This is a genomic window from Halorubrum gandharaense, from assembly GCF_054654575.1.
On the sequence record NZ_BAAIET010000001.1, the window covers coordinates 1800184 to 1884723 of the forward strand.

General features: G+C 67.1%; 81 protein-coding genes, 6 tRNA genes, 3 rRNA genes and 1 pseudogene (1 of these 91 only partly in view). 36 read left to right on the forward strand and 55 right to left on the reverse strand.

The annotated features are described in order from the left end of the window. On the reverse strand, positions 1-483 hold the 5' portion of the coding sequence (pdxT, locus tag ACYQ07_RS08595) for a pyridoxal 5'-phosphate synthase glutaminase subunit PdxT (protein WP_459879935.1). The gene continues 111 nt to the left of window position 1, outside the view; only the first 483 of its 594 coding nucleotides appear in the window; the start codon lies at positions 481-483; its stop codon lies off the left edge, out of view. Between the two features lie 136 nt (positions 484-619). Continuing rightward, positions 620-781 (reverse strand): preprotein translocase subunit Sec61beta, encoded by a 162-nt coding sequence (locus ACYQ07_RS08600; RefSeq protein WP_459879938.1) that lies wholly within the window; start codon positions 779-781, stop codon positions 620-622. A gap of 151 nt (positions 782-932) precedes the next feature. Here ACYQ07_RS08600 and trxA point away from each other — a divergent pair, with 151 nt between their 5' ends. Beyond that, a complete protein-coding gene (gene trxA / locus ACYQ07_RS08605) occupies positions 933-1202 on the forward strand; it encodes a thioredoxin (RefSeq protein WP_459879942.1) in 270 nt (89 codons plus the stop codon). A gap of 130 nt (positions 1203-1332) precedes the next feature. Beyond that, positions 1333-1482 (forward strand): 50S ribosomal protein L40e, encoded by a 150-nt coding sequence (locus tag ACYQ07_RS08610; RefSeq protein WP_459879945.1) that lies wholly within the window; start codon positions 1333-1335, stop codon positions 1480-1482. Between the two features lie 134 nt (positions 1483-1616). On the opposite strand, the gene ACYQ07_RS08615 is transcribed toward ACYQ07_RS08610, so the two are convergent. Next, entirely contained in the window at positions 1617-2243 is a 627-nt protein-coding gene (locus ACYQ07_RS08615) for an MBL fold metallo-hydrolase (RefSeq protein ID WP_459879948.1), read from the reverse strand. A 167-nt stretch (positions 2244-2410) separates the two neighbouring features. Here ACYQ07_RS08615 and ACYQ07_RS08620 point away from each other — a divergent pair, with 167 nt between their 5' ends. From ACYQ07_RS08620 to ACYQ07_RS08645, 6 genes are all read left to right on the forward strand, one after another. Then, positions 2411-2593 (forward strand): DUF5786 family protein, encoded by a 183-nt coding sequence (locus ACYQ07_RS08620; RefSeq protein ID WP_459879951.1) that lies wholly within the window; start codon positions 2411-2413, stop codon positions 2591-2593. After that, on the forward strand, positions 2594-3208 hold the full coding sequence (locus tag ACYQ07_RS08625; RefSeq protein ID WP_459879953.1) for an endonuclease dU: 615 nt from the start codon (positions 2594-2596) through the stop codon (positions 3206-3208). 47 nt (positions 3209-3255) lie between these two features. After that, on the forward strand, positions 3256-3435 hold the full coding sequence (locus tag ACYQ07_RS08630) for an HVO_0416 family zinc finger protein (protein ID WP_459879956.1): 180 nt from the start codon (positions 3256-3258) through the stop codon (positions 3433-3435). A 92-nt stretch (positions 3436-3527) separates the two neighbouring features. Continuing rightward, the gene (locus ACYQ07_RS08635) at positions 3528-3686 is read left to right on the forward strand and encodes a DUF7563 family protein (protein ID WP_459879967.1); all 159 of its coding nucleotides are present in this window, start codon (positions 3528-3530) and stop codon (positions 3684-3686) included. A gap of 132 nt (positions 3687-3818) precedes the next feature. After that, positions 3819-5663, forward strand: coding sequence for a UvrD-helicase domain-containing protein (locus ACYQ07_RS08640; protein WP_459879970.1), 1845 nt, complete (start codon positions 3819-3821; stop codon positions 5661-5663). Between the two features lie 65 nt (positions 5664-5728). Then, positions 5729-7042, forward strand: coding sequence for a M24 family metallopeptidase (locus tag ACYQ07_RS08645; RefSeq protein ID WP_459880292.1), 1314 nt, complete (start codon positions 5729-5731; stop codon positions 7040-7042). An 86-nt stretch (positions 7043-7128) separates the two neighbouring features. Here the strand turns inward: ACYQ07_RS08645 and ACYQ07_RS08650 are convergent, their stop codons facing one another. Beyond that, entirely contained in the window at positions 7129-7386 is a 258-nt protein-coding gene (locus ACYQ07_RS08650; protein WP_459879973.1) for a DUF7533 family protein, read from the reverse strand. A 133-nt stretch (positions 7387-7519) separates the two neighbouring features. Between ACYQ07_RS08650 and ACYQ07_RS08655 the strand changes: the two genes are divergently transcribed. Next, the gene (locus ACYQ07_RS08655; RefSeq protein ID WP_459879976.1) at positions 7520-8131 is read left to right on the forward strand and encodes a riboflavin synthase; all 612 of its coding nucleotides are present in this window, start codon (positions 7520-7522) and stop codon (positions 8129-8131) included. A 107-nt stretch (positions 8132-8238) separates the two neighbouring features. Then, positions 8239-8499, forward strand: a complete 261-nt coding sequence (locus ACYQ07_RS08660; protein WP_459880295.1) for a MazG nucleotide pyrophosphohydrolase domain-containing protein — start codon at positions 8239-8241, stop codon at positions 8497-8499. A gap of 661 nt (positions 8500-9160) precedes the next feature. Here ACYQ07_RS08660 and ACYQ07_RS08665 read toward each other — a convergent pair. The 6 genes from ACYQ07_RS08665 to ACYQ07_RS08690 form a co-directional block, all read right to left on the reverse strand. Further along, a complete protein-coding gene (locus tag ACYQ07_RS08665; protein WP_459879979.1) occupies positions 9161-9475 on the reverse strand; it encodes a nucleoside triphosphate pyrophosphohydrolase in 315 nt (104 codons plus the stop codon). A gap of 220 nt (positions 9476-9695) precedes the next feature. Beyond that, entirely contained in the window at positions 9696-10004 is a 309-nt protein-coding gene (gene rpsJ, locus ACYQ07_RS08670; protein ID WP_004048854.1) for a 30S ribosomal protein S10, read from the reverse strand. A gap of 3 nt (positions 10005-10007) precedes the next feature. Then, positions 10008-11273, reverse strand: a complete 1266-nt coding sequence (gene tuf / locus ACYQ07_RS08675; protein WP_459879981.1) for a translation elongation factor EF-1 subunit alpha — start codon at positions 11271-11273, stop codon at positions 10008-10010. Between the two features lie 266 nt (positions 11274-11539). Further along, entirely contained in the window at positions 11540-12523 is a 984-nt protein-coding gene (locus ACYQ07_RS08680) for a homoserine dehydrogenase (RefSeq protein WP_459879984.1), read from the reverse strand. Beyond that, positions 12520-13185 carry an amino acid-binding protein gene (locus ACYQ07_RS08685; RefSeq protein ID WP_459879989.1) on the reverse strand — a complete coding sequence of 222 codons (666 nt, stop codon included), beginning with the start codon at positions 13183-13185 and terminating at the stop codon, positions 12520-12522. Before ACYQ07_RS08685 ends, ACYQ07_RS08680 begins: the two co-directional genes overlap by 4 nt. 267 nt (positions 13186-13452) lie before the next feature. Further along, positions 13453-15642, reverse strand: a complete 2190-nt coding sequence (locus tag ACYQ07_RS08690) for an elongation factor EF-2 (RefSeq protein ID WP_459879992.1) — start codon at positions 15640-15642, stop codon at positions 13453-13455. Between the two features lie 295 nt (positions 15643-15937). On the opposite strand from ACYQ07_RS08690, the gene ACYQ07_RS08695 reads away from it, so the two are divergent. The 3 genes and pseudogenes from ACYQ07_RS08695 (at position 15938) to ACYQ07_RS08705 (ending at position 18576) form a co-directional block, all read left to right on the forward strand. Further along, positions 15938-16669, forward strand: coding sequence for a DUF5781 family protein (locus ACYQ07_RS08695; RefSeq protein ID WP_459879995.1), 732 nt, complete (start codon positions 15938-15940; stop codon positions 16667-16669). A 104-nt stretch (positions 16670-16773) separates the two neighbouring features. Next, a pseudogene (locus ACYQ07_RS08700) lies at positions 16774-16962 on the forward strand (PAS domain-containing protein); the annotation flags it as partial. A 237-nt stretch (positions 16963-17199) separates the two neighbouring features. Beyond that, positions 17200-18576 (forward strand): metallophosphoesterase, encoded by a 1377-nt coding sequence (locus ACYQ07_RS08705; protein ID WP_459879998.1) that lies wholly within the window; start codon positions 17200-17202, stop codon positions 18574-18576. A gap of 9 nt (positions 18577-18585) precedes the next feature. On the opposite strand, the gene ACYQ07_RS08710 is transcribed toward ACYQ07_RS08705, so the two are convergent. The 10 genes from ACYQ07_RS08710 to ACYQ07_RS08755 all read right to left on the reverse strand — a co-directional run bounded on the left by ACYQ07_RS08710 (position 18586) and on the right by ACYQ07_RS08755 (position 30859). Next, positions 18586-19971, reverse strand: coding sequence for a PQQ-dependent sugar dehydrogenase (locus ACYQ07_RS08710; RefSeq protein WP_459880000.1), 1386 nt, complete (start codon positions 19969-19971; stop codon positions 18586-18588). A gap of 63 nt (positions 19972-20034) precedes the next feature. Beyond that, positions 20035-20691 carry a 30S ribosomal protein S7 gene (locus tag ACYQ07_RS08715; RefSeq protein ID WP_459880002.1) on the reverse strand — a complete coding sequence of 219 codons (657 nt, stop codon included), beginning with the start codon at positions 20689-20691 and terminating at the stop codon, positions 20035-20037. After that, positions 20688-21116 carry a 30S ribosomal protein S12 gene (locus ACYQ07_RS08720; protein ID WP_004599087.1) on the reverse strand — a complete coding sequence of 143 codons (429 nt, stop codon included), beginning with the start codon at positions 21114-21116 and terminating at the stop codon, positions 20688-20690. The genes ACYQ07_RS08715 and ACYQ07_RS08720 overlap by 4 nt, the downstream gene beginning before the upstream one ends. 710 nt (positions 21117-21826) lie before the next feature. After that, positions 21827-22591 (reverse strand): DUF7537 family lipoprotein, encoded by a 765-nt coding sequence (locus ACYQ07_RS08725; protein ID WP_459880006.1) that lies wholly within the window; start codon positions 22589-22591, stop codon positions 21827-21829. Between the two features lie 84 nt (positions 22592-22675). Further along, positions 22676-23095, reverse strand: a complete 420-nt coding sequence (locus ACYQ07_RS08730) for a NusA-like transcription termination signal-binding factor (protein WP_459880009.1) — start codon at positions 23093-23095, stop codon at positions 22676-22678. Beyond that, on the reverse strand, positions 23095-24309 hold the full coding sequence (gene rpoA2 / locus ACYQ07_RS08735; protein WP_459880012.1) for a DNA-directed RNA polymerase subunit A'': 1215 nt from the start codon (positions 24307-24309) through the stop codon (positions 23095-23097). Before rpoA2 ends, ACYQ07_RS08730 begins: the two co-directional genes overlap by 1 nt. Next, positions 24302-27229 carry a DNA-directed RNA polymerase subunit A' gene (locus ACYQ07_RS08740; RefSeq protein WP_459880015.1) on the reverse strand — a complete coding sequence of 976 codons (2928 nt, stop codon included), beginning with the start codon at positions 27227-27229 and terminating at the stop codon, positions 24302-24304. The genes rpoA2 and ACYQ07_RS08740 overlap by 8 nt, the downstream gene beginning before the upstream one ends. Before the next feature lie 6 nt (positions 27230-27235). Next, the gene (gene rpoB, locus ACYQ07_RS08745) at positions 27236-29065 is read right to left on the reverse strand and encodes a DNA-directed RNA polymerase subunit B (protein ID WP_459880018.1); all 1830 of its coding nucleotides are present in this window, start codon (positions 29063-29065) and stop codon (positions 27236-27238) included. A 1-nt stretch (position 29066) separates the two neighbouring features. Next, positions 29067-30632 carry a DNA-directed RNA polymerase subunit B'' gene (locus ACYQ07_RS08750; protein ID WP_459880021.1) on the reverse strand — a complete coding sequence of 522 codons (1566 nt, stop codon included), beginning with the start codon at positions 30630-30632 and terminating at the stop codon, positions 29067-29069. Further along, on the reverse strand, positions 30629-30859 hold the full coding sequence (locus tag ACYQ07_RS08755; protein WP_459880024.1) for a DNA-directed RNA polymerase subunit H: 231 nt from the start codon (positions 30857-30859) through the stop codon (positions 30629-30631). The genes ACYQ07_RS08750 and ACYQ07_RS08755 overlap by 4 nt, the downstream gene beginning before the upstream one ends. Before the next feature lie 234 nt (positions 30860-31093). Between ACYQ07_RS08755 and ACYQ07_RS08760 the strand changes: the two genes are divergently transcribed. The 3 genes from ACYQ07_RS08760 to ACYQ07_RS08770 all read left to right on the forward strand — a co-directional run bounded on the left by ACYQ07_RS08760 (position 31094) and on the right by ACYQ07_RS08770 (position 31942). After that, positions 31094-31166 (forward strand) — tRNA-Asp (locus ACYQ07_RS08760). Positions 31167-31200: 34 nt separating this feature from the next. Continuing rightward, positions 31201-31273 (forward strand) — tRNA-Asp (locus ACYQ07_RS08765). Between the two features lie 243 nt (positions 31274-31516). Beyond that, complete coding sequence (locus ACYQ07_RS08770; RefSeq protein WP_459880027.1) at positions 31517-31942, forward strand: group I intron-associated PD-(D/E)XK endonuclease; 426 nt, start codon at positions 31517-31519, stop codon at positions 31940-31942. A gap of 5 nt (positions 31943-31947) precedes the next feature. Here ACYQ07_RS08770 and ACYQ07_RS08775 read toward each other — a convergent pair whose 3' ends face one another. From ACYQ07_RS08775 to ACYQ07_RS08790, 4 genes are read right to left on the reverse strand one after another with little or no spacing between them, the layout of a single operon-like run. After that, positions 31948-32739 (reverse strand): M48 family metallopeptidase, encoded by a 792-nt coding sequence (locus ACYQ07_RS08775; protein ID WP_459880030.1) that lies wholly within the window; start codon positions 32737-32739, stop codon positions 31948-31950. Positions 32740-32742: 3 nt separating this feature from the next. Further along, positions 32743-33159 carry a hypothetical protein gene (locus ACYQ07_RS08780; protein WP_459880032.1) on the reverse strand — a complete coding sequence of 139 codons (417 nt, stop codon included), beginning with the start codon at positions 33157-33159 and terminating at the stop codon, positions 32743-32745. 56 nt (positions 33160-33215) lie between these two features. Continuing rightward, positions 33216-33572: a fluoride efflux transporter FluC gene (locus tag ACYQ07_RS08785; protein ID WP_459880035.1), complete on the reverse strand. Its 357-nt coding sequence runs from the start codon at positions 33570-33572 to the stop codon at positions 33216-33218. Then, positions 33569-33916 carry a fluoride efflux transporter FluC gene (locus ACYQ07_RS08790; protein WP_459880038.1) on the reverse strand — a complete coding sequence of 116 codons (348 nt, stop codon included), beginning with the start codon at positions 33914-33916 and terminating at the stop codon, positions 33569-33571. The genes ACYQ07_RS08785 and ACYQ07_RS08790 overlap by 4 nt, the downstream gene beginning before the upstream one ends. Positions 33917-34161: 245 nt before the next feature. On the opposite strand from ACYQ07_RS08790, the gene rio1 reads away from it, so the two are divergent. From rio1 to ACYQ07_RS08825, 7 genes are all read left to right on the forward strand, one after another. Continuing rightward, on the forward strand, positions 34162-35106 hold the full coding sequence (rio1, locus tag ACYQ07_RS08795) for a serine/threonine-protein kinase Rio1 (protein WP_459880041.1): 945 nt from the start codon (positions 34162-34164) through the stop codon (positions 35104-35106). Between the two features lie 139 nt (positions 35107-35245). Continuing rightward, a complete protein-coding gene (locus ACYQ07_RS08800; RefSeq protein ID WP_459880043.1) occupies positions 35246-35788 on the forward strand; it encodes a KH domain-containing protein in 543 nt (180 codons plus the stop codon). Between the two features lie 275 nt (positions 35789-36063). Beyond that, positions 36064-37716: a thermosome subunit alpha gene (gene thsA / locus ACYQ07_RS08805; RefSeq protein WP_459880045.1), complete on the forward strand. Its 1653-nt coding sequence runs from the start codon at positions 36064-36066 to the stop codon at positions 37714-37716. A 236-nt stretch (positions 37717-37952) separates the two neighbouring features. Beyond that, positions 37953-38528 (forward strand): 2Fe-2S iron-sulfur cluster-binding protein, encoded by a 576-nt coding sequence (locus ACYQ07_RS08810; RefSeq protein ID WP_459880048.1) that lies wholly within the window; start codon positions 37953-37955, stop codon positions 38526-38528. 209 nt (positions 38529-38737) lie between these two features. Next, positions 38738-40789, forward strand: a complete 2052-nt coding sequence (locus ACYQ07_RS08815) for a cation:proton antiporter domain-containing protein (protein WP_459880051.1) — start codon at positions 38738-38740, stop codon at positions 40787-40789. A 47-nt stretch (positions 40790-40836) separates the two neighbouring features. Beyond that, positions 40837-42300, forward strand: coding sequence for an LVIVD repeat-containing protein (locus ACYQ07_RS08820; RefSeq protein WP_459880054.1), 1464 nt, complete (start codon positions 40837-40839; stop codon positions 42298-42300). Positions 42301-42383: 83 nt separating this feature from the next. Continuing rightward, positions 42384-42710, forward strand: coding sequence for a NifU family protein (locus tag ACYQ07_RS08825; RefSeq protein ID WP_459880056.1), 327 nt, complete (start codon positions 42384-42386; stop codon positions 42708-42710). Positions 42711-42800: 90 nt separating this feature from the next. On the opposite strand, the gene ACYQ07_RS08830 is transcribed toward ACYQ07_RS08825, so the two are convergent. The 3 genes from ACYQ07_RS08830 to ACYQ07_RS08840 all read right to left on the reverse strand — a co-directional run bounded on the left by ACYQ07_RS08830 (position 42801) and on the right by ACYQ07_RS08840 (position 45578). After that, positions 42801-43256: a hypothetical protein gene (locus ACYQ07_RS08830; protein ID WP_459880059.1), complete on the reverse strand. Its 456-nt coding sequence runs from the start codon at positions 43254-43256 to the stop codon at positions 42801-42803. Between the two features lie 475 nt (positions 43257-43731). After that, positions 43732-45177 (reverse strand): ribonuclease FAU-1 family protein, encoded by a 1446-nt coding sequence (locus ACYQ07_RS08835; RefSeq protein WP_459880062.1) that lies wholly within the window; start codon positions 45175-45177, stop codon positions 43732-43734. Continuing rightward, positions 45174-45578 (reverse strand): DUF7532 family protein, encoded by a 405-nt coding sequence (locus ACYQ07_RS08840; protein WP_459880065.1) that lies wholly within the window; start codon positions 45576-45578, stop codon positions 45174-45176. The genes ACYQ07_RS08835 and ACYQ07_RS08840 overlap by 4 nt, the downstream gene beginning before the upstream one ends. A 108-nt stretch (positions 45579-45686) precedes the next feature. On the opposite strand from ACYQ07_RS08840, the gene ACYQ07_RS08845 reads away from it, so the two are divergent. After that, entirely contained in the window at positions 45687-46703 is a 1017-nt protein-coding gene (locus ACYQ07_RS08845) for a PrsW family intramembrane metalloprotease (protein WP_459880068.1), read from the forward strand. A gap of 36 nt (positions 46704-46739) precedes the next feature. Here the strand turns inward: ACYQ07_RS08845 and ACYQ07_RS08850 are convergent, their stop codons facing one another. The 5 genes from ACYQ07_RS08850 to ACYQ07_RS08870 form a co-directional block, all read right to left on the reverse strand. After that, positions 46740-47729, reverse strand: a complete 990-nt coding sequence (locus tag ACYQ07_RS08850) for an ROK family protein (RefSeq protein ID WP_459880071.1) — start codon at positions 47727-47729, stop codon at positions 46740-46742. A 60-nt stretch (positions 47730-47789) separates the two neighbouring features. Then, a complete protein-coding gene (locus ACYQ07_RS08855) occupies positions 47790-48248 on the reverse strand; it encodes a universal stress protein (protein ID WP_459880074.1) in 459 nt (152 codons plus the stop codon). An 80-nt stretch (positions 48249-48328) separates the two neighbouring features. Continuing rightward, positions 48329-48706: a creatininase family protein gene (locus tag ACYQ07_RS08860; protein ID WP_459880077.1), complete on the reverse strand. Its 378-nt coding sequence runs from the start codon at positions 48704-48706 to the stop codon at positions 48329-48331. 382 nt (positions 48707-49088) lie between these two features. After that, the gene (locus ACYQ07_RS08865) at positions 49089-49472 is read right to left on the reverse strand and encodes a DUF5611 family protein (protein WP_459880080.1); all 384 of its coding nucleotides are present in this window, start codon (positions 49470-49472) and stop codon (positions 49089-49091) included. Positions 49473-49597: 125 nt separating this feature from the next. Further along, on the reverse strand, positions 49598-50848 hold the full coding sequence (locus ACYQ07_RS08870) for a DUF7093 family protein (protein ID WP_459880083.1): 1251 nt from the start codon (positions 50846-50848) through the stop codon (positions 49598-49600). A 128-nt stretch (positions 50849-50976) separates the two neighbouring features. Between ACYQ07_RS08870 and ACYQ07_RS08875 the strand changes: the two genes are divergently transcribed. Then, on the forward strand, positions 50977-51291 hold the full coding sequence (locus ACYQ07_RS08875) for a 2Fe-2S iron-sulfur cluster-binding protein (protein ID WP_459880086.1): 315 nt from the start codon (positions 50977-50979) through the stop codon (positions 51289-51291). Between the two features lie 98 nt (positions 51292-51389). Here the strand turns inward: ACYQ07_RS08875 and ACYQ07_RS08880 are convergent, their stop codons facing one another. Further along, positions 51390-51584, reverse strand: a complete 195-nt coding sequence (locus ACYQ07_RS08880; RefSeq protein WP_459880088.1) for a cold-shock protein — start codon at positions 51582-51584, stop codon at positions 51390-51392. A gap of 206 nt (positions 51585-51790) precedes the next feature. Next, the gene (locus ACYQ07_RS08885; RefSeq protein WP_459880091.1) at positions 51791-52018 is read right to left on the reverse strand and encodes a hypothetical protein; all 228 of its coding nucleotides are present in this window, start codon (positions 52016-52018) and stop codon (positions 51791-51793) included. A gap of 285 nt (positions 52019-52303) precedes the next feature. On the opposite strand from ACYQ07_RS08885, the gene ACYQ07_RS08890 reads away from it, so the two are divergent. Together ACYQ07_RS08890 and ACYQ07_RS08895 are read left to right on the forward strand one after the other, a co-directional pair. Continuing rightward, entirely contained in the window at positions 52304-53761 is a 1458-nt protein-coding gene (locus tag ACYQ07_RS08890; RefSeq protein ID WP_459880094.1) for a cytochrome ubiquinol oxidase subunit I, read from the forward strand. After that, positions 53758-54747, forward strand: a complete 990-nt coding sequence (locus ACYQ07_RS08895) for a cytochrome d ubiquinol oxidase subunit II (protein WP_459880097.1) — start codon at positions 53758-53760, stop codon at positions 54745-54747. Before ACYQ07_RS08890 ends, ACYQ07_RS08895 begins: the two co-directional genes overlap by 4 nt. A gap of 32 nt (positions 54748-54779) precedes the next feature. Here ACYQ07_RS08895 and ACYQ07_RS08900 read toward each other — a convergent pair whose 3' ends face one another. Beyond that, positions 54780-55211: a hypothetical protein gene (locus tag ACYQ07_RS08900; RefSeq protein ID WP_459880100.1), complete on the reverse strand. Its 432-nt coding sequence runs from the start codon at positions 55209-55211 to the stop codon at positions 54780-54782. Positions 55212-55308: 97 nt separating this feature from the next. Between ACYQ07_RS08900 and ACYQ07_RS08905 the strand changes: the two genes are divergently transcribed. After that, complete coding sequence (locus ACYQ07_RS08905; RefSeq protein ID WP_459880103.1) at positions 55309-55485, forward strand: hypothetical protein; 177 nt, start codon at positions 55309-55311, stop codon at positions 55483-55485. A gap of 168 nt (positions 55486-55653) precedes the next feature. Here the strand turns inward: ACYQ07_RS08905 and ACYQ07_RS08910 are convergent. The 4 genes from ACYQ07_RS08910 to ACYQ07_RS08925 all read right to left on the reverse strand — a co-directional run bounded on the left by ACYQ07_RS08910 (position 55654) and on the right by ACYQ07_RS08925 (position 59172). Next, positions 55654-55727: transfer RNA gene (locus tag ACYQ07_RS08910), tRNA-Phe, on the reverse strand. A 168-nt stretch (positions 55728-55895) separates the two neighbouring features. Continuing rightward, positions 55896-56393, reverse strand: coding sequence for a hypothetical protein (locus ACYQ07_RS08915; RefSeq protein ID WP_459880106.1), 498 nt, complete (start codon positions 56391-56393; stop codon positions 55896-55898). 840 nt (positions 56394-57233) lie between these two features. Next, positions 57234-57306, reverse strand: a tRNA-Pro gene (locus ACYQ07_RS08920). Positions 57307-57381: 75 nt separating this feature from the next. Further along, positions 57382-59172 (reverse strand): SLC13 family permease, encoded by a 1791-nt coding sequence (locus ACYQ07_RS08925; RefSeq protein WP_459880297.1) that lies wholly within the window; start codon positions 59170-59172, stop codon positions 57382-57384. A 289-nt stretch (positions 59173-59461) separates the two neighbouring features. Here ACYQ07_RS08925 and ACYQ07_RS08930 point away from each other — a divergent pair, with 289 nt between their 5' ends. The 5 genes from ACYQ07_RS08930 (at position 59462) to ACYQ07_RS08950 (ending at position 65393) form a co-directional block, all read left to right on the forward strand. Further along, positions 59462-59746 carry a UPF0175 family protein gene (locus ACYQ07_RS08930; RefSeq protein ID WP_459880109.1) on the forward strand — a complete coding sequence of 95 codons (285 nt, stop codon included), beginning with the start codon at positions 59462-59464 and terminating at the stop codon, positions 59744-59746. A 131-nt stretch (positions 59747-59877) separates the two neighbouring features. Further along, a complete protein-coding gene (locus ACYQ07_RS08935; protein WP_459880112.1) occupies positions 59878-60450 on the forward strand; it encodes a MaoC family dehydratase in 573 nt (190 codons plus the stop codon). Between the two features lie 77 nt (positions 60451-60527). Beyond that, on the forward strand, positions 60528-61946 hold the full coding sequence (locus ACYQ07_RS08940) for an acetyl-CoA hydrolase/transferase C-terminal domain-containing protein (protein WP_459880300.1): 1419 nt from the start codon (positions 60528-60530) through the stop codon (positions 61944-61946). A gap of 167 nt (positions 61947-62113) precedes the next feature. Further along, positions 62114-63157 carry a TAXI family TRAP transporter solute-binding subunit gene (locus ACYQ07_RS08945; RefSeq protein ID WP_459880115.1) on the forward strand — a complete coding sequence of 348 codons (1044 nt, stop codon included), beginning with the start codon at positions 62114-62116 and terminating at the stop codon, positions 63155-63157. Between the two features lie 97 nt (positions 63158-63254). Further along, positions 63255-65393: a TRAP transporter permease gene (locus ACYQ07_RS08950; protein WP_459880118.1), complete on the forward strand. Its 2139-nt coding sequence runs from the start codon at positions 63255-63257 to the stop codon at positions 65391-65393. 90 nt (positions 65394-65483) lie between these two features. Here the strand turns inward: ACYQ07_RS08950 and ACYQ07_RS08955 are convergent, their stop codons facing one another. Together ACYQ07_RS08955 and ACYQ07_RS08960 are read right to left on the reverse strand one after the other, a co-directional pair. After that, positions 65484-65825 carry a dihydroneopterin aldolase family protein gene (locus tag ACYQ07_RS08955; protein WP_459880121.1) on the reverse strand — a complete coding sequence of 114 codons (342 nt, stop codon included), beginning with the start codon at positions 65823-65825 and terminating at the stop codon, positions 65484-65486. A gap of 85 nt (positions 65826-65910) precedes the next feature. Continuing rightward, the gene (locus ACYQ07_RS08960) at positions 65911-67200 is read right to left on the reverse strand and encodes an adenosylhomocysteinase (RefSeq protein WP_459880123.1); all 1290 of its coding nucleotides are present in this window, start codon (positions 67198-67200) and stop codon (positions 65911-65913) included. A 176-nt stretch (positions 67201-67376) separates the two neighbouring features. Here ACYQ07_RS08960 and ACYQ07_RS08965 point away from each other — a divergent pair, with 176 nt between their 5' ends. Beyond that, on the forward strand, positions 67377-67808 hold the full coding sequence (locus tag ACYQ07_RS08965; protein ID WP_459880126.1) for an SHOCT domain-containing protein: 432 nt from the start codon (positions 67377-67379) through the stop codon (positions 67806-67808). 29 nt (positions 67809-67837) lie between these two features. On the opposite strand, the gene ACYQ07_RS08970 is transcribed toward ACYQ07_RS08965, so the two are convergent. Both ACYQ07_RS08970 and ACYQ07_RS08975 read right to left on the reverse strand, forming a co-directional pair. Then, entirely contained in the window at positions 67838-68863 is a 1026-nt protein-coding gene (locus ACYQ07_RS08970; RefSeq protein ID WP_459880129.1) for a hypothetical protein, read from the reverse strand. A gap of 184 nt (positions 68864-69047) precedes the next feature. After that, the gene (locus ACYQ07_RS08975; RefSeq protein ID WP_459880132.1) at positions 69048-70358 is read right to left on the reverse strand and encodes an amidohydrolase; all 1311 of its coding nucleotides are present in this window, start codon (positions 70356-70358) and stop codon (positions 69048-69050) included. A gap of 67 nt (positions 70359-70425) precedes the next feature. Between ACYQ07_RS08975 and ACYQ07_RS08980 the strand changes: the two genes are divergently transcribed. Beyond that, the gene (locus tag ACYQ07_RS08980; protein ID WP_459880135.1) at positions 70426-71250 is read left to right on the forward strand and encodes a hypothetical protein; all 825 of its coding nucleotides are present in this window, start codon (positions 70426-70428) and stop codon (positions 71248-71250) included. 636 nt (positions 71251-71886) lie between these two features. Here ACYQ07_RS08980 and ACYQ07_RS08985 read toward each other — a convergent pair. The 3 genes from ACYQ07_RS08985 to ACYQ07_RS08995 all read right to left on the reverse strand — a co-directional run bounded on the left by ACYQ07_RS08985 (position 71887) and on the right by ACYQ07_RS08995 (position 74271). Beyond that, a complete protein-coding gene (locus ACYQ07_RS08985; protein ID WP_459880138.1) occupies positions 71887-72570 on the reverse strand; it encodes an alpha/beta hydrolase in 684 nt (227 codons plus the stop codon). A gap of 1 nt (position 72571) precedes the next feature. Next, on the reverse strand, positions 72572-73180 hold the full coding sequence (locus tag ACYQ07_RS08990) for a VOC family protein (protein ID WP_459880140.1): 609 nt from the start codon (positions 73178-73180) through the stop codon (positions 72572-72574). 68 nt (positions 73181-73248) lie between these two features. Further along, positions 73249-74271 carry a nicotinate-nucleotide--dimethylbenzimidazole phosphoribosyltransferase gene (locus ACYQ07_RS08995; RefSeq protein WP_459880143.1) on the reverse strand — a complete coding sequence of 341 codons (1023 nt, stop codon included), beginning with the start codon at positions 74269-74271 and terminating at the stop codon, positions 73249-73251. A 72-nt stretch (positions 74272-74343) separates the two neighbouring features. Between ACYQ07_RS08995 and ACYQ07_RS09000 the strand changes: the two genes are divergently transcribed. Beyond that, on the forward strand, positions 74344-74523 hold the full coding sequence (locus ACYQ07_RS09000) for a hypothetical protein (protein WP_459880146.1): 180 nt from the start codon (positions 74344-74346) through the stop codon (positions 74521-74523). Between the two features lie 50 nt (positions 74524-74573). Here ACYQ07_RS09000 and ACYQ07_RS09005 read toward each other — a convergent pair whose 3' ends face one another. The 9 genes from ACYQ07_RS09005 to ACYQ07_RS09045 all read right to left on the reverse strand — a co-directional run bounded on the left by ACYQ07_RS09005 (position 74574) and on the right by ACYQ07_RS09045 (position 84106). Beyond that, positions 74574-75953, reverse strand: a complete 1380-nt coding sequence (locus tag ACYQ07_RS09005; protein ID WP_459880148.1) for an HD domain-containing protein — start codon at positions 75951-75953, stop codon at positions 74574-74576. 152 nt (positions 75954-76105) lie between these two features. Beyond that, entirely contained in the window at positions 76106-77437 is a 1332-nt protein-coding gene (locus ACYQ07_RS09010; protein WP_459880151.1) for a glycosyltransferase family 87 protein, read from the reverse strand. 42 nt (positions 77438-77479) lie between these two features. Continuing rightward, the gene (locus tag ACYQ07_RS09015) at positions 77480-77689 is read right to left on the reverse strand and encodes a hypothetical protein (protein WP_459880154.1); all 210 of its coding nucleotides are present in this window, start codon (positions 77687-77689) and stop codon (positions 77480-77482) included. A gap of 75 nt (positions 77690-77764) precedes the next feature. Further along, positions 77765-78607, reverse strand: a complete 843-nt coding sequence (locus ACYQ07_RS09020; RefSeq protein ID WP_459880157.1) for a hypothetical protein — start codon at positions 78605-78607, stop codon at positions 77765-77767. A gap of 124 nt (positions 78608-78731) precedes the next feature. Then, positions 78732-78807: transfer RNA gene (locus tag ACYQ07_RS09025), tRNA-Cys, on the reverse strand. A gap of 136 nt (positions 78808-78943) precedes the next feature. Beyond that, positions 78944-79066: ribosomal RNA gene (rrf, locus tag ACYQ07_RS09030) — 5S ribosomal RNA — on the reverse strand. 120 nt (positions 79067-79186) lie between these two features. Further along, positions 79187-82101: ribosomal RNA gene (locus tag ACYQ07_RS09035) — 23S ribosomal RNA — on the reverse strand. Between the two features lie 286 nt (positions 82102-82387). Next, positions 82388-82459: transfer RNA gene (locus tag ACYQ07_RS09040), tRNA-Ala, on the reverse strand. A gap of 175 nt (positions 82460-82634) precedes the next feature. Continuing rightward, positions 82635-84106: ribosomal RNA gene (locus ACYQ07_RS09045) — 16S ribosomal RNA — on the reverse strand. The 16S, 23S and 5S rRNA genes sit together here with 2 tRNA genes alongside, the layout of an rRNA operon. Positions 84107-84540 lie beyond the last annotated feature (434 nt).

An 84540-nucleotide genomic window follows, 5' to 3' on the forward strand; every position in this document is an offset into this window, starting at 1 on the left:
GACGCGGTCGTCGACGGTCGCGAGCGTCTCGACGTCCTCGCCCACGTCGTCGACGGCGGGCGCGCGGATGAAGACGGCGTGGAACGGCTCGTCGAGTCCCGTGATCGAGAGTTGGGTCTCGAACGACTCGCGCTGGCGGCCGAAGGCGTTGCGGTCGACGGTGGCGTCGAGCACGCCGAGCGCGTCGACGCGGTCGTCCTTGGGGTCGCGCGAGCAGACGATCAGCCCGGCACAGGTCGCGAGCACGGGCTTGCCCGCGGCGACGTGCTCGCGGACCTCGTCGTCGATCCCCTCACGGCGGACCAGCCGCGAGATGGTCGTCGACTCCCCGCCCGGCATCAGAAGTACGTCGCAGTCGGGGACGATCCCGGAGTCACGGATCTCGACGACCTCGGCTTCCTCGCCGTGGGCGGCGGCCGCCCGACGCACCGCGTCGGCGTGCTCGGCCACGTCCCCCTGAACGGCGATGACGCCTGCTTTCATGTGCCGGAGTCCGGCGGCGACGGGCAAAAAGGCCCCGAGACGCGGCGGGGATGGCGGAGGATGGGGAAAACGACGGGGACGACGACCGCGAGCGCTGCGGCTCGGCGGGAGAGAACAACGGGAAACTCCGGGACCGTTACGCGACGGTCAGCGAGAGGATCTGGACGAAGACGCCGAAGAGGAGACAGAAGGCGACGACCGTCTTCGGGTCCATCGAGATCGCGTTGCGGTCCTCGGCGTCGAAGTAGCGGACGAGTCCCGCACTGGACATCAGTCCGCCGGAGTTGGAGCCACTCATGGGTCTACCTGCGTCGTCCGTCGGCGTAAACGTTTCGCTCGAAACCCGCCGGTACGCCGGCGCACGCCGCCGTCACCCGTCGCCGTCGTGCACGGGCGACGCGTCGGTGGGAAACCCTTATGCGCGGCCCGGCGTTACCTCACGCCGCACAATGACCGTTCGACTTCTGGACTTCTACGCCGACTGGTGTGGCCCGTGTAAGACCCAAGACCCGATCCTGGAGGAGGTTCAGGAGGATCTGGGCGAGGCCTTCGAGCTGCAGAAGGTGAACGTCGACGAGGAGCAGGACGTCGCCAACGAGTATCAGGTTCGCTCGCTGCCGACGCTCATCGTGGAGAACGACGAGGGCGTCGTCGACCGCTTCGTCGGCGTCACACAGAAGGACGACATCACGGCGGCGCTGCAGGAAGCCGGCGCGTAGACGGCGCCCGCTCGCGGCTCGCCCGTTCCTCGTCGGCCCGCGCTCGGCGCATACACCGTCGATTGCCCGACAACATCGGGCTCCGCCGCGTCTCGCAACCTTTTACAGCACCGGGCCGTTGCGTATCCGTATGGCTAGCTTCGACGCCGCGGAACGCCGCAACCTCGACAAGCAGATCTGCATGCGATGTAACGCCCGCAACGCGCCCGGCGCCGACCAGTGCCGGAAGTGCGGCTACGGCAACCTCCGACCCAAAGCGAAGGAACGCCGCGCTGTCTAATCGGACGCACGTTCCTTCCGACAGCATCGCCCCGCGAGCGATGGCTGTGGCCGTTCTCTCGGTCCTTTTTCAGCCTCGCAAAGACGCTGCTATTCGGCGATCAGTCGGCGATCAGTCGACGGACCCCGCGCCAGTCACTCGTCAGGGTACTTGGGCTCGCGGCGCTCGGCGCGCGCCGTCGCCCGCTCCAGCACGGCTCGCAGCGACTCGTCGCCCTCCCGCTCGTCGTACACGTCGCCGTGACCCGGGTACATCGCGCGCGTCGAGTCGGGCAGTCGCTCCAACAGCGTATGGAGGCTCTCGATGAGGCGCTCGCGCGACTGGCCCGCCATGTCCGTGCGCCCGAACGAGCCGTCCGAGAAGGCGCCGTCGTTGTACACTACCACGTCGCCGCTGTAGAGGCGGTCGGGACCGAGCAGCGACACGTGGTCGGCGGCGTGGCCCGGCGTGTAGACGACCTCGCAGGGCTCGTCGCCGACCAGGATCTCGTCGCCGTCACGCAGCGCCACGTCCCGACGGGGGTGGTCGCCGTACGCGTACAGCTCCGCATCGAACCGGTCGAGCACGGCGTCGAGCTCGCCGACGTGGTCGCCGTGCTGGTGAGTGAGCACCACGCGGTCGAGGTCGTCGACGTGCTCGGCGACGGCGTCCGCGACGCCCGGCATCGTGCCGGCGTCGACGAGCGTCGTCGCCTCCCCCTCCACGAGGTAGACGTTGCAGGTGAACTCCTCGGCGTCGGCCGTGAGGTTGGTCGGCTCCATGGACGCGTTTCGAGCGCCGGCGTTGAAAAGGGACCGATCACGGGACGGCAACCGGCGTCAGTCGGCGCGTCTCCGGGGGAACGGCGGGGTGAGGCTCCGGGAGAACTGTCACATAACGGATGTGCCCGCGGGTTTTATCAGTCACGATCTATAACGGTTACTCGTACATGGGCTTTGGAAGCTACGACGAATCCGAACAGGAGAACCAGGACCTGGATGCGGATTTCGAGGACGACGACGGCGTTCGCGCGGCACAGGAGACCCACCACGGATCCGTCGAGTACGAACCCGGCGCTTCCAACGACGAGCTGCTCGACCGGCTGCAGGACATCAAATCCGAGGAGCAGTAGGTGAAGTCGGGGAGCCGGACGCTCGGCGTCGCCTTCTCGGACGGCGACGAGACGAGCCGGCTCGCAGGCGCAGTCGTCCGCGCCGACGGCACCCTCGACGGGATGGGGTTCGAGGCGTGCACCGTCGGCGGCACGGACGCGACGAACGCGACGATCCGTCTTTTTGAACGGCTGGAACGCGAGGACGTTCAGCACGTGCTGTGTGCCGGCGTCGCGCCGGCGTGGTTCAACCTGCTCGATCTCCACCGGATCCGCGAGGCGGTCGAGCGCCCGACGCTCGCCGTGAGCTACGAAGCTAGCGACGGGTTGGCGCCGGCGCTGCGTGACGCCTTCGAGGGGGACACACTCGTCGACCGGCTGACGACGTACCGGTCGTTGCCTCCGCGACGACGTGTTCGGCTCGACGGCGGGTGCGGCGCCGCCGACTCGGCTGCCGATGACGAGCGACCGCTCTACGTGCGCGCGGTCGGGATGGACGACGAGCGCGCCGCCGAGCTCGTGCGGACGCTAACACACGAGGGGTTTCGTCGCCCGGAACCCGTTCGCGTCGCCCGGATCGCCGCCGGCGCGCACCGTGCGGCGGTTGAACGGGCGGAAGTGTGTGATCATTGGTGACGCGTAGCGGAAAGATTGAAGTAGTGGTGTGCCATACCATGGCACGCATGTCTAGCGCACCCAGCACGAACGACGAGTTGTTCGACGAGTTCCTCTCGGAACGCGGCCACGAGACGGAGATCGTACGCTGGGAGCGATCCTATAACAAGCTTCAGTGCCCGGAGTGTGCCGCACTCCATGACGAGGGGGCCACCGCCTGTACCGTCTGTGACTGGCGGCCCACCTAATCCGAAGACGGCGGCGCTGCTCCACGGCGACGTTTCTTTTTCGCGCACCGGATGGCGTTACATCTATGGTAGATGAATCTGTAACGCCGAGTATGCCCACCTGCCAGAACTGTGAGGCGTTCGTGACGGCGGATTACGTCCGCGTCTTCACCCCCAACGACGTGGATCGACCACGAGTGTGTCCCGCCTGCGAGGACCTCGTTCGCGACGGCGCCGACGTGCGCGAGGCGCGGGCGACGCGCGGCAACTGACTGCAAGGCCGATCGCGTCGAAGCCCTCCCCATTACGGCACTCGTCGACGCGACTCCCGCGACCCCCGCGACTCCGAGGTACCTCCGTCGAGAGCCACGCCGTTTAAGATGGACCGGAGCGTTTCTCTCATAATGAGCCAGCCCACCGTGACCCGCCTGTTCGGCGGGCCCGGGAGCGGGAAGACGACCGCCCTCCTCGACCGGGTCGAGACGATCATCGAGGAGGAGGACGCCGACGTCCGCGACATCCTCGTCGTCTCCTACACCCGTGCCGCCGCCGCCGAGATCCGCGAGCGTCTCGCGGAGCGACTCGACATCTCCCCCCGAAGCCTCCAGGGGAACGTCTGTACCATGCACGCGAAGGCGTACGAGCTGCTCGACCTCTCGCGTGGCGACGTGGTCGGTGAAAGCGACAAGGAGGCGTTCTGTGAGAGCTTCGGCATCGAGTTCGAGGACCAGTACGGCGGCGCCGGCCGCCGGACGGCGCGCTCGACGACCATCGGCAACAAGATCATCGCCACCTCCCAGTGGCTCCAGCGCACGGAGCGTGACGTGTCCGACTGGTACGACGTACCGTTCCAGTGGAACGTCGAGGAGGTTCGGCTTCCGCCGGACGAGGACCCCAACGCCCAAGAGGGGAACAAGTACACGCCGACGTGGCCCGCGGACGACGAGCGCATCGACGTTCCCGAGGCGATCCGCGGCTGGCGCTCGTACAAAGGCGACGAGGGGCTCGTCGGCTTCGCGGACATGCTCGAACGGGTCGCCCAGCGCTCGCTGGTCCCCAACGTCGACTACCTGATCATCGACGAGTTTCAGGACATTACAACGCTGCAGTACAACGTCTTCGACGAGTGGCGCCCGCACATGCGGAAGGTGCTGATCGCCGGCGACGACGACCAGGTCGTCTACGCGTGGCAGGGCGCCGACCCCGACCTCCTGCTCGACACCGACGTGGACGAGGACGTGGTGTTGCCCAACTCCTACCGACTCCCCTCGAACATCCTCAACGTCGTCAACGCGGAGATCCGCCACATCGACAAACGCCAGGAGAAGGACCTCCATCCCCGCAAGGAGGGCGGCGCCGTCGAGGCGATCGAGGCCCCGTCGATGCTCGAGTTGGTCCGCAACGTCCGGTACACCGTCGACGACGACGAGGGGACGGTGATGTGCCTCTTCCGAGCTCGCTACCAGATGTTCGACTTCATCGACGAGTTCATCGACCACGGGATCCCCTTCACCATGCTGACTGACGGTCGAATGTGGACCGACCGGCTCCAGCAGTACGTCAGCGCCGTCGAGAAGATGGAAAACGAGGAGGACCTCAACGCGCTGGAGGCCCGCCGGCTCGCCGACATGCTCCAGTCGTCGGCGTTCGGCACGAACGAGCGCGACGAGTTCTACGACTTCCTCGACGAGCGCGAGGAGGTCGCGGAGGTCGAGGACGCCACCGACGTCCGCGTCACCCACGACGAGGTGAAGGACTTCGTCCCGTTCATGCCCGACACCGCCAGCGCCGACGACATGGTGCGGAAGGTGACCAGCTTCCAGCGGAAGTCGGTCGGCGCCTACTTCGCCGGCGACTACAAGGGGATGGACCCGACCCGCGTCCGCGTTGGCACCATCCACTCCGCGAAGGGTCGCGAGGCCGACCACGTGTTCGTCTCCACGGACCTCACGGAGAAGGTCGTCGAGCAGATGGCCGCCTCCGTGCCCGACCCGACCGACGTGGACGGCGTCGACGAGTTCACCAAGTCGACGAGCCCCGTTCCCGTCCTCACTGACAACGAGCGCCGCGTCTTCTACGTCGGCATGTCCCGCGCCCGCGAGCGCCTCGTCCTGATGGAGAGTCTGATCAACGGGGCGCCGACCCTGCCGATCAGCGTCCTGCTGTTCAACGAGATCCGTGATGAGCCGCCAAACGAGCTGATCGACGAGGTGCAGGAGAACCTCGCCGTCCCCGAACCCGAGCTGTGACCGGGGAGGGCGACGACGCCGGGGAGCCGAAATCCACCACGCACACCACGCCCCACGTCCCGCCCGTGGAGCCCGGCGCCGCCAGCGAGCGCCCACCAGCGCCACAAACCGGCCTGACCGCGATCGTCGCGGCCGTCGAGGCGGCGGACGCCGACGCGTTCGTCGCGGTCGGAGACCGTTTCGACGACGACCTCCGGTATCTGACGCGGTTTTCGGGGCCCGACCGCGACTTCGCGGTTATCGTGGTGCCCGCCGGAGTGGACCACGAGGAGCCTCTCGCCCTCCTGCTCGCCCCCGCGCTGTTCGCGGAGCAGGCCGACCGCGAGTTCGTCGCGGGCGCTCGAACGGACGCCGGTGGAGACGGCGGTGACGGCGACGCCGCGAGTTCGACGCCACCGGCGTTTCACGACGGCGTCGACCGCGAGGTTCGGATGCGGAACGTCGGCAGCCCGGCCGGCGAGCGCGCCGCCGACGCCGTCACCGATCTGGTCGGCGCCGACGCCGACCTGCTGGTTCCACAGGGGATCCCCCACGACGCCGCGGTGTTCCTCGAAACCGCCGGCCACGCGGTCGCGTCGACGCCGGCGGTCGCGGAGGCGCGCACGCGAAAGACGCCCGCCGAACTCGACTGTCTGCGCTTCGTCCAGCGGGCGACCGCTCGCGGGATGGCGCGTGCGGAGATGGTGTTGGCGGAGTGCGAGACCGTCAACGAAAGCGAGGCCGACCGGGACTCCAATCCCACCACACCCCTCCGCTGGAACGGCGCCCCGCTCACCACCGAGCGACTCCGCCGGCAGGTGAACGCGACGCTCGCCGCCCACGGCGTTCGGGACGCGGGCAACACCGTCATCGGCGCCGGTCCCACCGCCGCCGACCTCCACTACACGGGCGTGAACCCGGTTCACGCCGGCGACACCGTCCTCCTCGACGTGTCGCCGCGCGGCCCCCACGGCTACTACGGCGACATGACCCGCACGTTCGTCGTCGACGGCGACGGCGGCTGGGAGCGTCGAGCCTACATCGCCTGTGAGGCGGCTCGTGAGGCCGCCCTCGCGGAGATCGAGCCGGGAGTGGCTGCGGGAGCCGTCCACACCGAAGCCACCGCCGAGATCGGCGCGTACGGCTTCGAGATGAACGCCGACGAAGGAGAGCCGGGGTTCACCCACGGCACTGGCCACGGCGTCGGCGTGTCGCTCCACGAGGCGCCCTCGCTGTCGGGCGACGCCGAGCTCCAGCCCGGTCACGTCGTCACCGTGGAGCCCGGCGTCTACGACCCCGAGCGCGGCGGCGTCCGTCTGGAGGACCTCGTCGCCGTCACCGAGGACGGCTCCGAGATCCTCGCCGAGTACCCGTTCGGGATCGTGCCCGAATCGCGGTAGGTCGAGGCGTCACGCTCGCCCGGCCCCGCGCAGCGGCACTGGTCGCGGGTGCGGATCGAGAGCGTCGCTGAGACGCCGCTACTCGGCTACTCCTTCCGCTTCGGCTCATCCGCCGAACTTCCCTGGAGCTGGCTCGGGAGCAGTCCACGAACGAGACCGCGGAGGATCTTCCCCGGGTCGAGGAAGTACTGCGGGAGGATCACCATCGCAGCCGCGACGACGAGCAGCCCGACGCCGAGGGCGGTCTCGCCGGCGAGCAGCTGGATGACGGCGTAGTTCGCGAGCGGGATGGCGAACACCAGCGTCGTCGCCAGCCCGATCATGTCGAACAGTCCGAGGCTCATTGCCACCGATAGTCCGTCGGCCGATAAAAGGCGCACGGCGCGGGACGACGGTCGCCCACCGGCAAGATCGCGGGCAGCCATCTCGAAACTGCAAGTGCCAACGGCTTTGTGAGCCCGCCGCCTTCTTCCGGGCATGTTCACCGGCATCGTCGAGGGGACCGGTCTCGTCACCGATCGCACGGCGACCGCCGACGGCCTCCGGCTGCGGATCGCCGTCGACGGCTTCGAGGACCTCCACCACGGCCAGTCGATCAGCGTTAGCGGCGTCTGTCTCACCGTCGAAACGCACGGCGAGGCCGACCATCCCGACCGCGAACAGCAGTTCGAGGTGTTTCTCGCCGCCGAGACGGTCGCGAAGACGTACCTCGACGACCTCCGGGAGGGCGACGCCGTCAACGTCGAGCGCGCGATGCCCGCCGACGGGCGGTTCGACGGCCACCTCGTGCAGGGCCACGTCGACACCGTCGCGGAGCTGACCGCCGTCGAGTCCGTCGGCGAGGACTGGCGGATCACCGTCGAGATTCCCGAGGGCCACGGCCAGTATCTCGTGCAGAAGGGCTCGGTCACCCTCGACGGCATCTCGCTGACGGTCGCCGAGCGCCGCGAGGACGCCTTCGACGTGGCGATCATCCCGACCACCTACGAGCTCACGACGCTCTCCGAGAAGGCGCCCGGCGACCCGATCCACCTCGAAGTGGACGTGATCGCGAAGTACGTCGAGAACATGGTGGAGGGGTACGTCTGATGGGACGAGATTCGGATGCCGGGGCGGGCTCCGAACGGAGCGACGACGACGCCGACGACGCCGCCGACCCGCAGGCGCGCGTCGCCGCGTTCCGCGAGCGCCACGAGATGGACGCACCTCTTCCGTACGCAGTCCTCGACCTTCAGAGCGAGGTCGGCGAGCTGGCCAAGGAGGTGACGACTAGCACGGAGTACGGCGACGACCCCGCGGCCGCCGCTGTCGCGGAGGACGAACTCGGGGACGCGCTCTTCTCGCTGTTGTCCGTCGCGGAGGCCGCCGACATCGACGCCGACCAGGCGCTCGACGCCGCCCTCGAAAAATACGAGTCCCGGATCGAGACCACCGGCGACGCCGGATCCGGGGAATAGCGCGCGGCGACACTTATTAGGGTCATCCGCGGTGGCGCGCCCGGCGAGCGCCCAACGGGCGCGAGCCGGCGCGCGAGGGAGGCAGCGGTCGCCGGCGGCGCGGTGCGGTCCGCCGGCGCGCTCTCCGCCGAGGCTGGGGAGGCGTGAGGTGCGGTTGCTGTGCTGGGCGGGACTCAAAGGGGCAGGCGACTCCGGGAAGACGGGCGACGTAAGCACCGCAACGAGCGCAGCGAGTGAGGAGCGCAGCGAGCGTCCCGCGAGTCTACGAGCGGGACGACGGAAGTCGCAGCCCGCGAGCGCAGCGAGCCGGAACGTCTGCCGGAATCCTCGACCGGAGTCGCCTGGGGCTTTGGAGGTGTTCATCGTCGTGCTCACACCACCTACTACTTATAAAGAGCCGCCTGGGGATTTGTGGGTATTCGCTGCCGTGCTCACCACAGCAACCGCACAACTCACTTATAAGGTGCCGACTGGAGCGCTGCAGGTGTTCGCCGTCGTACTCCCCACGCAATCCGCTTAAAAGGAGCCGGCTGGGGCTTTATGGGTGTTCGCCGCCGTGCTCACTCTGTCAACCACTTATAAGGAGGCGACAGAGAATGAGGAGATGTTCTCTCCCACTCCTGCTCCGATACCACACGCGATCGCTTATAAGCCGGTCGAGTCAGGGCTCGACGCGGTCGAGCACCACGCCGTCGTCGAAGCGCCCGCGCTGGTCAGCCTTCCGTTCCCGTCGCTCCGCGAGCTCCTCGACGGTCATGCCACGGACCTTCCGGATCGCGTGGACGACCTCCAGCACGTCCGCCAACTCGTCGAGTTCCCGGCTCTCCCGATACTCCGCAACCTCCTCGGCGAGTTTCTCGACCAGCCGCTCCGAGTACTCCTCACCGTCGACCTCGTGGGTGGGCGGCGTTTCGCCGTTCGCCGCGATGATCGCCGGAATCTCGTCGCGAACCAGCTTGTCGTACTCCCGGGCCATATACTGCCGGTAGCCCCGACTCTCTCAGAAAACTGTCGGTCGCACGGCCCGCTCCCGAACGACGCGAGTCGCGCTCGGCGTGGTCTTGGCGCGGTTCGCCGCGCTCGCCGGCGAGCGCGCTCGACGTTGACCACGAGGAACGCTCCGCGACCCACCGCGTACAGCCACGGCTGCGCGAACAAAAACAAAGGGAGAGCGTGGCGCAACTGCGCCCTAGCGCTTAGTCTTCGAGAACGATCTCGATGCTGACGTCGTTGGGCACTTGGACGCGCATCAGCTGACGGAGCGCGCGTTCGTCGGCGTCGATGTCGATCAGACGCTTGTGAACGCGCATCTCCCAGTGCTCCCACGTCGCCGTCCCCTCACCGTCCGGGGACTTACGCGACGGGATCTCGAGCGTCTTCGTCGGCAGCGGGATCGGGCCCGACAGGGCAACCCCCGTCGAGTCCGCGATCTCGCGGACGTCGTCGCAGATGTCGTCGAGGTCCTCGGGGCTCGTGCCGGCGAGGCGGACGCGTGCCTGCTGCATCGATTATCGCTCGTTGACTTCGAGCACCTTGCCGGCCGCGATGGTCTGACCCATGTCGCGGATGGCGAAGCTGCCGAGCTCCGGGATCTCGCCGGAAGCCTCGATGCTGATTGGCTTTTGCGGGCGCACGGTGACGACCGCGGCGTCGCCGGACTTGATGAAGTCCGGGTTCTCCTCGGCGACCTCACCCGAGGACGGGTCGATCTTCTGGTTGATCTCCTCGATCGTACACGCAACCTGTGCGGTGTGCGCGTGGAAGACCGGCGTGTACCCCGCGGTGATCACGCTGGGGTGCTGCATGACGACGACCTGCGCCTTGAACGTCTCAGCGACGCTCGGCGGGTCGTCGGCCGGGCCACAGACGTCGCCACGGCGGATGTCGTCCTTGCCGATGCCGCGGACGTTGAACCCGACGTTGTCACCGGGCTCGGCCTTGGGCACCTCCTCGTGGTGCATCTCGACCGTCTTCACTTCGCCGCCCACGTCGGACGGCTGGAAGGAGACGTTGTCGCCCGTCGCGAGAACGCCGGTCTCGATACGTCCGACCGGGACGGTCCCGATACCGGAGATGGTGTACACGTCCTGAATGGGGAGACGCAGCGGCGCGTCCGTCGGCGGCTCCGACTCGGGCAGGTCGTTGAGGGCCTCGAGGAGGATGTCGCCGTCGAACCACGGCATGTTCTCGGACTCCTCGGCGATGTTGTCGCCCTCGAACGCCGAGATCGGCACGAACGTCGTGTCGTCGGTCGCGAAGCGGACCTGGTTGAGGAGGTCCTTGACCTCCTCGACGACCTCGTTGTACTTGGACTCCTGGTAGTCGACCAGGTCCATCTTGTTGACGCCGATGATGAGCTCGTTGATGCCCAGCGTGCGGGCCAGGAACACGTGCTCTCGGGTCTGGGGCGCGACGCCGTCGTCGGCCGCGACGACGAGCACCGCGTTGTCGGCCTGCGAGGCACCCGTGATCATGTTTTTCACGAAGTCACGGTGGCCCGGACAGTCGACGATGGTGAAGTAGTAGGTGTCCGTGTCGAACTCCTGATGGGCGATGTCGATGGTGACACCGCGCTCTCGCTCCTCGGCGAGGTTGTCCATGACGTAGGCGAACTCGAAGCCACCCTTGCCCTTCTCCTCGGCCTCCTCTCGGTGCTGCTCGATCACGTGCTCGGGGACGCTCCCTGTCTCGTAGAGGAGTCGGCCCACGAGGGTACTCTTCCCGTGGTCAACGTGGCCAATGATGGCCAGGTTCTGGTGCGGTTTGTCACTCATGGTGTAATCACGCGCTAAGGCGCTCTGTGGGAATGTTTTCGCTAGTTTGCACTAAAACGGTTTCGATACGCGTCACACACGACCCCGGCGCCGTCCGTCGGTTTGTGGCACCACGCCACATGCGAAGGAGGCACACGCGGGGGTCGTCGCGCTCGGCGGGCTCGTCACGGGGAAAGGCGTCGACTGCGGCGCCGTCGCGCGCCGGCGCGCGGCGTCGACTACGGATGACCGCGACGCCGCGAGGGCGACTTCAGGGCTCCCCGGAACTACTCCAGCCGTCCCACGTCGCCCAACACGGCGCTCGCCGTCTCGGGGCCGCCCGCGCCGCGCCCGGAGATGTTGAGCCGGCCGGCGTGGCTCGTCTCTATCTGGACGATGTTCTGCGTGCCGGTCACCGCGAGCGTGCCGTTCTCGGGGACTAGCCGCGGCGCGACGCGCACCGAATCGCCCGTCGCCTCGCCGATCAGCCGGACCGTCCGCCCGTCCTCCGCCGCCAGCCGGAGCGCGGAGCCGGGGATGTCGCGGATCCCCTCGACGTCCGCGTCCGCCAGCGTGAACTCGCGGGCGTCGGCCGGGTCGTCGGCCGCACCGAACGAGAGCACGTTCGCGAGGATGACGCACTTGAGCGCGGCGTCCGTCCCGTCCACGTCGAAGGAGGGGTCCGCCTCCGCGACGCCGAGGTCCTGTGCCTCCGCGAGCACGTGCTCGTAGTCGAGCCCCTCCGCGGCCATCCGCGTCAGGATGAAGTTCGCCGTTCCGTTGAGCACGCCCCGCACCGCGGTAACGTGTCCGGGCTCGATGTCCTCGACCGTCGAGACCGCCGGGATGGCCCCGCCGACGGTCGCCTCGAAGCGAACGTCGCCCGCGCTCTCCGCCGCGAGCCCCTGCACGTCGCCGAATCGCTCGGCGACCGGCCCCTTGTTGGCCAACACGACGTTGCGGTCCCGCTCCAGGGCGGTCCGCACGTGCGAGAATCCGGGTTCGGCGTCGCCGAGCGTCGTCGGCGTCGCCTCGACCAACACGTCGTAGTCGGCCGCCAGCGCGTCCGCCGGGTCGGCCTCGCCGACCGTCCCGGTCTCCGCCTTGTGCGCGAGCGCGGCGTCCACGTCGAGGGCTGCTCCGCCGCCGTCTTCCGCAGCGAGCGCCGCTCCCGAGGAGTCCGCGAGCGCGACGACTTCGTGACCGTACTCGCCGGCTAGCTCGGTAACGGAGCGCCCCACGGCGCCCGCACCGATGACGGCGAGTTTCACGCCTCCACCCCCGTGAGCGGAGCGACCAACCGAAGCCCCTTCTCCTCGGCAATGGAGCGCACCGCCGACAGCGCCTCCGCCGTCTCGCCGGCGCGCGCCTCCAGCCGAAGTCGAGCGCTCGACGACTCTTCGGTCCCCTTCGGCGCCGCCAGCGACACGTCGGCGACCGACGCCGACGCACACTCCTCGATCCGGCGGAGGGTGTCGGAGAGGTCCGTGTCGATCAGGTGGCCGAACACGAGCAGCGTGAGCTCCTCGGCGTACTCCTCCGTCCCGGCCTGCATCACGTTGACGCCCTCGTCGCGCAGCGCCTCAACGATGTCGTCGAACCGCGCCGGCGTCGCCTCGAAGTCCACCTCGACCGGGATGTGGCCGCGAGGCGTCTTGTTCCCCCGCTCGTGGTAGATGGAGAGGAGGTTCCCGCCGTTGTCCGCGATCGGGTGGAGCGCCGCCAGCAGTTGGCCCGGCTCATCGACCAGCTCCAGCCGCACCGTGTGCGTCGAGGGGGTCGCCTCGCGCCCGCCGTCGGTCTCGGCCGGCCGCCCGTCGACGCCCGCGAGCGCCGCGGCGTCGTCGCTCACGCGCCCACCTCCGGGCGCGCACCGGCGCCTCCCGCACGTCCGCACGACCGCCCGCCCCGCACGCGCCCGCCCCGGCCGCATCCTGTTGTCGGCGCGGCGCCGTCGCTGCGTGGCTCCGTGCCGATGCGCCGAGCGGGAGTCGTGCTCGTCTGCATGCCCAAACGGAGTCGCGGCAAGCGGTATAAGCCTTCGGCGCTGGCAGGCGTTGCCTCTCCTGCGGTCGTGTGAACGAAGCGCATGGTTCGGTGTGGAAGTGGCCGCCGGCGCCGTTGCTGGCGGTGGGGGCCACAGAGAGTGGAAAGAGAGAAGGACCGCAGTTCGCGACCGACCGACGCGGCGCGTGCCGCGTTAGATGTAGTCGATCGACGAGGGCAGTTCGAGCTTCATACCCTTGCGCTCGCGGATCTCCATGATCTTGTCGCGCTGGAGATTGTCGACGAGCACGCGGAAGCCGGCGTTCTCCGTGTTCCACGACGCGCGACCCTCGGTGGCCGAGCGGATGTCGGAGGAGAAGCCGATCATCTCCTCGACGGGTGCGATACCCTCGACGACCATGAGGTCACCCTCCTGGTACATGTCGTCGACGCGGCCACGTCGACCCTGAATCTCGCCGGACGCCGCGCCCATGTGCTCGGACGGCACGTCAATGCGGACGTTCTGGATCGGCTCCAGCAGGCGGACCTCGCCGTCGATCAGCGCGCGGTGGACCGCGTTGCGGACGGCGGGGATGACCTGTGCGGGACCACGGTGGATGGTGTCCTCGTGGAGCTTCGCGTCGTGCAGGCGGAACAGCGACCCCTGGACCGGCTCGGCGGCGAGCGGGCCGTCGTCGAGCGCGTCCTGAAGGCCCTCCAGAACGAGCTCCATCGTCTCGTTGAGGTGCTGAATCCCCTTCGTGTCGTCGATGAGGATGTTGGTGCGGTGGATGTCCTCCACGTTCTGGGAGGTGTCCTTGTCCATGCCGGCCTCCTGGAGCGCCTCGCGGCGCTCCAGTTCAGGCATGTCCATCGAGACCTCGCCGAGCTGGATCGCGTCGACGATCTCCTGGGACATCGGCTCCACCGTGAGGTAGAACTTGTTGTGGCGGTTCGGCGACTGCCCCTCGACCTCCCGAGAGGTCTCCTGGGGCTGTTCGCGGAAGACGACGATCGGTTCGCCGGTGATGACCGGAATGCCCTGGTTGTCGCGGATACGCTGGGTTATCACTTCGAGGTGAAGCTCACCCTGACCGGAGATGAGGTGCTCGCCCGTGTCCTCGTTGATCTCGATCTGGATGGTGGGGTCCTCCTTGGCGACCTGCTGGAGCGTCTCAATGAGCTTCGGCAGGTCGTCCATGTTCTGTGCCTCGACGGACTTCGTAATGACCGGCTCCGAGATGTGCTCGATCGACTCGAACGGCGTCATCTCGACGGAGGAGACGGTCGAACCCGCGATGGCGTCACGCAGTCCGGTGACGGACGCGATGTTCCCCGCAGGGACGCGCTCCACTTCCTCGCGCTCGGACCCCATGAAGAGGCCGACGCTCTGGAGGCGGTTCTTGCCCGCCGTGCCGGAGACGTACAGCTCCTGGCCCTTCTCCAGCGTGCCGGAGAAGACGCGGCCGGTGGCGATCTCGCCGGCGTGCGGGTCCATCGAAATGTCCGTTACCATGAAGACGACGTCGCCGTCCTCGTTGACGAACCGCATGTCCTCGGCCAGCTCGGTCTCCGGGTCGCCGCGCCAGATGCGCGGGACACGACGGGGCTGGGCGTCGACCGGGTTCGGGAAGTGCTCACACACCATGTCGAGCACGACGTCCGAAAGCGGCGTCCGCTCGTGGAGCTCCTGGCGGTTGTCGGACCGCTCCATCTCGATGATGTCGCCGAAGTCCATCCCGGTGCGCTGCATCGACGGCATGGAGACGCCCCACTTGTAGAGGGCGGACCCGAAGCCGACGGTCCCTTCCTCGACGGAGACCGTCCAGTCGGTCGGGATGTCGTCCATGTTCTCTGCCATGCCGGAGATCAGCTCGTTGACGTCGGCGATGACGGACATCAGCCGCTCCTGCATCTCCTCGGGCCCCTCCTGGAGCTCGGAGATGAGGCGGTCGACCTTGTTGATGAACAGCGTCGGCTTGACGCCCTCGCGGAGCGCCTGCCGCAGCACCGTCTCCGTCTGGGGCATCGCGCCCTCGACGGCGTCCACGACGACGAGCGCGCCGTCGACCGCGCGCATCGCGCGGGTGACGTCGCCACCGAAGTCGACGTGGCCGGGGGTGTCGATCAGGTTGATGAGGTGGTTGGTGTCCTCGTACTCGTGGGTCATCGAAACGTTTGCCGCGTCGATGGTGATCCCACGCTCCTGCTCGTCCTCCTTCGTGTCCATCGCGAGCTGCTCGCCCGCCGTGTCCTCGGAGATCATGCCGGCGCCGGCCAGCAGGTTGTCGGACAGCGTCGTCTTGCCGTGGTCGACGTGGGCGGCGATGGCGATGTTCCGGATGTGCTCCGGATTGTCCATCAACCGCTCGCACTCTTGAACGATCTTCTTTCGTCGGCCCATTATACCGACTCATACCGCCAGCGGGGTCAAAAGGGTAGTGTTTCTCTCCGGCCGATTTCGAGGGATCGGCCCCCTGAGGCCCGCTTTCGTGTGGACCGCTCGCACGCTTTTGACGCCGGCGAGACGTGCCGGCGGTCGCCGACCCCCTCGACCCACGCCCACAGCCGAGACGCGCCGACGTCTCTCCGAACGCGCTCGCCGGCGGGACGCTCTGCCGGCCTGACGGAATCGGCGGAGAGGCTTATAAATCATCGACGCAAGAGCCTTATTTGCCCGGGGCGTGTCAACAGTACGCATGGACCTGCACGTACAGGGGGACGTACCCCCCGATCCGTTCCTGGGCGCCGCCGACCTGTTCGAGACCGAGTACACGCTCTCGGAGCCCGTCTACGTTCGCGTGCGCGAGGACCCCGACGAGCGCACCTGGGCGGGCCACTACGCGGACCACCACGTGCTCAACGTCTCGCGACGGGCCGCGACCAGCGCGATGGCCCGCGAGCTCGCCGTACACGAACTCTCCCACATGGCCCGCTACGAGGAGGGCCACGCCTCCCACATCCAGTCCACGGAGGAAGCGCTGTATCTCGGACTCGCCGGCGAGCAGGTCGAGCGCCGCAAGCTCACTCACTGCTACCAGATCGCGAACCACATGAAGGACGTGTACGCCGACGACCTCACCCTCTCGGTCGCCCCGGCCGACAAGCTGCTCGGCTTTCTGGAGTCGACGCTGGCGACGGCGGTCGCCGACCGTCCGGCCCCGCCACGCCCCGACTCGGAGCCGGCGACGCCCGGTGCGGATCCGGAGATCACCGCGGTCAACGCCGCCTTCGCGCTGGCGCTCGTCGAGCGCCACGACCTCGCGGACCGCGACCACCGGCTCTACGACCTCGCGCGAGCGGCCGGCAGCGACGCGCCAACCGTGGACGTCGACGATTTTCGCCGGCGCTTCCTCTCGCTCGGCCCCGACCCGTCCGAGAGCGACTACCGGAAGGCGCTGGTGGCGACCACCCGAGCCTACGCGGTGTGAGAATTCCAACACGTCCCCGTCCGTCGATAGTCCCCTGATTATCGTGGGTCGATATTCGGAAGGAAAGCCTATGCCGCCCGATAGGAGAGTTCGAGTAACGACGCATGTCCTCGCAACCGACCGGGCGGTCCGTTCATTCCGCCGACGGCGGAAGCGCAGCCGACCGTTTTCTCTCGGCCGTCGCCGTCGACGGCGAGGTGCTGTTCGCCGGACCCGCAACCGGGGACGTGCTCGGCGTCGACCGACGGACGCTCGTCGGCGACGACTTACTCGAGTGCGTCCATCCCGACGAGCCGAGCGGCTCGCTGGAGATGCCCCGGCTCCGCGAGGACCTCGACGAACTGGAGCGCGGCGAGCGCGGCGTCGAGCGCGCTCCCGGCGCCGTTTTCGAGGTCCGTGCGCCGACGCCGGCGGCGGCCGACGACGGCGAGCCGTGGGTCGCCCGCTAGGGAGAGCCGGGCTGGCGGGTGCGGTCCGACGAATCCCCCGCCGCCAACGGATTTTTGCCTGTGACGCGAGAACTCGGGGCGATGCCAGACGCCGACGACAGGGTCTACTACGTTATCAGCGACCTCCACATCGGCGGCGACGAACAGTTGGAGGAGGTGGAGTTCCGCGACGAGCTCATGACGTTCCTCGACCGGCTCGCCGAAACCGACGAGAACGCCGAGCTCGTCGTCAACGGCGACGCGTTCGGTCTCTGGGAGATCACCGACGTCGAGGGCGTCGAGAAGTTCGACAGTATCGAGGAGGCGTACCCGGAGATCCTCGACGCGTTCCGCCGCGCCGGCGAGAACGTCGACGTGACGTTGCTGCCCGGTAACCACGACCACGAGCTCGCGGCGTACGACGCGTACGTCGACCGGCTGGCCGAGTACAACGTCGAACTCGTCCAGGGCCAGTCGGTCGAGCGCCGGGTGGGCGACGCCGCGATCCACTTCGAGCACGGCCACCAGCGCGACCCCAACAACCGGATCGACGACTGGGGGAACCCGGCGTCGACGCCGCTCGGCTACTACTACAACACCCACGTGACGAGCCGGGCGGGGAAGCTCTCCGACCGCGGCCGGTTCAACTGGCTGAAAGACGTACAGGCGGTCACCCCCACCGAGCGGATGCCCGTCTGGCTGTTCTCGAAGTATTTCTACCGGGAGATGAACCCCGCCCTGCGGTACGCGCTCGTCCCCTTCCTGCTGTTGTTCAACCTGAGCGCGCTGATCGCGGTCGGCGCGGGCCTCGACCTGGCGGGCGTCTGGGACATGCCGATCGCGCGCACGACGGCGTTCCTCGGCGGGTTCGGCATCGCCGGCACCGCGGTCTACTACCTGCTCGTCGTCAACGTCGCGGTCGTCGGACTTCTGTTGCTCGTGTACATCCCCTACTACTTCCTGAAACGGGATTTCAAGCAGACGATCGAGCGGTTCGGCGTGCTGGAGACCGACCTCACCGTCGACGCCGAACACCCCTACCGCGAGGCGGCCCGAGAGGTGTTCGACGAGAATCCCGAGACCGCCGTCTTCTGTTACGGCCACACCCACCGTCCGAAGTGTCGCGAGCTCGACGGCGGGCTCCTCGTGAACACGGGGACCTGGCTCAAGCGACTCCACCGGCGGGACGGCGTGATCGGGATCCTCCCGCCCGTCTTCTACCCCTCCTACCGGATCCCCGTGGTCCGGATCGCTGCCGACGGAGGCACCGACGACGGGGGAACTGACGCCGGAAGCTCCGACGATGGCGCCATCGACGTGACGTACGAGTCGGTCGAAAAGCCGAGTCCCGCGCCCGAGGAGCTAACGCTCACCGAGCGGCTGTTGACCGTCGGCCGCGCACCCGACGAGCCACTGCCCGACGGTGCGAGATACGATCCGAGCGGAAGCACCGACGACGACACCGCACGAAACGAGTAGCCCGCAGCGTCAGCGTCGCGAGATCCGGACGATCCGGTCGTCGGCCTCGGTCGGGAAGTCGCCCTCCGCTCGCCCGTCACGATTCGAGGTGAGCGCGTAGAGGCTCCCGTCCGGCCCCTCCTCCACGTGGCGGACGCGCCCGAGTTCGTTTTCAAGCAGCGCGTGAGTGACCGCATCGTACTCCTCGTCGGTCCAGTCGGCGTCGTGCCGATCGCCGCCGTCGGCGTCGGGCGTGGCCTCGCCGCCGCGCGGGTAGATGGTGCCGACGGTCACCTGCTGGGAGACGAGCCCGCCGAACAGCAGTCTGCGCTGAAACCCCTGCGGCGCATCGGGAGTCGTGAAGACGCACCCCGACGGCGCCCACGTCCTGCCGGTTCCGGAGTGGGCCACCGGGCGGGCGAACTCCGTCCCCGGATACGTGTCCCCGTCGCGGGCCGCCTCCTCCTCGGGCCCCCAGCCGTGGTCGTCGCCGGGGCGAAGCACGTGGACCTCGTCGCGTGCGGCCTCGCCGTGCTCGGTGGTCACCGGCGACCCGTCCGGCAGGAAGGAGATCCCCTGCGGGTTGCGGTGGCCGACCGAGAACACCCGGTCGTCGCCACCCAGGTCGGGGTTATCGGGTGCCGGGCTCCCGTCAGGCTCCAGCCGAAGCACCTTCCCGGCCAGCGAGTTCGGGTCCGGCGGGAGGTCGAGTTCGTCGGCGTCGCCGGTCGTCACCCAGAGGTAGTTCGCCGGCCCGAACGCGATCCGCGAGCCGTTGTGAATGAGCCGGTGGCCCGGGATGGCGTCGACGACGACCGTCTCCGTCTCGCCCGGGTCGTCGGCGCTCACGTCGTAGTGGACGACGCGGTTCCGATACTCCTCTTCGCCCGCCTGATAGGTGTAGACGGCATACACCAGCGGTACGTCCGGATACCGGGGATGGACCGCGATCCCCATCAACCCGCCCTCGCTCCCGCCCTCCCACCAGCCATCCTCCTCGCCGGGGGCGATGGAGTCCGCGTGGTCGATCACGTCGCCGGGCACGGTCACCGCCGCGAGCTCCTCGCTGTCGTACCGGACGATCCGGCCGACGCGCTCGGAGACGAACAGGTCGCCGTCGGGCGCGACCGCGAGGTCCCACGGCACCTCCAACCCCTCGACGACGGGTTCGACCTCGACGTTCGTCGGTGGCGTCCCAGTCGGCGGGTCCCAGTCCGGGTCGTAGCCGTCCCACGCCTCGAGATCGTGGTCCACCGACCGGTCGTAGTCGGCGTCGGGGACCGGGGTTTCGGTGTCGGATCCGGAACCCGAGCCCGGATCCCCGTTCGTTTCGGAGGGCTCCTCGTCGGCACAGCCGGCGAGCGCGGCGGTTCCCGCGAGTCCGGCGGCGAGAAACGCGCGTCGGTCCAGTCGCATGGTCGCAATTGGGAGAGCGGCGGCTAAAGCGTGCTGTTCGCGAAAGGAACGTGGTGGACCGCGTTAGCGGGCCGCGGCGGCGACGCGCTCGCGCTCCTCCTTCTGCGAGATGGAGTAGGTCTGCACGTCGTAGTCGGCTGCGGCGATCAGCTCCTGGGCGAGCGCTTCCGCCGCGGAGGTGCTCGTCTTGTACGTCGCGCTGGCGACGCCGTCGGAGATGAACAGCAGCGCCTGGTCGACGCGGCGCTGGGGCGCGACGTCGACCGCCTTCGGGACGGAGATGCCGCCGTACTTGAGGCGGACGGTCTCCTCGCGGGGCGCCGCGTTCTCGACGGCGGTGACGAGGATCTGCGCCGGGTTCTCCTCCGTGCGCTCGTGGATGATGTCGAAGGCGTCACGCACGATGCGCGTCGCCTGCTGTTTCTTGCCCGTGTTCTCGTCGGTCTGCATCAGCCGGTTGATGAGCCGCTCGACCAGCGAGATCTCGGACTTCTTGAACTGCTTGGACGCGTGACGGCCCATCGTGTGGGCGATGGGGGTCACGGTCATGTAGCGCTTCGTCGAGGGGTCCGCGTACGCGATCTCGGTGACGTCCCACTGACCGAACAGCTTCGCGTTCTGGTTGGCCGCCTCGCTGGAGGCCGGCGCGTCCGGCTCCGGCTCGTCGGGCGCGACCTCGGGCTCCTCCTCGGCCTCGATCTCGGACTCGTCCCCGCTCATCTGACGGGTTTCTCCGCGTTACCGCGAACGAGTTCGATCATCGACACGCCGTTGACCTTCTCGACTTTATAGTTGACACCGGAAAGGTCGCCCATCGCGCGACCCTTCGCCCCGCCGATCCCGGCGATGGTGACTTCGTCGTGCTCGTCGATGAACGAGATAGCGCCGTCACCGGGACAGAACGCGGTGACCTGCTTCCCGTTCTTGATGAGCTGAACGCGGACACACTTTCGGATCGCCGAGTTCGGCTGCTTTGCCTCGATGCCGACCTTTTCGAGGACGATGCCGCGGGCCTGCGGCGCACCCTCGAGCGGGTCGGACTTCTTTTTGAGCCCGCGCTCTCTCCGAGCGTACTCGGAGTCGGACCAGCGTCGTTTCTGCCGGTCCTTTTTGAGCTTACGGGCCGCGTATTTGCCGTTCGCCATCGTACTCTCACTTCCAAACGGAGCTACTTAAGCGTCGTCCTTTGCGAGCGCCGAAACGGCCTCAGATCCGCCGAGCGGTACCTCTCCGCCGATCTGAGGCAGTTTCGCACGCACACGCAACGACGGCCGCTCCTGACCGTTGAGCGGGTAAGCCGCCGTGAGAGCCCGTTATTTCGGTGATTCGCCGCCATAGACGTTTAAAAGCCGTGGCGCGCCCGGCGAGCGCCCTCTTAAGGGCGCGAGCCGGAGCGCGAGGGAGGCAGCGGTCGCCGGCGGAGCGGTTTCCCGCCGGCGCCCGCCTGCCGAGGCTGGGGAGGCGTGAGGTGCGGTTGCGGTGCTGGGCGGGGTGGGACTCAAAGGGGCAGCCGGCTCCGGGAAGACGGGCGACGTAAGCACCGCAGCGGGTGGTGCGGAGAGCGAGGAGCGCAGCGAGCCCCTCGACCGGAGCCGGCTGGGGCTTTGCAGGCGTGCGTCGTCGTGCTCACCTCTTAAACCTCTCAGCTCGCTTATAAGGAGCCGGCTGGGGTGTTGACGGCCCTGTTCACCAAGCTCACCGTCACACTCGCACCGTCCACTCAAAAGGAGCAAGCAGAATCGTCGCAGGCGTTCGCCGTCGCACTCACCGCATCAACCGCTTATAAGGAGCAACGGGGAACGTCGACGCCAGCGGTCGTCGCGTCCACACCGACCACACAGAACCCCAACACCACCTATTCGCCGTCGGTCTCCTCACGCGCCTCGGCCACCCAGTCGGGCTCGTCGACCGGCGTCTCGCCCACGTCGCGGAACTCGATCGTGATCGTCGACTCGGCAGGGATCCCCTCCTGAGCACCCTCCCAGTGCTGGACGAGCTCGCGAACGACGCCGTCGACCGTGACGAACAGCGTCGCCTCCGCGGCGTCGACCTCGTCGGGCACGTCGACATCGCCGTCGAACGCGTCCGCGGTGAGTCGCAGGGTCTCGCCGTCGTCGACCGTCTCCACGAACGTCATGTTCCAGCCGTCGAGTCCGCGCACGCCCGCGAGCGCGTCCTCACGGTACGTCGCCTCGAACGCCGCGTCCGACTGGTCGACCGTCTCCCGATGGAACGCCTCCTGGTCGCCGGCGACCTCCCGGTAGAACGCCTCGCCGTCGGCGATGTACGCCGCCGACACCGACGCCGCCCCGTCCAGCGCCTCCTGTCTGAGGTACTGTCGACGGGGGTCGACGGAGAACCCCGCCTCGTACTCCTGCGAGGGGAGCCACCGGCTTGGCTCTTCTTCGCCCTCGTGGTCGGTCTCGGCCGTCGAGAACAGCGTGAAACTCCCCGCGTCCACCAGCGCGTCGGCGTGCGTCTCCACGAGTGTCTCCGCGTCGAGCGCGCCGTCGTCGAGCCAGTCGACGTCCGGCGGCGCCTCGCCCGCGTCGTCGCCACATCCGGCCAGCCCGACCGCGAGCCCGGCGCCGAGTCCCGCGAGTAGCCGTCGTCGTTGCATGGCTGCGAGAAAGCGGGCGCGACTGAAAAGGTGACGGGTGCGGTCTCGCACGCTGATGGCGCCGCGTCGGTCGCCTCAGGTCAGCTACGTCAGCTGAATGTCGTCGATGTCGTAGTGCCGCTTTGCCAGCGTCCGGGCCGTTTCGATGTTGCGTCCCTCGGCGCCGATGGCGACGCCGCGGTCGGCCTCCGGCACCTCGACGTACGCCACCCGGTCGTTCTGCTCGGAGATCGTCACGGCGTTGACCGCCGCCGGCGCGAGCGCGCTGGCGACGAACGCCTCCGCAGTGTCGGCGTCCTCGACGAGCTCCACGTCCTTGCCGAGCTTCCGCTCGACCTCCGTGACCGTCTCGCCCGCCTGGCCGATCGCCTCGGCCATCTCGCCGGCGGGCACCAGAAAGACGAGCCTGTCGCCCTCCACGAGGCAGTCGCGCGGCGCCACGCCGGTCAGCTCGTCGAAGCGACCGATGTAGCGCCGGGCCTCGTCGGAGAGCTCGACGCGCATCAGTCGTCGCCCACGACCCGCGACCCCATGCGGAGGTCGACGTCGCCCGTGCCGATCGACACCGGCTTGCCGGCGATCACGTTCTCGATCACGCCGTCGAGCTCGTCGTACTCGCCGTGGATGGCCGCGTCGAGCAGGTGGTTCACCGTCACCTCGAACGCCGCCCGCGCGAGCACCGAGTCCTTGTTGCCGGAGATGCCGTGCCGGCCGATGGAGTCGATCTCGCCGTTGTTCGTCATGATGTCGGCGACCAACATCAGGTGCCGGACGTTCACGTCGTCGAGCCCCTGCTCCTCGAGGGTCTCGTTCGTCTCGTTGATGATCGTCTCGCGGGCCGCCTCGACGCCGAGGTTGCGGTAGATCTCGTGGATGTTGTTACACGTCGTCCGGGAGGCGTCGACGCCCTCGATGTCGAGCGCGTCGCCGAAGGCGGACCCTTCGGTGTAGAGGACGAACTGCTCTTCGCCGTCGATCTCCTCCTTCCGGATGACGACGCGTTCGACCTCCTCGATCCCCTTGAAGACGATGTCACGGAGCTGCTCGACCAGCTGGAGCAGCTCACGGTAGCTCGGCTCGTTCGGGCCGAACTCGATCACGGTGCCCGAGCGCCGGGTATCGACGCCGAGCGCGTCCTCGATCGTCTCGGAGACGATCGCCGCGACCTCCGAGGGGTTCGAGTGGGTTGGCCACCGCTCTAACAGCGTGTCGTCGTTGAGGTCGATGCGGACCAGCATGTCCGCGACGTTCGTCGACACGTCGCCGAGCGCGAGGATCTTCGTCGACTCGATCGCCCAGACGACCTCGTGGGCCTTCTCGCGTTCCGTCGCGTACTCGCCCTCAAGGTGGACCGTCATCATCGGCGTGTCCGGCGTTTTGCGGGCGTCCACCAGCTCGATGAGCCGGGGGAGCCCCTGGGTCACGTCGATCTCCGCGACGCCTGCGTAGTGGAACGTGTTCATCGTCATCTGCGTTCCCGGCTCCCCGATGGACTGCGCGGAGACGGTGCCGACGGGGTCGAGCGGGTCGACCCGCGTCTCGATGTAGCGGTTCTCGACGCCGGTGGCGATCTCGGTCGCGTGTTCGATCGTGACCTCGCCGTGCTCCTCGGCTTTGGCCTCGATCGTCTCGTACACCTGCTGTTTGATGCGTGACGGAAGCTCCGTCGCCTCCACCACGGCCTCCATGTCGTCGGTTACGTGGTCGTATTCAGTCATCGGAGTCCACCCCCAGTCCTTCCGCCTTGTTCAGGCCCGGACCGGCGTGTTCGGAGAGGTTCGTCGGCGGCTCGCGCTCGCCGAGGAACCGCTGTTTCTCGTCGTCCGACGCGAACTCCGCCTCGAGCACGCGGTCGGCGATGCCGTCGACGTCGATCTCGTCGTCGACGCCGGACGACACCTTCACCGGCGAGGTGCCGTCCTCGCCGAACTCGAACTGCACGATGGTGCCGGAGGTGTCCCGCACCGTGCCGTCGTACTGCGCTTCCAGCTCGGAGAGCGCGTTGATGAGCCGGCGCTGCAGGTAGCCGGACTTCGAGGTCCGGACTGCCGTGTCGACCAGCCCCTCGCGGCCACCCATCGCGTGGAAGAAGAACTCCTGAGGCGTGAGCCCGCCACGGTAGGAGTTCTCCACGAAGCCGTGCGCCTCCGCGGAGAGGTCGTGCTCCTGATAGTGCGCGAGCGTACGGTTCTCGTAGCCGCGGTTGATCCGCTCGCCACGAACCGCCTGCTGGCCGACGGAGCCGGCCATCTGCGTCAGGTTCAGCATCGAGCCACGCGCACCGGAGCGGGCCATCACGACCGCCGGGTTGTCGTCGCCGAAGTGCTGATCAGCGATCTCACCTGCGGAGTCGCGAGCCTTGCCGAGCGTCTGCATGATCTTCATCTCCAGCGTCTCGTCGACGCTGCGGCCCGGCAGCGATTCGAGCTCGCCGGCGCGGTACGTCTCGATCAGCTCGTTGACCCGGTCGTACGCCGACCCGATCGCCTCGTCGACCTGCTCTTCGGCCGCCGGCGGGATCGACTCGTCGTCGATCCCGATCGAGAAGCCGAAGTGCATGATCGCGCGCATCGCCAGCGACGCGATCTCGTTGATGAACACGCGAGCGCGCGTCTCGCCGTACATCTTGGTGAGCGTGTCGACGACCTCGCCGCCGAACGCCCCGACGGCGTCCTCGTCGATCGTCCCCTCGATCAGCTGGCCATCCTCGATGACGACATCGTCGCCGGTCGAGGAGGTGAAGGAGAGCGAGAGGTCCTCGGGAAGCAGCTCCGAGAACAGCGTCCGCCCGGTCCAGTACTCCCTGCCGGCGTCGTCGACGCCGTCCGCCTCGGGGAGCTCGTCGACCCGCGTCGCACGCAGCAGGTCCAGCGCCTGCGTCTCCGTGAACTGCGGGTTCGAGTGAGTGAGCAGGTAGGTGCCCGAGATGTGGTCCTGGATGGCGCCGATGATGTTCCCGCCGAAGCGGGGGCTCAGGATCTGCTCCTGTACACGCATCAGGACGCGCGCCTCCGCACGCGCCTCCTCGTTCTGGAGCGCGTGCATGTTCATCTCGTCGCCGTCGAAGTCGGCGTTGTACGGCGGGCAGACCGTCGTGTTCAGCCGGAACGTCTTGTACGGCATCACGACGACCTCGTGGGCCATGATCGACATCCGGTGGAGCGACGGCTGGCGGTTGAACACCACGATGTCGCCGTCGACGAGGTGGCGGTTCACCTCCCACTCGGGCTCGATCTTCTCGGCGAGCTCCTCACAGTTCTTCTCGGTCACCTTCAGCCGGCGACCGTCGGGACGGCGCACGTAGTTCGCTCCGGGGTGGGCCTCGGGGCCGTTCCGGACGTACTGCTGGGCCTCCTCGACGTTGCGCTCGGTGACGTTGATCGTCTGGGTCATCTCCGTTGCGACCCGGTCCGGCACGCCGACCTCGTTGAGCGAGAGCGTCGGGTCCGGCGAGATGACGGTCCGCGCCGAGAAGTTCACGCGCTTCCCGGACAGCGAGCCACGGAAGCGTCCCTCCTTCCCCTTCAGTCGCTGGCTGAGGGTTTTGAGGGGGCGGCCGGAGCGGTGACGCGCCGGCGGCGTGCCCGAGATCTCGTTGTCGATGAACGTGGTGACGTGGTACTGGAGCAGCTCCCAGAGGTCCTCGATGATCAGCTGCGGGGCACCCGCCTCACGGTTCTCCATGAACCGCTGGTTGATGCGGATGATGTCCACCAGCTTGTGGGTGAGGTCGTCCTCGGACCGCTGGCCGTTGTCCAGCGTGATGGAGGGACGCGTCGTCACCGGCGGCACCGGCAACACGGTCAGGATCATCCACTCGGGCCGGGAGTGCTCGGAGTCGACGCCGAGCACGTCCAGGTCCTCGTCCGGGATGTCCTCGAACCAGTCGCGAATGTCCGAGGGCATCAGCTTGTTCATGTCCTCCTCCGTGAGGTCGATGTCGAGCGCCTTCTCGATGGCGCGCCGGTCCTCCTTGCGGGGGCGGAACTCGCCGGCCATGACCTCGTTGATCCGCTCCAGCGAGATGTCCGTCTTCTCGGCGAGCTCCTGCGGGGAGGTTCCCGGGTCGTCGTCCTCCTCGTCTGGCTGCATCGCGGCGGCGATGCGCTCGGAGTAGTCGCCCGACAGCACGTCCTGCACCTCGTAGTAGGTGGTTGGCTTCTCGTGTTTGATGTCCGCCTGCGGCTCGCCACAGAACGGGCACGTCGACGCCTTCCGTGCCTGGCGCACGGCGGCTTTCAGCACGTCGTGAAGGTCGTCGCCGAGCTCCTCGGCGCGCTCGTAGCGCTCCTGGAACTCCTCGCGCTGGCTCTCGTCGAGCGCGAGCCGGCCGCAGTCACGGCACGTCGAGCGCAGCAGTCGTCGGATGAGCTTCGTGAACCCGACGTGGATGACGGGGGCCGCCAGCTCGATGTGGCCGAAGTGACCGTTACAGGAGCCGGAGTGGGATCCGCAGGTCCGACACTCCAGTCCGGGGTCGATGACGCCGAGCCGCGGGTCCATCAGCCCCATGTCGATCGGGTAGCCGTCGTCGTCGTAGGTGTCCGCCGTGATCACCTTCGTGGCCGACATGTCCCGGTACGTCTCCGGGTCCATCAGCCCGAAGTCGATGCCGCCGAGCACTTTGGGTGTTTGCATTGACATTTAAATCGCGTCCTCCAGTTCGAGTTTCGGCCGAATGCCGAGCGCAATCATCTCGTCGAGGAGGAGCTTGAACGCGTAGCTCACCTCGAGTTCGTGGATGTCGTCCTCGTCGCCGGTGACGGGGTCGTACACGCGGCGCTGTTCGCGGTCCTCGACCGCGACCAGTCCCGTATCCGCCGAGACGTACACCTGCTCGGCGTCGGACGACTGCAGCAGCCGCTCGTTGAGCACCATCGACGCGCCGTGGCCGATGATGGTGTCACGCTCCATCTCCCCGACACGGAGGCCACCCTCGCGGGCACGACCCTCCGTCGGCTGTCGGGTGAGAACCTGCACGGGACCGCGCGAGCGGGCGTGCAGCTTGTTCGACACCATGTGGTACAGCTTGTGGTAGAAGATCGTCCCGACGAAGATCTCCGCCTCGATCTTCTCGCCGGTGACGCCGGAGTACATGACCTCCTTGCCGGAGGACTTGAAGCCGTGCTCCTCGAGCCCGTCGCGGAGCTCGTCCTCGTCTTCGCCCTGGAACGGCGTCCCGTCGACGCGCGAGCCGCGCAGCGAGCCGACCTTCCCGCCGAGCATCTCCAGCACGTGACCCACCGTCATCCGGGACGGAAGCGCGTGCGGGTTGAGCACGAGGTCGGGGACGACGCCCTCCTCCGTGAACGGCATGTCCTCCTGGGGTGCCAGGTGGCCCACGACGCCCTTCTGTCCGTGGCGGGACGCGAACTTGTCGCCGAGCTCCGGCACGCGCTGGTCGCGCACCTTCACCTTCGAGAGCTTCGAGCCGTCCTCGCCCTCCATCAGCGTCACCGTGTCGACGACGCCGTCCTCGCCCGAGCGCATCGTGACGGAAGTCTCCCGCCGCTTCTGTGGCGAGAGGCCACCCATGTCGTCGGGCTCCTCGAGGAACCGCGGCGGGCTGGTCTTGCCGAGCAGCACCGACGACTCGTCGACTTTCGTCTCGGGGTTGACGAGGCCGTCCTCGTCGAGGTGCGTGTACGCGTCCTCACCGCGTGCGCCACGTACGTCCTGTTCGGGGATCTCGAAGCGGTCCTCCTGTCCGCCGGGGTACCGGCGCTCCTCACCCTCGTAGGTGCGGAAGAAGTGCGACCGCATCAGCGCGCGGTCGACCGACCCCTGGTTCATCACGAGCGCGTCCTCGATGTTGAACCCCTCGTAGGACATCACGGCGACGACGAAGTTCTGCGCCGCCGGGCGCTCGTCGAAGTTGATCTGGTCGGACGTCTGCGTCTTCACCATCGCCAGCTGCGGGTAGTGCAGCAGGTGCTGGCGCGTGTCCGGCCGGATCCGGTAGTTCGCCGAGGGCAGCCCGAGCGACTGCTTCATCATCCCTGCCCCCATCGTAATCCGGGGCGAGGCGTTGTGCTCGGGGTACGGGATCATCCCCGCGCCGATGCCGAACACCAGCGACGGGTCGATCTCCAGGTGCGTGTGGTCCTCGGTCACGCCCTCCTCGTCGACGGCGACGAGGATGTCCTCCTCCTCCTCGGCGTCGATGAACTCGACGTAGCCGCGGTCGACGAGGTCCTCGAACTCGAGTTCGTCGTTCTCGACGGCGGCGATCTCCTCGTCCCCGAGGAGGGGCTCGCCGTCCTCGACGACGATGAGCGGCCGCCGGGCGCGCCCGGCGTCCGCGTTGACGATGACCTCCTTCGTGCGGTCCTTCACGGAGACGTTCACCATGTCGGAGACGTCGCCTCGGCGGCGCGCCTCGCGGATCTGTTCTGCGAGCTGGTTCGGGTCCGGATGCGTCCCGACCAAGCTCCCGTTGACGTACACTTTCGCTTCGCGTTCTGCCTGAGCCATATTAATCGTCCGCCGTCTGTCGTTCGACGCCCTCGATGCCGGGGATCCCCTCGACACCCATCGACGCCAGTTCTCGTTTCAGCCCCTGTTCGTCATCGATGTTCTGGGAGAGCTCCATCGCCTGCGCGAAGTTCTTCACCAGTCCACAGTTCGGCCCCTCCGGCGTCTCGGAGGGACAGATGCGACCCCACTGGGTCGCGTGTAAGTCCCGCGCCTCGAAGTGCGGCTGCGACCGCGACAGCGGCGAGCGCAGGCGGCGCAGGTGTGACAGCACGCCCATGTAGTCCGTCCGGTCGACCAGCTGGGAGACGCCCGAGCGACCACCCACCCAGTTCCCCGTCGCGATCGGGTGTTCGAGTCGCTCAGTCAGCACGTCGGAGCGAACGACCGTGTTGACGGTGAGATCGCGGTTCCGCATGTTGGCGCGCTCCAACTGGTACTTCACGTCGCGTGCGAGCTTGTTCAGCGCCGTCCGGAACAGGTCCCGCATCAGGTCGCCGGACACCTTCAGGCGCTTGTTGGCGTAGTGGTCCTTGTCGTCCGACTCGCGGCGTTCGAGCGCGAGCTCGAAACACGCCTCGGCCATCCGACAGAGGTAGTACGCCTTGTTGATCCGCACGTCCTCCTCCTCGACGCCCTCCTCGTGGAGGTGCGGCAGGAGGTAGCGGTCGATCACGTAGTTCGCCCGCTTCAGCTGGTAGTTCTTCCCCTGGCCGGAGGCGACGCGCTCGCCGAGAGTCTCGATCGCGCCCTCGGTCGTCTGCACCTCTGCCTCCTCCAGATTCTCCAGCATGAACTTCACGATCTCGGGGTCGTCCGAGACGCGGTGGACGATCTCCTCGTCGGATTCGAGGCCGAGCGCCCGCACGAGCGTGACGAAGTCGATGGAGCCGGAGACGGAGGGGAACGACACTTCGAGCAGCCCCTCACGGTTCCGCTCACACAGCACCAGCGCGCGGTACCCGCGGCGCTGGCTGAACGTCTTGGCGACCTGGATCTCGTCGCCGTACTTCGTGTCGTACTCCGCGAGGATCTTGTTCGGCGCCAGGTCCTCCGAGGTCATCAGCACGCGCTCGGAGCCGTTGACGATGAAGTAGCCACCGGGGTCGACGGGGTCCTCACCGATGTCGATCAGCTCCTCGTCGGAGAAGTCGGCCATGTTACACTTGTTCGAGCCGACCATGATCGGCATCCGGCCGACCTTCGTCTCCGTCGTGTCGACGATGGTCTCCGGCTCGTCCTCGCCGCCGCGCACGATGGACATCTCCATGAACACGGGCGCCGAGTACGTGATGTTCCGCAGGCGGGCCTCCTGCGGATACAGTAGTTCCTCGGAACCGTCGGCTTCGCGAACGCGCGGGGTGACCATCCGCACGTCGCCGAGCTCGACGTAGACGGGCTCTTGGCCCTCCTTGTCGCCGATGTCGGTTTCGATCCGCTCTTTCTCGTCGACAACTTCCTGCATGCCGCGGTCGAGGAAGTTGTTGAACGAGCGGAAGTGGTGCTCTGCGAGTCGGTCGTCGGAGAAGTATTCGCGCGACACCGCGCGACGGTCTTGCCTGTTCATGAGACGACGAGTCGGAACACGACCGCCTGGTCGGTCGTTCGGGAGTCTCGCACGATCTTCACCACGTCGCCGACTTCTGCATCGTCGGGAATCGCGGGATCCGTGCGTTTGATCTTCGGCAGGTTGGTCTTTTTCACGTTGTACTCCGCCAGAACCTCCTCGACCTCCTCGGGGTCGTCGAGAAGGATGTGGTCCGGGACGAGTTCGTGTTGGCTTACGTCTACCATGGGTGCTGGTGGTGGGGAGAAGCTATCACGAGATACTACAGCGAGTTATAGGGGCCAGTCCAATAAGGCTTGTTAAGCGCGTCCGCCACGCGCGGCTCCCGGAAACGAGGGCGAGCGTCACTCGACCCGAGGAATTCCGGATTCAAAAGGATATCGCCGCGTGTCACCTCCCCGCACTCCGAGACGGGATGATAAGCCTTATCTGCCAGACACGGATACGAAGAAACGCAGTCAGCCCGGATGGTGTAGTGGCCCATCATTTGTCCCTGTCACGGACAAGACGCGGGTTCAAATCCCGCTCCGGGCGTCTCCCGTTTTCGGGAGCCGGACTGCACGTGTTTGCCCGGATGGTGTAGTGGCCCATCATTTGTCCCTGTCACGGACAAGACGCGGGTTCAAATCCCGCTCCGGGCGCTTTTTGCGAACGCAATACGAACGAGGAACGGCAGTGACGAGTGAGCCGCGTTCGAAAAAACGGCCCACGAGGGGTTTGAAACAGGGAGTGAAGTGAGCGTAGCGAACGGAACGACTGAGGGTCAAATCCCGCTCCGGGCGTCTTCTGTCGACGCCAATCAACGAGCGGAGCGGATCGATACGGCCCGCAGCACGTTCACCATTGGGGTCACACATTTTGAGGGTTGAGGAGCGATCATCGGTATGACCGATTCTCGCAATTCCAAAGACGTGGGTGATGAAACGGAGGTCCGGGTCATCCACGACCTCGTCTCGAACGGATACAGCGTCTCCATTCCGTTCGGAGATAATGACAAATACGACCTCATCATTGACGACAACGGATCCCTCTATCGAATACAGTGTAAGACCTGCTGGGAAACGGAAAAAGGGACGATCCGGTTTAATACGCACTCACAGACGACGAAAGACGGAGAATATCACGAGCAAACGTACGAGGACGGAATCGACGCGTTCGTCGTCCGTCACCCGCCCGACGAGACCCTGTACTGGGTCGACGTAGACGAGGCAGGATCACAGAAGATGGAGCTCCGCTTCGAGGCCGAGATCGACCATCCCGCCATCAACTGGGCCGACGACTACGTCTTCGACGGCGAGATCCCGCAGTAGTCCTCCTACAGGTCCGACTCGTCGAAGACGAGCTCGACGGCGTGCTCCCGGAGCCACTCGCGGTGCGTCTCCCACGCGGGGTCGAAGCGCTCGACGACCGTCCAGAAGTCCTCGGAGTGGTCGCGTACCTCGAAGTGCGCGAGTTCGTGGACGACGACGTACCGGCGGACCGCCGGCGGAGCGAACAGCAGTCGCCAGTTGAGGCTCACGGTGCCCGTCGTCGAGCAGGATCCCCAGCGGGTGGACTGGTTGCGTATCTCGACCCGTCCCACGTCGTCGGCCACGCCCATGCGGGGCGCGAGCGTCGCGACCTGCGACTCGAAGCGGTCGCGGGCCGTCTCGCGGAAGCAGTGTTCCAGCGCACGTTTGCCGGCGGTGCGGTCGACGTGGCTGCGCGCGAGCCGTATCACCGTCTCCTCTTCGTCGACCACGGAGGACCGCCGGCGTTCGACGACCACCTCGTGGGGCTCGCCGTCGACGGGCCACACTGCTCCGGCACCGTACTCCCGGTCGGGCGCGCGCTCCCGGTAGGCGGCCATCTCGGCGCGCTTCTCGCGGAGCCAGTCGGCGTTGGCCGCGAGGACGCGCTCGGGGTCAACCCGCGATCCCGTGGGGAGTACGACCGTCACGCCGGTCGGCGCCACGTCGATGCGGGCGCGGGTCGCGCGGTCGCTCCGTCGGACATCGTAGGGTACGCGCTCGCCGTCGACGACCGTCTCCCGGGGCGGACCCTCACGTTCTCCGCCGTCTCCATCGTCATCGTGGCCCCCGCCACCGTCCGTGCTCGACCCCGGCACAGCTCACCGAAGTCGCCGCACCAGATAGTAGGCGCCGAGCGCAAGGAACGTCACGAGAAGCGTTGCGGCGGTGAGGAAGGCGGCAACCCGGGGAAACACCATCCAGAACGCCACGTAAAACGAGAAGGCGAACGCGAGCAGGGCGACCACGAACACCCCGCGGGAGGGGTTCTGCACCGCGGCGACAAACACCCGCTGTGGCAGCGAGAGGTCGCCGAGGTCGACCGGGTCCGCCGCGTCGACGGGGGCGTCGCCTTCCGTGGCCGGGTCGGGACCGACCACCTCGTCGGGCGCACGTGGCGGTTGCTCCGGGTGGGCATCGTCGCCGCCGGCGGTCGTGTCGGCCGCGGCGGTTGTGTCGGCCGCGTCGCTCGTGTCGCCGTTCGACCCGCCGGCGGGGCGTTCGTCATCGTCCGTCACGAGCCGGGGTTGGACCTCCGACGCCGAGTAGCTGTCGCTCCCGTACCCCAACTTCGCTACGCCGCCACGCCACCCAGCGCGATGCCGGCGAGCAGCGCGCCGAGCGCGACGACCAGATTCGCCGCCGCGAAGCCGGCGGCGACGCCGGTCTCGCCGTCCTCGGCGGTCGTCACTGTCTCGACCGCGAACGAGGAGAACGTCGTGAACGCGCCACAGAAGCCGACGGCGACGACGAGAAACGTCTCGCCGCCGATTCCGACACCGACGAGCAGTCCCAACACGATACTTCCGAGCCCGTTGACGACGACCACCGACTCGCGGCCGGCGACCGCCAGGCCGACCGCGTGACGCGCCATCGCGCCGGCGGCGCCGCCGAGTCCCACCAGGACGGCGGCCAGAGTCGGGTCGGTCACAGTCGCCTCCCGACGGCCAGCCCGGCGAGGGCACCGATCAGGCCGAGCACGTAGCTGGCGGCGACGTAGCCGGTTCCCGAAAGCGTGCCGAGCGCGACCGCGTCGGCCACGAAGGTGCTGTACGTGGTGAACGACGAGAGCGCGCCGGTGCCGACGAGCAGCTGGGTGCGGACGCTGGCCGCTCGCGTCACCAACAGCCCGAGCGCGAAGGAGCCAACGACGTTGACGGTGAGCGTGCCGGCGCCGGTGGGATCGTGGACGAGCAGGTCGATCCCGTAGCGCGCGACGGCGCCCGCGAACCCACCGAGCGCGACGAGGAGAAACCCGGCGGCGCTCCGTTCCATACGCCGACCTCGTGGCTCTCCCAGTTGGGCGTTTGGATCCGGGCGGGGCAGTCCTTCGGCGCGCGGTGCACGGACCCCTTCCGCGTTCTCCACGCTTTCCGCCGGCGCCGCCGCGAGGTCGATCGCCCGCGGGCTCGCACTCCCGTGAGTCGTTCGGCGCTCACGAACCCGGACACGCCACAGGAGCGTCGGTCGTTTCGCCCACCCGGCCCGCTTATACGTCGGGACGAACTACGTCGAAGCGAATGAGCGAGGAGTTCGTCCTGCTCGAACCGGAGGAGAGTCCCGGCGACGAGTGGGAGGAGATCGACGTCGCCGACACCGAGGCCGACAGAGTCGCCCGCAAGCAGGACCGCGAGTTCGACGAGTTCCGCAAGCGGGTGAAAGACACCGAGCAGTTCAAACTCCAGGAGTCGGTGTTCGACGACGCCACCCTCGCGGCCCTCTACAAGCTGGTCCAGGACGGCTACATCGACGCCTTCGGCGGGCCGATCTCGACGGGCAAGGAGGCGAACGTGTTCGAGGCGCTCGGCGGGGAGGCCGGCGAGCGCCCGGAGCCCGGCGAGGCGGAGGCCGCGAGCCGCGCGGCCAACGCCCGCGAGGTCGCCGTGAAGGTGTACCGGATCAACTCCTCGAACTTCCGCCAGATGCGCGAGTATCTGGAGGGAGACCCGCGGTTCGAGGGCATCGCCAACGACAAGAAGGCGGTCGTGCTGGCGTGGACGAAAAAGGAATACGCGAATCTCATGCGCGCGCGCAAGGCCGGCGTCCGCGTGCCGGAGCCGCTGGCGGTCCAGCGGAACGTGCTCGTGATGGAGCTGGTCGGCCACGCGGAGGACCGCGCCCGCCGGCTCTCGGAGGTGACGGTGGAGAACCCCGAAACCGCCTACGAGGTCGTTCGCGAGTACATGCGCCGGCTGTTCCGCGCGGGGCTGATCCACGGCGACCTCTCGGAGTACAACATGATCATCCACGAGGGCGAGCTCGTGATCATCGACCTCGGGCAGGGCGTGACGGTCCACCACCCGCACGCCGGCGAGTACCTCGACCGCGACTGTGAGAACGTGGCGACGTTTTTCACCCGACAGGGGATCGACGTGACCGGCGACGAGCTGCGCGAGTACGTGACGGAGCCGGAGGCGGACCCAACTGGGGAGCCCGAAGGGGCGGATGCCGGCGGCGGAGAGTAGGCGTCGACGGCGGCGGACGGCTCTCCGCGGCGGCGCGACGACGAAACCCCTGAGAGCAGGCCTCAGCCACCGAGTGAGTGTGACCCAAACCCGCACGGCGCGGAACACGTTTAAAAGGCTCCGCCGGCTATTCGACGACATGCAACACGTGACGGTTCCGCAGGACCGTATCGGCGTCGTCATCGGCGCCGGCGGTGAGACGCTGCGGGAGATCGAAGACCGGGCAGGCGTGCGACTCGACGTGGACTCCGAGTCGGGTAGCGTTTCGATCGAGGAGGCGGGTGACCCCGTCGCCGCGATGGTCGCGCCGGACATCATCAAGGCGATCGGCCGCGGCTTCAAACCGGAGACCGCGCTGTCGATCCTCGACCACGACCTCCGGACGCTGGAGCTGATCGACCTCTCCGAGCACACGCGCAACGACAACGACCTCCAGCGCAAGAAGGGGCGGATCATCGGTGAGAACGGCCGCACTCGGGAGCTCCTCGAGGAGCTGTCGGGCGCGAACGTCGTCGTCTACGGCTCGACGGTTGGCGCCGTCGGCGGCCCCGAGGAGCTGCAGGTCGTGCGCCGAGCCGTCGGGATGCTCCTTGATGGGGCGCCCCACGGCGCGGTGTACTCCTACCTCGAGCGCAAGTCGAACGAGCTGAACGACGACGTCGACTTCAGCGCGCCCCAGTAGCGGCGCCCCGTAGGAGCCCGCCGGCGGTCGCAAGCGGTACCCTTCACGTTCTCCTCGAACGCGGAACCACTCGCGTTTTTCCCGTTCTGCCCAGTCGGCACCACGAGGAGGGTGCTGGTAGGCAGTATATAAAATAGCGTGTGAATGACACACACAGAGGCATCCATCGGGTGACCGTGTTGCGTTCTCGCATAGAGTCAGCGTAAGGTTTTTATAGAATCACAAACAATCAAGGGATGATTATGTCTCAGCGACAGCGCATGGGCAATCAGCCCATGATCGTACTTTCCGAGGAGTCGCAGCGGACCTCCGGAGAGGACGCCCAGAACATGAACATCACGGCCGGCAAAGCCGTCGCGGAGTCCGTCCGCACCACGCTCGGCCCGAAAGGCATGGACAAGATGCTCGTCGACTCGGGCGGGTCGGTCGTCGTCACGAACGACGGCGTCACCATCCTCAAGGAGATGGACATCGACCACCCCGCGGCGAACATGATCGTCGAGGTCTCGGAGACCCAGGAGGAGGAGGTCGGTGACGGCACCACCTCCGCGGTCGTCGTCGCCGGCGAGCTCCTCGACCAGGCTGAGGAGCTCCTCGACCAGGACATCCACGCCACCACGCTGGCGCAGGGGTACCGCCAGGCCGCCGAGAAGGCCAAGGAGATCCTCGACGAGGAGGCGATCGACGTCTCCGCCGAGGACCGCGAGACGCTCGTTGAGATCGCCGCGACGGCGATGACCGGCAAGGGCGCGGAGAACGCCAAAGACGAGCTCGCGGAGCTGGTCGTCGACGCCGTACTCGCCGTCGCTGACGAGGACGACATCGACACCGAGAACGTCTCCGTCGAGAAGGTCGTCGGCGGCTCCATCGAGGAGTCCGAGCTCGTCGAGGGCGTCATCGTCGACAAGGAGCGCGTCGACGAGAACATGCCCTACGCCGTCGAGGACGCCGACGTCGCGCTGTACGACGGCGCCATCGAGGTGAAGGAGACGGAGATCGACGCCGAGGTCAACGTCACCGACCCCGACCAGCTCCAGCAGTTCCTCGACCAGGAGGAGAAGCAGCTTCGCGAGATGGTCGACCACCTGACCGACATCGGCGCCGATGTCGTCTTCGTCGGTGACGGCATCGACGACATGGCCCAGCACTACCTCGCGAGCGAGGGTATCCTCGCTGTCCGCCGCACGAAGTCCGGCGACCTCAAGCGTCTCGCCCGCGCGACCGGCGGCCGCGTCGTCTCCAACCTCGACGACATCGAGACGGACGACCTCGGCTTCGCCGGCTCCGTCGGCCAGAAGGACGTTGGCGGCGACGAGCGCATCTTCGTCGAGGACGTCGAGGAGGCCAAGTCCGTCACGCTCATCCTCCGCGGCGGCACCGAGCACGTCGTCGACGAGGTCGAGCGCGCCATCGACGACTCGCTCGGCGTCGTCCGCACGACGCTCCTCGAGGGCAAGGTCCTCCCCGGCGGCGGTGCCCCGGAGACCGAGCTGGCCCTGCAGCTCCGCGACTTCGCCGACTCCGTCGGCGGCCGCGAGCAGCTCGCCGTCGAGGCGTTCGCCGACGCACTTGAGGTCATCCCGCGCACGCTCGCCGAGAACGCGGGTCTCGACCCCATCGACTCGCTGGTCGACCTCCGCTCCCGGCACGACGCCGGCGAGTTCGGTGCCGGTCTCGACGCCTACACGGGCGACGTGATCGACATGGAGGCCGAGGGCGTCGTGGAGCCGCTCCGCGTCAAGACCCAGGCCATCGAGTCCGCCACCGAGGCGGCCGTCATGATCCTCCGCATCGACGACGTCATCGCTGCCGGCGACCTCAAGGGCGGCGGCACCGACGACGGCGGCGACGAGGGCGGTCCCGGCGGCGCGCCCGGCGGCATGGGCGGCGGTATGGGCGGCATGGGCGGCATGGGCGGCGCGATGTGACGACCGGCGACCAACACGTCACACCCACCCACTGACCGCTTCACGCACCGCCTCGCCGACCGACTTTCGACCGACCACCTTCTTTGGGACACAACGCCCGGATAGCGGCCGCGCCGGCGTCGGTCCCGACGACTGCGGCGTGCAGTTGGCGGCGAGAGCGTTGCCCCTGGTTCCCGGGTTCCCGTCGCGTCGGAGCGATCAAAACCGCCTTATGCACCCTCTCCGTAGGCGCTCACATGTATGACCCACTGGCGATCGCGTTCGCGGCGGTCGCGACGCTTTTGGTCGTCTTCGTCGGCTCGCTGAAGGGCACGGGCTGGGAGCCCGCTCCCGACGTCTCCGACGAGATACTGGAGAAGCGTGCGGCGGCCGTTCCCGAGACGGACTTCCCCGAGCCGGGTAACCGGTCCATCGGCGGCGGCGGCGGCGCCATCCCCGCCGGCGGCGAGGGTGAAGAGGGCGAGCTCGAGGAGGGCGGCGCCGGCGGCAGCTCCGGCCCGGGCGACATCCCGGACGACGAGGTCGAGCACTTCGAGATCGAGTTCGCCAAACAGGGCGAGACGGTCGAGCTCGCCAACAACGAGACGATCCTCGAACAGGGCGAGGACGAGGGCTGGGACCTCCCGTACGCCTGCCGGCAGGGACAGTGCGTCTCCTGTGCGGGCCACATCGTCGACGGCCCCTCCGAGGACTTCGTCGAGCACGACAATCAGGAGATGCTCGACGACGCCGAGCTGGAGGACGGCTACACGCTCACCTGCGTGGCGTACCCGCGCGACTCGTTCACCATCGAGACGGGCGAAGCGCCGTAAGCGACCGGCGACCGCAGGCCACTTTTTCACCGTCTCCAACACTACCACCTGACGGAGTTAGTTGGAATCGACCGGTCACGAGTCACCACCGGCGGGGCCTTGGGTGGTTTTATCCCCGTTCGCGCCGGGCGTTCGATAACGACCGACGCTGACGCTCGATCATTCCCCACATCGACCCCATGTTTGCGCTTACTCCATCGACGGTCGCCATGCTCGCCCAGCTTCCGTCGCTGCCGGTCGAGGAGCCAGTCATCGTCTTCGCGCTCGCGCTGACGACGTTCCTCGTGGCGCCGATGCTCATCGAGCGCGCCGGCCTCCCCGGCATCGTCGGCATCGTGCTCGTCGGCGCCGTGCTCGGGCCGAACGGGACGGGGGTCCTCGCCGAGACGGACGCCATCGTCCTGCTCGGCAACGTCGGGCTGGTGTACCTGCTTTTCACCGTCGGGCTGGAGCTCGACCTCCGCGGGTTCCTCGCCGCGCCGGAGAACGCCGCGCTGTTCGGGCTCACGAGCTTCTTCGTCCCGTTCATCATCGGGTCGGTCGCCGGCGTCCACCTGCTCGGGCTCGACTGGTGGCCCTCGTTCCTGTTGGCGGCCGTCTTCTCCTCGCACACCTTGCTCGCGTACCCGGTCGTCAACCGACTCGACGTGACGAAGAACCGGGCGGTGACGGCGGTGTTTGGCGGGATCCTCTTCACCGACACGCTGGCGCTCATCGTGCTCGCGATCACGCTCGGCGCGGTGGAGGGCGATCTCACCGTCTGGCTGTTCGCGGAGGTGTTCGGGGCCATCGCGATCCTGTTCGCCGGCGTCTGGTTCGTGCTCCCGCCGATCGCCCGGTGGTTCTTCCGGAACACGAGCCAGGAGAGCTACTTCGAGTTCCTGCTGGTGGCGGCGGCCATCTTCGGCGCCGCCAGCTTCGCGGAGGTGCTCGGCCTCTCGGACATCCTCGGCGCCTTCGTCGCCGGGATCGCGCTCAACCGGCTGATCTCGCGGGGCGGTACCCTGATGAACCGGGTGGAGTTCGTGGGCAACGCGCTGTTCGTCCCCTTCTTCCTGCTGTACGTCGGGATGCTCGTCGACCCCGGCGTCATCCTCGACGGGCCGCGGACGCTGTACGTCGCCGCGGTCATCATCGGCGTCATGCTCGTCACGAAGGTGCTCGCCGCCGGGCTCGTTACCGCGATACAGGGGTACGACCGCAACGAGTTCGGCGTGATCACGGGGATGTCGGTGGGGCAGGCGGCGGCCGCGCTAGCGATCACGCTCGTCGGCTTCGACGCCGGGCTGTTCGGCGCCGACGTGCTCAACGCGGTCGTGTTGATGATGCTCGTCGCCGCGGTCGTCAGCCCGTGGCTGACGGAGCGGTATGCCACCCGACTGGCGCTCGGCGGCGACGTGGAGCCGGGCGAGGCCGGCGACTTCGACCCGCGGATCCTGCTGCCGCTCTCGCAGGACGCCGAGCGGCAGCGGGATCTGATGGAGCTCGCGCTGGCGCTGAAAGACGAGCTGGCCGAGAGCCCGATCCACCTGCTGACGGTAGTTCAGCCCTCGGGCGACGCCGAGGGCGAGGAGGCCGCCCTCGCCGAGGCGGATGCGGAGCTCTCGGCGGCCGCCGAGGTCGCGGAGGCCGCGGAGGTGCCGGTTCGGACCGAGACGCGGGTGAACCACAGCGTCGCCTCCGGCATCGTCCGCGGCGCGACGGAAACTCGCTCGGACATGGTGCTCATGGGGTGGGACGCCGAGCGCTCGTTCTCGAACCGGGCGTTCGGCAGCATCATCGACCAGGTGGTCGGGCGGACGACGGACCCCGTGTTAGTCTCCCGGCTCGGCCACCCGATCAACACGACCGAGCGGATCTTCGTGGCGCTCCCGTCGGGAATCGACCACCACGAGGGGTTCTACGAGGCGGTCCACGTGATCAAGCGGCTCACCGAGAAGCTCGGCGCCGAGCTCCACGTGTACGTCGTCGGCGACAACCCTCGGCAGTTCGAGCGGCTGTTCGGGATGGTCGAGCCGGAGCTGGAGGGCACCTTCGAGAGCGCCGGCAACTGGACCACGCTGGTCGCCCTCTTGGAGGAGCGAACCGACCAGAACGACCTCGTGATGCCCGTGTCACCCCGGCAGGGGAGCGTCGGCTGGACCGCCGAGCTTGCGGACCTACCGCGCGAGCTGGCCGATCTCCCGCCCCGGTCGTTCATCGTGGTGACGCCCCGGCAGGGAGAACCCGAGTACGCCGCGCGGTTCCTCCGCATCGACTAACTCCGCTCATGACCCGCCCAAATTCCCCATCCGACCGGCACGATTGCTTGGACGACCACCGCGCCATCACCCGGCGTACAGCCGCCCGGCGGCTCGCCGCCGCGGGGAGCGTCGGCGCGCTCGCCGGCGTGGCCGGATGTGCCGGGGATCGCGGCGGTGGCGGAGACGACGGATCGGGAGATAGCGGCGGCGGGCCGGGCGATGGCGGCTCAGACGATCCCTTCGAGCCCCTCGGTCGGCTCCCGCTGGCACACGCCTACGAGGTCGTCGTGAGCGCCGACGGCGCGGTGGGGTACGTCGCCGGCGGCGACCGCTTTTACACTGTCGACCTCACGGACCCGACGGAGCCCGCGGTGCTGGCCGAACGGACGGAGCTCCTCGCGGACCACCCGGACGGCCCGCTGGAGCTGATCTGGGACTGCAAGGTGGACGGCGACGACCTGCTCGTGGTCGGCCCCGCACAGGCGCGGCCGCGGGTGGTCGACGCCGCCCTGCACTACGACGTGTCGGACCCGACCGACCCGGAGCTGCTTGCGGTTCACGAGACGAGCTACCCGATCCACAACTGCGACGTGGCCGACGGCTACGCCTACCTGACCGGGAACACGGAGCCCGGAAATCCGGTGGTGGTCGTCGACCTGGAGGCGGCAGCCGAGGCGTGGGACGGTGGGGGCGGTGGCGACGGCGGGGACGGCGGGGGCGACGGTGGGGATGGGAGCGACGGTGAGGGAGAGGGGACGACCGCCGAGGTCGCCCGGTGGTCCGTCTTTGAGGCGGATCCCGCATGGGAGAACGTGGGCTCCTCCCTCCGGCCGGTCCACGACGTGTGGGTCGAGGACGGCGTCGCCTACGCCGCCTACTGGGACGCCGGCACCCACCTGCTCGACGTGTCGGACCCGACGGGCCCCACCCGGATCGGTGGGGTTGGGCCGTACGAGCCCGACGACCTCGCCGGGCTCACCTCCCGCGAGCGCCAGCGCGAGCGGACGATGCCCCCCGGCAACCACCACTTCGCCCGCCCGAGCGACGACGGCACCCTGCTCGGGGTGAACGCCGAGGCGTGGGCGATGGAGGTCGACGGCGAGCTCGAGGGGTATCCCGGCGGCATCCACCTCTACGATCTCACGGACCCCACCTCGCTCGACCACCTCGCAACGATCGAGGCACCCGAGAGCCCCGACCCGACCTACGAGGGCGTCTGGACCACCTCACACAACTTCGAGATCCGGAACGACCGGCTGTACGCCTCCTGGTACGAGGGCGGCGTGACGCTCCACGACCTGTCGGACCCCGCCGACCCCGTCGAGATCGCCGCCTGGCGCGATCCCGCGAACGCCTCGTTCTGGACCGCCCAGTCCGGCGTCCCCGGCGAGTTCGTCGTCGCGACGAGCACCGACGAGCGCCCCGCCGAGCCCGCCCTCTACACCTTCCCCGACCGCGCGGGCGAGCAGGAGGATCCCCCGCCGCTGGAGGACGCGCTCGACGAGGAAGGGGAGGACGACGGGGAGTGAGCAACCGTGACACAGTTGCTTGCAGTGCCCGCGTCCGGCGGCGAACCACAAGCTTCCAAAGGCTCGGCCGCTAAGGGCGGGGTATGAGCGACGAGAGCCTCGCGGAGCGCGTCGAGAAGTGGATGGTGGGCCAGATGCCGATCATCCAGATGCACGGCGGGACGAGCGTCGTGCGCGAGGCCGACGAGGAGACCGGCGAGGTCGTCGTCGAGCTCGGCGGCACCTGCTCCGGCTGCGGCATCTCGAACGTCACCGCCGACAACATCCGGCGCGACCTGATCATGGACTTCGACGAGGTCACCGATGTCCACGTGAAAGTCCCCTCCTCCGGCGACCAGGGCGCCTCCACCGTCGAGGGCGGGCGCGGCGGCGAGCTCCAACACGAGACCGAATCCGCCGAGCACTTTTAAGCGGTTGGGACAGGGCGTGCGGCGGCGCGCGCCGGCGAACGTGGTGAATGGGACCGCCGGCACTCCAGTCGACCCTTATAAGGAGCCGTGTTACTCCTCTATCATCGCCCAGATTTCGAGCGTTTTAGAATTATACACAACGTAGAAGAAGCCGCTATCAACCGCCGCTTCAGGGATCTCGTCAAGCAGTTCAAGCACATCTTCGAGGTCACGATAATACTCGCTTGCATCCCCCTCCTCTGCCGCCGTATCGACGAGTTCGCGTATGTTGGACTCCGCGGATAATGGCGTTTCCTCGAACTTGACAGGGTCCACGTCGGCAGGTGCACTCGTCGTTTCTATCACGAGATGCCCCGACCGCGTCCCGTCGCTATCCCCTTGGGAGTCGTCTTCGTCATCGTCACTTGGTACAGGATCTTCATCGGAGTTGTACACTGTTTCCTCCTCCGAGCTTGTGCCGTTCGATGACCCGACATCCAGACTGGTACATCCGGAGAGAAGTGAGATAGAGCCACCCGATATCGCGATATACTCCCTTCTTTCCATACCGTATGTCATAGATAGATAAGTGAATAGTTTGTGGTAATATAAAACGCGCTGTGCTGTTGAGAATTGCTACACAACACCGTATAAGCGAGTTGTACGGTTTATGCGGTGAGCACGACGGTAAACACCTCCAAAGCCCCAGCAGGCTCCGGTCGAGGGTCTCTCTGCGCGCTTTTCAGGGCGTCTCTCCGCACAGCCCGACGCCCTGAAAAGCGCTTACGTCGCCCGTCTTCCCGGAGCCTGCTGCCCCTTTGAGTCCCGTCCCGCACCGCAACCGCACCGCACCTCACGCCTCCCCAACCTCGGCAGACGGACGCCGGCGGGAAACCGCTCCGCCGGCGCCCGCTGCCTCCCTCGCGCTCCGGCTCACGCCCGGTGGGCGCTCGCCGGGCGCGCCACCGCCCAGCATGTTCTTTATAAGCGGAAATCTCCCTGTCTCGGCTTCTTATAAGACGCCGTCGAGCCAAGCGCCCCTTTACGAGTCGAACGCTTTCTGTAGCGCCGCCGCAACGCTGCGGGCCTTCTCGGCGACTTCTTCGGACATGTGGCCGGCGGCGACGGAGGCGTCGAGCGCGTCGTCGTCGACGCGCTCCACCGTGCCGTCTGCGTGTTTCACCACGTCAACTTGCAGGTCGACGTAGCGCGCGGCGTCCGGGAAGATCTCCACGGGCGTACAGATGTTGACGTAGGTGCCGCGAACCTCACCGTCCGCGCTCTTGTACGTCGTCGGGTACCACCAGCGCCCCTCCTTCAGGCTGGTGACGGCCACGTCGCCGGCCTCCCGGCGCACGTCGAGCTCGTCGTAGGTGCCGCCGGGCGTCATCTTCCGGCGGAGGGTGATCCCCTCGGCGTCCGCCTCGGTCACCTCGCCCTCGCCGAGCACGATCCGGCGACCGTCCGGCTTCCCGTGTTCGAGCCGCAGCGAGTCGCCGACCTCCGGGCCGAACACCTCCCGCACCGTCTCGAACGGGAAGGGTGCGTCCGGGTCGGGCTCCACCAGCGCCTCCGCGAGGTCGACGCCCGCCGAGGCGGCCTCGGCGCCGGCCTTCGTCCGGTGGTGGCCGGGCATCGTCGTCTCGACCGCCCGCCGGTGGTCGTCGAGGGCAAACCGGCACTCCCGGCCGAACCACACCCACGCACCCCCTGTGGGGGTCGCAACGAGGCCGGGCTCGAAGTCGGGTTGGGGGTCGTCAATGATGCCGGTCTCACCAACGGCGTCCGCGAGGGCCTCCGCGCGCTCGACGGCGCGTTCGAGCCCGGCCTGCAGCTCGTTCATGTCCGCATCGAGCGCGGCCTTGCCCCACACCGTGCGCCAGCCGTCCGGGGCTTCGATGCCGAGCAGGTCGGTCATGCCGGCGAGTTCGCGGGCGGCGGCGTCGTCGCGCGCGTCCACGCGCATTCCGGAGCCGGGTTCGAGCGTGACGAGCCCTCCGCGAGCGCGGAGCGTGGCGTCGAGCTCGGGGCGGTGCGTGCCCCACGGTTCGACCGCCTCGACCACCTGCGCGCGAACCGCATCGCCGGTCTCAACCCGATCCTCGACGTTGCCGTACGGAAGGTACGCCTCCACGGCGCGACCGCCGGCGTCGGTGGTTCCCGTTTCGACGACGGCGCCGCCGCCGAGCGTCTCCGTCACGCGACCCTCGATCACCGCACCCACGGGTGTCGGGTCGTCCCACGCGAAGGCGTCGCTCCCCACGTCCGCGAGCAGCTTGCGGGCGGTCGCCACCGCGTCCGAATTGCCGCTTACCCCCACGCCCTGCCGGTCCGCAGTCGTTCCGACGACAACGTCCGGCGGCGCGTTCGGGAATTCGCCGTCGAACCGCCGACGGATCGGCGGCGACGCGTCGACGACCGTGTGGCCCGCCTCGCGGAACAGTCGGGTGAGCGCGGTGGCGTAGATGCCGCGGATACGGACGTTCATAGCAGACCGGAGTCCGGGTCGGCGTCGCGGACGAACTGCACGCGGTCGTGGACGGTCGCGCCCAGCGAGAGCTCGACTTTCGTCGGCGCCCCGTCGTCGTCGGTCGTCAGCACGCGTCCGTCCTCAACCGGCACGCCCCAGCCATCCAGCGAGAGGTACCCGCGGAGGTCGGCGCCGTGGGTGTAGAGGTCGGCGCTCGCCGTCGGGTGTTCCTGAACGTCGCCGGTGCTGTGGGCCATCTCCATGTCGGAGTAGAACGGTCCGTCGGCCGAAAAGAACGTCTCGATGGTCTCGGCGTCGTCCGCGACGAGGTCTGCGACGCGGTCGGAGACCGCGACGATCGCCTCGGTGTCGAGCCCCGCCTCGCGGAGCGCCTGCTGGGTGCGCCCGTCGAAGTGCATACGCGTCGTTGGGGCGCCGTGGTTTCAAGCCTGCTGGTCGCACGTCAACTGAGGCGCCGTCGGCCACCGGCGGCAAGGACTTTGCATCCCCCACCCGAACCGGTCGATATGTCACAACGGTCGGACCCGATCGAGTCCGCCTCCGACGGCGACCGCGACCTCTACGACGTCGCGACGTGGGAGGAACGCACGTCGCTCGACGGGCTGGCGGTCGCCGTCCACTGGCTGGTCGTTCGCTCCGCGAAGGCGTCGTTGCTGCTCCTCGCGGGACTGATCCTCCTGTCGATCCTCCTCTCGTTTGGGCTCGGGCTCGTGTTCGACCCGGTGGTCGCCGGGCTCGTCGCGCTCTCGGCGATCCCCGCGTTCGGGCTGACCGCGTACGTCTACGTCTCGGATGTCACCACCTCGGAGCCGCTGTCGCTGCTGGTGGCGACGTTTCTGTTGTCGATCCTCACCGCCACGTTCGCCGCGGTGCTCAACAGCTTCTTCCAGCCGTTCTTCTTAGAGGCAGGACTCGGCTACCTCGGGCTCATCCTCTTTTTCTTCCTCATCGTCGGCCCCGTCGAGGAGACGGTGAAGCTGCTCGCCATCCGGCTGTACGCCTACAACGACGACCGGTTCGACGCGGTTATCGACGGCGCCGTCTACGGCGCGATCGCCGGGCTCGGCTTCGCCGTCATCGAGAACCTGATCTACATCGCCCGCAACGTCCAGGGCGAGGAGCTGGTCGTCGGCGCCGCCGCGCTCGGCGCGGGCGACGGCATCGCCGCCATCCGGGCAATGGCGGGGCCGGGCCACGTGATCTACTCCGCGTTCGCCGGCTACTACCTCGGGCTCGCGAAGTTCAATCCCGACAACCGCGGCCCGATCATCGTGAAGGGGCTCATCATCGCCGCCGTCATCCACGCGCTGTACAACAGTCTGGTCGGTCCCGCGAGCGTCGGCATCAGCGAGTTGACGCCGCTCGGGAGCATCGGCGCGCTGTTCGCGTTCGTCCTGCTGTTTCAGGGATTCTTCGGCTACCTGCTTGCGCGGAAGCTGTGGCGCTACCGCGACGTTCACCACGAGGTCCACGCGGAGATCGACGCGGGGGCGTCGCCGGAGCTGGACGAGTTCGAGGAGTAAGGGGACAGCGGTGTAGCGGCGTCGGAGCGTCGGCCGTCACTCCGCCGTTTCGGGGTCGCCGGGCGCGGCGGAGCGGTCGCCGGTGCCGCCGGTGAGCGCGGAGGCGAGCGCGCCCTTCACCACGACCTCGTCGCCGAGATCGGTCAGGCGGATCTCGGGAACGTTGATGAACACCATATCCGCCAGCTTCTCGCGGATCGGCTCCAGCGTGCGGTCGGGGTTGTTGAGCGCGACGGCGCCGCCCACACTCACGACGAGCGGAGCGTATGCGTGGATGACGTTCGCGATTCCCATCGCGTTCCAGTGGGCGAGCTGGTCGACCACGTGGTCGGCAAAGGTGTCCTCGCCGGCGTGCTCGAACACGTCGACCGCGGAGAAGTCCGGGTCCCCGACGGGGAGCGCGGTGTCGATCGGGTCCTCCTCGTGGAGCTCGCGGGCGTACCGCGGGATGTTGTTGCCCGAGCAGTACGCCTCCCAGTGGCCGTCGTGGCCGCAGCCGCAGGTCATGAAGCCGTGGGGGTCAAGCGTCATGTGGCCCACCTCGCCGGCGTTGCCGTCCCAGCCGGAGAGCACGTTGCCGTCGACGGCGACGCCCGCGCCGATCCCCGAGGAGATGGTGAGATACACCATGTCGTCGGGGTTGCGCTCGGCGTGGAACCGCTCGCCGATGACGCCGGCGTTGGTGTCGTTGTGGAGGTACACCTCGTCGGTGCCGAGCAGTTCGCCGACGGGACCAGTAAGGGGGATCCGCTCGATCGCGTCCGGAAGGTTGGCGGGGTTCTCGACGGCACCGGCCGCGAGATCGAGCGGGCCGATCGAGCCGATGCCGGCGGCGACGACCTCCCGCGGGTCGATGCCGGCCTCCTCGCAGGCGCCACGGAGGACGCCGAGGACCGCTTCCGTCACGGCGATGCCGTTCGGCCCGCGGGGGGTGCCGCGGGCGTCGGAGCCGAGCACGGTCGCGGACTCGTCGCCCACGACCGCACGGACGTTGGTCGCGCCGAGGTCGACGCCGGCGTAGTACATCGACTGTATGCGGGGCCGCACCTCACTTAAGCGGGACGCTTCGGGGGACGCGAACCCCGGCTACTTCGTTCCTTCACGCACGAAGGTGACCGGACACGGAGCCGACAGCATCACCTCCTGAGCGACGCTGCCGAAGACGGCCTTGCCGGTCGGCGAGCGGCTCCGGCCGCCGACGAGCACGCGGTCGGCGTCGGCGCGCTCCGCGACCTCGACGATCTCCGTCCCACGGTCCCCGACCGCGCCGCGGATCTCGTGGTCCACGTCGGCGTTCGTCAGCGTCTTCGAGACGCTTCGCGTTGTCGTGTGCCGCTTGGCGACGGCGCCCGGCGCCGCCTCCTCGCTGTCGACGTCCACGTCGAGTTTCGTGCGGATGTCGTCGAACTCGTCGTCAGCGAAGACGTGCGCCAACACCACGTCCGCGCCCGTGGGAACCGCCACGTCGATCGTCTCCTCCGTCAGCCTATCCACCCGCTTCTCGTCGGCCGTCCCGACCGCCAGGACGATCGTGTCGATGCTCATACCTCCCGTTCACGGCGGCGTCTGATAAATCCACCGGCTATTTACTCATAATCGAATGAATTTTCAGCCAGAGATCGACGCTATCGGTTTCGCTCGCCGCGCTCCAGCGCGCGGACGAGCTCGACGAGGTTGTCGACGGCCTCGTCGGCGAGTGTGGCACCCTTCTCCCGAGTCGCGCTCGTCGGGTCCCCGAGATTCCCCGTGTGGGTTAGCGCGGCCATGTCGTCGGCCGACAGCGCCCAGCCCACGGAGTTGTCGCCGAGCGCGTCGTAGTCGGTGAGCGGGAGCGACTCCGCCGGCGGTTCGACCGCCTCCGCCTCGTCCATGCGAACGAGGTCCGGGAACAGCTCCAGCATCAGGCTGGTCTCGAACTCCGAGGCGTGGAAGGTGACCGCCGAGTCGCGGACGCGCGCCGCCGCGTCGAGGTCTCCGCGGTCGCTGCCTCCACGTCCCGCCACGTCATCTCCTCGAGCCGGTAGGCGTCGAGCCCGCCGTCGGACGCGCCGAGTGGGTCGGTCATAGCCGACGCTTCACACGGAGCCGCTTAAAAGGCGGCGAGCGGTGTCGGCGTGGACGACGGCGAGGTGGGTGGTGGCGGGGCGTGCTGTGGCTGTAGTGGGGCGGAGCGGTGGCTGTGGCGGGGCGGAGCGGTGGCTGGGCGGAGCGGTGGTTGCGGTGCTGTGGCGGTGGCGGTCCGTTTGAGTACCGCGGGCGAGTCGCGGGCGCCTTCGGCGCCCGCCGGCGAGCGCGCGGCTCTTTTTTGGTGGAGATTTTTGGCCGGGGGTTGAGCGGAACCGGCTCCGCCGGTTCCGCGAACCCCCCGGTGAAAAAGGTCCTTCTTTAGTAGTCGGGCGCTTCGTCCTCGACTTCGCGTTTCAGCGACTCACGGCGGGATTTGGCGTCACGGCCGGTCGCCTCCAGCAGGAACTCGTTTTTCGCGTCGACGGCGTCCGCCGCGGCGTCGGCGTTCCCCTCGGCGATCACGTCCTCGGCGGGACGCTCCTCGAAGTGGACGGCGAGTTTGTCCTTCTTGCTGCCGTACTCGGCTTTGCCGGCGACGATGCGCTCGAAAACGGGATTGTCGGGGTCCTCGACGACGTACAGCTCGTGGCCGTCGTACTCCTCCGTGCCCGAGACCTCGCCGAAGTACTCCTCGATGGAGCCTTTCAGGTCGGGCATGCGGTCGTCCAGATGCTCGCCGCGACGCATCTTGTACTGCTTCATGCCGCGACCGTTCGATAGGGGACGGTAAACCAGTTTCGTCCCGCGGAAGCGACGGATAAAGGAGCGAGAAGGGCACCCGTCACCCGGGACGGTCACCGGAACACTCGCCGGCGTCCACCCGCGCCCTACAGCGACCGTTCGGTGACGTAGCCGCGCTTGCACTCGGGGCAGATGTCGCCCGCCCGCATCGACGTGGCGTCGGCGTCGCGGGTCATCCCACACTCCGGACAGTGGTACTCCGTTTCCGTCTTCCCCATCGACGTGGTGAGCTCCGGGCTCTCGGAGCGGGTGATTCCCGATCCAACATCGGCGTCCGCGTCCGTGGACTCCCCCGTTCCGGGCTCCGAGGCCGCAGTCGACCCGCTCTCGGCGTCGCCAGTTCGCGGCTCGGATTTCGCCGGCGCCTCCAGCACCTCCGCATCCTCGTCGGTCGGATCATCGGCGGGCTGATCGGCGGACTCCGGCGTGAGCCCGCCGCCGAAGCTGACGCCCGCGTCGCTCGCCGTCCCCGCCGAGTCCGTCTCCGCCGAGAACCCCTCGTCCTCGTCACCGTGTTCGGGCCACGGCGTCGACTCGCCTTCGGGCGCCTCGTCGCCCTCGACCTCCGGCCAAGCACCGCGTTGGCGGTCGTCATCGTCGGTCACCTCCGACCCGTCCTCGTCGAGGATGACGCCGTCGTCCTCCGCTGCATCGGCCACGCCCTCGTCGGGTTCCGTGAAGCCGGCCGCCGGCTCGTCACCTGCGGCGTCCGCCGTGCCCGTAGCGGCCTCCTCGGGCGACGCCAAGTCGTCCGCACCGACCAGCGTCTCGTCGTCGGTCTCGGTGCTCGTATCACCGCCACCGAGTAGCTCGACGCCCTCGTCATCCGAGATGTCCTCCGAGGTCTCTGTCGCCTCCGCGGGCTCGTCGGACATCTCCGCCGACTCCCGTTCGGCCGTCGGCTCGGTCTCATCCGGACCCTCATCGAGGAGTTCGGCATCGACATCAGCGCCCCCCTCGTCGACCGCCTCTGCCGTTTCGGCGTCGACGATGGTGGCGTCGTCGGACGCCGTACTTCCGGTTGGCTGCGTGAGGCCGGCCGCACCCATGTCATCCGCGGCGCTCGCCGACGACTCGTCCGATTCCGCACCGCGGTCGACGGCGTCCGCGCGCACCTCGGCTTCGGCCTCCGCCTGCGCGTCGGCGACCGCCGCCTCGTCGGCCAGCTGTTCGATCGTCGTGACCTCCTTGTTCTCGCTGACGACCTGCTTTTCGCCGCATCGGGTGCAGGTCTTCACCTCACGGACGGTGATCACGACCTCATCCCCGTTCTCTTCCCGCTCACGCTCGAGTTCCGGCTCGTCGAAATCGTGCCCGAGCAGACACCTGAGTCCCATTACCCTCTCTTCCGGCGTCCGAACGTAAAAAACGCCCCGTCGGCGTCCGACGCCCGGCATACTCCCGTCAGCCCGACGACGCTGCCGCTGACCGACGGTTTATGATGATTGTCACCGTATAGCAGAGTATGCCGACGGTGTACTATCGCGGCGAGGAGGTCGAGTGTGAAACCGGCGCCGTGCTCCGAGACGTGTTACGCGACACCGGGCTCTCCGTGTACAACGGAAAGGCGGAGCAGTTCAACTGCCGCGGGATGGGAAGCTGTGGCACCTGTGCGGTGAAGATCGACGGCGAGGTGAGTGAGCCGAGCCGGAAGGAGAAGGCCCGACTCTGGTTCCCACCACACCACCCGACCCACGACGTGCGCCTCGCGTGTCAGACCCGCGTCGAGGGCGACGTTCACGTCGAGAAAGGCCGCGGGCTCTGGGGACAACACATGTGACCGGCACTGAAGCGACAGCAGCGTCGCTCAGCGGTTGGATAACGCCCCGCGACGGGTGACCCCGGAGCGGAGAAAAACGCGTTCGTTAGAGAACCGAGTTACTGGCGGACGACGTTCGCCGCGCGCGGGCCCTTCGGAGAGGACTCGATTTCGAATTCAATCTGTTCGCCTTCCTCGAGGTCCGGACCGCCGACGTCTTCCATGTGGAAGAACACGTCCTCGTCCGCATCGTCCGTCGAGATGAAACCGTAGCCGCCAGTGTCGTTGAAGAAGTCAACTTCGCCTTCTGCCATTGCATATAGACACAGGGGAGTTTCGGGCATAAAGATTGCGAGTGTACGAATGACATGGCTTAATTCGGACATCCGTTTTTGAAACACAGTCCGTTCGTGACATTCTCGAAGGTGTCCTCCTCCATTCGGGGGGTCGACGACCGACTTGTAGGGGTCTCGAGGGATAGCTGCTTATCTCTCGATTCTCAGACGTCCGCTCGAGACGCTCAAAAATCGTGGCTTCGCGCCGAGAGGAACCACGCGCCGACGATGAGGAAGACGCCGATCGCCCACAGCACCACCGCGAACGGCGGCTGAAGGACGAACAGCGGGACGCCGGCAACGAGCGCGACGAGACCGGCTTTTCGGGCGGTTCGTTTCGGGTCGTTTCCGCACTCCCCGCAGCCGCGCGACTCGTCGAGCGGCGCGCCGCAATCGGCACACGTGGCGTTCATGCCACCTCATAATCGGTCATCACGGATTAACGGTGCGGGTTGAGAAGCATCGACACGCTTCGCGGCACCGGTGAGCACGCCGGCGCGTACCTAAAACGCAGCGCTCGCCGAACACACACCGTTCTCACCCGAACCCGCGTTGTGCGTTCCCGTAAGTCGAAACCAGCCCCAAACGATAGGAAGGGGGAATGCGAATCGAAGTATCATGCTTCCACACTCGCCGTCGCGTTCGCCGCGCTCGACGCGAGCGCCGCGCGATCGGAGTGCACCGCGGGGGTGGCCGGCGTGACACTCGCCGGTGCCGCGCTCGCGCTCGTCGACCCCGAGCTCGCGAGCCGTGCGCAGTTCGGCTGGTCGATCTCCGTCCACATCGTGTTCGCGTCGCTGTCCGTCGGGCTCGCGCCGTTCATCGCGTACTTCACCTACAAGGAGATCAGCACCGGCGAGGAGCGATTCACCCGACTGCGGGCGTTCTGGACGAAGGTGTTCGCGCTCGGATTCGTGCTCGGGACGGTGACCGGCATCCCCCTGAGCTTCCAGTTCGGCACCAACTTCGCCGCCTTCTCCGAGTTCAGCGGCCAGTTGATCGGCGGCCCGCTGGCGTTCGAGACGTTCATGGCGTTCTTCCTGGAGGCCATCTTCCTCGGCGTGCTCCTGTTCGGGCGGGAGCGCGTCAGCGACCGCGCGTACCTCGGCTCGTCGATCCTCGTCGCGCTCGGCGCGTGGCTCTCGGCGTTCTGGATCATCGTCGTCAACGCCTGGATGCAGACGCCACAGGGGTACGAGCTGGTCGAGAAGGGTGGCATGACGGTCGTGGAGATGACCGACCCCATGACCGCCTTCTTCACCCCCCGGCTGGCGTGGATGTACGTCCACATGACCAACGCCGCGCTGCTGTCCGTCTCGCTGCTCATCGCCGGCGTCGCCGCCTACTTCGTGTGGGCCAGCGAGGACAGCGCGCCGTGGAAACACGCCCTGCGCGTCTCGGTCGTCGTGCTCGCGGTCACGTCGGTGTTTCAGGTGATCCACGGCGACATGTACACTCGCCACATCGTCGACACCCAGCCGATGAAGTTCGCCGCCATGGAGGCCGCCTACCAGACCCAGCAGGGCGCTCCGCTCCACCTCGTCGCGTTCCCGCGAAACCTCCAGGACGTATTCGACCCGCGTGCCGAGGAACTCTGGTCGATCAGCATCCCGTACATGGCCTCGATGCTCGCCTCGATGGGTGATCCGGAAGCGGTCGTTCACGGGTTAGAGGAGTTCGACATCGAGTCGCCGCCGGTCGCCGTCGTCTTCTGGTCGTTCCGCACCATGGTGACGCTCGGCTTCTGGTTCATCGCGCTCGGCCTCTGGGGCGTCTACCGCTACCGCCGGGACACGCTCGTCGATCGGGGTTGGCACCTGAAGCTGCTGATGGCGTCCGCGCCGCTCGGCTTCGTCGGCGTCGTCTTCGGCTGGTACGTCGCCGAGATCGGGCGTCAGCCGTGGACGGTCCAGGACCTCCAGCTCACGAGCGATGCCGTCTCGCCCGCACTCACCGGCACCGAGGCCGCGCTCTCGCTGTCGGCGTTCGTCGTGCTGTATCTCGTCATGATCGCCGGCTTCCTCGCCGGCGTGAAGTGGCTGCTGGAGGACGAACTCGACCGCGTCACCGCGGGCTCCCCGGAAAGTCTCGCGGAGCCGGTCGCCGACGCCGACACTGTTAGCAGCACCACCGACAACGGGGGTGACGACGCGTGATCCCCGTCGACAACTACCTGATCGGGGCGCTCCCCGAACTCTGGTTCGCGGCGCTGCTGTTCGCGTTCGGGATGTACGTCCTCCTCGACGGGTTCGACTTCGGGATCGGCATGCTGTACGGCGTCGAATCCGGGACCACCCGCGAGGTGCTGTTCGCCGTCTACGAGCCGGTGTGGAAGGCCAACGAGGTGTGGATCGTCGCGTTCGGCACCCTGCTCGTGGCGGTGTTCCCCGCCACCTACGCCGCGCTGCTCAGCGGCCACTACCTGCTCGTCTTCGGCTTCATCTTCGCCATCTTCGCCCGCGGGCTCGCCACCAAGTTCCGCGACCTCAACGACGACGCCGACTGGCAGCGCGCCTGCAACCGGGCGTACGTCGGGGGGAGCGCGATCGCGCCGTTCTGTCTCGGCACGCTCGCCGGCGGGTGGGTGTTCGGTACCGGCACGCTGGGCGCCGCCAGCCTCGCGACCGGGGTCGTCGTCGTCACGCTGTCGCTGCTCGCCGGCGCCGCGTACGCCGCGATGAAGACCCGCGACGCACACCGCGAGACGCTGCTCGGCTACGCCCGTCCCACGACAGCCGGTCACCTCGGCGCGCTCGGCGTCCTCGTCGCCGCGCTGCTCGCGACGAACCCCGTCGGCGCCGGCGCGGAACTCCTCGGGATTCCCGCGCTCCCGCTGGCCGTGCTCGCCGTTGGGTTCCCCGTCGCCGGGCTCGTGTTTGCCGAGCGGGGGCGTGCCCGCGAGTGGGCCGGCTGCGTCGCGGGCGGCGGCCTCTCCATCGTCGTGCTGCTGGCGAGCCTGCTGTACCCGTACGCGTACCCCGCGACCGGCACGACGATTCGCGAGGCGGTCGTCGCCCCGGTCTCGCTGAACCTGCTCACGCTGATAGGCGGGCCGTTCCTGCTGATCGTCTGCGGCTACTTCGTCTACCTCTACGGCGTCTTCGCCGGCCCCGTCGACGAGGACGTGGAGTACGGCTACTGAGCCGACTGCGCGTCCCGCCTTTTAAGACAGGATCACCGTCCCGCACCGAACCGTCCCAGCACCCGCGCCGCGGCGGCGTCGACGACCGCGAACGCGACCGCGAGCGCGCCGAGCGTGACCGCGTCGAGCCCCAGTCCGAGCCCGGGCGTCGCCTCGACGGCCGCAACCAGCCCGATCGCGCCCATCCCGACGCCGAATCCGGGCGCTCCGCGCCGGAAGAGGACCGCGAGCGCGCCCGCGACCAGCACGACCGCGGCCGCCGCGGCGTACGGAAGGAGGAGACCGGCGCCGATCAGCAACAGCCCGCCCACCCCGCTCCCGAGCGCGCCGGCGCGGAAGCGGTCGACGCCGGCGGGGCGATCGGCGTCGTCGGGGTCGTCGTCAGTAATGCCGGAGCCGGCGGCGTTGGCGGCCTCAGCAGCGTCGGCGGAACCGGATCCGGAGCCCGCGGGCGTCTCACTCATGCGCAGCGATTGACGCCGGCATTTAAAAGGGGTTGTGGAGGGGAGAGTCCGCACACACCGTAGCTATTTGACACACCAGTACCAACGGTCACCCGTCATGAGCCTCAAACACGACTTCGTCAACGGCCTGATCTCGCTCGTCATCGGCGTCGCGCTCACGAAACTCAGCGCCGGCGACGACGGCCCGTACGACCTCTCGGACGTGCTATTGTCGGTCGCCGTCGCCTCGTTCCTCTCGGGATTCTTCACGAGCTACTTCGTGAAAGGGAAGTAGAAGTTTAAAAAGGATGCCGGCGGTCGGCGCAGAACCATGCCGCCTCCCGGATTTGAACCGAAATCAGACGTGCTCACTTCGCTGCGCGCGACTGATAGGGTTCAAATCCGCTCGCCGTCGTTTCTTCGACGGACCGCTCGCTACGCTCGCGGTTGCGGTCTCAGAATATGCCGCCTCCCGGATTTGAACCGGGGACAGCTCGATCTTCAGTCGAGTGCTCTCCCAGTCTGAGCTAAGGCGGCTCGCATTCCCACCAAAGTCGAATCGAGACAAAAGGATTTCGAAAGGCGGCAGCGGGGCGCCCGCCGGTCTATCCCCCGCCGCGCTCGGCCGATGGGGTTTATGAGGGCCTGTGCGGCCGGCAATCCGCTCTTATCAGGCGTCCGCGGGCGCCGGCGCACGCCGGCGGCCTACGAAACGTCGTGCTCCTCAACGAACACGTCCTGGCCGTCCTCGAAGACGACGACGGTCTCGATGGTCACCTGCCCGTCGTTCGCCTCGATGCGCGCGGCGTCGTCGGCGCCGATGTCGACGCGCTCGGTGCTGGTGAACGCCTCGTCGGCGTCGAGCCCGCCGAGCTCCTCGGTGCCCTCCCAGACGATGTCGCCGTCGGTGAACATCGTCGTCTCGACGGTCACGTCCTCGGCGGGCTCGTCACCCACGTTCGACAGCGTCGCGGTCACGTCACGACAGGTCGTGCCGCACTCCTCGATGTCGTCGACGCCAAAGTCGAAGGCAGCCTCGGTGTCCTCCATCTGTGGCTCGGCCGTCGGCTCGTGGTGTGCGTCCGTCCCGGTGATCTCGCGTACGGCGTCGCCGCCGCCGAACGCGACGAACGCCGCGACCCCGCCGACGAGCGCGAACGCGGCCACCGCGCCGACAACCAGCTTCTGCTGTCTGTCGTTCATGGCCGGAGTCCCACACGGCACTGATAAGGGGTTGGTGGCCGGGGAGGGTGGTTGACGGCGATCGCCGGGGAATCACGCTCGCGGCGCTCCAGTGCTCCTGCTCCCGACATCGCTCGCAGCAGAAAGTGGGACCGCCCGGCTCTGTTGAAATCCTCTTATTCAAATACAAAATGGCGTGAAACAGCTGGTCGATGAGACTTGCATGTTGAGCGAGATCGGGAGTGGGTATTGCAACCGGCGCCATCGGTGATCGCTTATAAATAACCCTGAGTGGTTCCGATTCTTCCTTATAAATCCAAACTGCGGTCGGCGCGCGCGAGAAACGCGCGCGAGGGAGGTCGACGGCGGCCGCGGAGCGGTCCCGCGGCCGCCGTCGACCGAGGCTGGGGAGGGCTGAGGTGCGGTTGCGGTGCTGTGCGGGGTGGGACTCAAAGGGGCAGCCGGCTCCGGGACGACGGGCGACGCGAGCACCGCAGCGGGCGGTGCTGAGAGCGAGGAGCGCAGCGAGCCCCTCGACCGGAGCCGGCTGGGGCTTTTGAAGGCGGTCCTCACCAGTGTCGCATCAGCAACTCACCAAACAACCACTCCTTATAAACGAGAAACTGAACCACCTACATCCCACTTATAAACTTCTCATCCGCTCACCTGACACACCTACTCCCGATATCGCTCATCAAGAATCCTGTGCTAACCGGACCTGGGCCAGAATTGTCACCTTCTGAGGACTTCAACAGAGCCGACCGCCCGGATTCGAACCTCAGTCGTTCCGCTTCGCTCCACTCCCTGCTTCGAATCCGCCGCACGCTCGCGGCGCTCGTGAACTACTCGCGCCGCACAAAGTGGGACCGCCCGGATTCGAACCGGGGTCACGGGCACCCAAGGCCCGGAGTATACCAGACTAACCCACGGTCCCGCACGCAATAGTACCCCCAACACGCGGTAAAGCGTTTCGTTCCGGGCGCACCGCCTGCGCGCCCGCCGGCGAGCGCTACACGCCCCAGAAGTGCCAGATCCCGACGGTGGTCACGACGGCGAGGAGGAGCTGGAGGGGCCCGCCGACGCGGACGAAGTCGGTGAAGGTGTAGCCGCCGGGGCCGTACACCATCAGGTTGGTCTGGTAGCCGACGGGGGTCATGAAGGCGGTCGACGCCGCGAAGGTGACCGCGAGCACGAACGAGAAGGCGTTCGCGCCGATCGCCTGGGCGGTGTCGATGGCGACCGGGATCATCAGGACCACGCTGGCGTTGTTGCTGATCAGGTTGGTGAGGACGGCGGTGAGCAGGTAGAACACGCCGAGCACGGCGACCGTCGGCAGGAACAGCGTGTTGTTGACGACCAAGGCGGCGAGCAGGTCGGCGCCACCGGTCCGCTCCAAGGCGATGCCGAGCGGGATGACGCCGGCGAGCAGGAAGATGACGTTCCAGTCGACGGCGTCGTACACCTCGTTCGGCTTCAGGCAGCCGGAGACGACCATCGCCACCATGCCGGCGAGCGCGGTGACGAGGATGGAGTACGGCGAGAACGCCGCCAGCAGCACGACGGCGGCGACGATGCCGACCGCGACCGGCGTCTTCTCGCGGCGCCAGTCGGGGCGGTCGACCTCGCCGGCGACGACGAACGACCGGTTTCGGCTGAGACGGTTGACGGTGTCCTCCGTCGCCTGAATCAGCAGCGTGTCGCCTCCGCGAAGCGGCGCCTGGTCCATCCGCTGGCGGATCACGGAGCCGCCGCGCCGGATGGCGAGCACGGTGGCGTCGTAGCGCTGCCGGAAGCTGAGCGACGCGAGCGTCTCGCCGACCAGCCGGGTGTCGGGCATCACGATCACCTCGACGAGGCTGTACCCCGCCTCGGGTTCGAGATCCTCGTCTCCGAGCTCCACCTCGGGCAGCAGGTCGAGCCCCTCCTCGTCCATCACGTCCACGAGCGTGTCGCGGTCGGTCCGGATGACGAGCACGTCGCCCTCCCGGAGCTCCTTGCGCGCCAGCGGCTCCATGAACGCCTCGCCGTGGCGGACGACCTGCACGATGTCGATGTCGACGTCGAGCGCCTGGAGGCTCTCGCGGACGGTCATCCCGACGAGCGGAGAGTCTTCGCGCACGACGACCTCCGTGAGGTAGTCGCTCATCGCGAACTCCTCGGTGAGCTCCTCTTCCGGCTTGATCCGCTCGGGGGTGAGCCGCGGGGCGATCGTCAGCAGGTAGATCACGCCGGCGATCAGCACGACGATCCCGAGCTGGGTGAACTCGAACATCGAGAACTGCGTGGTCGCCTCGCCGCCGATCCGGTCCCACGTGTCCGACGCGAGGATGTTGGTCGAGGTGCCGATAAGCGTGAGCGTCCCGCCCATCATCGAGGCGAAGGAGATCGCCATCAGCAGCTTCGAGGGGGAGGTTCGGGTGCGTCTGGCGATGTCCATCGCCATCGGGATCATGATCGCGACGACCGGCGTGTTGTTGATGAAGCCGGCCGTCCCGCCCGAGAGGCCGACGACCGCCGCGAGCCGCTTTTTCGGGCTTCCCTCGGTGGCGTCGACGATCCGGTTGCCGATCGACTGGACGATTCCCGTCCGGCGGACGCCCTCGCTGAGCACGAACATCGCGAGGACGGTGATCGTCGCGGAGGAGGCGAACCCGCTGAGGATCGTCCCGGAGCCGAGCCCGAGGATCGGGTCGATCGCGAACAGCGCAACCATCGCGACGATGGCGGTGATGTCGATGGGGACCGGCTCCGTGACGAACAGCACGAGCACGGCGGCGATGAGCCCGAAGACGAGCAGCATCTCCGGGGTTATCGCCGGACGGTCGATGGCGGTCTGGAGGGGGATCCCCGCCGCTAGGAGACCCGGAAGCGAGTCGGCGACGGCGGGGGCAAACACGACCGAAACGACCGCGTCGGCGAGTAAAAAGGTGGTGTTGGAGGGGAGAACACGGCGCCACCATAGGAGCCCGTCGGCGTCCGCCGCGTGAGCGCGCCCGCGTCCGCCGTGCGGCCGACGCTCGGCGGACGGGGATCTCCACCGACCCGCAGGCGGCGCAAAGATTGATTGCACCTCACCGTGACACGCACCCATGGAACGGGTAGAAGTGGCCCTCGACGAGGAGCTCGCCGGGTCGCTTTCGCGGTACGCGCGCGACGAGCAGCTACATCGGGACGCGGCCGCCGAGCGACTGCTGTCGTCCGCGCTCTCCGAGTGGCGCCGGGACCGGGCCGTCGAGCGTTTCGCCGACGACGAGGTGACGTTCACCCGGGCGGCCGAGATCGCGGAGTTGGAGCCGCCGGCGTTCGCGGACCTGCTCCGCGATCGGGGCGTCGAGGTGGACACCGACCGGGTGCTCGCGGAACTCGACGGCTGAGCAGGGAGGCGGCATGGCGGTGGCACCGGCGACCGCCGTGGCTCCGAGTGGTGTGTAAACGGAGGGCATGCGAACGGGCAGGGTTACCCGGGGGCACAACCCTCTTGAGGATGTTTGGCGACTGAGCTAGTATGACGGACGATACCGAATCCGACACCGAGACCGATCGCCGCCTCGTGGGCGGCTGGGAAGGACGCTACTACGAGGATTTCGCGGTCGGTGACGTGTACAAACACCCGTACGGGCGGACGGTGACCGAGACGGACAACGTCTGGTTCACCAACATCTCGATGAACCTCAACCCGATGCACTTCAACGAGGCGTACGCCCAGGAGACGGAGTTCGGCGAGCGACTGGTGGACGGCACCTTCGTCATCGCGCTCGCCGTCGGGATGAGCGTCATCGACGTGAGCGCCAACGCGACGGCGAACCTCGGGTACGACACGATCCGCCATCACGCGCCCGTATTCCACGGCGACACGCTGTTCGCGGAGTCGGAAGTGATCGAGAAGCGCGAGTCCTCCTCGCGTGACCACGTCGGCATCGTGACGACGGAGCTCCGGACGTACAACCAGGACGGCGACCTCGTGCTCTCCTTAGAGCGCACGCCGATGGTCCTGAAACGGTCGTACGCCGAGCCGAGCGCGGCCCAGCCCACCGGCTGGCCCGAAGGCGTCGGCACCCAACCGGAGGATCTGGAGTGACGAACTCCGATTCCGCCGCGAGCGCCCCGACCGCCGACGACCCGGTCCCCGACGAGCGGTTCGCCGGCGACCTCCCGATGGCGATGCCGGAGGAGGCGGCCGCGCTGATCCCCGAGCGAGCCACCCTGCTCGTCTCCGGGTTCGGCGGCGTCGGCTACCCCAAGCTCGTCCCCGAGACGCTGGCGGCGGGCGAGCCCCGCGAGCTCACCGTCGTCTCCGGCGGCGGCGTCGGCGACGAGGTCGACCGCGACCTCGTGGAGTCGGGCGACATGGCGCGGCGGTACCCGTTCGTCCCCAACGACACCGCCCGCGAGGCGATCAACGACGGGCGCGTGCAGTTTCACGACCGCCACATCTCCCGGCTGGCCGACGAGGTTCGCTTTGACGGCATCCGAGAGGGGATGATCGGCGAGACGCTCGCGGTCGTGGAGGCGGTGGCAGTCGGCCCCGACTGGCTGGTCCCCTCGACCTCCATCGGACACACGCCCGCGTACGTCGGCGCCGCCGACCGGATCATCGTGGAGGTGAATCGGGCACAGCCCGTCGAGCTCGCACAAGTTCACGACGTGCACGTGCGCGAGGACCCGCCGAATCGCGCCCCGATCCCGCTTTCGGACCCGCTGGGCGAGACGGACGGCCCCGCCGTCCGCTTCGACCCCGACAAGCTGGCGGCCGTCGTCGAGACCGACCGGCTCGACGACCCCTACGAGTTCCGCGAGCCGTCCGCGACCGACGAGGAGATCGCCGCCAACCTGCGGTCGTTCATGGAGGCGGAGATCGAGCGAAACCCGCTGCTGGAGGACGCCGTCAACCTGCAGTTCGGCGTGGGGAGCCTCGGCAACGCGCTGATGGGCGCGCTCGCGGACGTGGAGTTCGGTGACCGCGACGTGGCGTACGTCGGCGAGGTCGTGCAGGACGGCCTGCTCGACATGCTCGACGCCGGCGACCTCCGCGGCGCCAGCGCGACCTCGCTGGCGCTGTCGGCGGAGGGCCAAGAGCGGTTCTTCGAGAACGTCGGCGAGTACGCCGAGGACGTGGTGTTGCGGCCGGCAGACATCTCGAACGCGGCGGAGCTGATCGACCGGTTCGGCGTCGTCGGCGTCAACAGCGCCGTCGAGGTGGACCTCTACGGCAACGTCAACGCCACGCACATTCGGGGAACCCACGTCGTCAACGGCATCGGCGGCGGCGGCGACTTCGCGCGTAACTGCCGGCTGGGGATCATCGCCATCCCGTCGACGGCGGTCGGCGGCGACGTGTCCCGGATCGTCCCCATGACGCCGCACGTCGACCACAGCGAACACGATGCCAGCGTGATCGTCACGGAACACGGCGTCGCCGACCTCCGCGGGAAGTCGCCCGTCGAGCGCGCCGAGGCACTCACCGCGATCGCCGACCCGAGCTTCCGCGCGGACCTGGAGGCGTACCGCGAGCGCGCCGCGCGCGACGGCGGGAACACGCCCCACGACCTCGACACGGCGTTTAACTGGGAATGATCTGATACGATCGGATCGGAACTCGATCGTTTCACCCACCTCCAAACTAATCTTAGAAGAGGAGTACACGTTTCGTAGTAAATACAGACCGAAATCCGGGTATGGAAGCGGCTATTTCTCGTTCCCGGCGACATGCTTTTAGCCACCGACGCATAGCGTTGGGATACATGATAGATGGTGACAAGCCGACACGGCGCGACGCGTTGAAGGCGATGGGAGCAATGGGCGTTGTCGGGCTAGCCGGCTGTACGGACGACGATGGAACACACACGTTCACGCTGGCGGGGACCTCAAGCGGGAGTTCGACCCAGGCGGCGGGTAACGCCGCCGCGCTCGCGGCGTCCGAGCACAGTGACTCGATCGACGTAACCGTCCAGGAGACCGGCGGCTGGACGGCAAACATCTACGACTACGACGCGGGCGACTTCGAGTCGATCGGCGTCGACACCAACTCGATGGCGAAGGCGTTCAACGACGAGGATCCGTTCGACGAGGAGCCCGTCGAGTCGATCCCCGATCAGGGCCCCCGATTTACCAGCCTGGAGATGATCTGGGTGGCGATGGAAGGCTCGGGAATCGAATCCACCGCCGACCTCCGCGAGGGCGGCTACACGATCTACCCGATCGAGCCCGGCTTCGGGACGCGGCTGATCACGGAGGAGGTGCTCACCGAGGACGGCATCTTCGAGGCCAACGAGATCAACAACGAGAACACCGACGACATCCCCGGTGCAGTCGAGGAAGGGCGCGTCGACGCGCTGTGTGTCTACGGCTCCAACGGCATCGACCTCGCCGGCTGGTGTCAGGAGGTCGACGTGCGCAGTGACGGTGAGCTCTACGTCATCGAGACGGACGACCACTTCCGCGACACCGTCGACAGCATCGACGGCGCCCGCGCGGCCGAGTTCGAGCCGTACGGCTGGGAGCAGGACGTGACCAGCGAACTCGGTGTCGACGAAGTGTTCAGCTGGGTGCTCGACGGGATGTGGGCGTTCCACCCCGACATCCCTGCCGAGGCAACCTACGAGTTCACACGGGTCATGCACGAGCACCACGACACGATGCGTGACTCCGACCCGACCGTGCTCGACTACGAAGAGAACCCGGAGGACCTGTCGGCCGCCGTGATCGACGACATCCCGGTCCACCCCGGCGTCGCCGAGTACTGGCAGGACATCGGGATCTGGGACGACGACTGGGTCGAAGGCTAACTCGACTCGAACCGATTCCGGGGGCCTCCCCCGGAATGCGACCGAACGTTTCGGACATCTCCATCGAACGATACTATGCTGCTTATAAACGCTACAAATGACACCCGATAGCGGTCCCGAGGACGAACCGACGGTAGCCACCAGCGACGCCGATCCGACCCGCCACGACATCGATCCCGAACTCACCGAGCGGCCGATCGGAGAGGTCGTGCGGGAGCGTCTCTCCAAGCCCGCGTTGAAGCGCCGGACGACGCTGAACTCGGTTCTCGGGCTTCTCTCCATCCCCTTCTGGGCCTACGTCATGTACATGTCGCTCACGGGTGCCTCCCGGGCGATGTTCGGCATCGGCTTCCTCGGCGGGATCCTCCTGCTGTACATCCACTCCGAGCTCGCGGACAACGTGGGCGGCGGTACCAACTACATCGCCGAGGACGTCCGGGCGCTGTTCGACCGTGACAACCTCCTCGATACGGTCGGTCTCTCGTTGTGTGCCGTCATCACCATCGGGACGACAGTGTACATGTACACCAACGTGATGCGGCTGATCCGGGGCGGCCGCGTCACCGAGCTGGAGCTGGTGATGGGGGCGCTGTTCTCGCTCGTGATCATCTACCTCACGTGGCGGGCGTTCGGCGTCACCTTCCTCGCCGTCGTGCTCGTCGGGATCGGATACGCCCTGTTCGGCTTCCTGATTCCCGGGACCCTCGGACACACCGGCATCTCGGTCAACCGCACGCTCCGGATCCTCTCGATCAGCAACACCGGCTTCTTCGGCTTCCTCACACAGTTGACGGCGGCGTGGATCGCCCTGTTCCTGCTGTACGCGGGGATGTTGAAGGCGTACGGCGCGTTCGACCTGATCCTGCGGGCCGCCGTCCGCTCGGCGAAGTACGTCGACTCCGGCGTCGCCCAGACGGCGGTGATCGCCAGCGCGGTGATCGGCTCCGTCAACGGGAGCCAGACCGCGAACGCCGGCATGACCGGCTCGTTCACGATCCCGATGATGAAGGAGAACGGCGTCCGCGGCTCGACGGCGGGCGCCATCGAGTCGGTCGCCTCCACGACCGGCCAGGTGCTCCCGCCCGTGATGGGCGCCGGCGCGTTCGTCATGGCATCGCTCATCACCGGGGTCTCCTACCTCGACGTGATCGTTGCCGGGCTCATTCCGGCGGCGATCATGATGGTCGTCGTCGCGGTCGCCGTCCACTACGCGGCGGCGCCGCAGATCGACGACCCGCGAATGAGCGGGAAGTTCGACCACAAACTCACGCGGCTGGAGCTCGTTCTCGACGGCATCAAGTTCGGCGTCCCGCTGTTCGTGCTGATCTACCTGCTCGGCTTCCTCCAGTACACGGTGATGACCTCCGCGTTCTGGACGGTCGTGTCGATGGCCTTCTTCGGCATCACCATCCCGACCGGGAAGGCGGCGTACGACACCGGCGACGTGCGGGTGACGTTCTGGCGGTTCGTCGATACGCTCCAGCAAACGTTCGACGGCCTCCGTGGCGGCGTCGTCGTGCTCGCGCCGGTCGCGATCATCCTCGGTGCCATCAACGGGGTCGTCGACCTCCTGCAAGCGACCGGCGTCCCGACCGCCATCTCGCTGACCCTGATGCAGCTATCCGGCGGCGTGTTGATCATCGCGGCGATCATGGCGATGGCGATCTGCATCCTGCTCGGACTCGGGATGCCGACCACCGCGGCGTACACCGTCGTCGCCCTGCTGATCGCGCCGACGCTGACGAGCCAGTTCGGCCTGGTCGACTTCTCGGCGCACTTCTTCGTGTTCTACGCGGCGATCCTCGCCGGGCTCACGCCGCCCATCGCGACCTGTGTGGCGGTGGCGTGTAGTATCGCAGACTCCGACTTCTGGCGGACCTGCCTCGACGCGGTGAAGATCTCCGCGCCGCTGTTCATCCTGCCGTTCTCGTTCGTCTACCACCCGGAGATCGTCGACCACGGTGGCGAGTTCACCGCCAGCGTGCTGTTAACCTCCGCGATCATCCTCGCCGGAACGCTGATGATCGTCCACGGGCTCAACTACCGGTTCGACCTCGGCCGAATGCCCGCACTCGGGCTCCGGTTCGTCTTCCTTGCGCTGGGCATCGTCATCATGGTGTACCCGGAGCAGTTCGTCCAGCTCGCAGCGCTGGGCGTGGCGATGTTCCTCTACCTCACGCAGGCGGCCGTCGGTGAATCGACGCCGCTGAGCCGGATCCTGTCGATACGCCGGTAGCCGTTCCGAGAGGCGCGGAACGAGTGTTTCCGCCAGCGGGAACTCGCCGACCGCGGCCTCCCGCAGTTCGCTTCCGACTCCGAACGCGAACTACTCCACGACCGAGACAAGCGTCATCAGCGGATAGCCGTCCTCCATCTCCATGCGCGTGCGCACCGTTACGTCCTCATAGTCGATCCGCATCTCCACGTCCATCAGCGAGCCAGTCAGCTCCGTATAGCCGTTTTCGTGGTCGATCGCGTCGGCGACGCGGTCGTCGTGGATCGTCACCGAGACGGACGCACAGAACGGCTGATTCTCGATCGCCTCCGCCATCGCACTCTCCAGACTGCGGGTGCTGTCGGGTGAGACGGGCGTCCCGGCGAACTGGTGGTACAGCGAGCCGAACTTGATGCCGGCCTCGAAACAGGCCTGTTGAGCGTCGGTTGGCATGCGTTCACCGAGGAGCGCGGCGGGCTAAAAGAGAGGTGGCTCGGCGACGGGGGACGGGCGCGTCGTTGCGTCGTCGACGACTTCCTTACGTCCCGTGCTCCCAGCTGTCCATGTACTCTCGCTGTTCGGCCGAGAGCGTGTCGTGAGCGACGCCCTCGGCGGCGAGTTTGATCTCGGCGACTTCGCGGTCGAGGTCGTCGGGCAGGTCGTGGACGCCGGCGTCGTAGGCGGCGCCGTTAACGGCGAGTTCCCGGACGGCGACCGCCTGCACGCCGAAGCTCTGGTCCATCACCTCGACCGGATGGCCGAGCGCGATGGGTGCCGCGAGGTTCACCAGGCGACCCTCGGCGATCACGTTGAGTACGCGACCGTCGGGCATCTCGAAGCCCTCGACGCCGTCGCGCGCCTCGAAGCGGTCGACCGCGAGCTCGTCGAGGTCGTTCAGGTTGATCTCCACGTCGAAGTGGCCGGCGTTCGCGAGGAGCGCGCCGTCCTTCATCACCTCAAAGTCCTCACGGGTGATCACGTCGCGGTTGCCCGTCGTCGTGATGAACACGTCGCCCTTCTCGGCGGCCTCGTTCATCGGCAGCACCTCGTAGCCCTCCATGTGGGCCTCCAGCGCCTTGCGGGGGTCGACCTCGCAGACGATGACGTTGGCGTTCTGGCCGGACGCCTTCTTGGCGACGCCCTTGCCACACTGGCCGAAGCCGCCGACGACGACGTTCTTGCCGGCCCACGAGAGGTTCGTCGTCATGGCGATGGTCGCCAGCGAGGACTCGCCGGTGCCGTGAACGTTGTCGAACAGCCGCTTCATCGGCGTGTCGTTGACGGCGAAGACGGGGTACTTGAGCTCGCCGTCGGCGTCCATCGCGCGCAGGCGGTCGACGCCCGTCGTCGTCTCCTCGGCGCCGCCGACGATGGAGTCGATCAGCTCGGGGTACTCCTCGTGGACGAGCTTCACCATGTCCATCCCGTCGTCAACGGTGATGGTGGGCTCGTGGGCGATACACGCGTGCATCGCGGCGTAGTAGTCCTCGTCGTCGACGCCGCGGACGGCGTACGACGTGATCGACTCGTGGGCGTCGAGCGCCGCCGACACGTCGTCGTGCGTCGAGAGGGGATTACAGCCCGTGATCGCGACCTCGGCGCCGCCGTCGGCCAGCAGCTCGACGAGGTTCGCGGTTTTCGCTTCCACGTGCATCGCCATCGCGATGACCTCGCCCTCCAGCGGTCGCTCGGCGGTGAACTCCTCGCGGAGCGCCTCCAGAATCGGCATGTGCTGGAGCGCCCAGTCCATCTTCCGGCGACCCTCCTCGCGTGCGGCGTCGACGTCGTCGAGGTGGGCAGTCACCGGCTTGTAGGTGGCTTCACTCATGAGTGAGGATTGACCGAGCGGACACTAAACGGTGCCGGGATGTGAAGCGTCCGGGGTGATGCGTTCAGGGTAAGAGCCGTTCGGGGTGTGGAGGACGACAACATGTCTCTCCGGCCAAGCAGCGGCGCTGGCTCTCGGCCGACCGCTTAAGTGCCGACGCCACGCGTACATTGCCAATGGCAGTCGACCCCGACGAACCGCTGGTGACGGCGCAGATGGTCGGGCTGTTCGTGGCGTTCGGCGCCGACTTGGTGATCATCGCCGGCGCGCTCGCGCTCGTCGGCGTGGTCCCGTGGGCCGCCGCCGGCGTCATTACCGTCCTCGTGATGCTCGCGTTCGGGTCGTGGGTCGGGCTCCGATGGCGCTCTCGCCGGGCCGCAAGGACGGCGGCGAGCGCCGACGCGGCGGCCGAGGAGGCCGCGGCGGATCCGGTCGAGACGCTGAAACGGCGCTACGCCGCCGGCGAACTCTCCGATGAGGAATTCAAGGACGCGCTCGACCGCGTGCTGGACGTGCCATCCGGTCCGAGATCGGGAGACAGCCCTGCGGAATCGGAGTCCGCAGAGCGGGAGCTACCGGAGACGGAGCACACTGAAAAGGAACAGTGAAAACAGCGGGGCGAAGGAAGATCAGCTAGTTAGGGAGGGCCGTTCCCGTTACCGCCACCGTTGCTGTTACCCGAGTTGCCCGGACTGCTGCCGGCGTTCTCCTCGTCATCGTCGTCGTCCTCGTCGTCAGCGTCGGCGGATCCGGCGCCGCCATTGTCACCGCCCGCGTGCTCCGGCGGTCCCTGCCCGTCGTCGCTGGCGTTGCCGTTGTTACCGGCATGCTCCGGCGGACCCTGTCCGTCGCTAGCGCTGCCGTTCCCCGCGTGTTCCGGCGGACCCTGACTGCTGTTCTCGTCGTGGCCGGGCGCGTCGCTCGCGTTACCCGGGTTGTTCGAGGTCACGAAGTCCGAGACGGCCGACCCGATGCCGCCCTGACGGTCGCCGTTACGGAGACTCTCGATGAAGTCACGGACCTGCTGACCGAACGGAGCGGTGGCCTCGTCCTCCGCTTCCTCAGCGAGCAGCTCCACGGTGGTCGTCGCCGTCTCGCCGTCGTATTCGGCCGTCACGGAGATCGTGACGTTTTCGGTGGCGGCGTCGAGCGTCACCGTGCCGTTCTCGTCGGTCGTGTAGTTCCGGACACCATCGTAGGTGGCGTTCTCGCCATCGGCCAGGGAGACGTTCACCGACGCGTTCTCGACGGACTCGTCGTCGTCAGTCACTGTCACAACCGGATCGGCGTCAACGTCAGTCACCTCGACGCTCAGGTCGGTCGGTGCCACGAGGTCGACTTCGGACGTCGCCGTCTCCCCGTCGTGTTCGACGGTGACCTCGACGGTCACGTCCTCGTCAGCGGCCGGTAGCTCAACCGTGCCGTTCTCGTCCGTCTGGTGGTCGCCCGCTCCCGTGTACGAGGCGTTCTCCTCATCTACCACGGAGACGTTCACCGTCGCGTTCTCGACGGCAGTGTCGTTCTCCGTCACCGTTACCGTCGCGTTCTCGCCGGCGTCCTGTTCAACCTCCACAGCCAGCCCGTCCTCGGCCGCAGCGGCGCCGGCAACGGCGCCGACCGCGACCACCGCGACCAGCAGTAGGGTGAGCGTTCGTGTGTTCATCGTCACTCGGGCCAACGAGCGGAAAGGGGTTAAAAAGGAAACACCGTTAATCCGACTTTTCCCCGATTATCCCGGATATGGGCGCTGAAACGCGGTTTTCCGATCGGGTGAAAACGACTGAAACCCCGAGAGATGGGGAGAGTAGCCGGGTTCAAACCGGCGAGCTGTCCGCCTATCCGTCCGCCTACTCGTCCGCCTCGGCGCGAGCGACGAGGTCGGTCGCGGCCTCGCTTGCGCGCGTCTGCACCGCCTCGGCGTCAAGCGTCAGCACCTCGCGGTCGGCCATGAGCACTCGCCCGTCACAGACGGTGTGCCGCACGTCGCTACCACGCACCGCGTACGCGAGATGCGAAATCGGGTCATGAACCGGCGTGAGGTGGGGTGCGTCGAGGTCGACGACTGCGAGGTCGGCGGCCGCGCCCGCCTCGACTCGCCCGCCCGGGAGGCCGAGCGCGTCCGCGCCGGCCGCGGTCGCCATCTCGACGACGGCCTCGGCGGGGACGGCCGAGGCGTCCTCGGCGCCGAGCTTGCCAACCATCGCGGCATCGCGCATCTCGTCGAACAGGTCGAGGTCGTTGTTGGAGGCGGCGCCGTCGGTGCCGAGCGCGACGGTGACGCCCGCATCGCGCATGCGCTGAACGGGGGCGATCCCCGAGGCGAGTTTCATGTTCGAGGCTGGACAGTGGACGACCGCGGTGTCCGTCTCCGCGAGCAGCCCGATCTCCGTGTCGTCGACGTGGACGCCGTGCGCGAAGAAGTTCGCCGAGCCGAGCGCACCGAGCTCGTCGGCGTACTCCATGGGGCGCTCGTCGCGCTCGTCGACGATTGGCGTGACCTCGTCTTCGGTCTCGTTGGCGTGGAGGTGGACCGGCACGTCGTGGGCGGTCGCCAGCTCCAGCCCCTCACGGAGGTACTCCTCGCCGACCGTCGTGAGCGAGTGGGGCATGAACGCGGTCCGGATCCGGCCGTCGGCGGCGCCGTCGAGCGCGGTCGCGACCTCGATGCTCTCCTCGACATCCGCGCGCGCGTCACCCTCGTCCTTCCCGACCGTCACGGCGCCGTGGCCGAGGCGGGCACGCACGCCGGCGCGCTCGACCACGTCCGCGATCCGGTCCACGGAGAAGTACATGTCCGCGAAGGCGGTGGTGCCCGAGCGGATCATCTCCAGCACGCCGAGTTCGGCGCCGGCCTCGATGTCGTCGGGCGTGAGCTCGGCCTCGGTCGGCCAGATGTCCTCCTGGAGCCACGCGTCGAGCTCCTTGTCGTCGGCGTAGCCGCGGAGCAGCGTCATCGCCACGTGAGTGTGAGCGTTGACGAGTCCGGGCATCACCAGACAGCCCTCGGCGTCGAGTCGTTCGTCGGCCTCGGCGGCGCCGTCGAGCTCCGGACCGACCGCGAGGATCGTTCCGTCGTCGCGATCCGCGAGCACGTCGGCCTCCGTCACGCGGCCGTCCGGATGGAGGACCCGGCCGCCCGCGACGTGTAGCGTGTCCATGGGCGACGTTCCGCCGCCCGCCACCTAACGGCTTCCGGTTCTCGGCGCGGAGGTTTAAGCCGGTGGCATGCCAACATGGCACATGGGCGCCGGCGGGGACGGTCGGGACGACGAGCCCGCATCCGCCAACGACCACGCCCCCCTCGCGGAGCGGAGCGTGGGCCGGACGGAGGGTGCGGCCGTCGGCAGTCGCGACGAGCGATCCGGTGGTAGCGGGGACGACGACGACCGCCCCGTCGGCAGCGAGATCGCCGTCGAATTTCCCGCCCGCGACCCCGACGAGCTGGACGACGCCACCGAGCTCTATCTGATGGACCAGCACGCCGCCCCCGACGGCACCGTCACCGCGCAGGTGCTCGGCTGGGAGCGCGAGGGCGATACCGTCCGCGTCGACTACGCGCTCCCCACCGGCGAGCGCCGGAGCGACCGCTATCGGTGGCCGACGCCCGGGCGCTACGACGACAGCGACTTCCTCCGGCTGGTCCGCGGGCTGGGCTACATCCCGGGAACCGCCGAACACGTCGCCGGCGAGTTCGCCCGCGCCCGCCGCGAACACGGTCACTGGCGGCTCGTGACGGGGCGGCAGTGGGATGGGGGCGGGAACGTGGGGAGGGACGATGCCGCCGCAAGCGGCACTGAAGCCGGCGCAGCCGAGGTCGACGGGTGGGTGGCGAGCCGGCTTCCGCATCGTCTGCGCAGGTGGTTGGCGGGCGTCGAGCCAATGGACCTCGCAACCGCGGGCGTCGTCGCCGTCTTTCTCGCGGCGAGCTTGCCGGCGGCGCTCGCGGCCGCGACCGGCGGGCTCTCGACCGGACTCGTCGCGCTCGGCGCCGGGCTGGTGGCCGTCTTCGTGATCACGCTGTGGCTGGCGCTGGTTGCTGCGGAGATGTGAGGGGAAAACAGCCTCGATCGACCCTGTTGACATCCTCAGCAGGTGACACAGTTGAGGAGAGCTCTGGGCAGTACAGAGCCCTCACTGAGTGACCTCGGGAGTACGTCTATTACGTGAGTGGGTGTGGGGTTTATTAGTGAGGCGTCGGTGAGGTTGTGGGTCATTTATAAGGAGTGCTTGAAACACGAGTCGTTGGAGTGAGCACGACGACAAACACCTCCAAAGCCCCAGCCGGCTCCGGTCGAGGGGCTCGTTGCGCGCTTTTCGGGGCGTCTCTCCACACCGCCCGACGCCCCGAAAAGTGCTTACGTCGCCCGTCGTCCCGGAGCCGGTTGCCCCTTTGAGTCCCACCCCGCACGGCACCGCAGCCTCAGCCCTCCCCAGCCTCGGCGGACGGACCGCCGCGGGACCGCTCCGCGGCGGCCCGCCGCCTCCCTCGCGCGCGTTTCTCGCGCGCGCCGACCGCAATCTGGTTTTATAAGGGAGAAGCGGAACCTCTCTCGGTTGTTTATAAGCAGTTACCGATGACACCGTTTGCAATACCCACTCCCGATCCCGATCACCAAGCAGCTCCACCAGCCGAGCAGTTTTCTTGTTACTGTCTCTCAAAAAGAATTCCAACAGAGCCGCCTGCTCTCACACCAGGTCGGCGACCAGCCCGCGGACGTACTCGATCTCGTCGTCGATGATGGTGTGGTCCATCCCCTCGTAGATGCGCGTCTCCACGTCAGCGCCGAGCGCCGCAAGCACCTCGTCGGTGGCGTGGACGCGCTCCTCGGGGATGTGCGGGTCGCGGTCGCTGCAGCCGAGGAACGCCGGCGTCTCCGCGAGAACGTCTTGGTCGACGCCCTCCGCGTAGTCGTCGACGGCGACGGACTCCCCGATCAGCCCGCCCGAGAAGACGGCGAGGCCGCCGTACCGGGTCGGGTTGCGCGCGACGAACTCGCTGGCGAGACAGGCGCCCTGCGAGAAGCCACCTACTAGCACGCGCTCCGCCGGAATTCCAGCATCTTCGGCGCGCTCGACGGCGCGGGCGATCGCGGCGAGCCCGGAGCTCCGCCCTGGCTCGTTCCGCTCGACGGGCTGGAGGAAGGAGTTCGGGTACCACGTGTTGCCCGCCGCCTGCGGCGCGAGCAGGGCCACGTCGCCGTCGGCGCCCTCCGCGAGCTGTTGGCCAAGCCCGAGGATGCTCCGGGCGCTCGCACCGCGGCCGTGAACGAGCACGAGTGCGGCGTCCGCGTCCGCGAGGTCGGCGCCCGCGGTCACGAGCGGCTGGTCGCCATGGGGGTCCTCGCCGGCGTGGGGGTTTCGAGCGCTCACGTTACACACCCACGCCGGAGTCCGCCTCCGGCAGGTCGTTCTTCTCGACGGGGAGCCCGAGCTCTTCGAGGGCCGCCTCGATGTGGCGGTCCTGCGCGAAGTCGGCGCCGTCGTCGACGCGCTGACGCTGCGTCTCAGCGTACACCTCCGCCTTGCGGTCGTCGGGAATCTCGTACTTGTCCGCCGACAGCTCGATGACGAGTCCGTTGTTGTCCTGCGTGTAGATGGAGTGGAAGATGCCGCGGTCGAACACGTTGTACCCCCTGCCAGCCTCAGACAGCGACTCCATAATGTCCTCGTAGTCGTCGGGCTCGACGCTGAAACAGAGGTGGTGGACGGAGCCGACGCCGCCGCGCTGGCCGCGCACCGACTGTCGGTCGTCGCTCACGAAGAACGTGAGAATCCGGCCGTCACCCGTGTCAAAAAACAGGTGGGTCTGTGAGGGGTCGTCGAGATTCGGCTGGCGGAGCACGAGCGGCATCCCCAGCAGGTCGCGGTAGAAGGCGATCGTGTCCTCGGCGTTGCTCCCCCACACGGTGATGTGGTCGGTGCCGGTGGTGTGGAACGGTGCGTCCGGAAGCTCCGCGGTGACGGGTGCGTCGTCGCTCATACTCCATCTTCGGTCGCCCGGACGGTTAAAGCCGGGAGAGACGGCGAGGTGACCGACTGACGCGGGTGTTACCGGTCGTCGGGAGCGGGCGCGTCGACCAGCGTGTCGTACAGCGCGATCGCCCGGTCCCGAAGGTCAACGACCCCGTCCGTGCCCGACTCGCGGGCGGCGAGCGCGAGGACGCCACCCATGCCGACCCCCTCCTTCGCCTCGCCCCGGCAGTAGGCGTCCGTCATCGGGTGGGCGACCGCGTCGAACCGCGGGTCCGTCACGGTCAGGTCCACGTCGAGGTCGGCCGCGAGCCCCCGGACGTCCGCGGTTTCGTCGCCGGCGACGAACGAGGTGGTGGCCTGCTGCAGCGGCGCGTCCACGCCGAACCCGCGCACGAGCGCGGCTGCCGCGCTCATCTGCGTCCCGCCCGCCAGCGTCACTGGCGTCCCCGACTCCAGCGCCCCGACCGTGATCCCCGCGACACCAGCGAGTACGGGGTCGCCGACCGCGCGCAGCGCCGCAATCGGGTCGTCCGCGGCGTCACCCGGCGCGAGGCCGGCGGCGTCGAGCCCCGCCTCGACGATGGCCCGTTTCCGGTCGAGCGGGTTTTCGGGGAGCGATGAAGAGACGGCGGGACGTTCGTCCAGCGCCGTGAGCGTCGCCATCGCCGTGGTCGTCCCGCCGGGAATCGTCTCGGCAAGGACGATCCGGTCGTCCGGCAGCGATTGACCGTACGCACGCGCCGCCGTAAAGCGCTCGCCGGCGTTCGGGACGGCTTCCGGCTCGCGCACGTCTTCGCCCGGGCCACCCGGGAGGGTGGCCGTCGCGAGATTCCCGAGGTCGACCTCGTCGGCGACTCCCGCGTCGACGACGTCCACGTCGAACTCCAGCAGCTTGCGCCCCGCGCGCGTCACCACGGCGGGCGTCGGACACCCCGTCGGGGAGACGGGAAGCGCCGGCGCGTCCCGGATCTCACCGCGAAGCAGGAGCTCCGCATCCGCGACCGGGGTGTGTGCGAGCAGCTCCGGCGCGGCGCCGGCGGCGCTTATCCCGTCGATCCGCGCCGTCCGCGTCGCGCCGACAGTGAGGATGAACCGCATTATCCCGATGACTGACGCCGGGGACCTTGAGCGATCCGCAACGGTCTTTCTCCCGGGGGAAAATCTCTGGGTATGGACGTTCTGTTCCACGTCGCACACGATGCACTGCTCCACGCCGGCCACGAACACCCCAGCATGTGGTGGGTCGCGGTCGCCGCCGTCCTCTCGTTCGTCCTCGGCGTCGGCGTCGGCGCGTACGCGCTCGACCTCTCGTTCGCAAGCGACGACGCCGGCGCCCGCGGCGAGAAGTAGCTGTCCGGACGGATCCCGCTGCCGGACCGGGCGTCGGATCCCGCCGCCGGCTATCTCCCGCCGTGCTCCGCGTGAAACCGCTCGACGAGCCACGTCGTCGCCCGCTTTTTGTAGCCGTCCGGCACGTAGACGAACGGGATGGGAACGTCGAATCCGCGGTCGCCGTACAGTCCCCAGTCGCCCGCCGAGCGCGTCGTCCCGCCGTAGGCGATCGGGATGTCGCGGAGCTCGGCCGGCTCGTATTCCGGCACGTACGACCGCTCGATCCACACCTCGTGGGTCGGCAGGTCGAGCTCGGCGGCCAGTCCCTCCTCCAGCCGCGCGTCGTTGGAGACGAGCCACTCGCCGAACGCCTCCAGGTCCGCGTCCACCCGGTCGGCGTACGCGATCCGGTGTTTCCAGCAGGTCTTCGGGAACCGCCGCGCCCGGAACCGGTCGTGGAGGTCGGCGAGCGTCGTCCCCGGATTCTCGCGGGCGGCGACCCGCAGCCGCTCCATCACCGTGTTGTCGTCGACGTGCCCCTCGATGATCCCGTCGAGCGTCACCGGTGGCTCGCCCGTCTCCGCGGCGAGCTCCTCGACGAGTTCGCGGAGGAGGACGTTCGCGTACACCGATTTGTGGTGCTGGGTCACCCACATGTACAGCGCGATCCGCCCCTCCAGATAGTTGCCGAGCGTCGACAGCGCCTTCTCCGAGAGCGCGAGTCCCTCCTCGGGGTGGGCGGTGTACGCGTCGACCATCCGGTCGGTGTCGAAGCTCAACACGTTCGCGCCCGTCATCGCGTTGTCCCGGGTGATGTAGTCGAGCCGGTCCACGTCGATGGGCGAGTGGAGCAGCTGCGCGCCGAGCCCGTACTGCCACGGGCCGCCGCGCTCGTAGATGAGACTGTAGCCGAGCACGTACGCGCACACCTCCTCGGGGTCGACGCCGAGCGCCCCCAGGTCGTCCGCGAACTCCCGACAGATCAGCAGACAGCCCAGCAGCTCGTGTTCGCTCGCCTCCCGGAACGGCTTCTCGCCGAGTCCCGCCTCGCGGAACGCCGCCGTCAATCCGTGGTCGGCAAGCCGGTTCCGAATCTCGCCGGCGTCGAGAAACCGCTCGCAGATGTGTGAAAACGGCGGGTGACCAACGTCGTGGAGCAGACACGCACACTCCAGCGTGCGCTGGAGCTCGTCGAGCGCCCCCTCCGGCGTCTCCCGCACGAAGTACGGCTCCTCCCGGAGGTTCTCGAAGACCGTGCGACCGAGGTGGTAGACGCCGAGACTGTGCTCGAACCGCGTGTGGTTCGCTCCCGGATACACCAGATTCGTCGCCGACAGCTGCCGGACGTACCGGAGCCGCTGGAACGTCGGGTGGTCGACGACCCGGTCGAGCAGCTCGTCGTCGACCTCGATGTAGCCGTGGACGGGGTCTTTGATCTGGGTGGCCATACGCGAGTTGCTCGAACCTGCGGCCGAAGCCGCCTCGCTCTTTCGGTTCGCCGGCGGACGTGCTACCCGGCGCCGGCGGGCACGCAGCCCCGCGCCGGCGGGCGCGCAACCCGTACCGGTGGGTGTACAACCCCGCGTCATCGAGCGCGCAGCTACGCCGACGACTCCCACCCGGCGATCTTCGCACGCAGACACCCGGCGAGCATCAGCCCCAGTCCGATAAGCGGCAGCGAGGCGACGGTCAACACGGGCGCGAGTACGGCCTCGACAACAGCCGGTGCCGACGAGACCAGCTCCAGCACGTCCCCCGGGCGGACCGTCACGGAAACCAGCACCGCACCCGCGAGATACGCCCGATACCCCGGCCCCTCGAACGTGAAAAGCAGCGCCAGCATCGGGAACAACAGCAACACGAGATACAGCCGGTAGGAGGCGACCGCCGTCACCGCGACCGCCGCCGTCGCCAGCATCGCCGCCAGCCGGTCGTTTCGAGTCTCCATCCCCCGGTAGAACACCGCGAGAACCGCCGCCGCGACGACGAGCGTCACGACCGTCAACCAGACGGGATCGGCCTCGGGCGACACCCACCAGACCAGCTGCGACAGCGGTCGCCGGAGCGACACGTAGAACGGCCCCGCCGGGTCCGCACCGCCCACGAACGCCGCCGTGTCGCTCCGCGGCAGCAACACGTCACGGAAGTACGTCACCGTCAGCTCCCGACCGAAAACGAGAACCCCGGCGAGCAGTCCCAGCGCCCCGGTCGCCCCCCACACGCCAACCGCGACCGCCGAGCGCGTACGCAACAGCCACAGCCCCAACAGCGCCGGGAACGCCTTCACGAGCGCAACCACCCCGAACGCGAACCCCGCCACCACCTCCAGTCGCGGATCCGCGGGCCGCCACCCCCCCTTCCCGGGAACGCCGGCGCTCTCCAACGCCACGAAGCCGACGACCGCTCCCGCACCCAACAGCAGATTCACGTTGCCGAAGTACAGCGTCGGCACGGCGTGCGTCGACACGGTGAAAACCCCGACCAACAGCGCGACATCCAGCCGCTCCAGGTCAACGCCCGCCTTCCGCAGATACCGTACCACCAACAGCGCCGCCGCCACGCCGGCCGTGAGCGACAACACGGTGAACGCCGCGAACGCAACCATCCGCGGGACCACCAGGAACGGCATGAACGGGAGGACCAAAATCGGCGGATACAGGTAGTAGTCCTCGCCCGGATACCCCGGCGCCGGCACCTCGTACATCGACTCGCCCGCGAGCGCCGCCTCCGCCGCGACGTAGTAGACGGAGAAGTTCATCCCGAAGAACGGATGCGGCTCCTCACCCGGCAACAGCCCGATCAGCCCGACGAACTCCGCCCCGCCCGCAAGGATCGCCACAAGCAGCGCGACACGGATCCCCGCGCGTCGGCTCGCCACTGCCACGAGCCCACGGCGCAACCGCGAGCGGAGGTCCGCTGAGGAATCAGCCATACGCCCGCTTCCACACGCGCCGACAGGAACCTTGTGGTACGCTCAGGGACGCTGCCACACCTCGGGCGCGAACCCAAGCCGTCGCACGACGAACGGATAGCCGAACGCGACGACGAGCACGACCGCAAACGACGCCCAAAAGGAGAGCTCTCCCACGAGCTGCTCGATGCCGGCGAGCACGACGAACATCAACAGGAACATCACGCCCCAGTGGGGTGCGAGCTGGCGAACGCGGTCAGCGATTTCGGACATACACGCCTCTGGTCGGGCAAGCGGCATGTGCGTGTCGAAAATCCGAGCCGGAAACGGCCGGAAAACGGGACCGCGTCAGTAGCGCGTCGGCACGAACGCCATGGCAGTCACCAGCACGACTGACAGCATGCTGATAACCAGCACGCGCCAGAGACCCTCCGTCTGCTGGTCGAGCCGCTCCAGCTCCGCGAGCTGTGCCTCAAAGCTCTCGAAATCAGTGCTCAGCTGCAGCGTGGCGTCGCCCGGGAAGTTCGCGATGAACACGGTGTCACCGAGCGTCACCTCGTCATGCTGTCCGACATCCACCGACATCGTCTCGGGACCCTCCCACTCGACAGTGACGTCATCTTCCGTGATCTCCGTAACCGTCACGTCCTGACCGTCATACGAAAGCACGTCATCGACGGCGTGCGTCCGTTCCTCAGGCTCCGGGAAGTACTCGTCCGCGGGCACGAGACGGTCCTCGCCGTCCTCGTCAGTGACGACGACGTACTCCTCACCGTCCTGCTCGACCGTCTCATTGGCCGCATCAGGGTCGTCCTCGAGGATCGCCTGCCGGTCCAGCACCTCACGGAGCGTGAACGCCGTCGGCTCCTCACCCTCGATCACGACCATCCACTCGCGGTCGTCAACCTCGACGGTGGACTCGTTGGCCCAGATGTCGGACTGGTCCGTTATTTCCTCCCACTCGATGACGCCCTCGAAGGTCACTTCACCCGTCTCTTCGTCCTCCGCCTCCGAGATGGCGGCGACGGTGTACTCCTGTCCGTCGAGCTCGAAGGCGTCACCCTCCGACAGCTCGAAGTCCGGGTCGTCGAACGCGATCTCCGGCGTGTCGGCCGTCACGATGAGCGCCCCCGCCGCAGTCCCGACCAGCAGGAAGAGCGCGACGTACACGGCCACAGCGCGTCGTTGCATGCTTCCAGCATGGGCCACCCCGCGTATAACGGTTACTAACGAGTGTCGATGACTGGGAATTCGACCGACACGGACGCCTCGATCGCCGGCGAGCGCTACCGCTCAAAACGTCGAGAAACACAAAAGCCAAGGGCCGGATTTGAACCGGCGTCGGGCGGCTCTGCAGGCCGCTGCGTCTGACCGAACTCTGCCACCTTGGCGCGCACTGATTCTACCGCCGTCGGCCGCTTAAGCCTAGCGGTCTGCGGGAACTCGCCGGCGAGCTCCCCCTTTCGAAATACAAAAACCCGCCTTCGAGCGCTATCGCTCGAAGGCGGGTGATGACTGCAAATGAATGGGAGGCGGCGAACCCAGGCTCCCAGAGGCTCGCGCACTCCAGTACTGCTCGGAACGCAGGTGGGCTTAACTTCCGTGTTCGGAATGGGTACGGGTGTTGACCCCACCGCTATGGCCGCCTTAACGTCGACTCCCGGAATCGAACCGGGATTCGAAGACCACTGTCGATGGTTCGTACTGACCGTGTATATGTGCGATCCAGTTACCGCCTGAACTCATACGGGTGTGGAACTCCAGTGACCGTATGACTGTGGCTCGGTCTGTTAGTGCTCGTGGACTCAACACCTCGTTGCCTTGGTGCGTACATCCCGAGTCTATCGAACTCGTCTTCTACGAGTGACCTCCAGGGTACCTCTTTTCCATGTGGGTTTCGAGCTTAGATGCGTTCAGCTCTTACCCCGTGTCGCGTGGCTACCCGGCATCTGCTCTCTCGAACAACCGGTACACCAGTGGCGACCAAACGTAGTTCCTCTCGTACTATACGTTCGTTCACGTCAGGTACCTCAAACACCCCCAATAGATAGCAGCCGACCTGTCTCACGACGGTCTAAACCCAGCTCACGACCTCCTTTAATAGGCGAACAACCTCACCCTTGCCCGCTTCTGCACGGGCAGGATGGAGGGAACCGACATCGAGGTAGCAAGCCACCCGGTCGATATGTGCTCTTGCGGGTGACGACTCTGTTATCCCTAAGGTAGCTTTTCTGTCATCTACGGGCCCCATCACGGAGCCTCGTAGGTTCGCTAGACCACGCTTTCGCGTCAGCGTCACTCGTTGGGAATGACACTGTCAGACCATCTTGTGCTCTTGCGCTCTTCTCCGAGTTCCCGACTCGGATGAGATGATCTTTGGGCGCGCTCGATATCTTTTCGAGCACGTACCGCCCCAGTCAAACTGCCTGGCTACCGGTGTACTCCTCCCGGAGTGAGAGTCGCAGTCACCGACGGGTAGTATTTCAATGATGGCTCGGCGACGCGCTGGCGCGCGCACCTGTGTAATGCCTCCTACCTATGCTGCACATCGGCGACCACGTCTCAGCGACAGCCTGCAGTAAAGCTCTATAGGGTCTTCGCTTCCCCTTGGGGGTCTCCAGACTCCGCACTGGAACGTACAGTTCACCGGGTCCAACGTTGGGACAGTGGCGCTCTCGTTTATCCATTCATGCAAGCCGCTACTGAAGCGGCAAGGTACTACGCTACCTTAAGAGGGTCATAGTTACCCCCGCCGTTGACGGGTCCTTCGTCCTCTTGTACGAGGTGTTCAGATACCCGCACTGGGCAGGATTCAGTGACCGTACGAGTCCTTGCGGATTTGCGGTCACCTGTGTTGTTATTAGACAGTCGGAGCGCCCGAGTCACTGCGACCTGCTTCGTCGAAAGCAGGCATCCCTTCTTCCGAAGGTACGGGACTAACTTGCCGAATTCCCTAACGTCGGTTCTCCCGACAGGCCTTGGCTTGCGCTGCCAGAGCACCTGTGTCGGATCTCGGTACGGATACTATGCTCGTCTTTTCACGGGCCCTATGTACGGCTGACTTGCGCTATCTTGAGCTTCGGTCGCTTCCTGCCATGACGGCTTCCACGACGTTCCTCAATTCGACTGGGCGAAAACCCAGCTCAACGTTCCACACGGCGTCGACTTTCAATGCATAGCAGCACTGGAATATTAACCAGTTTCCCGTTGTCTGCGTCGAATTGCGGGCAGACTTAGGACCGGCTGACCCTCGGCTGATTGGCAGTGCCGAGGAACCCTTGCTCTTCAGGCCGTCGAGGTTCTCACCCGACTATCGCTGCTACTGTGACCAGGATTTTCGTTACCGAACGGTCCACACGAGATCTCTCCCGGGCTTCCATCCGAACGGTACGCCGACCTACACGGTTGCCCTTTCACGGGCACGGCTGGGTCTCGGTGGTAGATTTGAGCCCCGATCATTTTGGGCGCCTCAAACCTCGGCCGGTAAGCTGTTACGCTTTTCTTAGAGGGTAGCTGCTTCTAAGCTCACCTCCCGGCTGTTTAGGGCTTGAGACCACCTTCGAATCGCACTTAATCTACACTTTGGGACCTTAACCCAGCTCTGGGTTGTTCCCCTCATGGTACACAGGCTTACCCCGCGCACCGGACTCCCATCGTCTACGACGCCTGCAGGTTTGGAGTTCGACAGGATGGCCGACTCCTCTCGGAGGCGGGTCATCCAATCGGTAGCTCTACCCTGCGGGCTATCTCGGATGAGGTCATGCTTCGACATGTTTCGGTCGGAACCAGCTGTTGCCGAGCTCGATGGGCCTTTCACCCCTATACACAGATCACGGGAGGATATTGTAGAATACCAACCCTAACGGGCCTCCACGTGGCTTTCGCCACGCTTCACCCTGCCTGTGCATAGATCGCTCGGTTTCGGGTCGCACCCAGATGACTCCCCGCGCTTGAACACGGTGGCCCTCGCAATGCTGCGGCCATATCGGTTTCCCTGCGCCTTCCCGGATACTCCGGTTAGACTCGCCATCTAAGTGCACTCCCTGGTTCGTTTTTCAAAACGCACGACACGACGCCGGCTCGATTCTCTTCCTACTGGAGGATCGCTCCTCGGTCGTTTTGAGAATCGCCTTTTACGCCCTGTCGCTCGATCGCCAACTGATTTCAGGCCCTATTGCACCGCCCTTCTCGGGGTGCTTTTCAGCGTTCGCTCACGCTACTTGTTCGCTATCGGTCTCAAGGAGTGTTTAGCCTTCTCAGGCGATGCCTGAGTTGTTCACAGAGGATATCCGACCCCTGCTACTCTGGTATTGACGCCGACGGTACTCGCACATCTTACGGGGTTATCACCCTGTCTCACGCTCCATTCCAGGAGACTTCAGATGCGATTTCTCGTCTTGATTGTCAACCCGAACACCACATCGGTCCGAAGACCTTCAGTTTGGGCTGTGTCGATTTTACTCGCGGTTACTGACGACATCGCTATTGCGTTCTCTTCCTCCCCCTACTGAGATGTTTCAATTCGGGGGGTTCCCTATTGCGCGTGGCAATTGTAAACGGATTCCGATTCGGAAATCCCATGTTCTTTCCCTCCATGCGGGTCCCATGGGCTTATCGCAGCTTGGCACGTCCTTCATCGGCTCTTGAGCCGAGCCATTCACCAGCTGGCACAGTAGCCAGTTCAGTGATCATTGGTCTTTCAAAGAAAGACCGCTGATCGTAATCGTTGGTCTTCCAGAAGAAGACCGCCGACTGTAATGGTTCACTGACGTTCCACCGAAAACTCGTATGAGTTCAGTGGACGTCTGGATCGCACGTATACACGGTCGTCATCGAATCACCCTGAGGCTTTCAGGCGTGTTCGTCGAACCCTTCCCACCCGCGGTTTCCCGGAGTGGTGCATCGGTCGTCGTCTATCCAATCCGAATCCCGCCTCCCACTTAAGGGGACGGTTTCGGACCGGGTCTGACATGGACTCACTGGGATTCGAACCCAGGGCATCCTCCTTGCAAGGGAGGCACTCTACCGCTGAGCTATGAGCCCACCTTCCCGTGGGGGAAGGGTGGTGGTCAGCGTCGGTTTCGCGAGCCTCGGTAGTTCGTCGGTGCCCGGAACGGCCGGTGGGCGGACGCCAATGGACGCATGCGAATGAGTAGTGACCGTTCGAATAGAACGGTCGAAAGGTGGGCTCCCTACTGAAAGGGAGTCCCGGGTCAATAGGAGGTGATCCAGCCGCAGATTCCCCTACGGCTACCTTGTTACGACTTAAGCCCCCTTGCGAAGCCCAGATTCGACCGCGGTGACGCGGCCTCATCCGGACCTCACTCGGGTGCTTTGACGGGCGGTGTGTGCAAGGAGCAGGGACGTATTCACCGCGCGCTTCTGACACGCGATTACTACCGAATCCAGCTTCATGTGGGCGAGTTTCAGCCCACAATCCGAACTACGATCGAGTTTCTGAGATTACCGTCTCCTCTCGGAGTAGGAACCCTTTGTCTCGACCATTGTAGCCCGCGTGTTGCCCAGCACATTCGGGGCATACTGACCTACCGTTGCCCGTTCCTTCCTCCGCTTTAGCAGCGGCGGTCTCCCTACTGTCCCCAGCCACCTCTCGGTGCTGCTGGCAAGTAAGGATGCGGGTCTCGCTCGTTGCCTGACTTAACAGGACGCCTCACGGTACGAGCTGACGGCGGCCATGCACCTCCTCTCTGTGGCTCGTGGCTAGGTCATCAACCTGACCGTCATTACCACAGTCGATGCTGGTGAGATGTCCGGCGTTGAGTCCAATTAAACCGCAGGCTCCTCCGGTTGTAGTGCTCCCCCGCCAATTCCTTTAAGTTTCATCCTTGCGGACGTACTTCCCAGGCGGCCTGTTTAGCGGCTTCCCTACGGCACAGCACCCACTCGTAGTGGGAGCCACACCTAACAGGCATCGTTTACGGCTAGGACTACCCGGGTATCTAATCCGGTTCGAGACCCTAGCTTTCGTCCCTCACTGTCGGATCCGTCCTCGCGAAGTGCTTTCGCCATCGGCGGTCCGTCCAGGATTACAGGATTTCACTCCTACCCCGGACGTACCCTTCGCGCCTTCCGGTCCCAAGCCACGCAGTTTCCACCGGGCGTCTATCCGTTGAGCGGATAGATTTCCCGATAGACTTGCGCGGCCAGCTACGGACGCTTTAGGCCCAATAAAATCGGCCATCACTTGGGCTGCCGGTATTACCGCGGCGGCTGGCACCGGTCTTGCCCAGCCCTTGTTCCTGAACCTCCCTACGGTTCAGAAAAGCACAGGCTCTATGCCTGTGCACTTGGGATTCCCTTATCGCACTGGCGTGCAGTGTAAAGGTTTCGCGCCTGCTGCGCCCCGTAGGGCCCGGAATCTTGTCTCAGATTCCGTCTCCGGGTTCTCACTCTCATGACCCGTACCGATTATCGGCACGGTGGGCCGTTACCCCACCGTCTACCTAATCGGCCGCAGCCACATCCTTCGGCGCCGGAGCGTTTGACACACTCCTCACTCCAGAGTGAGTGTGATATGCACTATTAGCCTCAGTTTCCCGAGGTTATCGTGCTCCGAAGGGTAGTTTGGCCACGTGTTACTGAGCTATTCGCCACGAGTCTGAACTCGTGCGACTAGCATGGCTAAATCGAATCCCAATAGCAATGGCCTCCGGCAGGATCAACCGGAATGACGTCCTCGAGCTTGATTCCCAGCTCGAGGGGGTTGGCGGGTTTTGACGTAATGTCAAAACACCATTGCATGGTCCAATATTGGTGTCCGGTCCCACCGGGCGTTCCGGGTGACACCGAACTACCAAGGCTCACATCAGATCTCCTCTTACGCCGGAGCGCAGGGGGCGAAATCCTCATGTCTTTGAGTCGGCCGAAACCGACTCGGCGAAACCGGGCCGAGTTGAACGGCCCGAGTTCGCGAGTGCGTTCTTCGCATTACATTCCGAATGCCCTTATACACTTAAGGGCTCCGGAACGCGTTTCGAGACGGCCGCGGTCGGCGGCCGACTCTGTCACCCCAGGCGACCCGGGGCGACCTTCGCATTAATCCGAATGCCCGGGTTGTACTTAACCCCGTCGAAGCAACCGCCCTACGTCATGCGGTTTCATGG

Bases quoted from the DNA above. Each gene is read 5' to 3' on its own strand.
- ACYQ07_RS08840 (WP_459880065.1), bottom strand. From the start codon at position 45,578: ATGCACTTCGACGGGCGCACCCAGCAGGCGCTCCGCGAGGCGGGGCTC.
- ACYQ07_RS08800 (WP_459880043.1), top strand. From the start codon at position 35,246: ATGCAACACGTGACGGTTCCGCAGGACCGTATCGGCGTCGTCATCGGC.
- ACYQ07_RS08930 (WP_459880109.1), top strand. From the start codon at position 59,462: ATGGAACGGGTAGAAGTGGCCCTCGACGAGGAGCTCGCCGGGTCGCTT.
- ACYQ07_RS08630 (WP_459879956.1), top strand. From the start codon at position 3,256: ATGTCTAGCGCACCCAGCACGAACGACGAGTTGTTCGACGAGTTCCTC.
- ACYQ07_RS08635 (WP_459879967.1), top strand. From the start codon at position 3,528: ATGCCCACCTGCCAGAACTGTGAGGCGTTCGTGACGGCGGATTACGTC.
- ACYQ07_RS08615 (WP_459879948.1), bottom strand. From the start codon at position 2,243: ATGGAGCCGACCAACCTCACGGCCGACGCCGAGGAGTTCACCTGCAAC.
- ACYQ07_RS08940 (WP_459880300.1), top strand. From the start codon at position 60,528: ATGGCGATGCCGGAGGAGGCGGCCGCGCTGATCCCCGAGCGAGCCACC.
- ACYQ07_RS09020 (WP_459880157.1), bottom strand. From the start codon at position 78,607: ATGCAACGACGCGCTGTGGCCGTGTACGTCGCGCTCTTCCTGCTGGTC.
- ACYQ07_RS08905 (WP_459880103.1), top strand. From the start codon at position 55,309: ATGAGCCTCAAACACGACTTCGTCAACGGCCTGATCTCGCTCGTCATC.
- ACYQ07_RS08965 (WP_459880126.1), top strand. From the start codon at position 67,377: ATGGCAGTCGACCCCGACGAACCGCTGGTGACGGCGCAGATGGTCGGG.
- rpoB (WP_459880018.1), bottom strand. From the start codon at position 29,065: ATGGCTCAGGCAGAACGCGAAGCGAAAGTGTACGTCAACGGGAGCTTG.
- ACYQ07_RS08770 (WP_459880027.1), top strand. From the start codon at position 31,517: ATGACCGATTCTCGCAATTCCAAAGACGTGGGTGATGAAACGGAGGTC.
- ACYQ07_RS08970 (WP_459880129.1), bottom strand. From the start codon at position 68,863: ATGAACACACGAACGCTCACCCTACTGCTGGTCGCGGTGGTCGCGGTC.
- ACYQ07_RS08755 (WP_459880024.1), bottom strand. From the start codon at position 30,859: ATGGTAGACGTAAGCCAACACGAACTCGTCCCGGACCACATCCTTCTC.
- ACYQ07_RS08695 (WP_459879995.1), top strand. From the start codon at position 15,938: ATGGACCTGCACGTACAGGGGGACGTACCCCCCGATCCGTTCCTGGGC.
- thsA (WP_459880045.1), top strand. From the start codon at position 36,064: ATGATCGTACTTTCCGAGGAGTCGCAGCGGACCTCCGGAGAGGACGCC.
- ACYQ07_RS08660 (WP_459880295.1), top strand. From the start codon at position 8,239: ATGGACGCACCTCTTCCGTACGCAGTCCTCGACCTTCAGAGCGAGGTC.
- ACYQ07_RS08980 (WP_459880135.1), top strand. From the start codon at position 70,426: ATGCCAACATGGCACATGGGCGCCGGCGGGGACGGTCGGGACGACGAG.
- ACYQ07_RS08960 (WP_459880123.1), bottom strand. From the start codon at position 67,200: ATGAGTGAAGCCACCTACAAGCCGGTGACTGCCCACCTCGACGACGTC.
- tuf (WP_459879981.1), bottom strand. From the start codon at position 11,273: ATGAGTGACAAACCGCACCAGAACCTGGCCATCATTGGCCACGTTGAC.
- ACYQ07_RS08705 (WP_459879998.1), top strand. From the start codon at position 17,200: ATGCCAGACGCCGACGACAGGGTCTACTACGTTATCAGCGACCTCCAC.
- ACYQ07_RS08870 (WP_459880083.1), bottom strand. From the start codon at position 50,848: ATGGGACTCAGGTGTCTGCTCGGGCACGATTTCGACGAGCCGGAACTC.
- ACYQ07_RS08690 (WP_459879992.1), bottom strand. From the start codon at position 15,642: ATGGGCCGACGAAAGAAGATCGTTCAAGAGTGCGAGCGGTTGATGGAC.
- ACYQ07_RS08885 (WP_459880091.1), bottom strand. From the start codon at position 52,018: ATGAACGCCACGTGTGCCGATTGCGGCGCGCCGCTCGACGAGTCGCGC.
- ACYQ07_RS08790 (WP_459880038.1), bottom strand. From the start codon at position 33,916: ATGGAACGGAGCGCCGCCGGGTTTCTCCTCGTCGCGCTCGGTGGGTTC.
- rio1 (WP_459880041.1), top strand. From the start codon at position 34,162: ATGAGCGAGGAGTTCGTCCTGCTCGAACCGGAGGAGAGTCCCGGCGAC.
- ACYQ07_RS08880 (WP_459880088.1), bottom strand. From the start codon at position 51,584: ATGGCAGAAGGCGAAGTTGACTTCTTCAACGACACTGGCGGCTACGGT.
- rpoA2 (WP_459880012.1), bottom strand. From the start codon at position 24,309: ATGACTGAATACGACCACGTAACCGACGACATGGAGGCCGTGGTGGAG.
- rpsJ (WP_004048854.1), bottom strand. From the start codon at position 10,004: ATGCAGCAGGCACGCGTCCGCCTCGCCGGCACGAGCCCCGAGGACCTC.
- ACYQ07_RS08955 (WP_459880121.1), bottom strand. From the start codon at position 65,825: ATGCCAACCGACGCTCAACAGGCCTGTTTCGAGGCCGGCATCAAGTTC.
- ACYQ07_RS08950 (WP_459880118.1), top strand. From the start codon at position 63,255: ATGACACCCGATAGCGGTCCCGAGGACGAACCGACGGTAGCCACCAGC.
- ACYQ07_RS08875 (WP_459880086.1), top strand. From the start codon at position 50,977: ATGCCGACGGTGTACTATCGCGGCGAGGAGGTCGAGTGTGAAACCGGC.
- ACYQ07_RS08710 (WP_459880000.1), bottom strand. From the start codon at position 19,971: ATGCGACTGGACCGACGCGCGTTTCTCGCCGCCGGACTCGCGGGAACC.
- ACYQ07_RS09015 (WP_459880154.1), bottom strand. From the start codon at position 77,689: ATGTCCGAAATCGCTGACCGCGTTCGCCAGCTCGCACCCCACTGGGGC.
- ACYQ07_RS08600 (WP_459879938.1), bottom strand. From the start codon at position 781: ATGAGTGGCTCCAACTCCGGCGGACTGATGTCCAGTGCGGGACTCGTC.
- ACYQ07_RS08650 (WP_459879973.1), bottom strand. From the start codon at position 7,386: ATGAGCCTCGGACTGTTCGACATGATCGGGCTGGCGACGACGCTGGTG.
- ACYQ07_RS08900 (WP_459880100.1), bottom strand. From the start codon at position 55,211: ATGAGTGAGACGCCCGCGGGCTCCGGATCCGGTTCCGCCGACGCTGCT.
- ACYQ07_RS08750 (WP_459880021.1), bottom strand. From the start codon at position 30,632: ATGAACAGGCAAGACCGTCGCGCGGTGTCGCGCGAATACTTCTCCGAC.
- ACYQ07_RS08835 (WP_459880062.1), bottom strand. From the start codon at position 45,177: ATGAACGTCCGTATCCGCGGCATCTACGCCACCGCGCTCACCCGACTG.
- ACYQ07_RS08975 (WP_459880132.1), bottom strand. From the start codon at position 70,358: ATGGACACGCTACACGTCGCGGGCGGCCGGGTCCTCCATCCGGACGGC.
- ACYQ07_RS08855 (WP_459880074.1), bottom strand. From the start codon at position 48,248: ATGAGCATCGACACGATCGTCCTGGCGGTCGGGACGGCCGACGAGAAG.
- ACYQ07_RS08865 (WP_459880080.1), bottom strand. From the start codon at position 49,472: ATGAAGCAGTACAAGATGCGTCGCGGCGAGCATCTGGACGACCGCATG.
- ACYQ07_RS08640 (WP_459879970.1), top strand. From the start codon at position 3,819: ATGAGCCAGCCCACCGTGACCCGCCTGTTCGGCGGGCCCGGGAGCGGG.
- ACYQ07_RS08685 (WP_459879989.1), bottom strand. From the start codon at position 13,185: ATGCGGCCGGGGCGGGCGCGTGCGGGGCGGGCGGTCGTGCGGACGTGC.
- ACYQ07_RS08620 (WP_459879951.1), top strand. From the start codon at position 2,411: ATGGGCTTTGGAAGCTACGACGAATCCGAACAGGAGAACCAGGACCTG.
- ACYQ07_RS08995 (WP_459880143.1), bottom strand. From the start codon at position 74,271: ATGCGGTTCATCCTCACTGTCGGCGCGACGCGGACGGCGCGGATCGAC.
- ACYQ07_RS08850 (WP_459880071.1), bottom strand. From the start codon at position 47,729: ATGTACTACGCCGGCGTCGACCTCGGCGCGACCAACGTCCGTGCGGTC.
- ACYQ07_RS08945 (WP_459880115.1), top strand. From the start codon at position 62,114: ATGATAGATGGTGACAAGCCGACACGGCGCGACGCGTTGAAGGCGATG.
- ACYQ07_RS08810 (WP_459880048.1), top strand. From the start codon at position 37,953: ATGTATGACCCACTGGCGATCGCGTTCGCGGCGGTCGCGACGCTTTTG.
- ACYQ07_RS08935 (WP_459880112.1), top strand. From the start codon at position 59,878: ATGACGGACGATACCGAATCCGACACCGAGACCGATCGCCGCCTCGTG.
- ACYQ07_RS08825 (WP_459880056.1), top strand. From the start codon at position 42,384: ATGAGCGACGAGAGCCTCGCGGAGCGCGTCGAGAAGTGGATGGTGGGC.
- ACYQ07_RS08830 (WP_459880059.1), bottom strand. From the start codon at position 43,256: ATGGAAAGAAGGGAGTATATCGCGATATCGGGTGGCTCTATCTCACTT.
- ACYQ07_RS08720 (WP_004599087.1), bottom strand. From the start codon at position 21,116: ATGGCGAACGGCAAATACGCGGCCCGTAAGCTCAAAAAGGACCGGCAG.
- ACYQ07_RS08610 (WP_459879945.1), top strand. From the start codon at position 1,333: ATGGCTAGCTTCGACGCCGCGGAACGCCGCAACCTCGACAAGCAGATC.
- ACYQ07_RS08665 (WP_459879979.1), bottom strand. From the start codon at position 9,475: ATGGCCCGGGAGTACGACAAGCTGGTTCGCGACGAGATTCCGGCGATC.
- ACYQ07_RS08815 (WP_459880051.1), top strand. From the start codon at position 38,738: ATGCTCGCCCAGCTTCCGTCGCTGCCGGTCGAGGAGCCAGTCATCGTC.
- ACYQ07_RS08655 (WP_459879976.1), top strand. From the start codon at position 7,520: ATGTTCACCGGCATCGTCGAGGGGACCGGTCTCGTCACCGATCGCACG.
- ACYQ07_RS08915 (WP_459880106.1), bottom strand. From the start codon at position 56,393: ATGAACGACAGACAGCAGAAGCTGGTTGTCGGCGCGGTGGCCGCGTTC.
- ACYQ07_RS08990 (WP_459880140.1), bottom strand. From the start codon at position 73,180: ATGAGCGACGACGCACCCGTCACCGCGGAGCTTCCGGACGCACCGTTC.
- ACYQ07_RS09005 (WP_459880148.1), bottom strand. From the start codon at position 75,953: ATGGCCACCCAGATCAAAGACCCCGTCCACGGCTACATCGAGGTCGAC.
- ACYQ07_RS08845 (WP_459880068.1), top strand. From the start codon at position 45,687: ATGTCACAACGGTCGGACCCGATCGAGTCCGCCTCCGACGGCGACCGC.
- ACYQ07_RS08730 (WP_459880009.1), bottom strand. From the start codon at position 23,095: ATGCGCGTCGAGCTCTCCGACGAGGCCCGGCGCTACATCGGTCGCTTC.
- ACYQ07_RS08740 (WP_459880015.1), bottom strand. From the start codon at position 27,229: ATGCAAACACCCAAAGTGCTCGGCGGCATCGACTTCGGGCTGATGGAC.
- ACYQ07_RS08725 (WP_459880006.1), bottom strand. From the start codon at position 22,591: ATGCAACGACGACGGCTACTCGCGGGACTCGGCGCCGGGCTCGCGGTC.
- ACYQ07_RS09000 (WP_459880146.1), top strand. From the start codon at position 74,344: ATGGACGTTCTGTTCCACGTCGCACACGATGCACTGCTCCACGCCGGC.
- trxA (WP_459879942.1), top strand. From the start codon at position 933: ATGACCGTTCGACTTCTGGACTTCTACGCCGACTGGTGTGGCCCGTGT.
- ACYQ07_RS08715 (WP_459880002.1), bottom strand. From the start codon at position 20,691: ATGAGCGGGGACGAGTCCGAGATCGAGGCCGAGGAGGAGCCCGAGGTC.
- ACYQ07_RS08925 (WP_459880297.1), bottom strand. From the start codon at position 59,172: ATGCTGCTCGTCTTCGGGCTCATCGCCGCCGTGCTCGTGCTGTTCGTC.
- ACYQ07_RS09010 (WP_459880151.1), bottom strand. From the start codon at position 77,437: ATGGCTGATTCCTCAGCGGACCTCCGCTCGCGGTTGCGCCGTGGGCTC.